Source organism: Lentzea sp. NPDC051213, from assembly GCF_044455585.1.
Taxonomy (GTDB): Bacteria; Actinomycetota; Actinomycetes; order Mycobacteriales; family Pseudonocardiaceae; genus Lentzea.
Genome location: NZ_JBITEX010000006.1, coordinates 342,212 through 457,554, shown reverse-complemented (window position 1 = coordinate 457,554; position 115,343 = coordinate 342,212). Strand labels below are relative to the sequence as shown.

The 115,343-nt window shown below is 70.5% G+C and carries 80 protein-coding genes (2 of these 80 running past the window's edge); 35 read left to right on the top strand and 45 right to left on the bottom strand.

The window, feature by feature from the left end:
- Positions 1-853 carry the 5' portion of a glycosyltransferase 87 family protein gene (locus ACIA8G_RS27900; protein WP_396421627.1) on the bottom strand. The gene continues 380 nt to the left of window position 1, outside the view, so the window shows 853 of its 1,233 coding nt (coding positions 1-853); its start codon is at positions 851-853; its stop codon lies off the left edge, out of view.
- Positions 854-948: 95 nt separating this feature from the next.
- On the opposite strand from ACIA8G_RS27900, the gene ACIA8G_RS27895 reads away from it, so the two are divergent.
- The 3 genes from ACIA8G_RS27895 to ACIA8G_RS27885 are packed head-to-tail and all read left to right on the top strand — an operon-like array spanning position 949 to position 3,702.
- On the top strand, positions 949-1,989 hold the full coding sequence (locus tag ACIA8G_RS27895) for an acyltransferase family protein (RefSeq protein WP_396421626.1): 1,041 nt from the start codon (positions 949-951) through the stop codon (positions 1,987-1,989).
- 50 nt (positions 1,990-2,039) lie between these two features.
- On the top strand, positions 2,040-2,576 hold the full coding sequence (locus ACIA8G_RS27890) for an RNA polymerase sigma factor (RefSeq protein ID WP_396421625.1): 537 nt from the start codon (positions 2,040-2,042) through the stop codon (positions 2,574-2,576).
- Positions 2,569-3,702 carry a hypothetical protein gene (locus ACIA8G_RS27885; RefSeq protein ID WP_396421624.1) on the top strand — a complete coding sequence of 378 codons (1,134 nt, stop codon included), beginning with the start codon at positions 2,569-2,571 and terminating at the stop codon, positions 3,700-3,702. Before ACIA8G_RS27890 ends, ACIA8G_RS27885 begins: the two co-directional genes overlap by 8 nt.
- Positions 3,703-3,759: 57 nt before the next feature.
- On the opposite strand, the gene ACIA8G_RS27880 is transcribed toward ACIA8G_RS27885, so the two are convergent.
- A complete protein-coding gene (locus tag ACIA8G_RS27880; RefSeq protein ID WP_396421623.1) occupies positions 3,760-4,242 on the bottom strand; it encodes a hypothetical protein in 483 nt (160 codons plus the stop codon).
- Between the two features lie 94 nt (positions 4,243-4,336).
- Here ACIA8G_RS27880 and ACIA8G_RS27875 point away from each other — a divergent pair, with 94 nt between their 5' ends.
- Positions 4,337-4,741 (top strand): cupin domain-containing protein, encoded by a 405-nt coding sequence (locus ACIA8G_RS27875; protein ID WP_396421622.1) that lies wholly within the window; start codon positions 4,337-4,339, stop codon positions 4,739-4,741.
- Positions 4,742-4,978: 237 nt separating this feature from the next.
- On the opposite strand, the gene ACIA8G_RS27870 is transcribed toward ACIA8G_RS27875, so the two are convergent.
- Positions 4,979-6,709: an L-aspartate oxidase gene (locus tag ACIA8G_RS27870; protein WP_396421621.1), complete on the bottom strand. Its 1,731-nt coding sequence runs from the start codon at positions 6,707-6,709 to the stop codon at positions 4,979-4,981.
- An 87-nt stretch (positions 6,710-6,796) separates the two neighbouring features.
- Between ACIA8G_RS27870 and ACIA8G_RS27865 the strand changes: the two genes are divergently transcribed.
- Positions 6,797-7,393: a phosphoribosylanthranilate isomerase gene (locus ACIA8G_RS27865; RefSeq protein WP_396421620.1), complete on the top strand. Its 597-nt coding sequence runs from the start codon at positions 6,797-6,799 to the stop codon at positions 7,391-7,393.
- Here ACIA8G_RS27865 and ACIA8G_RS27860 read toward each other — a convergent pair.
- Both ACIA8G_RS27860 and ACIA8G_RS27855 read right to left on the bottom strand, forming a co-directional pair.
- Positions 7,390-8,526, bottom strand: coding sequence for an amidohydrolase family protein (locus ACIA8G_RS27860; RefSeq protein ID WP_396421619.1), 1,137 nt, complete (start codon positions 8,524-8,526; stop codon positions 7,390-7,392). The two genes, ACIA8G_RS27865 and ACIA8G_RS27860, sit on opposite strands and share 4 nt — an antisense overlap.
- 57 nt (positions 8,527-8,583) lie before the next feature.
- Entirely contained in the window at positions 8,584-9,453 is an 870-nt protein-coding gene (locus tag ACIA8G_RS27855) for an SDR family oxidoreductase (protein ID WP_396421618.1), read from the bottom strand.
- 98 nt (positions 9,454-9,551) lie between these two features.
- Here ACIA8G_RS27855 and ACIA8G_RS27850 point away from each other — a divergent pair, with 98 nt between their 5' ends.
- On the top strand, positions 9,552-10,187 hold the full coding sequence (locus tag ACIA8G_RS27850; protein WP_396421617.1) for a TetR family transcriptional regulator: 636 nt from the start codon (positions 9,552-9,554) through the stop codon (positions 10,185-10,187).
- Here ACIA8G_RS27850 and ACIA8G_RS27845 read toward each other — a convergent pair.
- Positions 10,184-13,705: a hypothetical protein gene (locus ACIA8G_RS27845; protein WP_396421616.1), complete on the bottom strand. Its 3,522-nt coding sequence runs from the start codon at positions 13,703-13,705 to the stop codon at positions 10,184-10,186. The two genes, ACIA8G_RS27850 and ACIA8G_RS27845, sit on opposite strands and share 4 nt — an antisense overlap.
- Before the next feature lie 62 nt (positions 13,706-13,767).
- Entirely contained in the window at positions 13,768-14,130 is a 363-nt protein-coding gene (locus ACIA8G_RS27840) for a DUF4406 domain-containing protein (RefSeq protein WP_396421615.1), read from the bottom strand.
- Positions 14,131-14,179: 49 nt separating this feature from the next.
- On the opposite strand from ACIA8G_RS27840, the gene ACIA8G_RS27835 reads away from it, so the two are divergent.
- Positions 14,180-14,923 carry a DeoR/GlpR family DNA-binding transcription regulator gene (locus tag ACIA8G_RS27835; protein ID WP_396421614.1) on the top strand — a complete coding sequence of 248 codons (744 nt, stop codon included), beginning with the start codon at positions 14,180-14,182 and terminating at the stop codon, positions 14,921-14,923.
- Here the strand turns inward: ACIA8G_RS27835 and ACIA8G_RS27830 are convergent.
- Positions 14,920-16,056 (bottom strand): HEAT repeat domain-containing protein, encoded by a 1,137-nt coding sequence (locus tag ACIA8G_RS27830; protein WP_396421613.1) that lies wholly within the window; start codon positions 16,054-16,056, stop codon positions 14,920-14,922. The two genes, ACIA8G_RS27835 and ACIA8G_RS27830, sit on opposite strands and share 4 nt — an antisense overlap.
- Before the next feature lie 103 nt (positions 16,057-16,159).
- On the opposite strand from ACIA8G_RS27830, the gene ACIA8G_RS27825 reads away from it, so the two are divergent.
- The 6 genes from ACIA8G_RS27825 to ACIA8G_RS27800 all read left to right on the top strand — a co-directional run bounded on the left by ACIA8G_RS27825 (position 16,160) and on the right by ACIA8G_RS27800 (position 22,702).
- On the top strand, positions 16,160-17,452 hold the full coding sequence (locus ACIA8G_RS27825) for a cytochrome P450 (protein WP_396421768.1): 1,293 nt from the start codon (positions 16,160-16,162) through the stop codon (positions 17,450-17,452).
- Positions 17,453-17,634: 182 nt separating this feature from the next.
- Positions 17,635-19,347, top strand: a complete 1,713-nt coding sequence (locus ACIA8G_RS27820) for a S8 family peptidase (RefSeq protein ID WP_396421612.1) — start codon at positions 17,635-17,637, stop codon at positions 19,345-19,347.
- A gap of 106 nt (positions 19,348-19,453) precedes the next feature.
- Entirely contained in the window at positions 19,454-20,356 is a 903-nt protein-coding gene (locus tag ACIA8G_RS27815) for a LysR family transcriptional regulator (RefSeq protein WP_396421611.1), read from the top strand.
- Positions 20,357-20,442: 86 nt separating this feature from the next.
- Complete coding sequence (locus ACIA8G_RS27810) at positions 20,443-21,438, top strand: YeiH family protein (RefSeq protein WP_396421610.1); 996 nt, start codon at positions 20,443-20,445, stop codon at positions 21,436-21,438.
- Positions 21,439-21,465: 27 nt separating this feature from the next.
- On the top strand, positions 21,466-21,993 hold the full coding sequence (locus ACIA8G_RS27805) for a cysteine dioxygenase (protein WP_396421609.1): 528 nt from the start codon (positions 21,466-21,468) through the stop codon (positions 21,991-21,993).
- A 67-nt stretch (positions 21,994-22,060) separates the two neighbouring features.
- Positions 22,061-22,702, top strand: a complete 642-nt coding sequence (locus ACIA8G_RS27800; RefSeq protein WP_396421608.1) for a hypothetical protein — start codon at positions 22,061-22,063, stop codon at positions 22,700-22,702.
- Here the strand turns inward: ACIA8G_RS27800 and ACIA8G_RS27795 are convergent.
- On the bottom strand, positions 22,689-23,306 hold the full coding sequence (locus tag ACIA8G_RS27795) for a TetR/AcrR family transcriptional regulator (RefSeq protein WP_396421607.1): 618 nt from the start codon (positions 23,304-23,306) through the stop codon (positions 22,689-22,691). The two genes, ACIA8G_RS27800 and ACIA8G_RS27795, sit on opposite strands and share 14 nt — an antisense overlap.
- 83 nt (positions 23,307-23,389) lie before the next feature.
- Here ACIA8G_RS27795 and cysD point away from each other — a divergent pair, with 83 nt between their 5' ends.
- From cysD to ACIA8G_RS27765, 6 genes are read left to right on the top strand one after another with little or no spacing between them, the layout of a single operon-like run.
- Entirely contained in the window at positions 23,390-24,283 is an 894-nt protein-coding gene (gene cysD, locus ACIA8G_RS27790; protein WP_396421606.1) for a sulfate adenylyltransferase subunit CysD, read from the top strand.
- Positions 24,283-26,055, top strand: a complete 1,773-nt coding sequence (cysC, locus tag ACIA8G_RS27785; RefSeq protein WP_396421605.1) for an adenylyl-sulfate kinase — start codon at positions 24,283-24,285, stop codon at positions 26,053-26,055. The genes cysD and cysC overlap by 1 nt, the downstream gene beginning before the upstream one ends.
- A 58-nt stretch (positions 26,056-26,113) precedes the next feature.
- Entirely contained in the window at positions 26,114-27,172 is a 1,059-nt protein-coding gene (locus tag ACIA8G_RS27780) for a DUF1214 domain-containing protein (protein ID WP_396421604.1), read from the top strand.
- Positions 27,169-28,320: a sulfotransferase family protein gene (locus ACIA8G_RS27775; RefSeq protein ID WP_396421603.1), complete on the top strand. Its 1,152-nt coding sequence runs from the start codon at positions 27,169-27,171 to the stop codon at positions 28,318-28,320. Before ACIA8G_RS27780 ends, ACIA8G_RS27775 begins: the two co-directional genes overlap by 4 nt.
- On the top strand, positions 28,320-29,099 hold the full coding sequence (locus ACIA8G_RS27770) for an SDR family oxidoreductase (RefSeq protein WP_396421602.1): 780 nt from the start codon (positions 28,320-28,322) through the stop codon (positions 29,097-29,099). Before ACIA8G_RS27775 ends, ACIA8G_RS27770 begins: the two co-directional genes overlap by 1 nt.
- Positions 29,096-29,554 (top strand): SRPBCC family protein, encoded by a 459-nt coding sequence (locus tag ACIA8G_RS27765; protein ID WP_396421601.1) that lies wholly within the window; start codon positions 29,096-29,098, stop codon positions 29,552-29,554. Before ACIA8G_RS27770 ends, ACIA8G_RS27765 begins: the two co-directional genes overlap by 4 nt.
- A 21-nt stretch (positions 29,555-29,575) precedes the next feature.
- Here ACIA8G_RS27765 and ACIA8G_RS27760 read toward each other — a convergent pair whose 3' ends face one another.
- The 24 genes from ACIA8G_RS27760 to ACIA8G_RS27645 form a co-directional block, all read right to left on the bottom strand.
- Positions 29,576-29,788, bottom strand: a complete 213-nt coding sequence (locus tag ACIA8G_RS27760) for a hypothetical protein (RefSeq protein ID WP_396421600.1) — start codon at positions 29,786-29,788, stop codon at positions 29,576-29,578.
- Positions 29,789-29,996: 208 nt separating this feature from the next.
- Positions 29,997-30,488 (bottom strand): Pycsar system effector family protein, encoded by a 492-nt coding sequence (locus ACIA8G_RS27755; RefSeq protein WP_396421599.1) that lies wholly within the window; start codon positions 30,486-30,488, stop codon positions 29,997-29,999.
- Between the two features lie 4 nt (positions 30,489-30,492).
- Positions 30,493-31,176 carry a VWA domain-containing protein gene (locus tag ACIA8G_RS27750; protein ID WP_396421598.1) on the bottom strand — a complete coding sequence of 228 codons (684 nt, stop codon included), beginning with the start codon at positions 31,174-31,176 and terminating at the stop codon, positions 30,493-30,495.
- 31 nt (positions 31,177-31,207) lie between these two features.
- Complete coding sequence (locus ACIA8G_RS27745) at positions 31,208-32,401, bottom strand: hypothetical protein (RefSeq protein ID WP_396421597.1); 1,194 nt, start codon at positions 32,399-32,401, stop codon at positions 31,208-31,210.
- Entirely contained in the window at positions 32,398-33,480 is a 1,083-nt protein-coding gene (locus ACIA8G_RS27740; protein WP_396421596.1) for a protein phosphatase 2C domain-containing protein, read from the bottom strand. Before ACIA8G_RS27740 ends, ACIA8G_RS27745 begins: the two co-directional genes overlap by 4 nt.
- Positions 33,481-33,536: 56 nt before the next feature.
- Complete coding sequence (locus ACIA8G_RS27735; protein WP_396421595.1) at positions 33,537-34,565, bottom strand: hypothetical protein; 1,029 nt, start codon at positions 34,563-34,565, stop codon at positions 33,537-33,539.
- Positions 34,562-36,712, bottom strand: coding sequence for a hypothetical protein (locus ACIA8G_RS27730; protein ID WP_396421594.1), 2,151 nt, complete (start codon positions 36,710-36,712; stop codon positions 34,562-34,564). The genes ACIA8G_RS27735 and ACIA8G_RS27730 overlap by 4 nt, the downstream gene beginning before the upstream one ends.
- Positions 36,709-37,503, bottom strand: coding sequence for a hypothetical protein (locus ACIA8G_RS27725; RefSeq protein ID WP_396421593.1), 795 nt, complete (start codon positions 37,501-37,503; stop codon positions 36,709-36,711). The genes ACIA8G_RS27730 and ACIA8G_RS27725 overlap by 4 nt, the downstream gene beginning before the upstream one ends.
- Before the next feature lie 288 nt (positions 37,504-37,791).
- Entirely contained in the window at positions 37,792-38,490 is a 699-nt protein-coding gene (locus ACIA8G_RS27720; RefSeq protein WP_396421592.1) for a Crp/Fnr family transcriptional regulator, read from the bottom strand.
- Between the two features lie 121 nt (positions 38,491-38,611).
- Positions 38,612-39,028 carry a VOC family protein gene (locus ACIA8G_RS27715; RefSeq protein ID WP_396421591.1) on the bottom strand — a complete coding sequence of 139 codons (417 nt, stop codon included), beginning with the start codon at positions 39,026-39,028 and terminating at the stop codon, positions 38,612-38,614.
- A complete protein-coding gene (locus ACIA8G_RS27710; RefSeq protein ID WP_396421590.1) occupies positions 39,025-39,270 on the bottom strand; it encodes an acyl carrier protein in 246 nt (81 codons plus the stop codon). Before ACIA8G_RS27710 ends, ACIA8G_RS27715 begins: the two co-directional genes overlap by 4 nt.
- On the bottom strand, positions 39,263-41,122 hold the full coding sequence (locus tag ACIA8G_RS27705; RefSeq protein ID WP_396421589.1) for an HAD-IIIC family phosphatase: 1,860 nt from the start codon (positions 41,120-41,122) through the stop codon (positions 39,263-39,265). The genes ACIA8G_RS27710 and ACIA8G_RS27705 overlap by 8 nt, the downstream gene beginning before the upstream one ends.
- Before the next feature lie 14 nt (positions 41,123-41,136).
- Positions 41,137-42,159: a 3-oxoacyl-ACP synthase III family protein gene (locus ACIA8G_RS27700; RefSeq protein WP_396421588.1), complete on the bottom strand. Its 1,023-nt coding sequence runs from the start codon at positions 42,157-42,159 to the stop codon at positions 41,137-41,139.
- The gene (locus ACIA8G_RS27695; RefSeq protein ID WP_396421587.1) at positions 42,156-43,616 is read right to left on the bottom strand and encodes a hypothetical protein; all 1,461 of its coding nucleotides are present in this window, start codon (positions 43,614-43,616) and stop codon (positions 42,156-42,158) included. The genes ACIA8G_RS27700 and ACIA8G_RS27695 overlap by 4 nt, the downstream gene beginning before the upstream one ends.
- The gene (locus ACIA8G_RS27690; protein WP_396421586.1) at positions 43,616-43,843 is read right to left on the bottom strand and encodes an acyl carrier protein; all 228 of its coding nucleotides are present in this window, start codon (positions 43,841-43,843) and stop codon (positions 43,616-43,618) included. Before ACIA8G_RS27690 ends, ACIA8G_RS27695 begins: the two co-directional genes overlap by 1 nt.
- Positions 43,840-44,022, bottom strand: coding sequence for an MbtH family protein (locus tag ACIA8G_RS27685; RefSeq protein WP_396421585.1), 183 nt, complete (start codon positions 44,020-44,022; stop codon positions 43,840-43,842). Before ACIA8G_RS27685 ends, ACIA8G_RS27690 begins: the two co-directional genes overlap by 4 nt.
- Positions 44,023-44,038: 16 nt before the next feature.
- Entirely contained in the window at positions 44,039-45,373 is a 1,335-nt protein-coding gene (locus ACIA8G_RS27680) for an MFS transporter (RefSeq protein ID WP_396421584.1), read from the bottom strand.
- Positions 45,373-51,114 carry a condensation domain-containing protein gene (locus ACIA8G_RS27675; RefSeq protein WP_396421583.1) on the bottom strand — a complete coding sequence of 1,914 codons (5,742 nt, stop codon included), beginning with the start codon at positions 51,112-51,114 and terminating at the stop codon, positions 45,373-45,375. The genes ACIA8G_RS27680 and ACIA8G_RS27675 overlap by 1 nt, the downstream gene beginning before the upstream one ends.
- Complete coding sequence (locus tag ACIA8G_RS27670; protein ID WP_396421582.1) at positions 51,111-54,092, bottom strand: type I polyketide synthase; 2,982 nt, start codon at positions 54,090-54,092, stop codon at positions 51,111-51,113. Before ACIA8G_RS27670 ends, ACIA8G_RS27675 begins: the two co-directional genes overlap by 4 nt.
- Complete coding sequence (locus tag ACIA8G_RS27665) at positions 54,089-57,334, bottom strand: amino acid adenylation domain-containing protein (RefSeq protein WP_396421581.1); 3,246 nt, start codon at positions 57,332-57,334, stop codon at positions 54,089-54,091. Before ACIA8G_RS27665 ends, ACIA8G_RS27670 begins: the two co-directional genes overlap by 4 nt.
- Before the next feature lie 19 nt (positions 57,335-57,353).
- On the bottom strand, positions 57,354-60,506 hold the full coding sequence (locus tag ACIA8G_RS27660) for an amino acid adenylation domain-containing protein (protein WP_396421580.1): 3,153 nt from the start codon (positions 60,504-60,506) through the stop codon (positions 57,354-57,356).
- Positions 60,503-61,231, bottom strand: a complete 729-nt coding sequence (locus tag ACIA8G_RS27655; protein ID WP_396421579.1) for a thioesterase II family protein — start codon at positions 61,229-61,231, stop codon at positions 60,503-60,505. The genes ACIA8G_RS27660 and ACIA8G_RS27655 overlap by 4 nt, the downstream gene beginning before the upstream one ends.
- Positions 61,232-61,406: 175 nt before the next feature.
- Entirely contained in the window at positions 61,407-64,484 is a 3,078-nt protein-coding gene (locus ACIA8G_RS27650; RefSeq protein WP_396421578.1) for a BTAD domain-containing putative transcriptional regulator, read from the bottom strand.
- 174 nt (positions 64,485-64,658) lie between these two features.
- Complete coding sequence (locus tag ACIA8G_RS27645; RefSeq protein ID WP_396421577.1) at positions 64,659-67,688, bottom strand: AfsR/SARP family transcriptional regulator; 3,030 nt, start codon at positions 67,686-67,688, stop codon at positions 64,659-64,661.
- 448 nt (positions 67,689-68,136) lie between these two features.
- Here ACIA8G_RS27645 and ACIA8G_RS27640 point away from each other — a divergent pair, with 448 nt between their 5' ends.
- The 4 genes from ACIA8G_RS27640 to ACIA8G_RS27625 all read left to right on the top strand — a co-directional run bounded on the left by ACIA8G_RS27640 (position 68,137) and on the right by ACIA8G_RS27625 (position 70,457).
- Positions 68,137-68,700 (top strand): hypothetical protein, encoded by a 564-nt coding sequence (locus ACIA8G_RS27640; protein WP_396421576.1) that lies wholly within the window; start codon positions 68,137-68,139, stop codon positions 68,698-68,700.
- Positions 68,685-69,626 (top strand): sporulation-delaying protein SdpB family protein, encoded by a 942-nt coding sequence (locus ACIA8G_RS27635; protein WP_396421575.1) that lies wholly within the window; start codon positions 68,685-68,687, stop codon positions 69,624-69,626. Before ACIA8G_RS27640 ends, ACIA8G_RS27635 begins: the two co-directional genes overlap by 16 nt.
- A gap of 9 nt (positions 69,627-69,635) precedes the next feature.
- On the top strand, positions 69,636-69,992 hold the full coding sequence (locus tag ACIA8G_RS27630; RefSeq protein ID WP_396421574.1) for a 5-carboxymethyl-2-hydroxymuconate Delta-isomerase: 357 nt from the start codon (positions 69,636-69,638) through the stop codon (positions 69,990-69,992).
- A 153-nt stretch (positions 69,993-70,145) separates the two neighbouring features.
- Entirely contained in the window at positions 70,146-70,457 is a 312-nt protein-coding gene (locus ACIA8G_RS27625; RefSeq protein WP_396421573.1) for a helix-turn-helix domain-containing protein, read from the top strand.
- Here ACIA8G_RS27625 and ACIA8G_RS27620 read toward each other — a convergent pair.
- Genes ACIA8G_RS27620 through ACIA8G_RS27605 form a run of 4 tightly spaced genes read right to left on the bottom strand, consistent with a single transcriptional unit; the run spans position 70,403 to position 73,680 of the window.
- Positions 70,403-70,738: a S26 family signal peptidase gene (locus tag ACIA8G_RS27620; protein ID WP_396421572.1), complete on the bottom strand. Its 336-nt coding sequence runs from the start codon at positions 70,736-70,738 to the stop codon at positions 70,403-70,405. The two genes, ACIA8G_RS27625 and ACIA8G_RS27620, sit on opposite strands and share 55 nt — an antisense overlap.
- Positions 70,738-72,522, bottom strand: coding sequence for an ABC transporter ATP-binding protein (locus ACIA8G_RS27615; RefSeq protein ID WP_396421571.1), 1,785 nt, complete (start codon positions 72,520-72,522; stop codon positions 70,738-70,740). Before ACIA8G_RS27615 ends, ACIA8G_RS27620 begins: the two co-directional genes overlap by 1 nt.
- Positions 72,519-73,460, bottom strand: coding sequence for a MauE/DoxX family redox-associated membrane protein (locus ACIA8G_RS27610; protein WP_396421570.1), 942 nt, complete (start codon positions 73,458-73,460; stop codon positions 72,519-72,521). The genes ACIA8G_RS27615 and ACIA8G_RS27610 overlap by 4 nt, the downstream gene beginning before the upstream one ends.
- Before the next feature lie 58 nt (positions 73,461-73,518).
- On the bottom strand, positions 73,519-73,680 hold the full coding sequence (locus tag ACIA8G_RS27605) for a hypothetical protein (RefSeq protein ID WP_396421569.1): 162 nt from the start codon (positions 73,678-73,680) through the stop codon (positions 73,519-73,521).
- Between the two features lie 272 nt (positions 73,681-73,952).
- On the opposite strand from ACIA8G_RS27605, the gene ACIA8G_RS27600 reads away from it, so the two are divergent.
- The 9 genes from ACIA8G_RS27600 to ACIA8G_RS27560 are packed head-to-tail and all read left to right on the top strand — an operon-like array spanning position 73,953 to position 83,724.
- Complete coding sequence (locus ACIA8G_RS27600) at positions 73,953-74,786, top strand: hypothetical protein (protein WP_396421568.1); 834 nt, start codon at positions 73,953-73,955, stop codon at positions 74,784-74,786.
- A complete protein-coding gene (locus ACIA8G_RS27595) occupies positions 74,783-75,715 on the top strand; it encodes a polysaccharide deacetylase family protein (RefSeq protein ID WP_396421567.1) in 933 nt (310 codons plus the stop codon). Before ACIA8G_RS27600 ends, ACIA8G_RS27595 begins: the two co-directional genes overlap by 4 nt.
- Positions 75,712-77,007, top strand: coding sequence for an O-antigen ligase family protein (locus tag ACIA8G_RS27590; RefSeq protein ID WP_396421566.1), 1,296 nt, complete (start codon positions 75,712-75,714; stop codon positions 77,005-77,007). The genes ACIA8G_RS27595 and ACIA8G_RS27590 overlap by 4 nt, the downstream gene beginning before the upstream one ends.
- 5 nt (positions 77,008-77,012) lie before the next feature.
- Positions 77,013-78,074: a glycosyltransferase gene (locus tag ACIA8G_RS27585; protein WP_396421565.1), complete on the top strand. Its 1,062-nt coding sequence runs from the start codon at positions 77,013-77,015 to the stop codon at positions 78,072-78,074.
- Positions 78,071-78,946, top strand: a complete 876-nt coding sequence (locus tag ACIA8G_RS27580; RefSeq protein WP_396421564.1) for a hypothetical protein — start codon at positions 78,071-78,073, stop codon at positions 78,944-78,946. Before ACIA8G_RS27585 ends, ACIA8G_RS27580 begins: the two co-directional genes overlap by 4 nt.
- A complete protein-coding gene (locus tag ACIA8G_RS27575; RefSeq protein WP_396421563.1) occupies positions 78,943-80,181 on the top strand; it encodes a glycosyltransferase family 87 protein in 1,239 nt (412 codons plus the stop codon). Before ACIA8G_RS27580 ends, ACIA8G_RS27575 begins: the two co-directional genes overlap by 4 nt.
- A complete protein-coding gene (locus ACIA8G_RS27570; RefSeq protein WP_396421562.1) occupies positions 80,178-81,590 on the top strand; it encodes an oligosaccharide flippase family protein in 1,413 nt (470 codons plus the stop codon). The genes ACIA8G_RS27575 and ACIA8G_RS27570 overlap by 4 nt, the downstream gene beginning before the upstream one ends.
- Positions 81,587-82,666: a glycosyltransferase gene (locus ACIA8G_RS27565; RefSeq protein WP_396421561.1), complete on the top strand. Its 1,080-nt coding sequence runs from the start codon at positions 81,587-81,589 to the stop codon at positions 82,664-82,666. The genes ACIA8G_RS27570 and ACIA8G_RS27565 overlap by 4 nt, the downstream gene beginning before the upstream one ends.
- Positions 82,663-83,724 (top strand): glycosyltransferase family 4 protein, encoded by a 1,062-nt coding sequence (locus ACIA8G_RS27560; protein WP_396421560.1) that lies wholly within the window; start codon positions 82,663-82,665, stop codon positions 83,722-83,724. Before ACIA8G_RS27565 ends, ACIA8G_RS27560 begins: the two co-directional genes overlap by 4 nt.
- Here the strand turns inward: ACIA8G_RS27560 and ACIA8G_RS27555 are convergent.
- On the bottom strand, positions 83,717-85,078 hold the full coding sequence (locus ACIA8G_RS27555) for a putative glycoside hydrolase family 15 protein (RefSeq protein ID WP_396421559.1): 1,362 nt from the start codon (positions 85,076-85,078) through the stop codon (positions 83,717-83,719). The genes ACIA8G_RS27560 and ACIA8G_RS27555 overlap by 8 nt on opposite strands.
- A complete protein-coding gene (locus ACIA8G_RS27550) occupies positions 85,060-86,484 on the bottom strand; it encodes an exopolysaccharide biosynthesis polyprenyl glycosylphosphotransferase (RefSeq protein ID WP_396421558.1) in 1,425 nt (474 codons plus the stop codon). Before ACIA8G_RS27550 ends, ACIA8G_RS27555 begins: the two co-directional genes overlap by 19 nt.
- Before the next feature lie 267 nt (positions 86,485-86,751).
- Between ACIA8G_RS27550 and ACIA8G_RS27545 the strand changes: the two genes are divergently transcribed.
- Together ACIA8G_RS27545 and ACIA8G_RS27540 are read left to right on the top strand one after the other, a co-directional pair.
- A complete protein-coding gene (locus tag ACIA8G_RS27545; protein ID WP_396421557.1) occupies positions 86,752-87,567 on the top strand; it encodes a glycosyltransferase in 816 nt (271 codons plus the stop codon).
- Between the two features lies 1 nt (position 87,568).
- Positions 87,569-88,891, top strand: coding sequence for an FAD-dependent oxidoreductase (locus tag ACIA8G_RS27540; protein ID WP_396421556.1), 1,323 nt, complete (start codon positions 87,569-87,571; stop codon positions 88,889-88,891).
- Here ACIA8G_RS27540 and wecB read toward each other — a convergent pair.
- A complete protein-coding gene (wecB, locus tag ACIA8G_RS27535; protein ID WP_396421555.1) occupies positions 88,780-89,919 on the bottom strand; it encodes a non-hydrolyzing UDP-N-acetylglucosamine 2-epimerase in 1,140 nt (379 codons plus the stop codon). The two genes, ACIA8G_RS27540 and wecB, sit on opposite strands and share 112 nt — an antisense overlap.
- A 109-nt stretch (positions 89,920-90,028) precedes the next feature.
- Here wecB and ACIA8G_RS27530 point away from each other — a divergent pair, with 109 nt between their 5' ends.
- Positions 90,029-90,982, top strand: coding sequence for a lysyl oxidase family protein (locus tag ACIA8G_RS27530; protein WP_396421554.1), 954 nt, complete (start codon positions 90,029-90,031; stop codon positions 90,980-90,982).
- 196 nt (positions 90,983-91,178) lie between these two features.
- Here the strand turns inward: ACIA8G_RS27530 and ACIA8G_RS27525 are convergent, their stop codons facing one another.
- From ACIA8G_RS27525 to ACIA8G_RS27505, 5 genes are all read right to left on the bottom strand, one after another.
- Positions 91,179-91,694, bottom strand: coding sequence for a flavin reductase family protein (locus tag ACIA8G_RS27525; protein ID WP_396421553.1), 516 nt, complete (start codon positions 91,692-91,694; stop codon positions 91,179-91,181).
- Positions 91,695-91,725: 31 nt separating this feature from the next.
- Positions 91,726-92,856 (bottom strand): LLM class flavin-dependent oxidoreductase, encoded by a 1,131-nt coding sequence (locus ACIA8G_RS27520; protein WP_396421552.1) that lies wholly within the window; start codon positions 92,854-92,856, stop codon positions 91,726-91,728.
- An 87-nt stretch (positions 92,857-92,943) separates the two neighbouring features.
- On the bottom strand, positions 92,944-100,824 hold the full coding sequence (locus ACIA8G_RS27515) for an amino acid adenylation domain-containing protein (protein ID WP_396421551.1): 7,881 nt from the start codon (positions 100,822-100,824) through the stop codon (positions 92,944-92,946).
- On the bottom strand, positions 100,821-103,958 hold the full coding sequence (locus ACIA8G_RS27510) for a type I polyketide synthase (RefSeq protein WP_396421550.1): 3,138 nt from the start codon (positions 103,956-103,958) through the stop codon (positions 100,821-100,823). The genes ACIA8G_RS27515 and ACIA8G_RS27510 overlap by 4 nt, the downstream gene beginning before the upstream one ends.
- Position 103,959: 1 nt before the next feature.
- Positions 103,960-115,343, bottom strand: partial view of an SDR family NAD(P)-dependent oxidoreductase gene (locus ACIA8G_RS27505; protein WP_396421549.1) — the 3' portion only. 1,204 nt of this gene lie beyond the right edge of the window; 11,384 of the gene's 12,588 nt are visible here — the last part of the coding sequence; its start codon lies beyond the right edge, outside the window; it ends in the stop codon at positions 103,960-103,962.

Below are 115,343 nucleotides of genomic sequence, written 5' to 3'. Positions count from 1 at the left end.
GCTGGCCCGGGTTGAACCGGTGCAGCACACCGCGCAACGACTGGTTGGCCATGTAGGCGAGGCCGCCCGCGCGGCTCGGATCGAGCAGCGCGTGGAACCAGTACTCGGCGGAATCCTTGGGCGCCAGCAGGAAACCCGCGCCGGCCAGCGCGACGAACGTGGCGACCGACGTGAGTGCCGCTCGCCAGTCCTTGCGCACCAGGAAGTACAGCAAGAAGATCAACGGCGTGAGCTTGATCGACGCGGCCACGCCGACGAGCACACCGCGCCACCGCGGATCGCGCACCGCCAGGCAGTCCACGACCACGAGCGCCATCAGCACGAGGTTGATCTGGCCGAACAGGAACGTGGAGATCACCGGTTCCAGTGCGATCCCGGCGATCGCGACAGCGGGCGCGATCGTCCACACGACGTTCGCCCGCTGGGTGAGCCTTCCGGTGACCAGAAGGCAGACCACCGACAGGCACAGGAAGCTCACGAGCACGACCACCGCGTTCGCCGCCCACACCGGCAGGAACGTGAGCCCGCTGAACAGCACGGCGGCGATCGGCGGGTAGGTGAAGGGCAGGCGCGGCCCGTCCAGCGCGCCCGGGAAGTCGACGTAGAGCGGAACCCCTTGCAGCCAGGCCAGTCCGCCGGTGCGGTAGACCTGCAGGTCGAGGTAGTAGGCGCCGGCACCGGCCAGCGCGATGGGCAGCAGGCCCAGTGCCACGAACCACAGCACGCGGACCACGCGCCGGGCCGTCACCCAGTGGTGCCGGTTCAGCATCCGCCGCCGGCCGGCCTCGAAGGCCTCGGCGGACATCGGCGGAATGTCGTCGGCGAGTTGTCTGATCAACACGGTCTCGTTCACGACTGCTTCTTGACCGTTGCCCGCTTTCGCGTTCCCACAACGAGGTGTGACCGTCCTCATGGGAATGCTCAGGGGCCGATCGGTCAAGTGGTTGCATGACCCATGAGTCTTTCCTTGCGTTGAAACGCTTTCCCGCACTCGACGGCGTGCGGGCGATCGCCGCCCTGATGGTGGTCTTCTTCCACTACGGCGGACCGGAGTGGCTGCAGGGCTGGCTCGGGGTGCAGGTGTTCTTCGTGCTGTCCGGCTTCCTGATCACCACGCTGCTGCTGCGGGAGCAGGCGCGGAACGGGCGGGTCAGTCTGCGGAACTTCTACCGGCGCAGGGCGTTCCGCATCCTGCCGGTCTACTTCGTCGTGCTGTTCGTCACCGCGGCGGGCCTGCTGATCGCCGGGCAGTTCTGGCAGAACCCGCTCGGCCGGGACTTCCCGCTGTACCTGACGTTCTTCAACGAGTTCGGGCACGGCGGCGCGTACGGGCAGTCGTGGTCGCTCGGCGTGGAGCAGAAGTTCTACCTGGTGTGGCCGTTGCTGGCGTTCGCGCTGCTGCCGCGGTGGCGGCCCGCGGTCACGGCGGGGCTGATGGCGCTCGCGTTGGCCGTGGTGCCCTTCACCGTTTCGTCGGATCCGAAGGGCTGGTCGGTGCACTACATCACGGTGCTGGTCGGCTGTGCGGTGGCGCTGCTGATGCACAACCCGCGCGGGTTCGCGTTGATCAGGCCGCTCATGAAGCCCTGGATGGTCCTGCCGTTCGTCGGCGTGCACCTGTGCGTCGGGCTCATCTCCGGGGCGCTCGACGGGGCCATCCCCGGCTTCGTGTCGGTGGTGCCGATCTACGCGATCGCGGTCGGGCTGATGCTGCCCTCGCTGCTGGCGCCGGGGCTGCCGCAGCGCCTGCTGTCGACTCGCCCGATGGGGTGGCTCGGCGAGCGGTCGTACTCGATCTACCTGGTGCAGACCATCGCGCACGCGGTGGTGCTGCTGACGGGGGCATCAGGCCTGGTCATGGCATTGTTGACCTCACTGGTGGCGATCGGGATCGCCGACCTCTGCTACCGCTTCGTGGAGCTCCCGATGATCGAGCGAGGCAGGTCACACCGTCCAATCGGGAATGCAACCGCCCCGATCGGCCAATAAGTTCCGTGAGCACCGAGACTGCGCCGCCGGCGCGAACGGGAGGGCCGGGGGTGACCAAACCTCTGGACAGGGACACCTGGGTCGAGCTGTACGACCGGCACGCCCGTGAACTGCACCGCTACCTGGCGCTGCGGGTGGACGCCGCGATCGCCGACGACCTGGTGTCGGAGACGTTCCTCATCGCGTGGGAACGCCGCGAGACCTTCGAACCGGCCCGCGCGAGCGTGAAGGCGTGGCTGTTCGGGATCGGGACGAACCTGCTGCGCCAGCACGTGCGATCCGAGGGCCGCCGCCTGCGGGCGTGGGCGCGGGATCACGGCAGACGCGCGGTGGCCGATCACGTCGACGACCGCACCGCCGCCGTGGTGGACGCCAAGTCGCTGATGGGCGACCTCGGCGAGGCGCTGGCCGACCTGCGGGCGGAGGAACGGGACGTGCTGCTGATGGTGGCGTGGGCCGACCTGAGCGCGGCCGAGGTGGCCGAGGTGACCGCGACGCCGGTGGCGACGGTCCGGACCCGGTTGTTCCGGGCACGGGCCAAGCTGCGGGCGCGGATCAACGGACAGGAGGGCGACGGCGATGAGTGACGAGACGCGTTCGGTTGAGGACGAGATGGTCAGGTGGGCGATGTCGGACGTCGCCCCGATGAGCGACGACGCTTTCGGGCGGGGGCGGGCTGCGTTGATGGCGCGCATTGCCGCCGACGAGGCCAGGGCTGGGGAGTCCGGGGAGCCTGGGGCTGAGGACACCGGGGTTGGGGCTGGGACCGGAGCTGGGACTGGCGCCGGAGCCGGGGCTGGAGCCGGGGAAACCGGCACCGTGGTCCTGCTGGCGTCCCGCCGCCGGCGCAGGATCCCGCTGGTCGCCGCGGCCGCCGCCATGGTGCTGATCGCGGGCGCCGCGCTGCTCGTGCCGTCGCTGACCAGCCGCGACAAGGGCCCGAGCGTTGGCAGCGCCGCCGCGGCCAGCGTGCTGAACAAGGCGGCCAACGCCACCGGTGACGCCAAGCTGCTGCCGGGCCAGTACCTCTACGTGCTGATGTACGCGCGCTGGTCGGCGGCCGACAACGAGTACAAGTGGATGTACCTGCAGGACCAGACCCTGCAGACCTGGATCCCGGCCGACCGCACCGGCACGTGGCTGTACCGGCGCAACAAGACCGGCGACAAGCAGTGGCTGATCGGGTCGCAGCAGGACATCCCGGCCGGCCTTCCGCCGATCGAGACCGAGGGCGAGTGGCGGTCCGAGGGCGGTCGCGCGCTGGAGGACAAGATCCCGGTGAGCTTCCGCGACCCCACGCCCGAGTACATCGCGGACCTCCCCCGCGACCCGCGCGAGCTCTACGAGAGGCTGCGCCGCGAGGCCGGGAGCAACGGCGACGAGCGCCGCGACCTGCTGCGGATGGTCACCGACGGCCTGGACACCGGCATGTACCCCGCCGAGGTGCGGTCCGCGACCTACAAGGCGCTGACCTACCTGCCCGGTCTGGAGATCGTCGACCGGACCGCGGTGCTGGACAGCCGCGAGGGCACCGCGCTCGGCATCACCACGGGCGACACGACCGTGCAGATCGTGGTCAACCCGGAGACCGGTGACTACCTCGGGTCGCGCATGGTGCAGGCGCGCGACGCGAACGGGCTCAAGGCAGGCACGGTGTTCAGCCTCACCTCGGTGACCACGAAGGTCGTGTCCGGCATCGGCCAGCCCAACTGAGAACGAGGCCGGCCGCGGTACCCCTTGCCGCGGCCGGTCGTGCTCAACTCGTGCAGATCAGCTCCTCCGGCTCAGCACGACCCACTGCTCGCCAGGCCTGGTCAGCGTGCCCGGCCACCACCGCGGCCCGATGGCCTCGTCCAGCTCGTCGACGCGGGCGAGGAGGCTGCTGACCGCCGGTTCGCCCGCGATGATCACGGCCGACCAGTCGGTGTGCGCCATCAGGTACTCGTCCGTGACGCCGAACCGCCGCTTCAGCGTCGTGATCAGCTCGTGCGCGGCGTCCGACCCCGTCTTGTTGGGGTGGTGCAGGTTCGCGGCCATGTCCGCGACGAGCCGTGCGGCGGTCCGGAACGCGTCCTCGTCCCGGAACTCCTCGCTCTTGGTCAGCGTGCGCCCGCCACGGACCTCGACCACACCGCTGAGCTTCTCGGTGTCCCATCTCGCGTGGACGGTGACCCCGCTGACCATGCGCTTGCAGTAGTTGAGGTCGTGGTCGTGGTGGGCGGTCTCCCACCCGGTCCACTGCTCGTCGGGCACAGCCATCCCCTCGGTGAAGATTCCCCCCGCCTCATTTCTACCGGAAGATCACTTTCGGTGTCACAAATCTCCTTCGTGTCCGGTCTTGATTGGCATGAGCACGCCTCACTTCCACGAAGCCGACATCGAAGTTCTGCACTCCGTGCTGGACGCGCCGCAGATCACGGCCGGTTCGACCGCCGTGACGGTCAAGATCACGCTCCCACCCGGCAGCCCCGGCGGCCCCGCGCACCGGCACTCCGGTCCCGCGTACGGCTACGTCATCAAGGGCGCCATCGTCTTCGAGGTCGAGGGCGAGCCCGAACGGGTCATCCACGAGGGCGAGGCGTTTTCGGAGCCGGGTGGCGACAAGATCCACTACCAGACCGCCAACCACCTCGGCGACACCGAGTCGGTGCTGACGGCCACGACGTTCGTCGCGCCTGGGCAGCCGTTGCTGACCGTGGTCTCGGCCGAGGAACTGGAAGCCCGCAAGCATCTCCGGGCGCCGCGGCCGTGAAGACCTCGTTGAACGACCTCATCCACAGCCACCTGTCCCTCGCCCTCGTGCACAGCAGCGGGCGGAGTGCGGTGACCGTCCACGGTGGACACGAGAACGCTGACCATGCCGGAGGCGAGGCATCGGGTGGAGGCGCTGGAGGACAGCGTCTTCCTGTTCTCCACGGCATTGCGGCTGCCGTGAGGGTGTAGCAGAAGGGGGCGGGAGCCATCCCCGGCGCTCCCGCCCCCGTCCGCGTCACTCGACCAGCTTGCCCGCCGTGTCGACCTCCCTCATCAGGGAGGCGATCTCGCCGGGCACCGGAGGGATCTCCTCCCGGTCGATCCAGCCGGGCCCTGCCCAGACCAGGTTCACCTGCTGCGCGGGATCCAGGTCCGGGTAGTCCGACCGGTTGTGACAACCGCGGGTCTCGCGGCGTTCCAGGGCGCATTCCAGGGTCGCGCGGGCGGCCAGCGCCGAGGCCTTCAGGTCGAAGGCGTGGGCGAGGTCCTGGAACCCGGCGAGGTCCGGATGCACGCCGACGTCGCGGATGCGTTCTTCCAGTTCGTCGAGCTCCGCGAGTCCCTTGCGCAGCCCCGACTCGTCGCGGACGACGCCCGCGTGCTCGGTCATCGTGTTGCGCAGCGCGCGTTGCAGGGCGCGGACGTTCTCCGGGCCGTCGGCCGCCAGCAGGCCTTCGACCTCCGCGCGTGCTTCGCCGAGCACGATCTTCGACCGCCGTTGCGCGCTCAGCGCTGCTGAGTACTCGGCGGCGGACTCGCCGACGATCCGGCCGTACACCAGCAGCTCGATCAGCGAGTTGCCGCCGAGGCGGTTCGCGCCGTGCAGGCCGCTGGACGCCTCGCCGATCGCGTACAGGCCGTCGACGCCCGTCGAGTGATCGGCGGGCGACACCCACACGCCGCCCATCGAGTAGTGCGCGGTCGGGGCGATCTCCATGCGCTCCTTGGTGATGTCCCTCATCTGCAGCTCGAGCAGCGTCTGGTACACCCTGGGCAACCGGCGCATGATCTGCTCGCGCGGCAGGTGCGAGACATCCAGCCACACGCCGCCGTTGTCGGTGCCGCGGCCTTCCTTGATCTCGGTGTACGCGGCCAGCGCCACTCTGTCCCGTGTGGACAGTTCCATCCGCTGCGGGTCGTAACGGGCCATGAACCGCTCCCCCAGCGCGTTGGTGAGGATGCCGCCCTCACCCCGCGCGGCCTCCGACACCAGCGTGCCGGCCGCGTTCTCCGGTTCGAGCAGGCCCGACGGGTGGAACTGGACCAGTTCGGGGTCGCGGATCCGGCCCCCGGCGAGCACGGCCAGGCGGAACGAGTCGCCGGTGTTCTCGTCGCGCCTGCTGGACGTGCGGCGCCAGATCCTGGTGTGCCCGCCCGCCGCGAGGATCACCACGTCCGCGTGGAACACGTACCGGGTGCCGGTCTGCAGGTCGAAGCCGTACGCGCCGAAGACCACGTTGTCCCGCACCAGGATCTGCGTGATGTAGCAGGAGTCGTGGATGGGGATGTTCAGCTGCGCGGCCCGGTTCACGAGCGTGCGCTGGATCTCCAGGCCCGTGTAGTCGCCGGCGAACGACGTGCGGCGGAACGTGTGCGCGCCGAAGAACCGTTGCGAGATGCGGCCGTCCTGCTCGCGCGCGAACGGCATGCCCCAGCGTTCGAGGTCGGCGATGCCGCGCGACGCCTGCTCCGTCACGACGCGGACGATCTCCGGGTTCGCGAGCAGGTAGCTCTCTTTGATCGTGTCCGCCGCGTGCTGCTGCCACGAGTCTTCCTCGTCCATCGTGGCGAGCGCGGCGTTGATGCCACCGGCGGCGAGCGCGGTGTGCGCGTCGGCCTTCGGGCGCTTGCCGACGACCATCACGTCGACACCGCGCTCGGCCAGCTCGATCGCGGCGCGCAACCCCGCGCCGCCGGTGCCGATCACCAGCACCGAGGTGGCAATCTGATGTTCAGGATGCGTCATCGCGGCCTCCATTGCCCGTGTCCCTACTCAGTAGGACCAGGCAGCGCCGGGATATGTGACTGTTAGCCGTGCCACTAGGCTTCAGGTGTGTTCGTGAAGCTCTGCGGTCTGCGCACCGAGTCCGATGTCGCCGTGGCGGTCGAGGTGGGGGCTGACGCGGTCGGGTTCGTGCTGACCACCAGCCCCCGGCAGATCGACGTCGACCTGGCGCGCGAGCTCGTCTCGTCGGTTCCGGCGCACGTGCTGACGGTCGCCGTGGTGCGCGGCATCACAGCTGCCGCCGCGGGTGAGATGGCGCTGAAGACCGGCGTACAGGCGTTGCAGCTGCACGGCGACTACCCGCGGGAGGCGTTCGACGAGCTGGCTGACCAGCCGTTCAAGCTCGTGCGGGCGACCGCGCTCGGGCCGGACACCGACGTGCGCACCGGTGCGTTCGGCGAGGAGCTGCTGCTGATCGACTCGCCCGTGGCGGGGTCCGGCAAGCAGTGGGACATCACGAGGCTCGCGGAGCGCCGGCCGGAGGGGAAGTGGGTGCTGGCCGGTGGGCTGGCGCCGGAGACGGTGGCCGGGGCGATCGCGGTGGCCAGGCCGTGGGGTGTCGACGTGTCGAGCGGCATCGAGTCGAGCCGGGGTGTCAAGGATCACGGGCGGATGCGGGAGTTCGTGGCCGCCGCGCGAGCCTAGACCCGTTCTCCGCCGCGAAAGACCGCTCGCACGTCCAGCAGCGCCTTGAGGTCCGTCAGCGGATTCCCGGCCACCGCCAGCAGATCCGCGTCGTAGCCGGGCGCGATCCGCCCCTTGCGTTTGCCGATCCCACAGGCGTTCGCCGCCACGCTGGTCGCGGACGCCAGCGCCCCAGCCGTGCCGAACCCGAGCAGTTCCCCGAACTCCACGATCCCGTGCGGCAACGAGTCGAACCGTTTGAACGGCCCGACCCCGGCGTCCGACGAGCACACCAGCCGCACCCCCAGCTCCCGCATCCGGGCGAAGTTCTCCCGCACCTTCACGCTGACCGGCGCCATCGGCTCACCGGACGGCCGCCGTGCCGTCGTAGTGCTGACGTAGATCTCCTTGCGCACCAAGGTCTCGACGGTGGCCCAGTCGACGACCGGACCGCCCGGCGCCAGGAAGAAGCCGTGTTCGATCGAGTCGACGCCCGCCTCCACGGCCGCCGCGATGCCCGACGCACCGTGTGCGTGCACCGCGACCGGGATGCCCGCCGCGTGCGCGATCTCCACGCCCGCCCGCAGTTCCTCGGTCGTGTACTGCTGGTGGAACGGCGACGAGCCGGGCGTGACAGATCCGCCGGTGGCCATGATCTTGACGACGTCGACGCCGCGCTCGACCCGTTCGGTGACGGCCGCCCGCACGCCGTCGAGCCCATCGGCTTCTCCGCCGAGGAACCAGCAATGGCCACCGGTCGTCGTCACCGGCGGGCCCGCGACCAGCACCTCCGGGCCGGCGTCGCGGACCCGCAGCGTCAGGTAGCTCCGGTCACCGAGATCGCGCACGGTCGTGATGCCCGCCCGCAACGCCTCGACCGCGTTGGCGCGCATGCGTTCCAGCATCACGTCCTCGGCGTCGTGCTGCAGATCCACGGCGACACCTGCCGGGTCGAACCCGAGGTGCACGTGCGAGTCGACGAGGCCGGGCAACAGGGTCACGTCGCCGAGGTCGGTCACGGGAAGATCAGCCGACGGCCGTGCGCCGGAGAGGTCGACGTCGACGATCTTGCCGTCCGCGATCACGACCAGCGGCGCACCGCCGCACTCCCGTTCGCCGTCGAACATCCGCTCTGCCCTGATGGCGTGCTTCATCCAGCCCCCCAACGCTTTGCCGTTCAGGCTAGCGGGTGGGCAGCACCGTCACGCCGGTCACACGTCCCGGTCGAACTCGTACTCGCCAGGCGCCGGAATCAGGCTGCGCCACAACGCACTCGGCTGCCCGCCCATGGCCGCGCGGAACTCCTCCCAGTACTGCTGCGGCCCCAGGATCCGCTTGGCGGCCGGGATCGCCGCGCTGTCCGGGCCCGAGTAGAACCGCACCGGTGCGGGCCGCGGGTCCAGCACCGCCTGGTAGACGATCTCGGCGGTGACCTCCGGCGCTGATCCCCGCGTGGACACGCCGCCGAAGAACCGCTTGATGCCGTCCTGGTAGTCCGCGTGGACGTCCTCCGCCTGGTCGATCTTGGTGAAGATCGGGGTGGCGTGCTGGCCGGGCAGCACCGTGCGGACCCGGACGCCGAACTCCTCCATCTCCACCGACAGCCCCTCGCTGAGCGTGGCGACGGCCGCCTTCGACGCCGAGTACACGGCGTTGTACGGGTAGCCCTGCTCCGCCGACAGCGACGAGACGTTGATGACGACGCCGGACCGCTGCTCCCGGAACAGCGGCAGGAACGCCTTGGTGATCGCGATCAGCCCGAACACGTTCGTCTGGAACTGCCGGTGCACCTGCTCCATGGTCGTCGCCTCGACCGGCCCCATCTGGTACGAGCCCGCGTTGTTGACCAGCGCGTCCACCTGCCCGAACTGCGCCAGCGCCTGCTCCGCGAACGGGGCGGCCGCCTGCTCGTCGTCGACGTCGTGCAGCAACGTCCGCACGTTGGCCAGGCTTTCATGCACCTTCAGGTCGGCCTCTTTGCGCACGGTGGCGACCACGTTCCAGCCCTCGGCGGCGAACCTCTCCACGGTCGCCTTGCCCAGCCCGGACGCCGTACCCGTCACGACAACGACCTTGCTCATGACTCTCCCTCACTTTACGCGCCCAGTGGACCCTTAAATTCAAGCTAGCCGTCCACTGGACTCTTAGCAATCGTCCAGTGGACTGTTAACCTGTCGGGGTGGAGACGTTCCAGCGAGCCCGAAAGCCCGAGCACCGCGAACTGCGCAGGCAGGCCGTGCTCGACGCGGCACGTGAACTGCTGCTGGAGCTACCCGCGGCCGACGTGAGCCTGCGGGAGATCGCGCGCAGGCTCGGTGGCTCGAAGTCGGGCATCGTCACGTACTTCGAGACCCGCGAGGCCCTGTTCCTGGCCCTGCTGCAACGCGAACGCGCATCGTGGCTCGACGAGTTCGAACAGGCCGAGTTCACCCAGGCCGGGGGCGAGATCACCGAGTTCTGGGCCCGCTCACTGGCCGCCCGCCCGGTGCTGTGCGAGCTGTGGAGCATGCTCGCGTCGACGCTCGAGCGCAACGTGTCGGCGGAGCTGATCCGCGAGTTCAAGCTGGAGACCAGCGAGCAGATGCAGCGTCAGGCCCGCCTGGTCGCACGGCACGTGCCCGGGCTGACCGAGGCCGCGGCCGACGAGCTGGTCTCCACGTCGATCGTGGTGCTGATCGGGTTGTGGCCGTTCGCCAACCCGACGCCGGCCGTGGTCGAGGCGACCTCGGACCCGCGGCTCGCGTCCGCACGCGTCGACTTCGTGACGCGGTACCGGCGGGCGTTGCAGGTGCTGATCACCAGCCTGACCCACTAGCAGGGTGGCTCGTAGGTGTGGTCGCGGAACTGCGCCGCCCACTCCTCCCCCGTGATCGGCGTGCCCGACAGCTCGCAGATCCGCCGCCCCGCCGCCTCGACATCGGTGTCCCAGAACCGGATCGTGCCCTCGTCGCTCGTCACGGCGACGCGCCTGCCGTCCGCGGGGAAGAACACGCCCGTCACGGTGGCGTCCGGGCTGCGCAGCACGGCGAACACCGCAGGCCGCGCCGGATCGTCGATGCTCCACAGCTGGGTGGCGCGGTTGCCGCCGGTGATCAGCAGGAAACGGTTGTCGGGGCTGAACCTGACCTTGCTGATCGGTCCACTGTGGTCGGTGATGACCGACAACGGCGCGGAGTCGGCGACGCGCCACAATCGTGCGGTGCGGTCGAGTCCGGCGCCTGCGACCAGGGAGCCGTCCGCGCTGAACGTCACGCTCATGACGGCCTCGCGGAAACCGGTCAGCCGCGCGGTGCGGCGGGGATTGGCGCGGTCGGTGAGGTCCCACAGGCGGACGGCGCGGTCCGTGTTGGCCGATGCCAGGCGCTTGCTGTCCGGGCTGAACGCGACGTTGTTGACGTTGCGGGCGTTGTCGCTGAGCGTCGCGAGCTTCACGGCCGCGCGAGGAGAGGTCACGTCCCACAGCACGAGGTCGCCCGCGTCGTCACCGGTCGCCAGCGTGGTGCCGTCCGGGCTCCACGCCACGGTGCTGATCGTTTCGCGGTAGCCGTCGAGCACGGCGAGCTGTTCCCCTGAGGTCGTCCACAGGCGAACCGTGCGGTCACGGCTGGAGGTCGCCACGACATCGCCGGACGGGCTGAACGCCACGCCGAGCACCGACTCGGTGTGGCCGGTCAGCGTCGCGAGCGGGGTCAGGGTGCGGTAGTCGGTGCGCCACAAGCGAACCGTGGGGTCGAGGCTCGCGGTCGTGGCGACGACGTCACCGCTCGCGAAGATGCCCTCCAGTTCGGTGGCGTGCCCGACGAGGTTGGACAGCGGGTCGTGCCACAGGTAGGAGCGGCCGGCGCTGCTCGAGCTGGCCAGCACCCTGCCGTCGCGGCTCAGCGCGACGTCGCGGACCCGGTTCGGCTGGGTGAGCCGGCCTGCTTCGCGGCGCGCGGCCACGTCCATGATCCGGACGACGCCGTCGTTCGCGCCGAGCACGAGCCGGGTGCCGTCGGCGTTGAAGGCGAGGCCGCGCACGAGGGAGTCCGGGCCGGGGAACGACGAGATCTTGCCGTCGTAGAGCCAGATCGCGTGGGTCTCGTCGGCGATCGCGAGCCGGCCGTCCCGGCTCCACGCGAGCCCGCTGATCGGCCCGTCGGCCTTCATGAGGAGCTGGTCGCCGAGGAACACCCGGCCGTCCTCGCCCGCGGTGGCGAGCACGCCGGACGGGCCGTACTCGACGCGGTAGATCTCGCCCTCGTGCCGGGCGGGCAGGGTCGTGGCCTTCCCGGACCGCAGATCCCACACCTGCACAGCGGGTCCGGCGGTCGCGAGCGAGGAACCGTCCGGGCTGAACGAGACACCCGCCACCCCGACTCCGGGCAGGAAGGCGTCGACCTGCCGCGGCTCGCCGTTGACGTCGAAGAGCCGCACACCGTCTTTCCCCGCCACCGCAAGGCGTTGGCCGTCCGGGCTGAACGTCACGTCGATCACCCGGCCGGTGTTCGGCAGCGTCGCGATCCGCTGCGAGCCCTTCCACAGCTCGACTACGCCGTCGACCGCACCCGTGGCGACGAGACCGCCGTCTTGGGTGATCGCGATGGTGTCGACCTGGTCGCCCGCTCCGTGCAGCCTGGTCGGGAACGGCGCGGCGAACGTGCTGAGCACCGCGCTGCGGGCCTCGGGGGTGGGCGAGATCCGGTACGCGGCCAGGCCGATCTGCCCGGCGAGCGACGGGTCGGTGGCGAGCAGCCCGGCGGCGTGCTCGCCTGCCTGCCGTGACGTCGCCCGGTCCCGGTCGGCGACCGCCTGCCGCCACTGCACCACCGCCGCGGCACCCGCGATCGTGGTCAGCAGCACGAAAACCGTCAGTGCCACGACGAGCTGCCGCAGCCGCCGGGTGCGGCGGCGGGTGCCCTCCTGCTCCTGCGCCTCCTGCTCCAGGCTCACGGTCAGGAACCGCTTTTCCTTCGGTGTCAACGCGTCCGGGTTCGCCGACGCCCAGTCGCGGGCCGACGCCAGCCGCACACCCCGGTACAGCGCACCGGGATCGTGCCCGACCGAGGCCCACGTCTCGGTGGCCTCGCTGAGCTGCCGGTTCAGCCGCAGCCCCGCGCGGTCGTCGGACAGCCAGTCCCGCAGCCTCGGCCAGCTGCGGATCAACGCCTCGTGGGTGAGCTCGATGGTGCTGTCGTCGATCGTGATCAGCCTGGCGGCAGCCAGTTTCTCCAGCACGTGCACGGTGAGGTCGCTGTCGTCCAACGACTCCCGCGACACCCGGCGCTTCGTGTCCGCCGTGCCCTCGCCGAGCGCGGTGAGCCGCAGGAAGATCTGCCGTGCCGCGGCTTGCCCGGCCGGGTCGAGCGAGGCGTAGACCTCCTCGCCGCTGCGGGTGACCGCGTGCTGGATGCCACCGGCCTCCTCGTAGCCCTCGATCGTCAGCCGCAGCCCGCGCCTGCGCCGCCACGTCTCCAGCAACGCGTGCGACACCAGCGGCAACGCGGCCGGTTGCCCGGCCGCCTCCGCGATCAGCCGTGCCACCAGCGCGGTGTCGAGGACGCATCCCTCGCGCACGGCCGGCTGGGTGATCGCCTGGCGCAGCTCGTCGGAGTCCATCGGCCCGACCAGCACCTGGCTGTCCTGCAACGCTTTCACGAGCCGCGGATACCGTCCGCAGTGGCCGTAGAAGTCCGCGCGCACCCCGATGACGACCGTGGCCGTGGAGTCCAGCAGCGCGTCGATGAACCAGGCCCGTTCCTCCTCGTCCTGGCACAGCGTGAAGACCTCTTCGAACTGGTCGACGACGACCAGCGCCTGACCGTTCATCCGCGCGGCTTCCTCACGCGGGTGCGCCCCAGGCGTGAAGACGACAGAAGATCCCTTGCTGCGCGCGACCAGACCGGCCCGCAGCACGGAGGACTTCCCCGAGCCCGACGCCCCGAACACACCGAGGAACCGCTGCTCCCGCACCCGTCGCACGAGTTCCGCGACCAGCGCGTCCCGTCCGAAGAACCGGTCGGAGTCCTCCACCTGGAACGCCGCCAGCCCCAGGTAGGGAGATCGGACGCCCTCGGCGGGAGGCGCCGCGAGCTCCTCGGACAGCTCGTGCCACCGCTCCCGCCACTCGCCGGCGTGGCCCCCGCAGGCTTCGACGTACGCGAGCGTCACGGCGAGCGTCGGCAGCTTGCGCCCGCTCGCCGCGTCCGACAGCACGGTCACCGAGTAGTGCGCCTGCCTGCTCAGCTCGCGGTAGGTCGGCTTGCCCGCCTTCTCCCGCAACCGCCGCAGGTCCGCCGCGAACATCAGCAACGCGCTGTCCTCTGGCCCGAGTGGCCGTTCCGGTCGAGGCATGGAACTCCCCTTGCCAGTGTTCCGCTGAGCGGAACGGTAGCGGGAATGTCCTCCGAACGGCTCTATGCCGCGCGATACCCGGGAATGTCCTCGACCCGGCGGTAGACCGGCAGGCCACGTTCGCGAGCGATCCGCACGTCCTCGTCGGCACCGGTCGAGTCGCCCGGCAGCCGCAGGACCGCGTCGCAGTGCCGCAGCAACCGTTCCGCGGTCGGGTACATGATCCCCTCGGCCACCTGGTCGGTCGGCGAACTTCCGCCCGCACCACGCAGAACGGGCAACGCCACCCACTCGCCGATCATCGGCAGGTGGCCGCTGCGGAAGATCGGCCACGCCGCCTCCTCCAGCCGTCCGAGGTTGCGCGCCATCAGCTCGGGGTCGTCCCCGGTGCCCGACCGGTAGGGGCCGGCGATCAGAATCAGCATGAGATCGACCATAATGTGCAAGACTCGGCAAAAACAAGGAGAAACGTGCATGCTCGCCGCACAACGCCGTGACCTGCTACTCGAACGCCTGCGCACGGACGGCCGGATCGTCGCCAAGGACCTCGCCGCCGAGGTCGGCCTTTCCGAGGACACGATCCGCCGCGACCTGCGCGATCTCGCCGCGGCGGGCCTGTGCCAGCGCGTGTACGGCGGCGCTCTGCCCGTTTCACCGGCGATCGCCGACTACGCCACCCGCCAGGACGTGGAGGTCGACGGCAAGCAACGGGTGGCGCGGGCCGCGGCCGCGTTGATCGAACCGGGCACGACCGCGATCCTCGACGGCGGCACCACGACTCTCGCGGTGGTGCGTGCACTGCCGCTTGATCTGCACGCCACCGTCGTCACGCACAGCCCGACGATCGCGAGCGCGCTGGCCGGCCACCGGGACGTGGAGGTCTACGTGATCGGCGGACGGCTGTTCAAGCACTCGATGGTCGCCTGCGGGGCCGCCGCCGTGGAGGCCGCTCGCGGCGTGCACGCCGACCTGTTCCTGCTCGGCGTCACCGGCGTGCACCCCGAGGCGGGCCTCACGACCGGTGACGCGGACGAGGCCGCGATGAAACGCGCACTCGCCCACCAGGCGGCCGACACGTACGTGCTGGCCAGTTCGGAGAAGATCGGTGCGGCGTCACGGTTCTCCGTGCTGCCGCTCGCCGAGGTCGCCGGGGTGATCACCGACGCCCGCAACGCCACGGTCGACGCACTGGAGGTGCCGGTGATCCACGCCGACTAGATCTCCAGGAAACCCCTGGGAGAGCCGTACTTCAGCCCGCACGCGGTCAGCGCGAGCACCCCTTGCCCCTCGATCTCGCCCTCGAAGTACGTGGGGTCGACCGACATCTCCTCGGCGACCTCCCTCGCCCAGATGTCGTCCAGGTCGTCGTTCTCGTCGCTCCAGTCGTGCGGCAGGCCTCTGCCGTCCTCGACGTCGAGCTTGCCGATCTGCTTCTCCGGCTCGAAGTCGTCGTAGTAGCGGATCACCTCGCCGCCCTCCGCGATGCACCACGCCGTCCAGCCGTCGCCACAGCTCATGCCGTAGTAGTGCGCCTCACCGAACACCGCGCTCAGCACCGCGCAGATCTCCGGCACCGGACGGGTTCCGTGCGCGAACGGCTCGCCGAACACCAGCGTCCAGCCGTCCCACACGCCCGTGACGTACACCCTGGCGCAGTGGACGTGCTCGTCTTCCTCGGCCCACGCGTGGCGGTCGTTGTTCCAGGCCGAGCCGCCGAGGATCTTGGTCACCGGCACGGGGTTCTGCAGGCCCATCACGCCGAGCACGGCCGCCTGGTCGTCGGTCCGGAGCGCGTACCAGCCGCCGCAGAGGTGCATCTGCTCGGTGCCGTACATCTCCTCCTCGATCTTGAAGTCGATGTACCGCGCGATCATCCTGCGGTCCTGGGCCGACAGCACGTCCGGCCCGCCGACCTCGACCAGCCCCGCCAACGCGCCCCTGCGCACGGCGCCTTTGGCCGTCCGGCGCGTCTCGTGCAGCAGCGGCAGCACCTCAGGCCCCATCGTGCCGAACGCCCGGAGAGCTTCCCGCCGCACGTAGTAGTCCTCGTCCGCCAGCACTGGCAGCAGTTCTTCCGCGTACCTCAGCGCCTTCTCGGCCCGGAACATGCCCGCGGCGTTCCTGCGCACCAGTTCGTGCGGATGCCGGGTCGCGGCCAGGTAGACCTCGTCATCGGCACGGAGCAGGCTGAAGGCCCGGCAGGCACTCCCGACGACCGCGCCGTCCTGCGACGTGGCGATCAGCTCGGTGATCTCGTCGAACATCACGAGCCCCTGCTCCGCGACGAAGTTCTCGACCTCGTCCCGGAACTGGCCATTGCGCATGCGATCGAGCAGCACCCGGATCTTCATGGCGCGGCACCATACCCGTTGGTCCCAAGTGGACCGACGATTCCGCCGGACGGCCCATCCTTGACCAACCGACGCGCACCGGGCACGCTCCGAAAGCGTGACCATGACAGACCACGTCAAGCCGGCGGTGCGCTGGGGCATCGGCCACGCGCTGCCGCGGGCGATGCTGCACATGGCCGCGCGGCGCGGCGACCTGCAGGGGCGCCTCACCGTCGAGGCGACCACCGGCGCCGACCTGACCGGCCTGTTCGACGAGATCCGGTCGCACGGCCCGCTGGCCGCCACCACGGTCGGCCACACCACCGCCCGGCACGCGTTCGTCAAGGAGATCCTCTCCGACGACGCCTTCGTCACGGCCCGCCCGAGGTTCGGCCCCGGCATGCTCGGCCGGCTCGCCACGTGGTCCGCGACCGACCTGACGCATCCCGTGCAGCCACCGTCGATGCTGGTCACCGAGCCACCCGCGCACACCCGCTACCGCAAGCTCGTCACGCGCGTCTTCACCGCCCGCGCGGTCGAGCAGCTGCGCGACCGCACCCAGCAGATCGCCGACGAGCTGCTCGACGGCCTCGACCCCGCGAACCCGATCGAGGCGATCGACGCGTACTGCGGCCTGCTGCCCGTCACGGTCATCAGCGAGATCCTCGGTGTCCCGCAGCAGGAACGCGCGACCGTGCTGGCCTTCGGCGGTGCCGCCGCCCCGAGCCTCGACATGGGCCTGTCGTGGCGCGTCTTCCGCGACGTCGAGTCCGCGCTGATCACGTTCGACGCCTGGCTCTCCCGCCACTTCGAGGCCCTGCGCGCCGAGCCCGGCGACAACCTGCTCAGCCGCCTGATCGCCGCCCGCGAGGACGGCGTGGGCCTGACCGAGCGCGAGCTGAAGTCCACCGCGGGCCTCGTCCTGGCCGCCGGCTTCGAGACGACCGTCAACCTGATCGGCAACGGCATCGCCCTGCTGACAAGGCATCCCGAGCAGCTGGAGATCCTCCGCGAGCGCCCGGAGCTGTGGGGCAACGCCGTCGACGAGATCCTGCGCGTCGACCCGCCCGTGCTGATGACCGGCCGCATGTGCACCCGTGACACCACCATCGCCGGCACCACCGTGCTCCGCGGGCAGCTCGTCACCACCGTGCTGGCCGGCGCCAACCGCGACCCCGAGGTGTTCGAGAACCCCGCCGCGTTCGACGTCACCCGCCCCAACGCGCGCGACCACGTCTCGTTCGGCGCCGGCCGCCACTACTGCCTCGGCGCCCAGCTCGCGCGGATGGAGGGCGAGATCGGCCTGCGCACGATCTTCACCCGCTTCCCCGGCCTGCGCCCGCTCTCTGGCGCCCGCCGCCGGCCGACCCGCATCCTGCGCGGCTTCGAACGTCTCCCGGTCGCCCTCGGCGGCTGACCGAGCTGACCGAGCTGAGACGTGACCCCACGCCTGACGTGCGACGTTCGGCGTGAACCGAACGGAGCATTTTCAAATCCGCGCGTCCCGAACACGACCGATCCTCCTCTTCTGCGGATAACGGGCCCCTGCTCCCGCGCACTGAGCGCGGGCGACGCCCGCTAGGGAGTGTTGGAGGAACAGTGCTCAAGCGTTCACGAACTGCCCTGCGCGCCGCGGTCACCGCCGCGGTCGTGGGTGCCGGCGTCCTGGTGGCGGCCACACCCGCTGTCGCGGCGCCCACGCGTGCCTACCTGGTCATCACCGCGCCGAACGACACGGCGGGTGCCAAGTCGGCGGTGGCCGGCAACAGCGGCACGGTCTGGGCCTCGTACGACGCGATCGGCGTCGTGGTCGCCCACTCCGGCGCGACCGACTTCGCCAGCCGGATGCGCACGGTCTCCGGTGTGCAGAAGGTCGGCGCGACGCGCACTTCGGACATCCCCGCCGAGGCGGCGAACGCGCCGATTCCCGCCGCGCCCTCGCAGGCGGCTCCGGCCACCAGCGAGCCGCTGCGGTCGGACATGACCCAGATCGGCGCGGACAAGGCGTGGGCGGTGAACACCGGCTCGGCGAACGTGACCGTCGGCGTGCTCGACACCGGGGTCGACGACCTGCACGACGACCTCAAGGACAACTTCGACGCGGCCAACTCCGCGTCGTGCGCCTACGGCAAGCTCGACACCCGTGCGGGTTCGTGGCGTGACACCGACACCCACGGCACGCACGTGGCCGGCACGATCGCGGCGGCCAAGAACGGCCGTGGCGTGGTCGGTGTCGCGCCCGGCGTGAAGATCGCCTCGGTGCGCATCGCGGAGAAGCCGAGCGGGCTGTTCTTCGCCGAGAACACCATCTGCGCCATGGTCTTCTCCGGTGACCGCGGCTTCGAGGTGACCAACAACAGCTACTACACCGACCCGTGGCTGTTCAACTGCCCGGACAACGCCGACCAGGACGCGATCCTCGAGGGCGTCAAGCGGGCCGTCGCCTACGCCGAGGGCAAGGGCGTGCTGAACGTGGCCGCGGCGGGCAACGAGAACTACAACCTCGCGGCCAAGACCCGTGACACGACCAGCCCGAACGACTCCACCCCCGCCCAGCGCAACATCACCAACTCCTGCCTGAGCGTGCCCACCGAGGTCTCCGGCGTCGTCAGCGTCGCGTCGATCACCTCGGGCAACGGCAAGTCGTCGTTCTCCAACTACGGCACCGACAAGATCCACATCGCCGCGCCCGGCGACAGCGTCTACTCGACCGTGCCCGGCGGCCGCTACGGCTCCAAGTCCGGTACGTCGATGGCCTCCCCGCACGTCGCGGGCGTGGCCGCGCTGCTGAAGTCGGTCAACCCGACGGCCACCCCGGCCCAGCTGCGCACGCTGCTGGCCACCCAGGCCGACGACCTGTCCTGCACGGACAGCCGGTGCAGCGGCACCACGGCGAAGAACAACTTCTTCGGCGAGGGCCGCGCCGACGCGTTGGCCGCGGTCGACACCGGCACGCCTCCTCCCGGTGGCAAGACCTTCGAGAACACCGCGGACGTCGCCATCCCCGACGCGGGCGCGGCGGTGACGAGCTCCATCACCGTCACCGGCGTCGACGGCAACGCCCCGGCCACGCTCAAGGTCGGCGTCGACATCGTGCACACCTACCGCGGTGACCTGGTCGTCGACCTGATCGCCCCGGACGGCACCGCGTACCGGCTGCAGAACTCCAGCAACGACGGCGCCGACAACATCGTGCAGACCTTCACGGTCAACGCGTCGAGCGAGGTCGCGAACGGCACCTGGAAGCTGCAGGTGCAGGACGTCGCGCGGGTCGACGTCGGCAACATCAACTCCTGGAAGCTGACCTTCTGACCGGCACGCGGGGGCCCCGCGTTTCCCTGAAGGAAACGCGGGGCCCCCGCGTGACTTGAAAGCGGCGGGCGTCTCGCGGGCGGCCGATCAGGCATATGGTCTGAAAGTGCTCGATACCCGCCAGCTCGAGGTGTTCGCGACGGTCGCCAGGACCGGGTCGTTCAGCGCGGCCGCGCGGGAACTGCACTGCACCCAGCCCGCGATCAGCCAGCAGATGCGCGCGCTGGAACGGCACGTGGGAGGCCCGCTGTTCGTGCGCACGGGCCGCGGGCTGCACCTCACCGAGGCCGGCCGCATCCTCGCGGAACAGGGCACGGCGTTGCTGGACCAGCTGGCGGCGACCCACCAGCAGATCAGCGCGATCGCGACGCACGACATCGGCACGATCCGCATCTGCGCGTTCCCCAGCGCGACCGTCTCGCTCGTGCCGGCGGCCGCCGCCATCCTGGCCGAGGAACGCCCCCACCTGCGGCTCGAACTGGTCGAGGGAGAACCACCCGACTCGTTCGCCCTGCTCCGGCGCGGCGCGACCGATCTGCTCATCAGCTTCAGCTACGAGGGCGAACCGCAGGACGAGGCGGCCGTCGCGGGCATGCTGCGCGTCCCGCTGCTGCACGAATCGCTCGCGTTGCTGGTGCCCACCGGCCACCGCCTCGCCGGCCGCGGGCGCGTGTCGCTCGCCGAGACCGAGCAGGAACGCTGGATCGCCGGCTGCCCCCGTTGCCGCCACGCTCTCGACCAGGCCTGCGCCGAGGCCGGCTTCACCCCCGACATCACCTGTTCGACCGACGACAACCTGGCCATCCAGAGTCTCGTCAGCGCCGGACTGGGCATCGCGCTCGTGCCGCGGCTCGTGCTGTCGTACCTGCGGCACCCCGGCCTGACCACCGTCGAAGTGGAATCCTGCGCCCAACGGCACACCGCGCTGTACACCTGGCCCGACCTGATCCGCCTTCCGATCGTGCGCGCCACGGTCGACGCCCTGGTCACCGCCGCCGCGCGGGCCTGACCGCTGTGGACGTATAACGGCGCCTTATGCCCCACCAAGCAATGGCCATCTTCTGCGCATAGGTAATCGCGCCCATGGTTGCCGTTATGGGCAGCATCCGGACAACGCCGCGCGCGACCGACTCCCCGGTACCCGGCCTCGCCGTGGTCGCCGGCGGTGTCACCGTCGCGATGATCGCCGCCTGGTTGCTGCCCTCCATCAGCGCGTTGACCGCGGCGGTGCTGCTCGGCGCCGTCGTGGCCAACGTCGTGACGCTCCCGGCGTCGCTCGGCCCCGGCATCAAGCTCGCCGGACGCCGCCTGCTGCGCCTCGGCATCGTGTTGCTCGGGCTGAAGCTCGTCGTCCTCGACGTGCTGGCACTCGGCTACGGCGTGCTGGCGGTGGCCGTCGCCGCCGTGGTGATCACGTTCGTCGCGACCCGCTGGCTCGGCCGGGTGCTCGGGGTGGGCGACGGCCTGTCGTTGCTGATCGCCACCGGGTTCTCGATCTGCGGCGCGTCGGCCGTCGCCGCGATGAACGGGGTGCGCGAGCAGGACGAGGAGGACGTCGCCAGGGCTCTCGGCCTGGTCACGCTCTTCGGCACCGTGGCGATGTTCAGCCTGCCGGCGTTGTACCCGCTCACCGGTCTGTCCCCCGCCGGATACGGCGTGTGGGCGGGCGGCAGCGTGCACGAGGTCGCCCAGGTGGTCGCCGCCGCCGGACCTGTCACCGGAGCGCTCGCCATCGCGGTCGCGGTGAAGCTGACCCGAGTCGTACTGCTGGCCCCGATGCTCGCCGCGGTGAGCATCGCCGAACGCCACCGGTTCCCGGACGCCGCGAAGCGTCCGCCGATCGTGCCGTTGTTCGTCGTGGGCTTCCTGGCCGCCGCGGCCGTGCGCGCCACCGGTCTCTTGCCGGAGGTCGTGCTGTCGGTGGCGACGTTCGTGGACAACCTGCTGTTGGCGGCAGGCATGTTCGCGCTGGGCACCGCGGTGCGCCTGCGCTCGCTCGTCCGTTCCGGACTGCCCGCGCTGACGCTCGGCCTGCTCTCCACCGTCGTGATCGCCCTGGTGGCCTTGACCGGAGCCTTGTTGATCATGTGATCCGTCGCGAGCGAAGGAGTCAACCTCATGCCTCGCCTGCTCTCGCCCGCCGCCGCACTGCTCGTCGGCGGCATCCGCACCGCTGTGACCGCCGGGGGTGACGACGAAGCCGTCGCCGCCCGCGTCACCAGGGCCCTGACCGGCCACCTCACCGATCCGCTGCTGCTGGACCCCGAACACCGGGAGCCCGACCCGAACGCCTACCGCCAGCACCTCCTGCACGTGGAGCCCGACGGGAGCTTCTCGGTCGTCGCGCTGGTCTGGCTGCCCGGCCAGGAGACCTGCATTCACGACCACGTGTCGTGGTGCGTCGTGGGCACTTACGTCGGAGAAGAACAGGAGACCACCTACCGGCTCGCGCGCGGTCGCCTGATCCCGTTGCGCCTGAACCGGACCCCGCAGGGCGTGGCGTCGTACCTGGTGCCGCCGGGGGACATCCACAAGGTCTGCAACAACTCGAGCTCGGTGGCGATCTCGATCCACGTCTACGGGGCCGACATCGGCCTGCTCGGGAGCAGCATCAGGCGCCGGTACGACCTCCCAGTGGGGCGCTAGTCAAAGCCATTGGGACGAACATCGGCTCCGCTGCTACCAAGTTCCACTGCTCCGGCGATAGAGGGGCGTGGAACCCGACCTGTGGTCGACGGCCGCCGAGGCCCTCGGCGAGCACGAACGCGACCAGGTGCTGGCACGGCTGGCGGGCACCGTCGTGCAGCCCGGCCAGACCGAGCGGCTCGCTCGAGGTGAGCGCGACGTCGTGTTCCTGCTGCCCGACCGGCTCGTGCTGGTGCGGCCGGATCCGTTCTGGACGGGTTCGTACGAGCGGGAGCAGGTCGTTCGCATCATGCTCGCCGCCGGCCACGTCCAGTTCGACCTGACCGACGGGTCGAACGTCGAGTTCTGGATCGACACGGACCTCACCCCGGCCGAGCCGTTCGTGCAGCAGGCCGAGACCTGGCTCGAGCCGGACAAGAGCTCGTCCGCCTTCGGGGTCGTCGCGTTCGGCCTGGCGATCATCATCGCGTTGCTCTTCGTCCTGGGACCGGTCGACCTGATCCCCGCGGACGGCCGGCTCAACGCCCGTTCGACCTGCGGCGACTTCCTGCGGGCCGGTCTCGACGAACAGCTCGAGGTGCTGAGACGGCTCTTCGGGCAGGTGGGCAGACCCGGCGACGCCGAGGCACCGACCACCCTCGACGCGTCACGCCGTCACTGCGGAGAACACGGCACCGCCACGCTGGACTCGCTCGTCACCGGGCGATGATGCCCCGCTCGATCGCCCCCGTCGCGAACTCGATGAGGTGGGCCGGCTTGACCCGGTTGATGCGCGCGCCCTGCAGCAACAGGTCGTCCGCCAGCCCGATCAGCGAGTCCCACACCCAGTGCGGCAACGCGGGATCATCGATCAGCTCCTGCCCGCACGCCTGCGCGGTCTCGGTCAACGCCCGCGCCAGCGCTTTGATCGTCTTGCGGTAGTCCTGGGCGGACCCGGCGACCTCCTTGCCCCGCCTGCCACCCGAGAGCACCTTCGCCTCCCACTGCGCGGCCGAGCGCCCGAAACGCCGCCACAGCTCGGTGACCTGAGGCTCGACCTCCCGCAGCACGCCCGCGATGCCCAGGTTCCTGTCCACGCCGGCGAGGGTGCGCTGCAGTTCGTCCAGGCGCCGTTCCATCAGCGCCGCGAACACGTCCTCCTTGCCGGAGAAGTACTGGTACAGGGTGCCGGAGCTGACGCCCGCACCCACCGCGATCGCGCGCATGGTCAGGCCCGCGTAGCCGTGCTCCTCCAGGATCAGCTCGGCCGACGACAGGATGTCCCGCCGCCTTCCCTCCGCGTCACCCCAGGCCGTGGTCTGCTCGGTGCTCACCCCCGGAGCATACGTTGAACAACGTTCAAAAGCATATTGAACGTTGTTCGGTTTGGCTCTACGCTCGCCGTGGAGGTGCTTGCATGAACCACCTGGATCGACTGGAGGCCGACAGCATCGACATCTTCCGCGAGGCGGTCGCGGAGAGCGAACGACCGGTGCTGCTGTACTCGATCGGCAAGGACAGCTCGGTGCTGCTTCACCTGGCGCGCAAGGCCTTCTACCCGTCACCGCCACCGTTCCCGCTGCTGCACGTGGACACCACGTGGAAGTTCCGCGAGATGATCACGTTCCGGGACGAGACCGCCAGCAGGCTCGGCCTGGAGCTGATCGTGCACCGCAACCCGGACTGCGTGGCGATGGGAATCAACCCGTTCGACCACGGTTCCGCGCGGCACACCGACCTGTGGAAGACCCAGGGATTGCGGCAGGCGCTGGACAAACATCGCTTCGACCTCGCGTTCGGCGGCGCGCGCCGGGACGAGGAAGCCTCTCGCGCCAAGGAAAGGGTCTTCTCGTTCCGCACCGCGCAGCACCAGTGGGATCCGAAGAACCAGCGCCCGGAACTGTGGCGCCTCTACAACACGCGGGTCGCGCCCGGCGAGAGCATCCGGGTGTTCCCGCTGTCCAACTGGACCGAGCTGGACGTCTGGCGGTACGTCGAACGCGAGCGGATTCCCGTGGTGCCGCTGTACTTCGCGGCCCGGCGGCCGGTGGTCGACCGCGACGGCACGCTGATCATGGTCGACGACGAGCGCATGCCGTTGCACGACAACGAGAAGCCCCGTCGCGAGCTCGTCAGGTTCCGCACGCTGGGCTGCTACCCGCTGACCGGCGCGGTGCGCAGCGAGGCGCGGACCGTCGCCGAGATCGTCGAGGAGATGCGGGCCGCGACCACCTCCGAGCGGCAGGGCCGGGTGATCGACCACGACCAGAGCGGGTCGATGGAGCGCAAGAAGCGGGAGGGGTACTTCTGATGGAACTTCTGCGGTTCATCACCTGCGGCAGCGTCGACGACGGGAAGAGCACGCTGATCGGCCGGCTGCTGTACGAGTCGAAACTGCTCTACGCCGACCACCTCGCGGCGCTCGAAGCCGACTCGAAACGCGTCGGCACGCGCGGTGGCGAGCTCGACTTCGCGCTGCTGGTCGACGGCCTGGCCGCGGAACGCGAGCAGGGCATCACCATCGACGTCGCCCACCGGTTCTTCGCCACCGAGGCGCGGCGGTTCATCGTCGCTGACACGCCGGGCCACGAGCAGTACACCCGCAACATGGTCACCGGGGCGTCCACCGCGGACGCCGCGGTGATCCTGCTCGACGCGCGCAAAGGCATCCTCAGCCAAACTCGCCGGCACGCGCACATCGTTTCCCTGATGGGGATCCGGCACGTCGCCCTGGCCGTCAACAAACTCGATCTCGTGGGCTACTCGCAGGACGTCTTCGCGGAGGCCTGCGCCGAGTTCGCCGCACTGGCCGAGGACTTCGACCTCACGTGTGTACCGATGTCCGCGACCGAGGGCGTCAACGTGGTCGGCCGCAGCGAGCTGACCCCGTGGTACGACGGGAGAACCCTGCTGCAGTGGCTGGAGACCGTGCCGGTCCGCACCGAGGAGGGCGGTCCGTCCCGGTTCCTCGTGCAGTGGGTCAACCGGCCGGACGCGACGTTTCGCGGGCTGTCCGGCCGGGTGCTGCGCGGCACCCTGCGCCAGGGCGACGAGATCCGGGTGCTCCCCGGTGACCGCGCGTCCACTGTGGACCGGATCGTCACGATGGACGGCGACCTTCCCGAGGCACCGACCGGCTCGTCGGTCACCGTGGTGCTCAAGGACGACGTGGACGCGAGTCGCGGCGACGTGCTGGCTCAAGCAGCGGACCCACCTGGCGTGGCCGACGCGTTCCAGGTCCGCCTGGTCTGGCTGAACGAGGCCGAGCTGATGCCCGGCCGGCAGTACCTGGCCAAGATCGGTGCCCGCACGCTCGGCTGCACCACCACGAAGTCGTTGCGGCTCAACGAGATCGGTGTCGCGGACGTGCACTTCGACGCGCCGGTGCCGTTCGAGGACTACCGCACCAGCCGCGACCTCGGTTCGTTCGTCCTGCTCGACCGGCTGACGAACGCGACGGTCGGCGCCGGGATGATCGACTTCGCGCTGCGCTCGACCGACGTGCGCTGGCAGACCATGACCGTGGACAAGCAGGCGCGGGTCGTGCGCAACGGCCACCGGCCCTGCGTGGTGTGGCTGACCGGGCTGTCCGGCGCGGGCAAGTCGACCATCGCCGACCTGATCGAGAAGGCGCTGCACGCCGAGGGCGGGCACACGTTCCTGCTGGACGGCGACAACGTCCGGCACGGGCTGAACAAGGACCTCGGGTTCACCGACGCGGACCGCGTCGAGAACATCCGGCGCATCGCCGAGGTGGCCGCGCTGATGGTCGACGCCGGGCTGATCGTGCTCGTCTCGTTCATCTCGCCGTTCCGGGCCGAACGGGCGCTGGCTCGCGAACTGGTCGCTGCGAATGAGTTCTGCGAGGTCTTCGTCGACACCCCGCTCAGCGTCGCCGAGCAGCGCGACCCGAAGGGCCTGTACGCGAAGGCCCGGCGCGGCGAGCTGGCCCACTTCACCGGCATCGACTCACCCTACGAACCGCCGGAGAACCCCGAGGTGCGGCTGGACACCACGGTGCTCAGCGCGGAGGCGGCGGCCGGTGTCGTGGTAGCGAGACTGCGCGCGCTCGGCGTCTGTTGAACGTTGTCCAGAATCGGGTATGTTCGACTAGAACACGTTCTAAATCTGGGAGGAAGTCGTGCCGGATCAGGCGTGGTCGCGGTTCTGCCAGGCGCTGGAGCAGGCCGGTCAGGTCGTGCTGTCCGAGCAGGCACCGGACACCCCGCTGGACCGCGCGGAGGGCTACCGGTACCTCGCCCGGCTCACCCGCGAGATGCTGTACTCCTGCCTGGACAACGCCGATCCCGACTTCCCGCGCTTCCACGAGCTCGACCTGGTGAAGCTCGGCGCGGACAACCCCGACAACGTCTACCTGTCGGCGAACATCCGCGGCGACAGGACCTACCGGATCACCGGAACCCGCGGCACCATCGCGTACTTCAGCATCGGCTCCAAGGCCAACCGGTACGCCAAGGACGGCACGATGGCGTCCACCGGCGAGCTGACCGACGCCGATCTGGTGACCTCGCCGGACGGCATGGTGGAGATCATCGCGAGCGCTGATCGGCAAGGCCAGAACTGGCTGCCGCTCGCCCCCGACTCGACCGGCCTGGTGGTGCGCCAGACCTATCTCGACCGCACCGCCGAGACTCCCGGCCGGTGGCACATCGAGCAGATCGGCGGCCCCGCCGAACCCGCGCCGCTCACGCCCGAGTTCCTGGCCAAGGCGTTGCAACGGGCGGCGTTGTCCGTGCACGGCACCGCGGCGACGTTCGCGCACTGGACGCGGACGTTCATGACGCGCCCCAACGAGCTGCCCGACTTCGGCCAGGAGATGTTCCAGCGCGCTGGCGGTGATCCGGAGATCTTCTACCTGCACGGCTACTGGTCGCTGCGGCCCGGCGAGGCGTGGGTGATCGAGACCGACGTGCCGGACTGCCCGTACTGGAACTTCCAGCTGGACAACTGGTGGATGGAGTCGCTCGACCACCGGCGCCGGATCACCGTCAACAAGCACACGGCGCGACTGGACGCCGACGGCCGGCTCACGATCGTGGTGGCGGAGCGCGATCCCGGTGTCCCCAACTGGATCGACACCTGCGGGCACAGCACCGGCACCGCGTTGCTGCGCTGGCTCGGTGCCGCCGAACACCCGATTCCGAAGTGCCGAGTGGTTTCCCTGGAGGAGCTTCGATGACAGTGAGGACCGCTCTGAACGTCGAGGAGCTGCTGGCGAAGGCCTGCGCGAAGACCGGGCTCTCGGACTTCGGCGACTACTGGTTCAGCGAGCCGCTGGACGTGCTCGTCAGCAGCCTCAACACCGAGGCCGCGTTGTCACCGCTGGGTTTCGAGCTGACGAAGCACCGTCTGACCGCGCTGCTCTCCGATCGCCTGCGGCTGCGCGAGTTGCAGCGCAAGAACCCGTCCGTGCTCGACACCGAGGTGCGGGTCGCGGCGGAGATCTGCGGCCTGCCGCGCACCGGTTCGACCCTGCTGCACCGGATTCTGGCCGCGTCCCCGCAGGTCACCTCCACGCTGTCGTGGGAGGTCGCCTACCCGATCCCGTTCCCAGGCGAGGGACCGGACGCGGCGCTGCGCAAAGCCCGCGCGCGGGAACGCATGGAGGCGTTCGCCCAGCTCTCCCCCGACTTCGGCGACCTGCACACGGTCGTCTGGGACGGGCCGGAGGAGGACGTGATCCTGCTCGACCGGACCTTCGTGTCGATGAGCTTCGACTCGTTCTACTGGGTGCCCGGCTACGGCGACTGGCTGCGCGCGGCCGACCAGCGCCCGGCCTACCGCGAGCTGCGCGAGTGGTTGCAGGTGCTGCAGTGGCAGAACCCGGCACGGGCGGGCAAGCCGTGGGTGCTGAAGTCACCGCACCACCTGACCGCGGTGGACACCGTGCTGGACGAGTTCCCCGGTTGCAAGATCGTCATGACGCACCGCTCACCGGTCAACGCCGTGCCGTCGTACGCCTCGATGGTGCGCGCGATGACCTCCCAGTACAGCGCCGAGGCCGATCCCGTCCGAATAGGACGGTACTGGTCGCGCCGGTTCGCGCGCACCCTGCAGGACTTCGCCTCCGCCCGCGCGGCACGCCCGGACCGGTTCGTGGACGTGCGTTTCGCGGACACCGTCAGCAAACCACTGGAGGTCGCCCGCCAGGTGCTCGACGCACTGGGTCTGCCAGCGGGCCCGGCCGACGACGCGGCGTTCGAGGCCTACCTGGCGCGCAACCGCACCGAACGGCACGGCTCGCACTCCTACGCGCCGCAGGACTTCGGGCTGTCCGAAGCCGAGCTGGGGCGCGACTTCGCCTTCTACTCGGAGGTTTACCTGTGATGCTCCAAGACGAGGTCGTGGTGATCACCGGCGTCGGACCGGGCCTCGGCGCGAAGCTGGCCGTCCGCGCCGCCGCCGAGGGCGCGAAGGTCGTGATGGCCGCACGCTCCGCCGACGTGATGAAGCAGGCGGAGAAGGACATCACGGCCGCCGGCGGCGAGGCCGTCGGCGTGCAGTGCGACGTCCGCAAGCCGGAGGAGGTCGCCGCGCTGGTGCAGACCGCCGTCGACAGGTTCGGCACGATCACCGGCCTCGTCAACTCGGCGTTCGGGCACGCCGGCTTCTCCGACCTGCTCGACACCCCGGAAAAGGCGATCCGCAGGTCGATGGACATCATCCTGTACGGCGCGCTGAACGTGACCCGCGAGGTCGTGCCGCACATGAAGGCCGCCGGCCGCGGCTCGATCGTCAACATCGGCACGATGACGACCCGCAAACCGATGCGCGGCGAGGGCGGCTACGCCGTGGCGAAGGCGGCCATGGCGACCGCGACCCAGTTCCTCGCACTGGAACTCGGCCAGCACGGCATCCGCGCGAACCAGGCGGTCATGGGCTGGCTCGACGGACCGGGCGTGCGCTTCTTCCTGAAGATGACCGCCGACGGCCGCGGCATCAGCGAGCAGGACGTCTACGACGAGATCGCCGCCCGCAACCCGCTCGGCCGCATCCCGACCGACGAGGCGTGCGCCGGCGCGGTGCTGTTCCTGTTGTCCCGTCATGCCTCCGAGGTCACCGGCGCGACGCTGGACGTCAACGGCGGGGAGTACATGCCGTCATGACGCATCTCATCGAGTCCGTCACCGTGGAGATCGACGCGCCGGCCACGTTCGTCTGGAGCGTGCTGATCGACTACGACCACTATCCACAGTGGAATCCGTACACCTCGTCCGTGGCCACGACCCTGGCCGTCGACTCCCCCATCGACCTCACCCTGCCTCGCCCCGACGGCGGCGAGGGCACGTGGGTGAGCCGCGAGTTCATCCGCGTCGTCGACCCGCCCCGGCTGCTGCGTTACGACACCGGCGACACGTTTCCCGGTCTGCTCGGCACGCGCGACCAGGTGATCACGCCGCTGGGCTCGGATCGGTGCAGCTACCACACGTTCGAGACGTTCACCGGCAAGTACGCCGACGCGATCGTCGCCGCGCAGGGCGACTACGTGAAGAAGGGGTTCGACTCGGTCGCTCACGCGTTGCAGGGCCGGGTCGCCGCACTCAGGGCACGCGTTCGTTGACCGGTCACCACCATCGAGACCTCACTGATCCCCCAAATGCCATCCACCCGAACAACACGACCGCCGCCACCCCGCGATCGCCAGCACCACCGCACCCATGATCGCACCGGCCGAGGCCGTCACCGGAATCCGCCAGAACCCGTACGACAGGTCCACATAGGACTCCATCACGAACGCGGTGGCCGGGTCCAGCCCCATCCAGTACCCGGCCGTGACCAGCTCCGGTTGCCGCACGTACGCCGCCAGCTGTTCGGGCGCGCCCGGAACGGCTCGGCGTCGAACCGCGCCCGTTCAGCGGCGGTGAATCCGGCCGTCGCCACCGCGAGATGCCGCACGACCAAGGCGGCCAGCCAGACCAGCGGGCCGGCCACCAACGCGAGAATCCTCATGCCCCGCAACGCTAGGCAGCTCCCCCGCGAAGGACATCGGACCAGGGTCCGAGCTAGACGAAAAGAACCGTCCACGCCAGGAAACTCACAGCGCCCACCGCCCACGCCCACGTGGCGACGTACAGACACCGGAACTTCGCACGCGCGATGCGGGCGAGGTCGTGTGCGGTGCGCCAGCCCTCGGCACCGGGAGCACGGCACACCCTGGCGCGGTACTGCTCCAGACTCACGGACGCGACCACGGGCCAGGAGTAGCGGGAGAACCCGTGCTTGCGCGCCCGTGGCCGCAGGGCCACCACCAGGGCGGCCACGGCGACCACCACCGCGAGCACGGACAACCCGATGGCGATCACCCGCACCCACGCCATCGTCGTGGTCGGCGGGAAGGCTCCCCGGATGACGGTCCGCTGGCTCGCCAGGCCGCCTCCGAGGAGCGTCGTCGCCGTCGCCAGCAGTCCCGCTTTGGTGTCCGCGTTGGACACCCAGGCGCTGAACTGCGTGATCGCCAGCTGCACCTGCTCGTGGTCGTGGCGTTGCCGCGCCACCGGGTCAGTCCATGTATTCGAGCGGGATGGTGGTGAAGCCCTCGATGTCCTTGGGGATCTGGAGCTGCTCGGCCTTGGCCGACGCGACCAGGGTGCGCACCATGCTCGCGATGACCTCGGTGATCGCCTCCTTCTCCTGCGTCTGCGCGTCCGCCATGAAGGCGCCCTTCGTGGCCACCCTCGCCAGCACGTCGCGGTCGGCGTTGCCGAAACCCCAGCTGATCACGTGCGGGTGCCGGCGCCAGTCCTTGGCGGTCAGGTTCTTGAAGGCCCGGTCCCACGTCGCCTCCTCGTCGGTCGGAATGCCGTCGGTCATCAGGAACATCGCGGGACGCAGCACGCCCTTGCCGCTCGCGGAGAGCCTGGGGATGTCCTCGTCGATGCGCTGGCGCACCAGGTCGAACGCGGCTCCGTAGTTCGTCCTGCCGCTGCAGGTGAACTGCGGAATGGCCTGCAGGTCCTGGATGTCGGTCATCTCCACCACCACCTCGGCGTGGTTGTTGAAGCTGATGATCGACATGTGCGCGAACTCCGAGACGCGCGGGCTTTCGACGACCGAGTTGTAAAGGAACTCCAGGGTGTCGTTGAGCGTCTGGGTGTGCTTCTCCATCGAGCCCGACGTGTCGAACACGAGGTAGGTCGGCAGGCACTTGGTCTTCGCCGCGGACTGCGGGAGGAGGTCGGTCATCGTGGTCCTTTGCTGTGCGGTGTGGGCCGGGTCAGAAGATCGCCTGAACGATGAAGACGATGAGCAGCACGAGGACGACCAGGCCGCCCAGGAGGACCAGGCCCCCGATGATGACGTCGGCGGCGTCGCTGGTGCTCTGGGTGGCCGGCTTCGGCTGCGGCTTCGGAACGCTCGGGACGTGGAACGGCGGAGTGGGTCGTACCGGCGCCGGTCGCTGTGGCGGGGTGGGACGCGACGGCGGTGCGGGACGTGCTGCGGGCGCGGGGCGCGACGGCGTGGTGCGGGGCGGCGTCTTCCTGCCCACCTGCTTCCAACCGGTGACGTTGGTGCCCGTGGTCGAGGCCGATGAAGGGCCGGACTGCGTCATCGCGGCCAGGATCGTTGCCACCGTGGGGCGGGCCTCCCGGCTCCTGGCGTTCACGGTCGTGGCGAGGATCTGGCCGAGGCCGGGCATCCCGGCCCCGAGAGCCTTCGCCTGCGCCGTGCTCACCGCGGCGGCGGGCTCGCGTTCGCCGGACAGGCAGCGCGCGACGAGCAGCGCCAGCCGATACCGGTCGGTGGTGTTGTCGATGCGCCCGTGCTTGGGCGCGAGGTGGTCCTCCCAGTTCGGCGTGTTCACCCACGGCCGCGAATCGAACGCGCAGGTGTCGACGTCGATCACGTACCCGTTGAAGTCGGAGGTGCTCCAGAACGCGTTGGCGTAGGACCAGTCGGCGTAGACGATCTTCTCCTGCTCGAAGATCGCGGCCACCGCGGCGATGTCCCTGCACACCGTCAGGCGCCGCTCGAACGTCATCCTGGGCAGGCCGCGCTTCGCCTGCTGGGCGTCGTCCTTCGCGAGCCAGTCGATCGCGAGCGGCTTGCGCTCGCCGGTGCCGGTGAGGCTCTGCAGCGCGAAGCTGAACTTGGCCGGAGCACGCGGAAGCAGCACACCGACCGTGCGGTTGTGTTCCACCACCCTCGACAACGGCCAGCAGCTCGCGCGGGTGAGCAGCTCGCGATCGGAGGCGCCCAGCCTGCGCGTGACGGCGATCAGCCGGTCGATGCGGATGTCGTCGGCCGACGTGCACGCACCTTTGCGGTACTCCTTGAAGAGCACGTCGGGGTCGATCGCCAGCGGAGCGATCTGCACTGACTCCCCGTCGTCCTTGCTGAGCGGCGGCAGCAACGGACCGAGCGCGGACCGCTGCGTCACGGCGGTGAAGGTGGGCTTCGAGGTCGTCATCGGCGTTCGCCGCCCCCGCACCAGACGACCACGGCGGTGCGGTCGTCGACCTGACCTGGTGCCTCGTAGGAGACGTCCAGCAGGAACGACGCGAGAGGCGGCGGCGTGCGCCAGCGGCGGCTGAACCACTCCGCCGCACCCGGCACGTCGCCCCACACGTCGCTGACGCCGTCGGTCATGACCGCGATGGCGCCCGTCACCTCGTCCTGGTTGAGCACGACGCGATCGGGGTGGTGCGGCAGGAACGCGTCGAGCGTGTTGCGGTCCAGGCCTGCCTTGTCCGCCCCGGTGAGCCTGCGCCAGCCGCCGTCGCGCAGACAGGCCGCGCTGACGTCTCCGACGGTCGCGAACCACACGGGCCGCCGTCCGTCCGGCTGATCCCCGGTGGTGGGAACGATGGCGACGATCAGCGCGGTCAGCACCTGGTCCACCGCACAGCCGAGCTGTTTGGCGGCACCGGCCACGTTGCCGGCCACGGCCTTGAACACCCCGCGCAGGTCGAGCTGCTCGGGACGGGCACCGTGGTCGAGTTCCTTGCGCACGAGATCGACGGCGGCGCGGACGGCGACGGTCGCGCCGACGTCGGACCGCTTGGCCGCGGACATCCCGTCGGCCACGGCGACGATCAGGTACCTGCCCCTGGCGTCCCGGCCGATCCGGTACGCGTCCTGGCGTGCTTCGGCCGGCTCCTCGCAGCGGTGGTCGGGGCCGACCACGGACGCGGCCCGGACATCGAGGTCTCCGATGCGGATCTGGTCCGCGGCCACCCCCGACTGCGCGGGCTCCGGCTGCAGGTACCACGGCCGCTTCGCCGCGTCCGGGGTACCGCCCAGCACCGGTGGCACCATCGCCGCGGGATCGCCTGCGGCGAAAGGGTTCGCTCTCGGCTTGACCTCGACGGTGACCCTGCTCCCGGCCTCCGGCTGATCACGTCGTTCGCGTGGTTCCGGTACCGGAGCCGGCTTGGGCCGTGGTGCTTCGTGGCGCGGTTCGTACTGGCCGATCCGCTGCCCCTGCCGCTCAGGCCGGCCGTCCAACGAGTTCTCGCCGTCCTGCTGCTGGTGCACGACCGCCTTCATTCGCCTGAACAGAAAGCGGTCGAGCCATCGCCGCCACGGCCACGCACGTCTTGGCCTCACTGACTCTTGTTCTTGCCGACTGGCTTCCACTGGGCGACACCACCGCTCCGCGCGTTCGCGTCCGAAGTGGACGGCTGAGGCTCAGCGGGTGGTTGCACGACCTGCTGCGCCGGCTGCGGTGCCTGTGCCGGTTGCGGTGCCGCGATCGGCGTGGGCTGCGCCACGACACCGGGCACGACGCCGCCTGCGTTGTAGGAGCTGGTCAGCGCACCGAACTGCGGAGTGCCCGACGGGGCACCGAGTGCGGCGGTGCTCTGCTGCACCAGCGACCTGGCGAACGAGTCGAGGTCGGCGTCCTGGATGAAGCCCTTGTCGATCAGCTCCCTGATCAGCTCGATGCGCCGGTTCTCGCTGGTGGTCCTGTCGTTCGCGAGCAGCTGGATGATCGACGCGGTGTCCTCGCGGTGATTGGTGAGGTGCATGACGAGCAGCCCGTTTTCGCCGGCCAGCGCGCGCTGGGTCAGGTCCAGCTGACGCATCGTCTGCGCGGACTCGTAGCCGTGGTTGCGTTGCTGCTGCAGGTAGTTGCGGGTCTGCTCGTCCAGCGTGAGGCGGATGGAGAAGCGGGTGACCGTGATGCCCTCCGGCAGCACCACCGGTCCGCTGCCGAGCTGGTGGTTGATCTCCGCGTTCGCCGCGGCGCACTGCTCGACCTGGTACTGCCTGCTGATGACCCACATCCGTTGCAGCAAGGTGGACCGGACCAGCCCGATGCCGTCGCCGACGTGCCGCGTGACCACCTGGACCGGGTCCGTGACGCCCCAGACGAGGTCCATGTCGGCCTGGAAGCGGAAGGCGTCGTCGCGGGCGGGCAGCTCGAGCTGTTCGTTGTGCAGGTGCTGGGAGACGTCCACGTCGTACTGCCGGCGGAACTGGAAGAACGATCCCTGCCGGGCGGCGTGGACGTATTGCCCGTCGCCCAGCAGGCACACGACGGCCTTGCCTGCCGGGGCGAGCGGCCGCTTGCGTGCGATCGCCCACCCGAGGTCCTCGTGCACGGTGACGAGCGGAACTGCTTGGTTCACGACTGGTGTACCTCCTGGGACAGGACCGCGAGCAGCTCCGCGGCGGTGGTTCTCGCTTTGGTGTCGGCGTCGGGCTTCAGCCACCGTTGCGCCCGCCCGCGCAGCCGGAACGGCACGCGGTTGTAGGCGCAAGCGGTGCGCATCAGCCCGAGGAAGGCGCGGCGCGCGGTGTCGTCCTTCTCCACGTACTCGGCCCACTCGTCGAGCACGGTGAGGGCGAGTTCGTATTCGTTCGAGCCGAGCGACCGCGCCCAGAGCTCGGCGATCACGCGGTGGTGCTCGCGGTGGTCGTAGGCGAACCAGAGCAGGCTCGGCCAGGTGACGCCGTCCGGCCGGCGGATCACCAGGTCCGCGGCCATGTACATGAACGCCAAGTGCGCGACGACGCGGTGCAACGGCTTGCGGCTGACCGACCACTTGAGGATCAGGTTCAGCACCCGGCCACCGATCTCGGTGCCGCCGACCGCGACGAGCTCGGTCAAGCTCTCGCACACGGCCTGGACGACGTCGAAGTCCTCGTTGTCATCGTCGATGGCGATGCGTTCCAGCGAGGTGAGCGCGGGGCCGGGGTTCTTCAGCCCGATCGCCGTCCCGTACGCGCGGGCCGCCGTGGCCCGCTGGTTCGCGGCGCCCCAGCTCCACTCGTCGACGAGGTTGTGCACGGCCTTGCGCAGCCCCGCGTCGTCGTCCTCCGCGGGCCCGACGAGCGCGACCGCGGCGGCTTCCCGCCGGTAGAAGTCGTTGCTGCCGGCCCAGCGCGCGAGAACCTCGTGTCGCATGTGGTCGTACGCGAACGTGGTGAGCACGCCCACGGCGGTGGCGGCACGGATGCGCACCGTCTGGCTCTGGTGACCGCCGAGGTCCCGCAGCCAGGTGATCAGGCCGTTGCGGGCGCGGTCGTGCTCCTTCCACACGTGCTGCAGCACCCGAGTGGGAAAACTGGTGTCGACGTACCGCACCACCTCGGCTGGCACCTTGCCGTAGATGGTCGACACCTCGGCGCGGTCGACCTGGGCGCGCAGCTTGTGCAGCCGGGTGCCCCTGCTGTCGCCGAACGGGTCGGCCGCCTCCGGCACCGCCTTGGTCGCCACCGCGGTTCCCGATGCGACGTCGAACTTCTTCAGCAGCAACAGACCCGCGTCCGCGACGGTCTCGTAGGGCAGCCCGTTGAAGATGGCCAGCGAGATCGCGAAACACTTGAGGTACAGGTCGGTCAGGCCGTCGAACCAGGTGGTGAAGTCGTTGTGCCCGAACGTGGTCAGCTGCTGCTGCACGACGGCGACCAGCTGGTCGGGCTGTCCGCTCGCCTCCGCGATGAGCCGGGCCAGGTCGGCCGCCTTCTGCAACGGTGCGGCGGCGGGCAGTTCGTCCGCGATCAGCTGGGCGACGTCCGGCCTGCCGAGCAGCCGGGTGGCCTGGGCGCCCAGCCGGAAGCCGAGGTGACTGGCGAGGACGTCCCGCGGCTGCGGGCGACTGCCGACGTCGAGCACGTAGCGGCCGATACCGCCGTCGGTGAACTGGGTCTCCGGCCGGACGGTGATGATCAGCCGCCCGTTCAGCTTGTCGAACGCGGAGGCGAGCCGTTCCAGGTCGAAGGCCGTCAGCGCCGCCGCGGCCGTGGACGACAAGTCGTCGACCACATAGCCGGCGTCCTTGCTGAGCCCGTCGACGGCGAGCTTGCCGACGTTGACCTCGGGACCGAGCCGGAACACCCGGCCGAACCCGGACCGGTGTGCGAGCAGCCACACCGCGAGCGCCAGCTTTCCGTACCCGGCGGCGGCGCGGAGCACCACGACCTTCGCGTCGGAGTTGGTCAGAGCCGGTGGGATCACGAAGGTCTCGACCAGCGCGCGGAGTCCGGATTCGGTCAGCTCGTGCGTGCCGAGGTCCACGCTCGCGGTCTGCGAGAGGTTGATGTTGAACTGGTTGCCGGCGATCGCGTCGCGGAACTGTGCGGCCGCGGCGAAGCTCAGCCGCGCCTGGCGGACCTGGTCGCCGCGCGACTCGGTGGTGCCGGGGTTCGCTGCGGCGCTGCTGATGCCCGCGCCTACTGACTCGGCGTTGCGTGGAGGTGCTTCTGCCTCGGGAGTGCTGGTGGGTGGTGGTGCTGCCGGGTTCGGGTCCGCCGTCGGCGGTGGGGAGGTCACGACTGCGGCCCCGCGTTGTAGTTGGTCTGGTTGCCCGCGATCTGGTCACGTAGCTGGACCGGGGCGTTGAACTGGAAGCCGATCGTGTCGGCGCGTGGCGGCTCGGCGGGGGTTGGGGCTTGGCCTGCGGTGGGGGCAGGGGTCTCGGCCGGCGTCGCGGCTGGGGCTTGAGCTGGGACAGCGGTCTCAGCGGGGGTCTTGGCCGGTGTCGCGGCGGCCGCTTCCGGCTCGCCAGTCGGTCGCCCCGGCTCCTGCGGCACGCGCACGTGCAGCCACGCCCGGTCCGAGATCTCCTTGGCCTCAAAAGGAATCTTGCGGAAGCCGAAGTGCGAGACCAGCACCGGGTCCTGGTTGACGACCGACCGGTACCACGGGTCAGAAACGACCACGACGAGGTGCGCCTCGGGCGCGGCACGCAACGCGTCCCTGGCTGCCTGGAGATCGACGAGCCGGAACGCGGTGTTGAGGTCGCTGCCCACCCAGCCGCGCTCGTCCTGGCCGACCTCACCGAAGTGCAGCGCGAGGCGGATCCGCATGCCGACCTGTTCGGTCGCCCTCCTGGCGTAGCGGGCGAGCTCGCGACCGAGCCGTTCCACGAAGGTGTCCGTGAGGTCGATCTTGGGCACCTCGGGCGGCACGAGAAGCATCACCCCGTCGCCGCGGTCGGCAGTGGTACAGGTGTTCCAGTCAATTCCGGCGTCACTGAGGGCGGACTGCAGAACGTCGTACATCTGCTGTCGCAACCACCGCTGATCAGCGTCGGAACGGCTGCCGTAACGCTCGATGTCCACGATCGCGAACGAACGGTGCGTTGATTTCCTCATCATGAATGCTCGGGTCCCTCCGACACCAACGCGCGCACGATTCTGACGGACCGTGAATCGTGCGGCGAGGCCGAATTCGTTGCAGGCTTTATCGACTCGTAACAAAGGTCGGCCGTTAGCCGGCCGGAGCGAATTCACACGAATGGAGCACGACTCCACCCACGCGACTCTTCATCTACTCGGGAGTAGCTCCTCGGTGGGGCGGCGTCACGTTCCGCATACACTCTGCTGGTCCCAACGAGCAATGACTCCGCCCTAGTGCGGATTTGCGGCAGGAAGATCCGCCACTTGCCGTAGTTCGCTCATGTCGAGCACCGTGTAGCCCCGGTACGACGACTCGACCACGCCGGCGGCCACCAGTTCGCCGAAGCACTTCTCCACCGTGCGGCGGGCCATGCCCGCGAGCGACCCGAGTTCGGCCTGGGTGAGCGGTATGTCCAGCTCCCAGCGATCGCCGGCGCGACGACCGTAGATCTCCGCGACCTCGGCCAGCACGTGCGCCAGGCGGCCGAGCGGGCTGCGCGCGACGAAGTCGACGCGGCGCCGGTCCGACCAGCGCAGCCTCCCGCTGATCATCCGGCTGACCTCGTACGCGGCCTGCGGGGTGTGCTCCAGAAAGCGTCCCATTTCCGCCTGCCGGATGATCCGGGCCTCGACCTCACCGCAGGCGACCACGTTGGCGGAGCGGCTCGAACCGTCCAGCATCGCCATTTCCCCGACCAGGTCGCCACCGACCCGCACCGCGAGGAGAATCTCCGCTCCGACCGGCGAGTGCACCAGCACCTTGACCACTCCGGACAGCAGCAGAATCGCGTGATCACCGGGGTCGCCGAAACGGAGAAGATTCGCCTTGGCGGGGAATTTCCGTTCGTGCCCGAGTGCGAGCAGCTGGTCTCGAACCGCAGAACGCAGTGTTCCCAGCAACGTGAGCGCGGGCCAGTTCCGATCGGCCATTCGCGCAAACTAGCACAAATCCAACGCGCAATGAGGGCGCGTTAATCGGCCTTTTCCGCAGATCAGCGGCGAGCCGCCGGACGACAGTGGCCGGGGACGCTGGGTCCCCGGCCGCGGAAGATCATGCCCTGGTGCCGTAGTCGACGAGCTCGACGAGCAGCCCGGTCGACGGCCCGAGGTGAGCGAACGCCACCCGCAACCCAGGCCGGCCGCCGACACAGGGCTTCTCGTCCACGAGGATCGCGCCGCGCTCCTGCAACGCCACCAGATCCGCATCGATGTCGTCGACCTCGAACGCCACATGGTTCAGCCCAGGCCCGAGCCGCTTCAAATGCCCGTGCACCGCGGCATCCGCACGCACCGGAGCCACCAGCTCGATCGAGGTGTCATCGCCGGGGCACTGCCAGAACGAGGTGGCCACGCCATAGGAGTCCACGTCGTCGGAGTAGGTGCATTTCATGTCCATCAGGCCCATGCCGAACGCCGCGGCCTTGAGGTCGTTGGTGACCACGCCGACGTGGTCGATGCGCAGGATCATCCCGACTTCTCCTTCGCGGTCGACACGGCGGCAACCAAGCCGCCGACGTCGGAGATGGAGAAGTACTCCTGCAGGTCGAGGCGGACCTCGAAGCGCTGCTCGATGCCGGTGAGCAGGCGCAGGGCGTCGTAGCTCGTCCAGTTGGTGAGCGCGTCGAAGCGCGAGTCGGCGGCGATCTGCTCGGCCGGCTGATCGGTGACCTGGCCGACCAGGTCGGCCACTTCGGTGAAGACCTCAGACATCGGCGGACTCCCTTTCCACGACGAGGTTCGTCCAATCAGGACTGATCTGCGGCCGTGGCACGACCGGCAGGGTGTAGCGGTGCTCGGACACGAGCGAGAAGCCTGCGTCCGGGTAGAACGCGGCCGCGGCCTTGTTCCGTTCGGTGGCAACGAAGGACGCCTCCAGGCGCAGCGCACCGGCGGATGCCGCACGGTCCGCGACGTGCTGGACGACGGTGTGCTCGACGCCTCGGGTGAAGACTCGGCAGCTCATCACGAAGTTCTCGATGAGCCAGTGGTCGTCGTGCTTCGAGACCCAGAGGCCGCCGACGATGCCCTCGGCGCCGAACCGGTCGGCCACCTCGAAAACGAGCACTAGGTGGTCGTCGGAGGCGGCCATCTCCCTGGTGCGGGCCTCCGGGTGGGAGCTGCCGATCATGTTGAACTGGTTGGTGCGCTGGCCCAGTTGGATGAGCCTGGGCAGGCTGAACTCGTCGGCCTCGCGGACCGAGACGATGATCTCCAGGCTGCGCAGGTAGTCCTGCACCGAGCCGAACGACTCGGCGAGCTCGGTGCGTTCGGCGCGGGCCTGGTACAGGCGGGTGCGTTCGCGGTCGGTCGCGGTGGTCGTCAACACGTCGAAGGAACCGTTGCGCTGCAACGCGGTCACGTGATCGGCCGGGTCGCCGTTCAGGTGCACGACGGTCACCTCGGGGACCGAGCCACGGACCAGCTGGGTTTCGAACGTGCTGTCGTCCGCGAAGACGAAGCTGTCCAGGCCGAGGTTGAGCTGCTCGGCCAGCCGCCGGATGTTGTGGTCCTTGGGTTCCCAGTTGACCGCGCGGGCCGCGATGTCGGCCGGGCGGATCACCAGGTCCGGGTGGGTGGTCAGCACCTCGTCGACGAGGGTGGCCTCGTTCTTGCTGGCCAGCGCGAGCACGACCCCCTGCTTGCGGAGCTGGACGACGCGGCGCTGCATCTCGCGGTACGCGTTGCCGGGGTACATCGGGCCGATCTGGATGCCGCTCGGGCCGTCGTCACCCACCACGCCGCCCCACAGGGTGTTGTCGAGGTCCAGCACGAGAACCTTCTTGGCCAGGCCAAGGAACGCACGGCAGAAGTTCGCGGCCTCCGCGGCGTAGACGGACTCGACCTCGGTGGTCCACGCCGCGCTGGCGAAGCGGTACAGCCGCTCGTCGCGCAGCCGGACCTGGGCGTCGATCAGGTACGCCTCGAGGTCCAGCGCGTGCACGGCGTCGCGGCGCAGGGCGATGCCGAGCAGGTCGCTGTTCAGCTCACGCCACGCGCGGCCCAGCGCGGCCCGGCCGTCGAACGCCACGACGCCGCGCATCTCCACCGGTGACAGCGGCACGGTGTGCACCAGGACTGCGCTGCCGGAGCGTTCGGTGAACGCGCCGACGAGGTGGTCCAGCATCTGGCTGCGGTCGCGCAGGGCGGTGCCGAACGCCTGCATGTCGGCCGGGTCCCAGTCGCGGGGCACGAACCAGTCGTCGTGCAGCAGGCAGAGCGTCACCTGCGGGCCGAACTCGGCCAGCGGCGAGGCAGGACTGCTCAGGTCGACGGCCAGCTGGTCGAAGCCGGACACGTGGATCTCCGGCGCGATCCCCTTGCCCAGCAACGCGACGCGTAGCAGCGGCGCCACGCCGGAGGCGGTGAACGTGCCGGTGATCGCGACCCGCAGCGGTCTCAACCTGCCGAGCAGCTCGGTCGGTACCCTGGCCAGCAACCGGCCGGCTTCGAGCAACGCCGGCAGGTCCTTGAGCTGCGCCAGATCGGCCAGCAGCGCCGGGTCGGCGGTGGCGTCGGGCCGGGTCATCGCGCGGATCCGCGCGAGGATGTCCTTTGTTTCCACGGGTTCTCTCCCCCTCAGATCGCCAGCAGCGTGCAGAGCCAGTGCATGCCGCTGGCCGTGCTGGTCAGTGCCACGACGTCGCCGCCGGTGAGCTCGTCGGCCGTCAGGTAGTGCTCCAGCGACATCAGCTGATCGGCGCAGCCGATGTGGCCGTGCGCCTGGGCGACCTCGGCGTTCGTCCACTCCGGACCCATGCCGAGATCCTTGGCCAGCAACGTCAACGCCGGCACGCTGTCGTGCAGGTGCAGGAGCCTGGTCAGATCGCTCGGTGCGAGACCCGCTCGTGCGCAGGCGCGACGCACCACCTCGTGGTTGTTGTTGCGGATCGTCGAGACGAACTCGAACATGCGCCGGATGTCGCCCGCGAAGAACTCCTCGAGCCGCTTCTGCGGGCTCTGCACCTTCACCTCGGCCGGGTCCTGGCCGGTGAACGGCCGGGCGGCGGAACCGATGTCCATCATCATGAAGTCGGCGTAGCGGCCGTCGCTGATGATCTCGGTGGTGAGCCACCGGTTGTGCGGATGGTCGCGCCGGACCACGGCCGCCGCGGCGCCGTCGGAGAAGATGCTGGTGTTGATCTCCATGCGGTTCCAGTACGGCTCGCACACCCGGTTGGCGCCGATGATCAGCGCCGTCTCGTAGTCCGGGTGGGTGGCGAACTTGCCCGCGACGATGTCGAACGCGGCCACGCCGCCACCGCACGCCTGGGTCAGCAGCACGGTCTCGGACCGGTTCGCGCCGATCTTCGCCTGGGTGGCGCCCGCGGCGTCCCAGTACAGGTGTTCGGACAGGTCGGACATGGCCAGCACGACGAGGTCCACCTCGTGCGGCTGGACTCCCGCGTTGCTCAGCGCCTTGGCGCCAGCCTCGGCGGCCAGGTCGGTGAGCCCGACCCCGTCCGCCGCGCGGTGGAACGTGCGATAGCCCCAGCTCAGCACGCGGTCGACATCATTGGTGTAGTCCGACGCCGCCGACGCCACGTCGACGGGTTCGCCGAGCACGTGACCGAGTGACACGACTCCGAAGTGGACGGTCATGAGATCTCCTCGAGCGCTACCCCGGCGTCCGTCAGGAACCCGGCGGTGATCTGGTTGTGCGGTGTGCGGCGGTGCCGGAAGACGACCTCGCCGGGATCGGCGAGCAGCTGCCGGAGCACGACGTCCTGAACGCCCTTGCCGAGCACCGTGCAGGACAGCGAGAACACGTCCACCACGCGCTTGCCGCCGTCGCGGCGGATGCCGACCGCGCCGCTGATGCCGTACTCGCCGAACCGGTCGCGCACGCGCACCGCGAGCACCTCCCGGCCCTGGTCAGACAGGTCGAGCGTCTCGGTGCCGAGGGTGAAGTCCTTCGCCCTGGACACGACCTCGACGACCTTGGCAGCCGAGTCCGGTGTCACAGGCTGGAGATCGACCTCGACGTTCAGGCCGGCCACGAAGTCGGCCAGCGACAGGGTGGAGGCCGGTCGTGGGGCTCGCGCGGGGGCGGCTTCCGGGGCGGGGAGGCGGTCGAGCAGGCCGGAGCGGAGGAGCTCGGCAGGCCAGGCGTCGGGCTTGGAACCCAGCTGCACGCCCACGCTGAGCAGGACCGCGGACTCCGCCGGCACTCCCATCTCCCCGGCTAGCGCGGCGACCTGCTCCGCCACCGGCCGGCAGTCGGCCGCCCAGGCCTCCATCAGCTCGCACTTGAACACCGGCAACTCCGCCGCGAGCTTCTCCCACAACGCGTCCACGTCCTCCGGACCGGCACGCAACGCCAGCCGCGCGCCCGACGAGTGGATCTGCTTGAGCCGAAGGTCGAACTCGTCCGGGCGCTTCATCCCCTGCAACGAGTCGGCATCGACCACGACCACCCGCGGCGTCACCCCGTAAACCGCTCGGAGCACACCGGCCAGCTGTGCGGCGAGCTCAGCGAACACCGCCTCGGTGTACGGAATCTTGGCGAACTTGAACATCGCCGCGTGGTGCGCCTTCCCGGTGCCGACGAGGCGCACCGCCTGTTCCGCGTCCACCACCCAGGCATCCGGCCGGTCCGCGAGCAGCCGTCGAACCGACTCGCGCGCCTCGTGAGCCGCCGCGGCGGTACCGGTCGCCCGTCCGTCGTCGAGGTGCCCGTACGCCCGCTCCTCAGGCACCGCGGGCAGCACGACGATCAGGAACGAGCCCCACCGCCGGGCAGCCGCGACCGCCGTGTCCACCGCGGCCGGCAGCTCGGCACCCAGTTCCTCGAACCGCGGCGCGACCACGAGCACGTCCGGCCGGGCCGAAGCCATCGCCGAGGTGTCGTCCAGGCACTGCTGCACGATCTGGTTGAACGGCGCCGTGCTGAACGAAACGGGCAGGCCCGCGTCGTGCAGCGCCACGCCGAGGTAGGGCGTCACCGGGTCGATCGTGTAGCTGGCCAGCAGGCCGACCGACACCACCGGGCGCACACCGGTCTTGGAGATCTCCTGCCAGCGGGTGCGCACCGCCGCGAGGTCCTCGAGCACGTCCATCAGACCTTCACCCCCTTGGCGCGCAACACGTCCCGGACGGCCCGGATGGTCCGCGCGTCGCCGATCTCCTCGTAGTCGAAGGACAGCCCGTAGGCCTCCTCGAGCGTCACGATCAGCTGGATGTGACGCATGCTCGTCCAGCTCGCGAGCGTGTCCTGACCGGCCTCGTCGACGACGTGCGCCGGATCGACGTCCAGTGCGCCGGCCACCACCTCGGCGAAGGTCATGACCGCCCCCGCAGGCTGAGCGGGCGCATGTCCGTCCACACGCGACCGATGTGCGCCAGGCACTCCTCCTTGGCACCGGCGACCCCGGCGTCGCGCCAGCCGGGCGCGTTGTCCTTGTGGGCCGGCCAGAGCGCGTACTGCTCCTCGTCGTTGACCACGACGCGATAGGTGATGCTCATGTCAGTCTCCTGTGGGTCACGCGGGCTGGGGAGCGCGCTCGGGCTCGGGCTCCGGCTCGTAGTCGGGCACGAGCGTCTCGACCTCGCGGACGTTGCGGTTGAGGAAACCCACCACGCCCACGCCGGCACCGAGGACGCCGACGATCACGAACAGCAGGCCGATGCCCGAACCCGGTCCGGTGCCGACCATCCAGCCGAACGTGCCGGCGAGCGCGGTGTCCCCGCGCATCGCGGGTTCCAGCACCTTGTCCACCAGCGGACCCGCCGCGGCGAACCCGATCGGGACCGAGAGGTTCTCGAAGAAGTTGCGGGCCGAGAACACGCGGCCCTGCACGGCGGGATCGACCTTCTCCTGCCAGATGGTCTGGGCGAGGCCGTCGATGAACGGGATGGTCAGCTCGACGAAGAACATCGCCGCGGCCCACGCGATCAGGCCGTCACCGACGCCGTAGACGATCCGGCCGACGATGCTGAACACCAGGATCGCGCCGAGCACCACCAGCATCTTGCGCCGCGGCGGCTTCATGACGCCGAGCAGCACACCGCCCAGCACACCGCCGACCGCGCCGATGCTCTGCACCAGGCCCAGCGTGCCCTCGTCGCCCAGCGTGCGGGCCAGCACCAGCGGCACGATCAACGCCCACGCCAGCGCGGCCAGGAGGCTGATGGAGAACAGCACGATCTGCACCGCCAGCAGCGGAGGCCGCTCCACGATGTAGCGGAAGCCGAACACGCAGTCCTGCCAGAACGTGCTCTTCTCCCGGTTCTGCCCCGGCACCGGCGGGATGGTCACCACGAGCACCGAGATGATCGCGACCACGTAGGTGAGCCCGTCGACCAGCAGGATCAGCTTGATGCCGGTGAGTCCGAGCAGGGTCGCGGCGAACGCCGGCGCGAAGATCACCGGGAAGCTCTTGACCGACCACATCATCGCGTTGGCCCGCAGGAACTTCCCCTTCTCCATCATCAGCGCGATGGTCGCCCCGAACGCGGGTCCCTGGATCGCGAGCAGCGCGCCGGTCAGCACGTTGACGAGGTAGAGGTGCCACAGCTGCGTCGAGTCCGTGAGGAACAACGCCAGCAGGATGAACGTGACGAAGATCGACCCGACCTCGCTGACGATGATGGAGGTCTTGCGGCTCCACTTGTCGATCAGGCTGCCCGCGATCGGGCTGAACAGCACCGTCGAGCCGAAGCCGCAGAACATCATCAGCGCCATCGACGTGGCCGAGCCGGTGTGCTGCCACACCCAGATGCTGAGCGCGAAGTTCGTCATGCGGGTACCCAGTGCGGACAGCAGCTGTCCCACCCACATGATCGTGAACGCGCCGAATCCCGAAGGCTTGGGCATTACTTCTTCCTGTTCTGTGCAACGAGCTGACGGAGCAGCTCTTCGATGTCGGTGAGCATCTGCCGCGCCGTTTCGGGCAGGAACATCTCGGTGCCGTAGTTCATCTCGATGCGGATCCGGTCGTTGACCAGCGAGCCGACGACGTCGATCCGGCCCGGCCACACGGTTCCCTTGTCCTGCAGGACACCCAGTTCCTGGTCGCAGAGGCCGAACAGCTCGTCCGCGCTGGAGATGTCGGTGAAGCCGAACGCGCCGGCGTAGTTGACGGTCAGCTGCGGGTTCGGCGTCTCCAGCCGTTGCCGCACCGCCGGATCCGGGTTGTTGTACCGGAGCAGGCCGTAGCCGAGGCCGTTGACCGGCACCTGCTTGAGCTGCCCGGCCAGCGCGACGACCGCTCCCGCGTCGTCGGTGTCCGCGGGCAGCGTGAGCCGCACCGGGTACATCACCTGGAACCAGCCGACCGTCCTGGACAGGTCGAGGCCGTCGAACAACGCCTCCCGCCCGTGCCCGGTGGTCGAGATCGTCCATTCAGGACTGCCCGACCGGTCCGCCGCCATCCGCACGGACGCCCAGATCAGCAGGTCGCTGACGCCGACCTGGTGCGCCTTGGCCAGATCGCGCAGCCGCGCGGTGGTCTCGGCGTCGATGGTCGTGTGGATGTCCTTCATGACGCCGAACGTGTTCTCGCCCGGCAGGTCGGCCGTGATCTCCTCCGCACCCGGCGCCTGCTTCTCCCAGAACGCCAGCTCCCGCATCGGCTCCGGGCCGCGGGCGTACTCGTCGAGCTTGAGCGCCCAGTCCTTGAACGCGGTCGTCTTCGGTCCGAGATCGACCGGTTCCCCCGCGATCACCTGACGCAACGCGTTCTGGAAGTCCTCCAGGATCAGTGCCCGCGACACGCCATCGGTGACCAGGTGGTGGCAGATGACCATCACCCGGTCCGGCTCGCGGCCGCCCAGTCCGAAGTGGACGACCTTGGCCAGCGGACCTGCCGCGATGTCGAGCGTCGGGTGCACCTCGTTGAGGTGGTCTTCGATCGCCTGCTCGCGGTCGGCGGCGTCCGAGACGTCGAACGACACGAACGGCATCGCGCCCTCGACCGGGCCGTGCGACGCGTGCCAGTCGATGCCCTCGCGGCGGAACCGCAGGCGCATCCCGTCGTGGTGGGCGACCAGGGCGTTCGTGGCCTGCTCCAGCTGCTCGGGCGTGGCCGGCACGCGCAGCCGGAGGTAGTAGGGGTGGTTGAAGTGGGCGGGCGCGACCATCGACGTGGCCAGGGCCTCGAAGAACCAGCGCTGGGCACCGGTCGCCGGGAAGTCGCCCTCCACCGGTCCCTGGTCGATCGTCGACTGCGGAGCGGTCGCAGCGCAGAGCTCCGCGATGGTCCGCTTCGCGGTGAGCTGCGCCGGCGTGAACTTGATGCCCGCCTGGTTTGCCAGCCACACGACCTGGATGGCGGTCATCGAGTCGCCGCCGAGTGCGAAGAAGTCGTCGTGCACCCCGACCTCGGACAGCTTCAGCACCTCGCGCCACACGGCCGCAAGCGCTTGCTGCTCCTCGGTCATCGGCACGCGCACCAGTTCGGCGATCGTGCGCTTGGCCGTGAGCTGGGCCGGGGTGAACTTGATCCCGGCCTGGTTCGCCAGCCACACCACCTGGATCGCGGTCATCGAATCGCCGCCGAGTACGAAGAAGTCGTCGTGCACCCCGACCTCGGACACCTTCAGCACTTCCTGCCACACCGCCGCGAGCGCGCGTTCGTCGTCGGTCCGCGGGGCTTCGGTCACGCCGGCGGACTCGGCCTGATCAGGCAGATCCCCGAACACCAGCCGGGCGAGTGCGGTGCCCAGGTCGTCTTCGGCCGTCAGCAGATCGACGACCGACACCGCCGGGAAGCGACGGGTGATCCGGTCGGCAGCGTGTCCGAACACGCCGGGCCACGGCTTCTCGTCGCGTGCGGACGTGGCCAGCACGGCCAGCGGCGCACCCGTGCGCTCATTCCACCGGTCGATCGCCGCGCACAACCGGGCGAAGGCGATCTCGAACGCGCCTACCCCACCGTCGAACAGGTCCTCCCAGTGAATGATCAGCGCGGTCATCTCCCGTTCCACGCCGTCGAGTCCGGCTTCGGGGTCCAGCAGCGGCCGCAGCACCTGGCCGGCCGGGGTGGTCCGGACGTTCACCGGCATCCCGGCCCGTTCCGACCACCGGTCCAGCTCTGACACCACATCGCCGGCCGGACGCGACGAGATCACGCTCACCGGCCGCGCATCCACGACGGACTTCTTGTGCTCGACGACGATCGGCTTGTCCGGGGTGTCCACCAGCTCGCCCAGCTGCGTGACGAACGACGTGAGCAGCTCGTCCGCGCCCCCACCCGTGAACAAATCGGCGCTGTACTCCAGCGTCGCGGCCAGTTCACCGTGCTCGGTGGTCAGCGTGAGGAACAGGTCGAAGTCGAGGCTCGTGACCGGCACCTCCAGCGGCTCCAGTTCGAGCCCCGGCCACGACATCGCCTCGTCGGGCAGGTCCGCGTAGTTGAACGCGCACTGGTAGACGGGGTGACGGCCCTTCTGCCGCGGCAGGACGTGGGCGACGCTCGAGAACGGCACGTCCCCGTGCTGGTACCCGTCGACCATCGCGCGGTGCACGCGTTGCAGGATCTGCCGGAACGTGAGGCGTCCGCCCAGATCGACGCGAATCGGCAGCAGGTCGGTGAAGCAGCCGATCAGGTGCTCCACCTCCGGCCGCGGCCTGCCCTGCTGCGGCACGCTCAGCACGACGTCCGGCTGCGCGCTGCGCCGGTACAGCACCACCGCGTAGGCCGCGAGCAGCGTGGCGAACGGCGTGCTGCCCTCGGCACGGGCCAGCTCCCGCAACGCCTCCGCGACCGCGCCCGGCACCACGGACGTGGCGCGCACGGTCTCGTTGCGCTCCGGTCGTTCCGCGGGCATCTCCAGCTGCGAGGGCGCGTCGCGCAACCGCTCGCGCCAGTAGGTCAGGTGCGGTTCGAGCGCGTCCTCGGTGAGCAGTTCCTGTTGCCACGCCGCGTAGTCCGCGTACTGGACCGGCAGCGACGGCAACTCGCGCGTGGCGTAGCCCGCGGACAGCTCGGCGAGCAGCACGCCCCAGGACGTGTTGTCGCAGATGATGTGGTGCATGCCGAGCAGCAGGTGGTGCTCGTGCTCCCAAGTGTGCACCAGCCGAACCCGCAGCAGCGGCCCGTTCTCCAGGTCGTACACGTGGTTCGTGTGCTCCAGCAGGAACTCTTCTGGCGAACCCTCGGCTTCGGGCAGCCAGCAGTCGAGGTCGTCGTGCACGACCATGACCGGCCGGCCGTCCCGCTCGGTGAACGTCGTGCGCAGGATCTCGTGCCGTTGCACGACTTCCGCGACCGCGCGACGCAGGCCCGTGACGTCCAGCGAACCCCGCAGCAGCACCGCGAACGTGGTGTTCATCCGGGTCGTGGTGGTGTCGAGCTGGGTCGCCGCCCACATGCGCTGCTGGATGGCCGACAGTTCGAGAGAACCGGTGCGGGATACCGGCGACAGCGGATGCCCGGTCTCCTGCGGCTCGTCGACGAGCCCGGCCAGTGCCTCGACGGTCGGGTGGGTGAACAGGGCGTGCAGCGACACGTCGACGCCGAACTCCGCGTGCACCTTGGACAACAGCTGCGTCGCGAGCAGCGAGTGGCCGCCCAGAGCGAAGAAGTCGTGCGTCACGCCGACCTCGTCGAGCTTCAGCACCTCCCGCCACACCTCGGCGAGCCGCTGCTCGGTGCCGGTGCGCGGGGCGACCGGCGGGGTGTCGATCGCCACGGCACGCACGGTGGGTGCCGCGCGCTCGGCCAATGCCGCCGGGACACCGAGATCGGTGTCCAGCAGATGCATCCGGTCACCTGTGTGCAGCTTGCGGGTCAGCAGGATCGCCAGCGCGGCGAACATCTCCGGTGTGTAGGGGACGTGGCCGAGCTTGTCGGCCTGCGTGTCGAACGTGACGCCGACCGGCAGTGCGTCCGCCCAGTCCGCGAACCACACGGCGTGCACGCCCTCGGTCTGGTCCGCGAGCACGGCGAGCCGGTCGTCGAGGCGCCCGAAAGCTTGCTCGGACGGGCACACGACGAGGTACAGGGGCGCGGTCGAGCGCTGGCGGTACGCCGCGACGGCCGTCTCCAGCTCCTGCCAGCTCGCCTCCAGAGCGTCGCCGTGCCGCAGCCAGTCTTCCCAGCGCAGCAGCACCACATCGGCGAGGCGGCCGTCGTCACCGCCGAGCAGGTGCTGCACGATCTGCTGGTACGGCGCCAGTTCGACGTCGACCGGCAACCGCAGCACGCCGTTGAGCACGGTCAACGGCTCGCGCACGGGGTCCGCGGTGAAGGTCGCGGCGATCGAGATCCGCTGCCTGCGCCGCACGGACCGCTCCGGCGCGTCCGCGATGCCGGTCAGCACGGCGAGGAACTGCTCGCCCAGCTCACGGACCGTCTCGTCGAGGTAGAGGTCCGCGTTGTAGCCGAGCACCCCGCGCAGTTCACCGTCCACTCTGGACAGCACGGCGAAGAGGTCGAAGTCGGTGAGCCCGTTGTCGACCTCGAACGGACTGAACTCGACACCGCCCGCCAGCCGCACCGCGGTTGCCTCGGTGAGGCTGAGCATGGCCTGGAACAACGGGTTCTGGCTCGGGTCACGCGGCGGGTCGACTGCCTCCACCACCCGCGCGTAGGGCGCGTCCTGGTGGGCGTAGGCCTCGCTGATCGCGCGGTGCGTGCCGCGGATCACCTCGTTCACCGGCGCGTCCGGTACGTCGACCCGCAGCACCAGCACGTTCGCCAGCGAGCCGATCATCGACTCCAGCTCGGTCCGGCCGCGGCCGCTGACCGGCATGCCGAGCAGCACCCGTTCCTGCGCGGTGATCTGACCGAGCAGCGCCGCGAACCCGCTGAGCACCACCGCGTTCAGCGACACGCCGAGCTCACGGGCCCGTGCGGCAAGCCGTTCGGTCAGGTCTCGCGGCACGACGAAGTGACGGCGGCCTCCGGTGTGCGTCTGGACGGCCGGGCGCGGCAGGTCCGGTGGCACGGTCGACCGGACCGGGCTGCCGGCGAGCCTTTCCCGCCAGTAGGCCAGGTGCTCGTCCATCACCTCGCTGGTCAGCCTGCGTCGTTCGGCGGCGGCGTGCCGGCCCAGCGAGGTGGTCGGCTCCGGCAGCTTCTCGCCGCCGTAGAACGCGGCCAGGTCGGCGCCGAACACCTCGGCCGACGCGGCGTCGAACACGATGTGGTGCGCGGTCACCAGCAGGAGGTGCTCTTCCTCGCCGAGCACGACGAGCCGGAACGCCACCAGCGGACCCGCGCTCAGGTCGAACACGCGCCGGGCGTGCTCGGCGGCGATCCGCTGGGCGTCCTCCGGCTGCCCGGTCAGGTCCGTGACCTCGACGGCGATCGACACGTCGTCGCGTACTCGTTGCCGCAGCTCGCCGTCACGCTCGAAGAACGTGGTGCGCAGCGCGGAGTGCCGGTCCACCACCTGGGCGATGGCCAGTTCGAGCGCGGTGCGGTCGAGCGGCCCGGTCAGCCTGATCCCGAACGGGATCGCGTAGGCGGGGTTGCCGGGATCGAGGCGGTCGAGGAACCACAGCTGTTCCTGGGTGAACGACACCGGCTGGGAGCGGTCGGCGTTGCGCAGCCGCAACGCCAGCAGCTGGCGCTGCTCCTCGGTGAGTGAGCTGGTCAGGTTGTCTGTCATGACTGGGAGATCTCCTGGGCGTCCCGCTCGCGGTCCAGTTCGGCCCGCAGCTCTTCCGGTGACATGTCGCGGATCTCGGCGAGCAGCCGGGCGAACTCGTCGTCGTCTTCTTCCGCTGACTGCTGTTCCGCGCGCAACCGTTCGGCCAGCGCGACCAGCCGGGCAGGGGTGGGCGCCTCGAAGATCGCGCCCGCCGGCAGGACGACCCCGAGCGCGTCGGTGATCCGCGCCAGGATCTGGGTCGCCAGCAGCGAATGCCCGCCCAGCTCGAAGTAGTCGTCGTGCGGCGCGATCCTCGCGACGCCGAGCAGCTCCTGCCAGATCCCGGTGATGACCGCCAGATCGCCGTCGAGGACGGTCTGCGCGGACTCGGCCCGTTCCTCCACGACCTCGACGTGCCTGGCCGCTCCTGGCAGGTCGACCCAGTGCCGTTCCCGCTTGAACGGGTACTGCGGCAACGGAACCCGGTACCTGCACTCGTCTGCCGTCGGCGCACCCAGATCCACCGGGACGCCCGCGATCCACAACCGGCCGAGCGCGGCCAGCATCGTGTCCAGGTCGTGCTTGTCCTCGCGCGGATGCCGCAGCGACCCGAAAGCCGCGCCACCGGCCAGGTCGTGCTGCCTGGCGAGCGTCTGCAGCACGTTGCCGGGCCCGACTTCCAGCACGGCGACCGGTCCGTCGGCGAGCACGACCTGCAGGCCCTCGCTGAATCGCACGGCGGCGCGGGCGTGCCGCACCCAGTAGGCCGGGTCCGTCGCCTCCTCCGCCGTGATCCAAGTGCCGGACACGTTGGAGACAAAGGGAATCTGCGGCGCTCGCAACGCAACCCGGCGCACCCGCTCGCCGAACTCGGCCAGCATCGGGTCGATCATCGCCGAGTGGAAGGCGTGCGAGGTGTGCAGCCGGCGGCTGGTGATCCCACGCTCGGCCAGCTGTGCCTCGAACCGTTCCACTGCCTCGAACGTGCCCGCGACCGTGCTCAGGTTCGGCGCGTTGCTCGCCGCCAGGCTCACGTCCCCGGGCAGGTTCAGCTGATCCGCGCCCAGTGGCACCGACAGCATCGCGCCACCGGGCAGCCGGTCCATCAGCTCACCGCGGGCCACGACCAGTTCCAGTGCCTCGGCCAGCGACATGACCCCGGCCAGGCAGGCCGCGACGTACTCGCCGACGCTGTGCCCGAGCATCGCACTCGGCCGCACACCCCAGTGCTCCCACAGCTTCGCCAGCGCGTACTCGACCGCGAACAGCGCGGGCTGGGTGAACCGCGTGCGCGTCAGCCGTTCCGCGTCGCCGAGCACCTCACGCAGGTCGAACGGCACCAGCGCGGCGCACTCGTCGAGCGCCGCGCGGAACACCGGCTCCTCCTGGTCCAGCTGCCCGGCCATACCCGCGTACTGCGATCCCTGGCCGGGGAACAGGAACACGGCCTCCCGCCGATCCCCGGATCCGGTCCACGGCTGACCGAGGAGCAGGCAGGCCTCGGTTCGGTCACCTGCGACCACGGCCAGCCGGTGCCGCAACGCCCGGCGCCCGGTGCGCAGGGTGTGCGACACGTCCGCCAGCGGCGCGCCGTCGTGGGCGAGGTGTGCCGCCAGTCGCTGCCTGCTGTCCTCCAACGCCTCCTCGGACGCGGCCGACAACACGAGCAGCTGCCGTGACCTGCTCGCTGCCATCGGCGGGCGTGACGGCGGCTCCTCCAGCACGGCGTGCGCGTTCGTGCCGCCCATGCCGAACCCGCTGACCCCGGCCCGGCGCGGTTGCGGCCCTGGCCACTCCCGCGCCTCACGGCTGACGAAGAACGGGCTGTCCTGCAAGCCGGTCTCGGGGTTGGGCGCGGTGAAGTACGGGCTCGGCGGCACCACGCCGTGCTGCACGGCGAGCGAGGCCTTGACGAACCCGGCGACACCGGCCGCCGCGTCCAGGTGCCCGATCAACGCCTTGACCGAGCCCAGCGCACAGGCCTCCGGCGGGGTGACGAACGCCTGAGTCAGCGCGGCCACCTCGATCGGGTCACCGAGTGGCGTGGCGGTGCCGTGCGCCTCGACGTACCCGATCGTCGACGAGTCCACTTCGGACAGCGCGTGCGCCGCCCTGATGACCCGCGCCTGGCCGTTCACGCTCGGCGCGGTGAAGCCGACCTTGTCCGCGCCGTCGTTGTTGACGGCGGTGCCCTTCACGACGGCGTAGATCGTGTCACCGTCCCGCAGCGCGTCCTCCAGCCGGCGCAGCACCACGGCCGCGGCACCGTTGCCCGCGACCACGCCGTGAGCATTGGCGTCGAACGGCATGCACTGCCCGTCCGCGGCCAGGATGCCGCCCTCGGTGTGCTGGTAGCCCTCGTGCACCGGCGGCCGGATCGACACGCCACCGGCGAGTGCGATGTCGCAGTCGTGGCCCAGCAACGCCTGGCACGCCACGTGGATCGTCACCAGCGACGACGAGCACGCCGTCTGCACGGTGATCGCGGGCCCGGTCAGGTCGAGGTGGTAGGCGACCCGGCTGGCGAGCGTGTCCTTGTCGTTGGCCAGCAACAGGTCCAGCGGCTGCAGACCGCCCGGCACGGCCGGGTTGTTCAGCAGGTGCCGCAACAGGTAGGTGTTGATGCTCGCCGACGCGTAGACGCCGACGACGTTCTCGCTCCTGCCCAGGTGCCCGGCGTGCTCCAGCGCGTGCCACGAGCACTCCAGAAACACCCGCTGCTGCGGATCGAGCACGGCCGCGTCACGCGGGCTGTACCCGAACAGCTTGGCGTCGAAGAACTCGATGCCGTCCAGCGGTCCGCCCATCGGTACGAAGCCCGGCATTGCGCGCTGTTCCGCCGACACGCCTGCGGCCTCGAGCTCCTCGTCGGTGAAGCGGCGCACGCCGGGCGTACCGGCGAGCACGTTCGCCCAGAACTCGTCCACTGTGGATGATCCGGGGAAGCGGCCGGCCATGCCGACTACCGCGATCTCCAGTCCGGTGTACTCGGTCACGACTTTCTCCCCCGTGTCAGCAGTGCCTGACGGCCACCGGCGGTGCGCTGTTCCGCCTGACCCGCCCCGTCGAAGTGCGCGGCCTTGCCCGCCCCGTCGAAGTGCGCTGCCAAAGCGCGGACGGTCGGGTACGTGAACAACGTGACCGTCGGAACCTCGCGCTCGAACGCCTCGGCCAACTTGCTCCGAGCCTTGACCAGCAGCACGGAGTTCCCGCCCAGGTCGAAGAAGTTGTCCTCGGCGCCGATCCGATCCGTCCTCAGCACCTCGCGCCAGACCCCCGTGATCGTGCGTTCGGTGGTCGTGCCCGCCGCGACGACCGGCCGCTCGTCCCGCACCGACTCCGGCTTGGGCAGCGCCCGGTGGTCGAGCTTCCCGTTGGGGTTGCGCGGAATCGTCGGCACCGCCACGAACGCGCTCGGCACCATGTACTCCGGCAGCCCGCGCCGCAGGTGCGCACGCAGTTCGGCAGCGTCGATCCGATGGCCCTCGGCGGCCACCGCGTACGCGACCAGCCGCACGTCGCCCGGCACGTCCTCGCGGGCGATGACGACCGCCGCGCGCACCGACGGGTGCTGCGCCACGGCGGTCTGGATCTCGCCCAGCTCGATCCGGTAGCCGCGCAGCTTGATCTGGTTGTCCATGCGCCGCAGGAACTCGATCTGCCCGTTCGGCAGGAACCGCGCGAGGTCACCGGTGCGGTAGAGCCGGCCGTCAGCGGTGAAGGGGTCGGACACGAACCGCTCGGACGTGAGCTCCGGCCGGTTCAGGTAGCCGCGGGCCACCTGCACACCACCGAGGTACAGCTCTCCCGGCACGCCGATCGGTAGCGGCTCGCGGTTCTCGTCCAGCACGTACGCCGTGTTGCCGGCGATCGGACGACCGATCGGCAGCGGGCTCTCGGTGCCGTCGCAGTACGAGGACGTGATCCAGATGCTGGCCTCGGTCGGGCCGTAGATGTTGATGAACGTCCGGCCCGGTGCCCACGCGGCGGCCACCTCGTCCGGGCAGGCCTCGCCGCCGGCCATCAGCGTGCGCAGGCCGGGGACCAGCGCCGGATCGGTCAGCCGCAGCACGGTCGGCGGCAGGCAGGCCATGTCGACGCGCTGCGAGTTGATCGTGCGGGCCAGGTCGGGGCCGGGCTGCAGATCGTGTTGCGCGGCCAGCACGACCGTGGCGCCCGAGCTCAGGGTCACCATGATGTCGGCGACCGACACGTCGAAGCTGAACGACGCGAACTGCAGCATCCGGTTGTCCGGCCCGATGCCGATCATCCTGGCCAGTTCGTCCGCGAGGTTGACCACGCCCCGGTGCGGCAGCATGGCGCCCTTCGGCTTGCCGGTGGAGCCGGACGTGTAGATCACGTACGCCAGGTCGTCCGGTTCCAGAGTCCGCTGTGGACGGTCGATCGGCAGGTCCGAGAGGTCGGTCTCGTCCAGCGGCAACGTCTCCACGCCGGGGAAGCGCTCGGCGAACCGCGCGAGCGTCACGACTACGCGTGCACTGGAGTCGGACACCATGTAGGCGAGGCGGTCAGCCGGGTACTCGGGGTCGAGCGGCACGTAGGCGGCGCCGGACTTGAGCACGCCCTGCTGCGCGACCACGAGGTCGATGGACCGGGGCAGGCTGATGCCGACCAGGTCGCCACGGCCGATGCCCTGTGCGCGCAACCGGTGTGCGAGCTGGTTCGCCCGCTCGTCGAGCTGCCGGTAGGTGAGCTCCTGGTCCTCGAACACCAGCGCGACGGCATTGGGCGTGCGGTCCGCGGTCGCCTCCGCCAGCTCGTGCACGAGCACGCCGTCCAGCCGCGGCTCGACGGGCGGGTTCCACTCGTCGACGAGCTGCGCGCGCTCCGCGGACGTCAGCATCGGCAGCCGGCCGACCGCGAGCTCCGGCTCGGTCACACCGGCCGAGAGCAACGTTTCCAGGTGGCCGAGCAACCGGCGGACGGTCGCGGGTTCGTACAGCGCGCTGTCGTACTCCAGCAGGCCGCTGATCCCGCCCTCGGTCGACGTGACGCCGAGCTCCAGATCCCACTTGGCGGTACCCGAGTGCGACGCGACCCGCTCCACCGAGACACCGGGCAGCGCGAAGATCTCGTGCTGGCTGTCCTCCATGCCGACGATCGTCTGGATCACCGGCTGGTGCGCGGTGCTGCGCGGCGGTGCGAGCGCCTCGACGACCCGCTCGAACGGCAGGTCCTGGTGCTGCTGGGCCGCCAGCGTCGTGTCCCGAACCTGGTGCAGCAACGACCGGAAGCTGACCGACGGGTCCACCGCGGTGCGAATCGCGACCGTGTTGACGTAGAAGCCGATCGCGTTCTCGATCTCCGCCCGGCGGTTGGCGACGTTGGTGCCGACCACGAGGTCGTCGGCGCCGGAATAGCGGTGCAGCAACACGTTCCACGCGGTGAGCAGCACCATGAACGGCGTGACGCGCTCGGCCAGGCAGAACTCGTCGAGCCGGTCCTTCAGCTCGGCGGGCCAGGCGAAGCTCTCGGCGCCACCGCGCATCTTCATCATCGCCGGACGCGGGTGGTCGGCCGGCAGCTCCAGCACCGGCGGCACCCCGGCGAGCTGCTTCGTCCAGTAGTCCAGCAGCCGCACGCCGTCCTGCCCGCTCAGCCACTCGGTCTGCCAGCGGCTGAAGTCCAGGTACTGGGTCGGCACGGGACCGAGATCGCCGCCGGAATAGGCAGCCTGCAGCTCGGCGAACAGCAGCTGCGTGCTCCAGCCGTCGCACACGATGTGGTGCATGCTGATCAACAGCAGCGCGTCACGCGAGTCGAACACGACCAGCTCGGCCCGCAGCAGCGGACCATCGGCCAGATCGAACGGCTCCCGCGCGGCGTTCGCGGCACGTTCCGACACGAAGCCGTCGCGCAGGTTGACGGCCACGTCGAGCTGCGTCACCACGAGCGAGAACTGCGGCTCCGGCAGGATCACCTGACGCGGATCACCGTCGAGGTCGAGGAACACGGTCCGCAGCACCTCGTGCCGCCGGCCGACCTCGAGCAGCGCCGCTGCCAGCGCATCGGCGTCGACCCTGCCGCGCAGCCGGAAGGCGTACGGCACGTTGTAGACCGGGCTGCCGGGGTGCAGCTGGTCGAGCAGCCACAGCCGGCGCTGCCCGGACGACACCGGGTGCACGTTGAACTCCTCGCCGCGTTCGGCGAGCTGCGCGAACACGGCCGCACGTCGTTCTGGATCCAGCGCCTTCAAGCGCCGCAACACGTCCTGCACGATTTCCCCTCCAGGTCTTTCACAGATCGAGCAGGTCGGCGACGGAAAGACCGGACCTGGCCTCGGCGCGGATGGCCGGTGCGCCAACGGAAACGGGTGTGGTGTCACGCAGCCGCTCGACCTCGGTCGCGATGCCCGCGACCGTCGGGTGGTCGAACAGCGACCGCATCGGGAGCCGGACCCCCAGCTCGCCCTCGATGCGCGAGAGGATGCGGGCGGCCTTGAGCGAGTGGCCGCCGAGATCGAAGAAGTTGGTGTCGCGCCCGATCGACTCCGCGCCGAGCACCTGCCGCCACATGGTCGCGACGGCCACCTCGACCAGCGTGCGCGGTTCGTCCGCCTCGGGCTCGTCGGTGATCTCCGGGGCCGGCAACGCGCGCAGGTCCAGCTTTCCGTTGCGGGTCAGCGGAAGTGACTCCAGCGGCACCAGCGCGGACGGCACCAGGTACGCGGGCAGCGCGTCCCGCACGTGCCGCATCAGCTCGTCGAGCTGGTCGGCGCCCTGCTGCTCCAGCACGACGTACCCGACCAGGCTGACGTCGCCCGCGGCGTCCTCACGCGGCACGACCACGGCCTGACGCACCAGTCCCGACGAGTGCAGGCAGGCCTCGACCTCGCCCGGCTCGATCCGGAAACCGCGGATCTTGACCTGCCGGTCGGCACGGCCCAGGTACTCGAACGTCCCTCCGGGCAACAACCGCGCGAGGTCACCGGTCCGGTACAGCCGCGCACCGGGCTTGCCGCCCAGGTGGTCGGGCACGAACCGTTCGGCGGTCAGCTCCGGGTTGCCCACGTAGCCGCGACCGACGCCGTCCCCGCCGATGCACAGCTCGCCGACGACCATCGGCGGCACCGGCTCCAGGTACGCGTCCAGCACGTACAGCTGGGTGTTGCTCAGCGCCCGGCCCAGCGGAATCCGGGCTTCGGCGCGGTCGCACTCGTGGCTCGACGCGAAGGTCGTGGTCTCGGTCGGCCCGTAGCCGTTGACGACGTGCTCGGGACCGCCGGGGTGCGCGACGAGCGTCGCGACCGCGTGGCTGTCCGGCTGCTCGCCGCCGAAGACGAAGTAGCGCAACCCCGACAGCGCGGCGGGCGCCTCCCGTGCCACGTGCATGGCGACCGAGGTGGTGAGGAACAGTGTGTCGATCTCGTTGGCGCGCAACCACTCCCCCAGCGCCGCCGGGTCGAGCGCGATGTCCTTGGGCAGCCCGATCAGCCGGCCACCGTTGAGCAGCGCGCCCCAGATCTCGAACGTCGCCGCGTCGAACGTCGTGGTGGACGCCTGCGCGACCCGGTCACCCGGCGCGAACTCGACGTAGTTGGTGTCGCGGACCAGCCGGACCACGTTGCGGTGGCTGACGCACACGCCCTTCGGCATGCCGGTCGAGCCGGACGTGTACATCACGTACGCGAGGTCGTCCGGCGTGATGGTCCTCTGTGGACGATCGACGGGGCAGGTGAGGACCATGGTCGAGAGGTCGACCAGCGCGACACCGGACAGCGTCACCGGCCGGTCGGAGACCACCGCGGTCGCACCGGCGTCGGAACACAAGGCCTGCAAGCGTTCCAGCGGGTACTCCGGGTCGAGCGGCAGGTACGCGCCACCGGCCTTGAGCACGGCGATCGCGGCGACGATCCAGTCCACGCCGCGTTCCAGCAGGATGCCGACCGGCGTTTCCGCCACGCCCAGCGAGCCGAGGTGGGTGGCGAGGCGGTTGGCGCGCTGGTCCAGTTCCGCGTAGGTGAGCCGGGTCGTGCCGAACTCGACGGCGACGTCCCCGGCGAACCGGTCGACGGTCTGTTCGAACAGCTCGACCAGCGTCGCGCCGGGGTAGGCGGTCGCGTTGGCGTTGAGGTCGCGGACGATCCGGCCGTGCTCGTCGGCGGAGAGCAGGGACAGGTTCGACAGCCGCGCCTGCGGCGTGGTGGTGATCTGGCCGAGCACGGTCGTGAAGCGCTCGGTGAGGTCCTGGACGTCGGCCCGCTGGTAGAGCGCGGTGCGGAACTTGACCCAGCCGCGCATCTCGCCGGTGCCCGAGTCGGGCAGCTGCAGTTCGAGGTCGTAGAGCCCCTGGCTGCTGGTGCCCTGGGTGAACGTGAAGACGCACCCGCCCGCGGCCTGCGGTCCTGCCAGCGGCGGCGGTGACGCGAAGACCACCTGGAAGACCGGGTGCCGGTCCACGTCGCCCGCCTGGCCGAGCGCCTCGACGACCTGGTGGAAGGGCGCGTCGCGGTGGTCGAGGGCGTCGAGCACCGTGTTGCGCACGAGGTCCATGGCCTCGGTGCAGGACGGGTCCCAGCCGAGCCGCACGCGCAGCGCGAGCATGTTGACGAAGTAACCGACCAGGTCGTGCGTGTCGGCGTGCTCGCGTCCGGCGGAGGGCGAGCCGACCACGACGTCGGAGGAACCGGTCAACCGGTGCAGCAGCACGGAGAACGCGGTCAGCAGCACCATGAACGGTGACGACCGGTGCGTGCTCGCGACCCGTCGCACGGCGTCCGCCAGCTCCTCGGGTACTACGAGCGGCAGCGACTCGGCGGTGAAGTCGGGCTGTGCCGGACGGGTGCGGATGCCGGGAAGTTCCAGTGGTTCCGGCAGGTCGGCGAGCTCATCGAGCCAGTAGCCGACGTTCCCGGTCGATACGGCGACGTCGCGGTACGGGACCAGCGGCCGGGACAGCGACACGTCCTGGCCGTCGACCGCGGCCTGGTAGCTCCGCAGCAGCTCGTCCTGGAGCACCGCTACGGACGCCCCGTCGATCGCGATGTGGTGCACCAGCAGGACGAGCTCGTGCAGATCGTCGGCCAGGCGCAGCAGGACGACCCGCAGCGGCAGACCGCTGGAGATGTCGATGCGGCGGCTGAGTTCGTTGGCCACCAACGCTTCCTTGCGCGCCGTCAGTTCGGCGGGGGCGAGGTCGCGCAGATCGCGCGTGGCGACCGAGACGTGGGCCTCCAGCGCGATGTCCGGGACGAGGTCGGTGCCGTCGAGCCGGTAGCTGGTGCGCAACGGCTCGTGCCGGTTCACCACCGCCGTCAGCGCGGCGGCGAGCGCGTAGGTGTCCAGCTCGCCGGTGATCTCCACGTACACCGGAACGGTGTTGAACGTGGCGTCCGGCGCGAGCTGGTCGGAGAACCAGATCTGCTGCCGGCCGCGGGATTGTTCGGTCACTGCACACCTTCCCCAGCGGTCACCGCGAGAGCGCGGGTCACCACTGCCGGATCGTCTTTGAGGTAGAAGTGGCCACCGGGCCGGACCACGAGGTCGAAGCCGGCGGTGGTGTAGCGCTGCCAGGCGGCGACCTCGGCCTCGGTCGCGAGCGGGTCGCCGGTGGCGGCGAACGCGGTGATGGGCACGTCGATCACGTCGCTCATGCCGCGGTAGCGGGCGCACACCGTCAGGTCGGCGCGCAACGTGGGCAAGAGCAGCCCGAGCATCTCCTTGTGCGCCAACAGGTCCGCGGGGACGCCGCCGAGCAGGGTCATCCAGTCGAGCAGGCCGTCGTCGTCGAGCAGGTGGGGTTCGTCGCGCAACCCCAGGTGCGGCGCGCAGGTCGCGGACACGAAGAGGTGCCGGACCCCGTCACCCAGCCTCCTGGCGACGTCGAACGCGATCAGCCCGCCCATGCTGTGGCCGAACAACACGAACGGCCCGCGGATCTCCTCGCGGATCGCCTCGGCCAGTGGCGCCGCGATCTCCGCCGGCTCGGTGGCCGCGGGCTCGGCGAACCGCCGTTCCCGTCCGGGCAGCACCGCGCACCACAGCTCGACGCCGTCGCCCAGCAGGTCCGCCCAGTCCCAGAAGGCCGACGCACCGCCACCCGCGTAGGGCACGCACACCACCCGCAGTGCCGCGTCCGGCCTCGGCCGAGGACAGACCAGCCAGCTGCTTCCCACCCGTCACACCCCCCATGTTCCGTCTACGGGAAGAAGCTACGAAGTGGCCCTTAGCGCACCCTTCGGGAAACCTGAGTGCTCTCTTACCCCTGCTTTGACCAGCCAAAACGGGCATGAGGGTGACCTTCATGGACCTGAGGTCCATGAAGGTCACCCTCATGGCGAGCGAGCGCGCTCAGCTTGCCCGAAGGACACCCGAAGATCGGCTGTCGAACGGATCGGGCTCGGCGGGCAGAACGCCGATCTCGTTCATCTGCTCGACGTAGACCTGATAACGCCGGCGCGCCTCCCCGTGCCGCCCCGCCGCCCGCAACGCGTGCACCAGCCGCACGTGCGCGCTCTCGTCGTAGCAGTCGAGCTCCAGCATCCGGGTCAGGTACCCGACCTGCTGATCGGGATCAGGTACCAGCTGCACCAACGCGCGCAGCACGGCCGTGTACCTCCCGCGCACTTCCTCACGTACCTGGATCGCCCACTGCTCGTAGGGTTCCTCGGCCAGGAACTCGCCCAGGTACAGCTCGTCCGCGTCGGTCAGCAACGCCAGCGCGGCCGCGTCACCACGCCGATGAGCCGTCAGCGCGAGGTGTGCCGCGTCGAGGAACCCGGCCACGTCCAGGTCCACAAGGGACAGATCGAGCGACACCGTGTCGCGGTCGGCGACGAGCGGCTCGGCGTCGGCGGGCAGTCCTGGCACCGACAGCACCGTGCGCACCGTCGACAACAGCACCGACAACCGGTTCGCCGTGCGGTCCGACATGTCGTCCGGCCACAGCAACTCCACCAGTTGCGGCCGCGGCACGGCCCGGCCCCGGTTGGCGGCCAGGATCTTCAGCAGGTCCCGGGCCTTCTTCGACTGCCACAGCGCGCTCGGCACGGGTGCGCCGTCGCGCAGCACCTGGAACCCGCCGAGCGTGCGCACGACGATCCGCGCGGCCCGCGGCAGTCCCGTCCCGAGCACGTCGGCCATCGGCACGTCGAACCGCACGCCGTGCCCGCGCAGCTCGTTCTCGAACGGGGTCACGTCCATCCCGGAGAGCCGCGCCGCCGCGAGCCCGGCAGCCGCCGCACCCACCTGGTCCCCCGCCGCCCGCCACACCGTCGCGGCCTCCGCGAGCAGCGCCTTCGGGTCTGCCGACGTGGCGGCCGCCAGTTGCAAAGAGTCGGCGAGGCCCGCCTTGTCCCGGCGCCGGCCCGCCAGCGCCCGTGCGGTGGCCGCGTCCGCCCGTGCCGATTCGCGATCACCGGCGAGCAGGGCGACCCAGCCGCGGGCGAGCAGCGCGGGAACCTGCCACACCCGCAGGTTCTCGCTCGCCACCACGGCTTCGTCCGCGAGTCGGCTCGCCTTGGCCACGTCCTCGCCGGCCAGGATCCGGGCCAGCGTCGCCTTGGCGAACACCTGCAGCGAGGAGGTGCCGGGCATCGCCAGCGCCTCGTCGAGAAACGCCTGTGCCTGACCGGGTTCGCCGCGCCTGCGGTGGACCTCTGCCCTGATCACCAGGCCGAGGTGGTTCCACATGGCCTGACCGGTGGCCGCGTCGGCGAGCGCCTCGTCGAACCGGCCGAGCCGCGCGCCGGCCAGCGCCCTGATGGTCAGGCAGTGCGGCTCGTGGCCGGTGAGTCCCGCCTGCCGGCCGAGGACCAGCACCTCGTCGACCTCCGTCAGCGCCTCGGCCGCCCCGGTCTCCGCCGCGAGGAACCACGCGCGCTCGGCCCGGATGGTCAGCTCCAGCATCCGGTTGCCGGCCCGGCGCGCCCGGTCCACCGCCTGCCCGAAGTGCATCTCGCCGGCGACCCGGTCGCCGTCGTACGCGGCGAGCAGCCCGAAAGCCTTGCTGCTCCACGCGAACGCGGTATGCCCGCCACACCGCTGGGCCGCCAGGGCGCACCGCGAGGCCAGTTCCCGTGCCTGTTCGTGGCGTCCGGTCTCGCGGAACCACCGCACGGCCAGCGACAGCAGCCGCACCTCGTCCAGCGACGCGGCCTCGTCGAACACCGTGCGCTCGAACAGGTCCACGGCCCGCTCGGTCTGCCCGGTGAGGTCGTGCAGCTGCCCCATCCGCCAGGACAGCCGCGGCCGCAGCACCTCCTCGGCGGCCTGCTCGTAGCAGTGCAGCGCGCCGAGCCAGTCTCCCTTGTGCTGCCGGGCGAAACCCCAGACCAGGTACAGCCGCGGGTCGTCGATCTCGAGTCGTGCCACGGCCGCGAGCACCGCGTCGGCGTCGCCGCCCGCGACGATCTGCTCGTCCTTGCGCAGCAACAGTTGTGCGACCAGGTCCCAGCGCTGCGCCTCGACGAGGTGCCGCAACGCCTCGGCGTGCGCGCCGGTTCGTTCGCAGAACACCGCCGCCCGCAACCGGAACTCGGTGTCATCGGTGTAGCGGCTGAACAACTCCCGGATGGGTTCGAGCACGCTCCACGCCGGATCTTCGCCGTTCTCGACGGACAGCAACCCGCGTCGTGCCAGCTCGGGCAGCGTCTCGCGGACGTCGGTGAAGCCGAGTGCCACGCACAATGCGGTGCTCGCCCGGCCGAGCATGGCGATGGTGCGCACCAGGTCCAGGGTGGGCTCGGATTCGCCGGCCAGCGCGGAGGCGGCCAGCTGCACGAGCACGTCACCGTCCTCGAACCGCTCCGGCGGCAGGGTTTCGCGGTACAGCGTCACGGCGGCCGGCCAGCCCCCGGTCCGTTCCCGCACCACGGCGGCGGCGTCGGTCCCGACGAGCGCGGCGACCTCCTGGTCGCTGAACGCGAGCTGCCACGAGTTGATCTCGCACACCGACGCGGGCAGTGCGAAGCCCAGCTCTCCCCTGGTCAGCAGCACCAGCCGGAACTCCTCCGGGGTGCGCAGGCACAGCGCCTCGACCAGCCGGGCGCCATCGCTGCCCGGCGCGAGCGCCCCGGCGTCGTCGACCACCAGCACCACGGGTTCGTCGAGGTGCACGTCCAGCAGTCCGCACACCAGACTCGCGACGGCGTCGACCTGGGCCGTGGTCGTGATCAGCTCCGCGGGCAGCCGCGGCAGCCGCTGCCGCAACGCGCGCAACAGCCCGCGGGACAACCGTTCCAGCGAAGTATCCGCGCCGACGCCCAGCCAGCAGGCCCGCCGGGTCGCCGCCCACGCGGCGACCGAGGTCGTCTTCCCCCAGCCGGGACCCGCCTTCACGACGACCACCTTGTGGGCGGCCGCGGCGTCGAGAGTCGCGGTCAGCGCGGGCCGGTCCACGAGCCGGGCCGGTAACGCGGGCTGCAGCATTTTCGGAGCACCATTTCCTCGGACGACCTGTCGAGGACGAGTGCACCAATGCCGTGCATCCGTGCCGCATCGATGACCGATGCACGGATGTTGTTGCTGGTCAGGGCACGAAGGCGACCTGGCACAGGCCGGTCGGCACGCCGATGCGACCCGACACGCAGACGCCGTGGCTGGTCAGCCCGCTGTAGCGACCTGATGCAGGACGGCCGGTTCCCGTGTGCCACAAACACACCGCATGCACTGGACACCCGTGTCGGCCAAGTGCGCCCGAGGGTTCTCCGCGTCCACCGCACCAGCCGGGTAGAGCTCCACGGCCCGTTCCCAGTGCGTACGCGCCCACTCCTCATCTCCCCGCAGAACAGCCGCGTGAGCGAGCCCTTCATGCGCGCGGGCCCGCACCATCGGCAGCGCCCCGGCCAGCCCGAGCTCCTCGGCCGCCCACAGCATCGCCTCGGCCTCCACCAGCCGCCCGGCGGCCAGGTAGGTCTCGGCGAGCCCGTTCAACGCGTCACCCTCCGGCTCCCGCAAGTCCATGCGCCGCGCGGATTCCAGGGCTTCGCGCCCCACTTCAACAGCATCGTCGATGCGGCCGAGCCTGCGGTACGTCACGCCGAGCCACGCGAGCGAGATCCCCTCGCCCCGGCTCATCCCGATCTCCCTGCTCAGCCGCACCGCACGTTCCAGTGCGACCACGGCCTCGGCGTCGCGCCCCCGCAGCTGCGCCAGCCAGCCGATGTTGATCAGCACCACGACCTCGCCGCCGACGTACCCGTCGAGCTGGTGCATGGCGAGCGCGTCCCGGAACCGGGCGGAGGCCGCGTCGTAGCGCCCGAGGTTGCAGTCGACCAGGCCGAGGTCGATGGTCGAGTTCACCTCAGCCCGTTGATCTCCGATCGACCGCGCCAGCGTCACGGCTTCGGTGAAGCTGGTCGCCGCGTCGTCCAGCATGCCCGCCTGCACTTGTGCGGCACCGAGATCGCGCAACCCGCCCACGGCAGCGGGCAGGTCGCCGAGTTCGCGGCTGATCGCGATGGCCTGGTCGAGGAACTCCAGCACCTCGCCGTTGCGACCTGCCTCCCGCAGCGCGAAGGCGATGTTCGTCAACGCCATCGACACCCCGCGCTGGTCGTTCAGTGCCTGGGCGGCCCTCAAAGCGTTGCGGGACAGCTCGAGCACACCCGACCGCAGCCCCACGCGAGTCAGGTAGGGCATGAGCAGGCACGGCAGCTGCCACGCGTGCACGTGCCATCCGTTCGCGCTGGCGTAGTCGGCGACCGCCACCATGTTCTTGTACTCGGCGCGGACCTGGCGGATGTCGTCCTCTTCGGACGCCGACGCGGGCAGGGACTCCGGCAGGTAGGTGAGGTCGGGTTCGAACCCGCGCCGGCCCGGCATGCTGCGTCGTCCGCGCACGTCGGCCAGATGCAGGTAGTAGTCGAACAACCGGTGCCGCGCGGTGTCCAGCTCGTCCGGCGGGTGTGCGGCGTCCGCGAGATCACGGGCGCAGTCGCGCACGAGGTCGTGCAGGCAGTAGCGGTCGGAAGTGCGCTGCATCAACAGGTTGCACTCGACCAGTTCTTCCAGCACGTCCTGCGCGTCGAAGGCATCGGTCCCGGTGAGCGCCGCCGCGGCGTGCGCGTCGAAGTCACCGCCCGGGACGACGGACAGCAGCCGGAACAGTTCCTGCCGGTCGGCGTCGAGGTGGTGGTACGACAGCGCGAGCACACCGGCCACGCTCAGCTCGTTCGCGGTGAACGCGCGGGCGCGGCGTTGCCGGTCGCGCAGCTGGTCGGCGAGGTAGGCGACCGTCCAGGGCCGGCGGCGGAACCGGGACGCGGCGATCCTGATCGCGAGCGGCAGTCCGCCGCACAGCGCGACCACGTCGGCGACGGCGTCCGGTTCGGCGGCCGCGCGGTCCTGGCCCGCGATCCGGCTGAACAACGCCACCGCGTCGTCGCTCGGCAGCACGTCGAGCGACACCGGGACGGCGCCTTCGAGCGCCATCAGGTGACAGCGGCTCGCGATGAGCACCACCGAGCCGGCAGCGCCGGGCAGCAGCGGCCTGACCTGGTTCGCGTCGACCGCGTTGTCGAGCACCAGCAGCACGCGGCGCTGCGACATCTCGGCCAGCCAGAGGTCGTGGCGGGCGCCCAGGTCCACCGGGATCTGCTCCGGCGGCACGCCGATCTGGCGCAGCAACGACTCGAGCGCGGCGTCCGCGGTCATCGGCGAGGTGCCCGCGGTGAAGCCGCGCAGGTCGACGTAGCAACGGCCGTCGGGGAAGCGGTCCTCCAGGCGGTGCGCGACGTGCACGGCCAGCGCGGTCTTGCCGATGCCGCCCATGCCCTCGATGGTCACGATCGCGGGCCCCCGCGTGCCGATCGCCTCGACCAGCCGGTCCACCTCGGACTCCCGCCCGGTGAAGTCCGGGATGTCGAGCGGCAGGCGTGACCGTCGCGGTGTGGGGACAGGTTCCGGTTCTGGGCGCAGGAGTTCGGCGTGCAGTTGGCGGAGCACGGGGCCGGGATCGGTGCCGAGCTCCTCGGCCAGGACCCGGCGCCCCTCCTCGAACACGGTCAGCGCGTCGCCCCGGCGGCCCGCCGTGGTCAGCGCGCGCATCAGCGTGGCGCGCAACGACTCCCGCAACGGGTGCTCGGCGACCTGGCCCATCAGGTGCCCGAGCAGCGAGGTGACCTCGCCCAGCTCGAGCCGTAGTTCGGCCAGCCGTTCCACGGCCTGGAGCCGTTGTTCGCCCAGTCCCTCGGCCGCCGCGTCGATCGACGCCGAGCAGAGCCCGGACAGCACCTGGCCGCGCCACAGGTCGAGCGCGCTCTGCAGCAGCGCCACCGCCTGCGCCGTCTTTCCTTGGGACGCAACGACTTCCGCGTCGCTCAGCTGGGACCGGAACACGTCGGCGTCCAGCCGTGCGTCCACCAGGTCGAGCCGATAGCCGTGCGTGCTGGTGACGAGCCGGCCACCGCTCTGCGCGACGACCCGCCGGACGGCCGCCGCCGCGTTGCACACCTGGCGGCGCGCGGTCTGCGGCGGGTCCTCCCACAGCTCGTCGATCAGCCGGTCGAAGCTCACGACCGCGCCGGTGTTGAGCAGGAGCAGCGCCAGCAGCTTCTGCTGACGCTCACCTCCGAGCGCGACCGAGCGCCCCGCGGCCCGCAGTTCCAGCGGGCCCAGAATCCGATAATCCATTCAGCCGCACACTTTCCATCTCGGAGTACGACGGGTGGAGCCAGCGGTGGACACCAGTGGTACCGCAGCGAGGACATGGGATATCACCTTTAGGAGGCGGCTCGCAGCCGGAAAATACCGGCAACTTTCTGGATCGATTCCGAGCCAGATGGAATCACGCTGCGGGATCGGTCGCGCACGCCGCGTGACCAGTTGACAAAGGGGACGAACACTGTGATATTCCCCTCCGCAGCGACGAGGAAGGGAGGTTCCTCGCCGCAACCAAGAGGGGATCAACAAAATGAGAAAGGCCGGTTTTTTCGGCGCGCTCCTGGCTGCCGCGGCACTTGTCGCCGTCACCGTCGCCAGTTCCGCCTCGGACACCCAACCCGCTGAGTCGACCACGAACACCCAGGCGATCATCGGACCCTGCACCACCGGCTGCTGATCGAACCCGACAGCCAGTCCGATGTCTTCCGGAAAAGACGATCAGGCCCGCGCCGCAAAAGGCATGGCCTTCACCGGCGCCGCACTCGGGGTAATTCTTCTGGCGACCACGCTCGTCCAGTTGCCCGCCGATCTGGTCGGTGCGCGAATCAGCGCCCAGCGGGAGACTTTCCGGTTGTTCTGGCCGCAGGGAATGCAGCTCTTCACCAATGCGGCGGGGCGTGAGTTCACGGTCGCCTACCACCACGACGAGGCCACCGGCACGTTCGTCCCGATCACCCGCACCGCGGGCGACCGGGCCTACCTGCGAGGCGTGGACCGCGGGTCTTACGCCGACCTCGTCCGGTTGCTGGCCACCGTGAACGAGCTCCCCGCCGATGCCTGGCACGACTGTGCGGCGGCGACGGTCGCCGACTGCGCCGCCGTCCTGCCCAAGGCCGACCGGCTGGCTCTGACCAGCCGGTTCTCGCCTGACGTGCCCTGCGGCAGCACGGTCTTCACCATCGAACGCCCCCACCGGGACACACCGCCGGCCCGCCGCGTCGTGCGCGTCGCGGCCGTGGACCTGACATGCGCACCGCGGTAGCCCGCGCCCTGGCGTTCGAGCCGCGCACGCTCACCCTCGGCGCCGCCCGATCCCTGATCGCGCTGGCCGAACTGAGCGTTCTCGCATTCACCTCTGATACCGACCTGTTCCCCGCTGTGCCGAATGGACCAACGGGCCCGCGATGCGACGGGCTGCGCGTCCTTTCCCTCTGGTGCGTCAGCTCCTCGCCTGCCGGTCTGACTGTTTCCCGAATCTTGACAATGGCCGTGCTGGTGCTCGCCGCCTCGGGCTATCGCCCCCGCTGGACGTGCATTCCGCACTGGTACGTGACCTTCAGCCTGGCGGCCGCGATCCACGTGCCGAACGGCGGCGAGAACGTGGCCAAGATCCTCACTCTCCTGCTCATCCCGCTGTGCCTGGCGGATGATCGAATCTGGCATTGGAGACGCCCGGCGACACCATTGCCCGCATGGTGGAGAGGTAACGCATATGTCGCCCACCTGGTAATCCGCCTGCAGGTCGTCATCGTCTACGGACAGGCGGTCTGGCTCAAAATCGTGGAACCGGAATGGCGGGCCGGCAGCGCAATGCATTACATCATCCAGGACGCATACTTCGGATCCACGCCGGAACTGGCGTCGTTCCTGGAAACAGGTGTTTTCGCCGGTTGGCTGATACCCGTGGCCACCTGGGGAACGGTGATCCTCGAAACGGCGATCGTGGTGTGCGTGATCGGGAATCCGAAAATTCGCCGTGCCGCACCACCCCTGGCCGTCGTCCTGCACGGCGGGATCATCATCGCGCTCGGCCTGGTCAGCTTCGGCCTGGTGATGATCAGTCTGGTGGCGGCCGCGAGCTCCTACCGCGCGGAGACCCCGCTCTGTCCCAAGTGGCCACGTCGATCCGCGCGGCGATCGCGGGCTCGGCCAGCGGCATCGGCCGACCCCGTCGATCACACGCGCTAGCGTGGCCGCATGCCACAGATCACCGTCGAGTACTCCGCCGAGGTGCGCGAGGCGTTCGACCGCCGCGCCTTCGCCCTCGCCCTGCACCAGGCGTTGTCACCGCTGGTCGACGCGGAGGTGGCCGCGTTCAAGACGAGGTTCCGCCAGATCGAGGAGTCCGTCATCGGCGACGGCTCCCCCGCCGCGATGGTGCACATCCGGATCGGCCTGCTGTCCGGGCGGGCGGCGGAACTCAAGCAGGAAGCCGGTCGCACCGGCATCGAACTCGCCCAGCAGCACTTCAAGCCGGTGGACGGGCTCACCACCCAGCTCACCCTCGAGGTGTACGACCTCGATCGCGAGCAGTACCAGAAGCGCGTCAGCTGACCGTCGTTCGGAGTACGGGGGCGCCGCCGAACGGCGTTCTGTACTCGATGCAGATGATCGTTCGGTGGCGCGTTCGCGGTGTCCACAGGTAGAGATGCAGTGGGCTTACATCGGAGAGGGAGAGAACGGGGCGACGACGACACTGGGGGTCCGATGACCGCACGGAGCAAGGCAAAACTGGGTGTCGACCTGGACGAGCTGCGGCTGCTGGTCGGCATGTCCTACCGCGAGCTGGCGCGCCGCACCGGCTGCGCCCGCAGCACTCTGCACGACGCGTTGACCGGACGCCGGTTTCCCCGGCTGGACACGGTTCTGGCGATCGCCCTGGCCTGTGGTGGGGACACCGCGAGCTGGCGGAAGCGCTGGGTCGCCGCCAGCAGGCGGGCGCCAGTCAGCCAGCCTCAGGTCCCTCACGCGCCGCGGACCGCTCCGACGATGTCGCGGCAGTCGACCAGGCCGAGCTGACGGGAGTCCTGCGACCGCGGGTTGTCCCCCACCACAGCAACGAAACCGGCCGGTACCTGGGGCACGCCGGGCAGGGTGGGGGCGAGCCAGTCCGGCACCGGGTCGCCGGCGACGGCCGCCACCCGCTTGATGCGGTGCGGCAGCTCCTCGTCCGGCACCCGGAACACGATCACCTCACGGCGGCGCGGTGCTCTGCGCAGCCGGCGGGCGAGGAGCTGCTGGCCGTCGTGCAGGGTCGGCGACATGCTGTTGCCCCGCACGGTGATCCTGACCCACCACATCAGCGCACCCTCGCATCCTGGTAACCGTCCGCCTGCAGGCGGAACAGGCGGGCGTACTCGCCACCGGCGTCCATCAGCTCGTCGTGGTCGCCCTGCTCGGCGATCCGGCCGCCGACCAGGGTCACGATCAGGTCCGCGCCGCGCAGCGCGGCCATCCGGTGGGAGATCAGCAACCTGGTCCGGCCCTCCGCGTGCCGTCGCAGGGTGTCGTGCACCCGGTGTTCCCCTTCGGCGTCGAGGCCCGACGTCGGTTCGTCGAGGATCATCAGCGCGGCGTCGGTGCGCATCAGGCACCGGGCCAGCGCCACCCGTTGCCACTGCCCGCCGGACAGGGTCACGCCCGTGCGTTCCTCATCCGCGTGGGTCCTGGACAGCACGGTGTCGTACCCGTTCGGCAGCGCTGCCAGCGTGTCCGCGACACGGGCCGCCTCCGCCGCCGCGACGATCCTGGACCGGTCACCGAGCTCCCGGATCTGCCCGATGCCGATGTTCTCCGCCGCGGTCAGGTCGTAGGCCATGAACTCCTGGAACACCACGCCGATCCGCGCCCGCAGCGCCGCGAGGTCCAGCTCGCGGATGTCCGTGCCGTCCCACGTGATCGTGCCCCGCTGCGGGTCGTAGAATCGGCACAGCAGCTTCACCAGCGTGCTCTTGCCCGCGCCGTTCACGCCGACCAGTCCGACGGCCGCGCCGGCCGGGATGGTCAGGTTCACCCCGCGCAGCACCCACGGACCGTCCTCCGCGTACCGGAACCAGACGTCCCGCAGCTCGATCGTCGCCATCGTGGGCGGGGTGCCCGTACCCGGCGGCAGGTCGTCGTCAGTGCCGATGACGTCGAGGTAGTGCCCGAACAACCGCACCGCACGCCCGGCCTCACCGAGTTGCAGCACCACTCCGGACAGCCCGGTCTGCACCCCCGCGACCGCACCCAGGAACAGCACGAGATCACCGACCGAGGACCGGCCGCCCACGACGTTCACCGCCACCACGACCGTGCCCACACCGGCCACGACGGCGCCGAGCAACGCGAGACCGCTCTGCACCACCGTCCCCCGGCGCGCGGCCCTGAGGCGCGCACCGGACACCATCGCCAGCGAGTCGACCATCCTGGTGTGCAGCAGCGAACCGAGCCCGAACAGCCGGATCTCCTTGGCCGCGCGGACATCCGTGAGCAGCGCGCGGTAGAACAGGCGGCGCCGGTCGGTCGCGACCCACGCTTCTTCCGTGGCCGCCTCACGCCGAGCGGTCGCCAGTCTGGCGAGCACGGCCGTCACCACCGATGCGAGCAGGAGCAACGTCATCGGCGGCCACACCACCAGCAGTGCGCCGGCGAAACTGCCGAGCAGCACGACCGAGCGGATCAGCTCCTGGGCGAACTGCGAGATCGTGCCGGGCGCCTCCTGCGCCGCCTGCTCGGCGAGCCGCAACCGGTCGTGGAACGCGGGGTCCTCGAGGTGACGCAGTCCCGGCAAGGTGGCGACCCGGCGGAACAGCCTGCTCTCCACGGTCAGCGTGACCCGGTGCTGGACGATCTCCCCGAGGTGACCGCCGAGGTAGAGCAACGCGATGGCGAGCCCGCCGACGAGGGCCGCGGCGACCGCGAGGAACGCCGCCCGCTCACCGGTCGCCGTGCCCGAGGTGAGCTCGTCGACCAGCAGCATCGTCAGCCAGGCACCGCTCGCCGGCGCGGCACCGGCGACCACCGTGAGCACGAGCGTGACGGTGGCGGCCACCGGCGCGGCCCGGAAGGGCACCGCGAGTGCCGCGGCGGCGTTGCGGATCATGCCACCGGCGCCGGCACACCGGCGAAGTCGTCGAGCCGGATCCCGGACGCGGTCACCACGCCGCCGTGTGTGTGCAGCAGAGTCGGGAACGCCACGACGTCGAACGCGGACAGCACGGGGTCATCGGTGCCGACGACGGCGACCCGCCCGAGTCCACTGACCTTCGCGGCCAGCCGCGCGGTCGCCTCCGGGTCGGTCAGGTCACCATCCACAATGGACACGAACCGGGCTGCGGGCGGATCGGCCAGGAGCGCGTCGCTGAGGGTGCGGCACGGCCCGCAGCCGACCGAGAAGAAGCCGACCTGCACCGGGCCGTCGAGGTCCGCCTCCGTGAACGCCACACCCTCGGTGTCGGTGACCGAGAACGGCCGGATCACGAGCCCTGGCCGCGGCAGGTTCGAGTCGCGCTTCGGGGTGTCGCGCTCCTGCAGCTCGCGAATCCGCGCCACCAGCCCATAGGTGAACAGCAGGTGCAGCGCGACCACGACGGCGAGCAGCACGACGGCAATCGTGAGCAGTGTCAACGGTTCCTCCCAGGAAGCGGGTGGCGTCACGAACGCACCGGCGACGGCGACGGCAATCAGAAAGCCGTTGCGCACCAGGTGTTTGGGCCCGAGCACATCACCGCCCGCACCGAAACACCGGCAGCGGACGGCTTCTCTGCCGCGGATGGCGAGAACGATTCCGGCGCAGAACACCGAAAGCAGCGCCACGGCGACCGCGTAGCCGAGACCCGTGCCAGGAACGGCAAGCAGCACGACGGCAGCCGCCTCCCCCAGGAGGATCGCCTTCGCGACGAGCGGGGCGGGCAGCCACGGCGGCGCGATCGCGGCGACCGAGTCGCGGAACTCGGCGAACCCCTGCCGGGTGCGCAGCTTGCCGGCGACCGCCACCAGGAAGACGGCGGCGAGCAGCACGCGGGCGATCAGATCGAACACGAGGACCTCCGGCTCGTGCGGGGTGCCGGCGGACTGCTGCCGCCGGCACCCCGTTGTGTCACTTGCAGGTCGTGCTCCTGGTCGAGCAGATGCCGTTGCAGTTGAAGCGGTAGCCCTTCTTGCAACACTGGCCGTGCTCCGGCACGCAGGCACCGGCATCGATCTTCGGCAGCACAAGTCCGACGAGCCGCTCTCCGGCCAGCTGTGCGAAACGCTTCATGGTCCGTTCCCTCCCTGATGATCGACAGGACGGGATCCACGCTGGCCTGGGGCGGCCGGGAGCGGAAGGCATCTCGGACGAAGTCGGACAGGCTCGGACACGGCCGTGCCCACGTTGCGGTCAGCACCAGCGTCACCCTTTCGGGGAATTTAGCTCACGATCGAGTATTAGTTCCGACGCATTATCAGCAATAGGTGAACACCTATCCCTCTAATGGGTCTCACCATTAGCGGACCGTATTCTTCGGGGCCCCTGACAAGAGAGGTCCCCGCATGCCCGGCTATCTCGAGCTCGCCATCTCGACGACGCTCTACGGCCTGGGCATCGTCGCCCAGACCATCGCCGCACAGCGCGCGGACACCAGGCCGGGAGCCGGGCTGGGACTGCTCGCCCGGCTGGCGAAGGACCGCCTGTACCTGCTCGGATTCGCCGGCCAGGTGGGTGGTTTCGGATTCGCGTTTCTCGCTCGCGCGTCACTGCCGCTGTATTTGGTGCAGGCGGGTTCGTCGTGCGCGGTCGGGCTCGCCACCGCGTTCGGCCTGCTGGTGCTGAAATGGCGGGTGCGGCCGTTGGAGATCGCCGTGCTCGTGACGATGGCGGCCGGACTCGTCCTGCTCGCCGCCGCGTCGGAATCGTCGGTGGCGCACGACATCCCCACGGTGCCGGGTCTTGTCCTGCTCGGACTGCCGTTGCTCGCGGTGGTGCTCGCCTCGCGCGCGGTCGGGGGACGCAACGCGGTGCTCGTGTCGGTGCTCGCCGGCACGGCTTTCGCGGTGGTCGCGATCATCAGCCGGTCGGTCGCGGACGAAGCGGTGTTCGACATGCTGCTGCACCCGTTGACGTGGTTGATGATCGTGGCGGCGTTCGTCGGCCAGTCCTGTCTCGCCGTGGCGCTGCAACGCGGCACGGCCACCTCGTCGGTCGCGTCGATGGACGCGACGACCGTGGTGCTCACGTCCGTTGTCGGCGTCGCGTTGCTGGGCGACCGGATCACACCGGGCTGGGAGTGGGCGGTCGGCGCGGGCATGGCCCTCGTCGTGGCCGGTGTGCTGGCACTGGGCTTCCCGGTGCGCGCCAAGGCGAAGACGGCCGAGGTGGCCGGGTGAGAACCGCGAGCGTCTCGCTGGACCTGGACAACCTGTGGGCGTACCTCAAAACCCACGGCAACCCGGACTGGGAGCACCGGCCGAGTTTCCTCGGCACCGCCGTGCCCCGGCTGCTGGACGTGTTCGGCGAACACCGGCTCACGACCACGGTGTTCGTGGTCGGTGCCGACGCCGCACGTGACGACGGCGCGCAGGCGGTCAGCGACATCGTGGCGGCGGGGCACGAGGTGGCGAACCACTCGTGGGGGCACGAACCCTGGCTGCACCGGTACTCCCCCGCCGAGCTCGAGGCGGAACTGGTCCGCACCGAGGACGCGATCACCGCGGCGGGTGCGCCCCGGCCGGTCGGGTTCCGCGGTCCCGGGTACAGCGTCACCCCGGCACTGGTCGAGCTGCTCGCCGCACGCGGCTACCGCTACGACGCGAGCACCTTGCCCACGTGGATCGGCCCGCTGGCCCGCGCCTATCACAACCGCACGGCGCAGACCGGCGACTCGGACGACCTCTTCGGCGGCTTCGGCAAGGTGCTCGCCCCCAACACGCCCTATCGCTGGCGCGGCACCGGCGTGGTGGAGCTGCCGGTGACGACCATGCCGCTGGCGCGCGTCCCGATCCACGGCGCGTACCTGTTGCAGCTGCACCAGATCTCGCCCCGGCTCGCCCGCGGCTACTTCCGCACGGCGCTGCGGTTGTGCCTGCTGACCGGCACCGCGCCGTCGTTGCTGTTGCACCCCACCGACGTGCTCAGCGGCGCGGAGGCACCGGGGATGGAGTTCTTCCCCGGCATGGCGGTACCCGGCGCGCAGAAGGCGGAGCTGCTCGGCTGGGTGCTCTCCCTGCTGCGGCGGCACTTCGACGTGGTCGGCACCGGTGAGCACGTCGAACGGCTCGGGCTGCTGCGGGAACGCCGCACGGAGTTGTGCGGATGAGGTTGCCGCTGTGCGTGCTCGCGTGCGCGACGGTCGCTCTGGCACCGCTGGAAGGCCAGCTGCAGCAGGTGCACCCGCACCTCGGCAAGGTGGCGCCGGCGTTGCTGATCGGCACGTGGGCCGCGCAACGGGTGCGGGAACGCCGCCTGCCCGCACCACATCCGCTGCACGGCCTGCTGGCGGTGTTCGCCGCGGTGCTCCTGGCGTCGTCCGCGATCCACGCCGGTGATCCGTTCACCCTGGACTACGCCCAGCGGTTCGTGCCGTTCCTGGTGATCACCGCGGTGCTCGCCGACGTCGTGGCGCGCGAGGTCCCGGTCCGCACGGTGCTCGCGGCGGCCGTCGGCGGCGCCGGGCTCGCGGCGGTGGGTGCGTTGTACAGCCTGGTCTTCGAGGGCGCGTCACGCGCGAGCGGTCCGCTGGAGGATCCCAACGATCTCGCGTACTTCCTCGTGGTGGCGCTGCCGTTGCTGATCGCGTTGCCTCGCGGGAGGGCCCGGTGGCTCTTGATGCTCACCGGCGCCGTGCTCGCGGCAGGCGCGGCGGCCACGTTCTCCCGCGGTGGCGCGCTCGCGCTGGCCTGCGCCGTCGCCTGGCTGGTGGCACGACGTGGGGTGTCGGTGCGTGCGATCGCGGTTGCGGCCGGCGGTCTCGCGGTCATCGGGCTCGGCGCGATGGTCTTCGCCGGTCCGGCGTTGGATCGCGCGCTGGCGGAGAAGTCCTACATCGCCGGGACCAATGTGGACACTCGCGAGCTCCGCTGGCAGGCCGCCGCCAGGATGATGGCCGACCACCCGGTGATCGGGGTGGGGCCGGGAGGGTTCCGCAGCGAGTACGTGGCGGCCTCGCGCAACGCCGAGATCGACGAGCAGTCACCGGTGGCGCACAACATCTACCTGGAGATCGGCGCCGAGCTCGGCCTGCCCGGTCTCGCGTGCTTCCTCGGGGCGGTCGCGCTGGCCTTCGTGGCGACGGAACGCGTGCTGCGGGTCAGCGAGGACCGGCGTCCGATGCTCGCGGTCCAGGCGTCGCTGATCGCCGCGCTGGTCGCCTCGACGTTCCTGTCCGAGCAGTACTACCTGCCCATCTGGTCGCTGATCGCTGTCGCGGTCGCGGCCGAACTGCGCGGTGCCGGTCGCTTCGGCATTCCTGCCCGAGCACCGAACGGTCCGCCTGGCATCGCCGACCGGCACGCCGGGTTCCTCACCAACGGCCCACAGCGCGGTCCTGCCAGAGCACTGCCTGCCCATCTGGTCGCTGATCGCGGCCGAACTGCGCCGCGAGGAGCGTGAAAGCGATGCGTGTGCTGCACGTCATCAGTGAGATGGGTGCCGGAGGCGCCGAAGCCGTGGTCGCGGGCATGGTGCGGTCCGGTGGCGACTTCGGCTGGGAGTCGGGTGTCGCGAGCGGCGGCGGGCATCGCGCGGAGGCGTTGCGGGCACAGCGGGTGCCGACGTACGACCTGCCCGTGGCCCGGCGCCGGGCGACCGGTGTACTGCGCGCGGTCGCGGCGGCCCGCAGGGCGATCCGCGGTTTCCGGCCGGACGTCGTCCTCGCGCACAACGTGTCGGCGAGCCTCGTCTCCCGGCTCGCCGCGGGGAGGACCCCGGTGGTGTCGGTGTTCCACGGCGTCGCCGAGACGGATGTTCGTGGCGCGGCACGGATTCTGCGCCGCACCTCGCGCGCCGTGGTCGCGGTCGCGGACGCGAGCGCCTCGTTGTTGCGCGCCAGGGGCGTTGCCGTGGAGGTCATTCCCAACGCGGTGTTCGCGGAACCCCCGCGAGTGCACCGCGGGGCGATCCGCGGCCTGCTCGGTCTCGGGCCCGACGTGCCGGTGGCTCTGTGCCCCGCTCGGCTCGAGCCTCAGAAGCGGCACGACGTGCTGCTGGAGGCGTGGACGCTGGTCGCGGGCGCCGTCCTGCTGCTGGCGGGTGACGGCAGCCTGCGCGCCGAGCTCGAACTGCTCGCCGAGGAACTCGGGGTGGCGGACCGCGTGCGCTTCCTCGGCACCCGGTGCGACGTCCCCGATCTGCTGGAGGCCACCGACGTCACGGTGCTGACCAGCGACTGGGAGGGCATGCCGATCGCCGTGCTGGAGTCGCTCGCCGCTGGCCGCCCGGTCGTCGCGTCCGATGTGGACGGTGTGCGCGAGGTGCTGTCCGGTGGCGGCGGCGTGCTGGTGCCCCGGCGCGACCCGAAGGCCGCCGCGGCCGCGTTGGCGAAGTTCCTCTTCGACTCGAACGCCCGTGCCGCCGCGGCCGAGGCCGGTCGTGCCGCCGTCGAACGCGACCACGACCCGCACACCCAGATGAAGAAGTACGACGAGCTGCTCAGGACCACCGTGGGAGGACGACGGTGAACAGAAGTGCCCGCGCCGCACTGGAAGCATCGGCGGTGGCGCTCGTCGTCGCCGTGCTCGTGCTGGCGGTGACCTCGCTGCGCGGCGAGCAGTACGAGAGCCGGGTCGCGCTGCTGGCCGTGCCGGCGACGCAGACCGACTCCGCCGCCCAGTACGGCGAAGTGACCTCGCTGGCACTGCCGGCGATCGCCCAGCTGGTGCACAGCGCGACCGTGCTGGAGGCGGCCGCGCACGCGGCGGACAGCACCCCGCGCGAGATCGCGGACGGCGTGGCCGTGGAGCTGGTGCCCGCGTCAGGTCTCGCGCGCCTGTCCGTGCGCGCCGGGTCGGCCGAGCAGGCGAGCGCCGCCGTGTTGGCCGTGGCCAAGGCGGTGGCGGAAGCGAACCTGCTCGCACCGGCCGGCCGGTTGCGCGTGCTCGAGGAACGACCGGACACCACGAGGGTGGCGCCGGACTGGAAGCTCGCGGCGGGACTCGCGCTGGCCGCGGCGCTCGCGGCGGCGATCGCCACCGTCGCGCTGCGCTCCCTGCGCAGGCCGCGCACCGGTGAGGCCGCCGTGCGAGCAGCGGCGGAGGCGGCGGGGGTACGCCACCCGTTCGCTCTCGTGCGCGAGGACGACCCCGGTCTGGTCGACCGGCTCACCGCGTTGTGCGTCGCGGCGGCCCGTCCGGTGCGGGTGATCGCGTCGGATTCCGGGCTCACCGCGCAGGCCGAGGCGCTGGCGCTGGCGTTGCCGGACAAGACGGGTGAGCCCGGGGAAGGTACGGCCGTGGTCGCGGTGACGGGGAACGAGCGTGAGCCGGGGGATCTGACGGCGGCGTTGGCCGTGCTTCCTGCTTCGGCGGTGCTGGTGGCGGTGGTGCTGACGTGATCACCACGACCAAACCCAGTGCCCGCACGATCGTCACCGTCCTGGTGGCCGTCTTCGGCGCGATGAGCGCCGCCCGCGCCCTGCGCCCGGCCTGGGAGGTCCCCACCCCCACCGAGGACAACCTGACCGAGGAACGCCTCCAGGACTTCCGGGACGCGCTGTACTTCCCGATCCGCGAGTTCCTGGCGGGAGGCAACCCGTACGACCCGGCGGCGATGTTCGCGCATTGGCCGGTACGCCAGAACTTCAACCTGTACCAGCCGTACCACCTGGTGCTGCACCTGCCGTTCGCGTTGCCCGACTACCGGATCGGCGCGGTCGCGTTCACGCTCGCCTCCTTGCTGCTGCTGGGAGTTCTCGCACTGCTGGCCGCCCGCAACGCGAAAATGCCGCTCGTGCTCGGCACGGTGGCGATCGCGGCCCTGCTGGTGACGAGCCAGGTCGGCAAGGCCCAGCTGTACGTGGGCCAGGTCAACCCGTTGATCGCTGTCGGGGCCGCGGGTGCGCTGATGGCGCGGTCCAGCCATCCGCGGCTCGCCGCGCTCGGGCTGGCGGTGGCGTGGCTGAAGCCGCAATTCGGGCTGCCGCTGGCGATTCTGCTGTTCGCCCGCGGTTCCCGGCGGGTGGCGCTCGGCGGCACGGCCATCGCCGCGCTGGCGAGCCTGCCCGTGGTGGCGTTGCTCGTGTACCGGGGTGGTGGCGTCGGGCCGTTCCTCGAGGTGATCTCGGCGAATCTCGCACACGCTAGCGGGACGACCTACGGCGCCGTTGATTCCATGACGGCGCAACGGGTGGATCTTCCCGCGGTGTTCTTCCGCGTCACTGAAGCGTTGCCTCCGGCGGCCGAACTCGCGGCGCTGGTGGGTGTGCTCGCGGTGACGGCGGTGCTCGCCAGGAAGCTCGACCGCGGTGACCAGGACAGCCGGTCGATCGCGGACCTGGTCACGGGCGTCGGGCTGGTGGTGGCGCTGGTGCACCAGCCAGGGGACGTGCTGATCGCCGTGCCGGCCATGGCCGCGGTCGCGGTGGTGTGCTGGCGGCGCAGGAAGGAACGGGACTGGCGGCTCGCCGCGATCGCGCTGCTGGCGCTGCTGGTTCCGTTCGCGCACCTGTACTTCGTGAACACGGCGGTCGCCGGGCTCTTCGGGCACCGGGTGGACGTGACGGTGGACGGGGTGGCGATCGTCGTGGCCTGGGTGCTGCTCGTCGTCGCGGCCAGGCGAAAGATCGCATGACGAACCGGATCGGTGAGCGGGCGGTCCGCGGGTCGCTGTGGCTCTTCGCGGTCAACGTGGTCAGCAAGGGCTGTCAGGTCGCGGTCACGCTGGTGCTGGCGGCCTTGCTCACCGAGCAGGGGCTCGGCACGGTGGCGCTCGTCGTGTCCGTGGTCAACATCGGCCAGGTCGTGCAGTCCGCCGGTGTCTACGACGTGATCAGCCGGACCGACCGTGATCCGCGGCTGCTCGCGGGGACGGTGCTCACGCTGAGCGCGGGCGGCGGGGTCGTCCTGGCCGCGCTGGTGTTGCTGACCGCCGGCCCGTTGGCCCAGGCGCTCGGCACCCCGGACGCGGCGGGACTGTTGCGGCTCGCCGCGATCAGCCTGCCGTTCACGGCCATCGGCGGCGTGCAGATGGCGGTCATGCACCGCGATCTCGACTTCCGGCGCCGGATGCTGCCCGACGCGGGCGGCATGATCCTGGGCTCGGCCGTCACGATCGTGCTGGCGGCACAGGGCGAAGGCCCGCTCGCGATGGCGGCCGGGCTGGTGTGCACGGCGGTCGCCCAGCCGGTGCTCGCCGTAGTCGCCGGGGCGCGGCTGCGGCCGCGCTGGAACCGGGAAGCCGCGACCGAGGCGTTGCGCTGGACGTCGGTCGTCGGCCCCGGCGCGGCGGTCGCCACGCTGCTGATCAACGTCGACTACCTGACGATCGGTCACGTGCTCGGGCCGTCCGCCGTGGGCGTGTACTCGCTCGCGTTCCGGATCGCCTGGATGCCGTACATCCTCGTCGCCGTCGTGCTGGGCGGTGTCATGTTCCCGGTCTGCGCCCAGCTGGTCCGAAGTGGACAGAGCGTCTCCGGTGCCGTGCTGCGGTTCACCAAGGCGACGTTGATGATCACGGGCGGCCTCTACGCGGTCACCGCGCTGCTGGCGGACCGCGTGGTGCTGTTCGGCGAACGCTGGGCGCCCGCCGCTCCGGTGCTGGCCGTGTTGTGCGCCTACGGACTCGGCCTCGGGTTGCTGCACACCTGGTACCAGGTCGTGCGGGCCGCCGGGCACGCACGTTGGTACCTGGCGCTGGAGGTCACCCACCTGGTGGCGTTGCTCGGCGCGCTGGCGTTCACGACGCGCCTGGGTGTGCTGGCCGTGGCCATCGCGCAGGCCGTGATCGTGTGGCTGCTCGTGCCGATCACCTGGCGCGTGCTCACCAAGCACGGCCTCGCCTTCCCGCTGCGCGAGCTGACCCGCGTGGCCGGCGGACTGCTCGTCGCGGGCGTGAGCTGTGTGCTCGTGGCCCGCCTGCTGCCCGAGGGTGGCGTGGCGAGCGCCGTGTTCGGCGGGCTGGTGCTGCTCGGGGTGTACGCGGCGATCACGGTGCCGGTCAACCGCGACGCGGTGCGCGAGCTGCGCGGGAGCCTGTCATGAGGGTCGTGCACGTGACGCAGCCGGTGACCGCGGGTGTCGCCAGGGTCGTGCTGGATCTGGCTTTGGCACAACGGGATGCCGGGTGGGACATCGCCGTCGCCTGCCCGGAGGGTTGGCTGCCGGACCAGTTGCGGACGGAAGGGATCGAGGTGCGGCCGTGGCGGGCGACGCGCTCCCCCGGACCCGGCTCGCTGCTGGAGACGGTCCGGTTGCGCGCACTCGTGCGTGACGCGGATCTGGTGCACCTGCACAGTTCGAAGGCCGGGCTCGCGGGCAGGCTCGCGACGCGCGGCCGGACGCCGACGATCTTCCAGCCGCACCTGTGGTCGTTCCAGGTCGCGGACGGGCCGCTGGCACGGCTGTCCAAAGGTTGGGAGGCCATGGCTTCCCGGTGGACGCACCAACTGGTGTGCGTGAGCGACGACGAACTCGCCGCCGGTCGCGCGGCGGGGGTGTCCGCGCCGGCCGAGGTCGTGTGCAACGGCGTCGACACCATGCGACTGCTGCCGGTGGACCGCACCAAAGCGCGGCAGCGTCTCGGACTGGACGACCGGCCGACCGCGGTGTGCGTCGGCAGGCTGGCGCCGCAGAAGGGCCAGGACCTGCTGCTCGCCGCCTGGCCCGCGGTGCTCGCGGAGGTGCCGGACGCCCGGCTCGTGCTCGTCGGTGACGGTCCTATGAGGACGGTCTGGTCCTGCGACCACGAATCCGTTGTCTGGTGGGGCCACAGCGACGCCGTCGCGGACTTCTACTCGGCGGCGGACGTCGTGGTGCTGCCGTCACGTGCCGAAGGCATGGCGTTGGTACCGTTGGAAGCCATGGCGTGCGGGCGTTCCGTCGTCGCGTTCGACGTCGCCGGGGTGCGGCAGAGCGTCGGTGACGCCGGTGCCGTCGTGGCCGGGGGTGATGTCACCGCCCTGGCCCGCGCGCTCGCCGCGCGCCTCGCGGATCCGTCGCTGGCCAGCTTCGAGGGTCTCACCGGACGGCGGCGCGCCGAGGCGTTGTTCGACCGCGGCCGGATGACCGACCAGATCATCACGCTCGTCGAGAAGCTCGTCACCGGAGGTGTGTCATGAGGGTCGCGTTCGTGTTGACGCAGGACCGGGGTGGCCCGGTCGACGTCACCGTGCGGCTCGCCGCGGCGCTGCAGGCGTCCGGCGAGGCCGAGGTCAGGGTGTTCGGCCCGGTGCCGGCGCGGGACGCGGACCTGATCGCCGGCCGGCACGAGGAGATCTCCGTGCCGCGCAAGGGAGATCTGCGGGCGAGCCGGCGTGCTCGGGCAAAACTGCGGGCGTGGCGGCCGGACGTGGTGCACGCGCAGGACCGCCGCAGCGGGCTGGTGTGCGCCGGGCTCGGCGGTGACATCCGCGTCGTGCACACCTATCACGGCGTGCCGGACGACGTGAGCGAGCCCTGGTTCCGCGGTATCCCCGGGGCACGGCGGCCGTCGACGTACACGATGACGGTGCTGGCCGCGGACGCGCTGGTCGCGCGCCGCGTCGGCCGCACGGTGGTGCCCGCGCCCTCGATGGGCCGGTTCCTGTTCGACCGGCTGCGCGTGCCCGCCCAGCGCGTGACGCACATCGACAACTGCGTGGCGATCGGCCACGCTGAGCCACCCGCCGGGCCGGTGCGGCGCCTGCTGTTCGTCGGGCTTCTGGTGGAACGCAAGGGGTTGCCGGCACTCCTCGAAGCACTGCCGCCGAACGCGACGCTGACGGTGGCAGGCGACGGCCCGCAGCGCGCGAAGTACGAACAGCTCGCCGCGGGGCTGCCGGTCGAGTTCCTCGGTTTCCGCGCCGACGTTCCCGACCTGCTGCGCAAGCACGACGCCCTGGTGCTGCCCTCCACGATGGAACAGCAGCCCCTCGTGGTCGCCGAGGCGATGGCGGCGGGAAAACCCGTGGTGGCAACGGACACCGGTGGTGTGGCGGACATGCTCGACGCACCCGGAACCGCACGTTTCCTCGCCGCACCCGGCGACGTCGCCGCGCTGGGCAAGCAACTGCGGCGGCTTCTCGCCGACCCGGATCCCGCACGGACGGGCCGGTTGTTCGCGGCACGGGCACGCGAGCGCTTCAGCCCCGAAGTGTGCGCTCAGCGGCACCTGGAGCTGTACCGCAGCCTCACGTGACGGGCGCCGGCTCCGCCGGTTTCGTGGCGGTCGTGGTCGTGGTCGTCGGCGTGACCGGTGGTTTCGTGGTGGGCGAGGTCTTCGGCTTCAGCAGGACCTTGGCGTCCGCACCGGGCAACTCCAGCGGACCGGGCACCGCCGCACCGGCGATGTCGACCAGGCCCGGCGGCGGGGTCACCTGAATCGGCTTGGCGGTGGGGTTCACCACGACCCAGCCGTTGGTGAACCCGCGCGTCCACAGGCCGTTCGGCAACCGGTTCGCGGTCTCGACCGCCTCGCCCAGGCCCGCCTCCTGGTACGGCGACCAGGCGGGGTTGCGGTAGTCGGGGGTGGCGCCGTTCCAGCAGGTGTGCGGCCCGGCCAGCAGTGCCGCGGTCGCGTAGCCGACGCGTTCCTCGCGCGGGCTGGCCGTGTGCGTGACGAGCAGCAGCCACGACTCGCCGAGCGCGGCCTGGGCCCGCAGTTCCTTCCACTCGTTGCCGCGGAAGGTGAGCAGCTCACCGGAGCCGCCGTCGTCGCGCAGGCCGAAGTTCTCCTCCATCGCGCCGTCGTAGCGGGAGTGCGCGGTCCAGCGGCCCGGTCGCAGGTGCGACTCGGACACGTTGGGCACCAGCATCTTCCCCGCCTTGTGCAGCGCGTCGCCCGCGATGCCCAGGAACTCGTCGAAGCCGTCGCGCAGCAGGCGGTCCGTGGCCGTGGCGTCGGCGGTGCCCTTGAGCACGGCGGAGGAGTAGAACCTGAGCGAGCTGAAGTCGTTGTCCGCCAGCACGCCGTCCCACCCCTCGCGGACGACCTCGTCGACGACCGCGGTCGTCCAGGCGCGCTGGTACTCCGGCTTCCACACCGCCATCTGCCAGTGCTTCTCGTAGCCCTGCCACTCGATCCGCTGGTCCTTCGCGTCGACCGCGAACCAGTCGAGGTGGGCCTTCTCCGCGGCGACGTACCCGAGCCCGGTCGGCAGGTACTTCGCGTCGACGCCGTTGTCGACGGTGCCGGGGTAGTTGCGGGTGCTGGAGAAGTCCTTGTACACCAGCACTTTCACCTTGGGGTTCAGCTGCTTCAGCCGTTTGAGGGCCGCTGTCTCCCACGCGTTGAGCACCACGAGGGAGTAGTGCTCCGCGGCGAACCTGAGCTGCAACGCCGACGGCTTCGCCCCGATGGCGTACCACCACGCGCACGGCGCGAGCGGTTTCGGCTGGGGACCGGCGACGATCGAAGGATCGGGAGGGGCCACGAGGCTTTCGAGCGCGGCCCGCTCGGAGACCGGCACGGAGACGCACGCGGTCGTGGTGAACACCAGCACCACCACCAGAGCACGTGCGAGCACCCGGCCTGTCAGCGATTCCTTCGGCAAAACAGCTCACCCACTGTCAACAGCACGATTTTGACATCCAGCCACAACGACCAATTCGCGATGTAATAGTTGTCATACCGAGATCTATCGACGATCGAGGTGTCGCCCCTCAATCCGTGTACCTGGGCGAGCCCGGTCAATCCGGTCGGCACCCGATGGCGCGCCCAGTATAGTTCGTGGACCGCCGAGAACTGGCGAACGAAACCCGGCCTTTCCGGACGCGGTCCGACAATGCACATGTCCCCGCGCAGGATGTTCCACAGCTGCGGCAGTTCGTCGAGCGAGGTGCGCCGCAGGACCCGGCCGACCGGGCCGACGCGGGAGTCCCCCTCGACCGACCAGCGGACGTCGGAGTCGTCGACACCGCTCTGCCGGACGCTGCGCAGCTTGTAGATCACGAACTTCCGGTCGTCCATGCCCACGCGCACCTGCTTGAAGATGATCGGCCGGCCGCTCTCGAACAGCACCGCCAGCGCGCACACCAGCAGCAGCGGGGAGAGCACGGCGAGCGCGAACGCGGCGGCCGTCCGCTCCACGAACCTCTTGATCCACCAGGTCGGCCTGCTGGTCGGCGCGCTGCCCAGGCGCAGCAGCGGGTAGCTGCGCAGCCGCTCGACGTCCGGTCCGTCCTGGTGCAGCTCGAACATCCGCGGCACCACCAGCGTCGAACAACCGAGCCGGTGCGCCGTGACCGCGGCGTCGACCAGCGGTGAGTCGCGGGCGTGCGAGAACGCGATGACCACGGTCCCGACCCCGAGCCGCTTGATGGCGCCGGCCAGGTCCTCCTTCAGCAGTTCGGCGACCAGCTGCCGGTCACCGGGCGGTTCCGGATCGATGAACCCGACCGGGCGCAGGCCGTACTCGGGGTGGCGCAGCATGACCTCGGCGAGGTCGGCCCCCACCTGGCCGGCACCGACCACGATCGTGCGGTCGCACCGGTCGAACCGGCGCCGGCACCAGCGGCCGAACGCGAACACCACCAGCCGGGCAGGTTCACTCACCAGGGTGAAAGTCAGCACGTCCGCCTGCACCTGCGTCAGCAGCTCGGGCGGCGAGCCGCCGACCAGCACCGCGGTGCTCACCGCGGCGAAGGCGATCACGGTGGTGCCGAGCGACCGCGGCAGGTCGTGCAACCAGGCCAGCCACAACCGACGGCGGTAGATCCGCCCGCTGGCCCGCACGCCGAGCAGCGCACCCGCGAGCGCCAGCGTCCACACCGAAACCGGCCCGGCGGACCCGACCACGAGCAGTGCGACCACGTCGACCACGACGAGCAGCACCGCCACGCCGTTGACCCGGCCCAGATCGATCCGGCCCCGCGCGCGACTCGGCCGCGGCTCGTCCGGCACCGCGGCCATCGGAGCGGTCAGCTCTCCGGCGAACCACTCTTCCAGGGGAAGACTCATACCTGCTCGCGTCTCAACGCTTCGTCTCATTCGAGATCACCCGATCGAGATCAGCTGGCAGGAAAATGACCCGAGAATGACGGCAGAACGCCCCGTCGTCACCCGTTCGAGAAACACCCATACCCCTTTCGAATTACATCCAGGTCCGGTCCTGCCCCGTGCTTCCCCGCTGAAGCGAAAGTAAACCAGGGGGTGGCCCTCAAATTGCGGCCGCGCGTGCGAATAATTCTCGCCGCCGCACTGAGACCCGATGAAATGGGGGCTCCATTGACAGTCGACAGACGTGAGGTCAGCACCTCGCCCAGTGTCGCGACGGCGGTCACCACACCGTCCCGCGGCCGGGCGCACATCGTGCTGCCCGCGTACAACGAGGCCGCCTCGCTGCCCTCGCTGCTGCGCCGGATCGCCGAGGTGGCGCGCACGGAGCAGGTGATCGCGTGGGTCGTCGACGACGGGTCCTCCGACGGCACCGCCGACGTCGTGGCCGGCGTGGGCGGGCTGGACGTCCGGCTGGTGCGCCACCCGATCAACCTCGGCCTCGGCCAGGCCGTCCAATCAGGACTGACGGCCGCCCTGAACGCCGCCGACGTCGACGACTTCGTGGTCGTCATGGACGCCGACGACACGCACGACCCGGCACTGGTCACCAGGCTGGGTGACGAGATCCTCGCGGGCGCGGACGTCGTGATCTGCTCGCGGTTCGTCGACGGCGGCGACGACAGGACCGCCCCGGCCTTCCGCCGGATGCTGTCGCGCGGCGCGGCCGTGCTGTTCCGCCGGGTGCTCGGGCTGGGCGACGTGCACGACTTCACCAGCGGGTTCCGCGCGTACCGCGTCAGCGTGCTCTCCAGGGCCAGCAAGCACTGGGGCGAGCGGCTCGTCGAGGAACGCGGCTTCGCCTGCATGGTCGAGCTGCTGCTCAAGCTGCGGCACTGCCACCCGGTGATCACCGAGGTCCCGCTGGAGCTGCGCTACGACCGCAAGCGCGGGCCGAGCAAGCTCAAGCTGCGCCGGACGATCGCGCAGTACCTGAAACTGCTGGTGCGCGACCGGCTCACGCCCGCGCCCTACCGGGAGCTGTGAAATGACCACCACCGTGGTGATCGGCGGCGGAATCTGCGGCCTCGCCATCGCCCACCGGCTCGCTCGCGAGGGCGAGGGCAATGACAACGCTGTGACGTTGCTCGAGGGCACCGACCAGCTCGGCGGGCTCGGCACGTTCTTCCCCTGGCGCGACCAGTGGATCGAGCGCTTCTACCACTGCATCATGCCCAGCGACGACGATCTGCTGGCACTGCTGGGAGAGCTCGGCCTGCGCGACGAGGTCCGCTGGGAGAACACGAGCATGGGCATGGTGGTCGACGGCCGCCACTACCCGTTCAACTCGGCCGTCGACCTTCTGCGCTTCACCGCCCTGGGCCTCGTCGACCGGGTGCGGTTCGGCGCCGTCTCTGTGCTGCTGCGCAGGCTCGGCAAGGGCAAGGACCTCGACAACCTCCGCACCGAGGACTGGCTGCGCGGCCTGTACGGCGACAAGGTCTGGCGCGACCTGTTCGCTCCGCTGTTCGGGTCGAAGTTCGGCGCGGCGTTCGGTGACGTGCCCGCGCTGTACCTGTGGCAGCGGCTGGGGCGCGAGAGCAACGTCGCGGTGCGCGGCTACCCGCGCGGCGGCTACAAGACGATCATCGACGCGCTGCACGCTTCCATCGAGGCGAACGGCGGCACCGTGCGCACCTCCACCCCTGTGCGCGTGCTGCGTGCCGCCGGCGCACGGGCGGTGGTGGAGCTCGACGGCGGCGAGACGATCGAGGCGGACCGGGTGGTGTCCACCCTGCCGCTGCCGTCACTGCGGCAGGTCGCCGACGCCGAGCTGACCCCGCTGCTGCCTCAGGTGAATCTGCGGTACCAGGGCGTGGTGAACGCGTTGTTCGTGCTGCGCAAGCCGTTGTCCGGCCACTACTGGACGCCGGTGCTGCGCTCGGGCACCGAGTTCGACGGCGTCGTCGAGATGTCGCCGCTGACCGGTCCCGTCGAGGGACGGCACATCGCGTACGCCATGCGCTACACCGACCGGGAGTCCCCGCTGTTCCAGGAGGACACGGCCGACATCGCGGCACGGTGGACCGAGCAGCTGCTGTCGTTGCACGCCGGGCTGTTGACGGCGGAGGACATCGAGGAGGTGCACGTCTTCCGCGCGCCGTTCGTGGAGCCGGTGTACCCGCTCGGGTACCTCGCCCGGCAACCGCCGGTCGAGGTGGCGGGCACACCGCTGCTCCTCGCCACGACCGCGCACGTCTACCCGTCGGTGACGAGCTGGAACTCCAGCGTGGGACTGGCGAACCGGGTGTCGGAGACCATCTGCCGCACCGCGGCCTCGATGAGCCCGGACGGCGAACCCGTGCCGTAGGGCGACGCGATGCCCGCCAGCCGGGCGCGGTGCCCGCTGACGTCGTCGAGCCACCTGAGCACCTCGGCCCGCATCCTGGGGCCAGGTGGCACGAGCGTGCCGAACGTGCCCTCGATCTCGGGCCGTTCGGTGCTGCGGCGGACCACGACGACGGGCCGCTTCAGCACGCTCACCTCCTCCTGCACGCCGCCGGAGTCGGACACGAGCACCGCGGCCCACCTGGCCAGCGACAGGAAGTCCTTGTAGGACTGGGGTTCGATCACCCGCACGCCGGCCAGCAGCCCGTCGAGGCCGAACGCCGCGACCTGCTTGGCCGTGCGCGGGTGCAGCGGCAACACGACGGGCAACGGCAGCGCGGCCAGGTCGCCGAGGATGGTCTCCAGGTTGTCCCGGCAGTCCACGTTCTCCGGCCGGTGCACGGTCGCGAGCACGTAACCGTCGGCGAGCAGCCCGTGCGATGCGATCAGCTTGCGCGATTCGGCGGCGCTGGGCAGCGCCTCCTCCAACGCCTCCACGACGGTGTTGCCGGTGACCACGATCCGGTCCGCCGCAACGCCTTCGCCGAGCAGGTTGGCGCGGTTGAGGGCCGTCGGCGCGCAGCAGAGATCGGCCAGGTGGTCGATGGCGACCCGGTTGTGCTCCTCGGGCATCGCCCTGTCGTAGCTGCGCAGCCCCGCCTCGACGTGGACCAGCGGCACGTCGTTGGCGTTGGCGGCCAGCGCACCGGCGAGCGCGGACGTGGTGTCGCCCTGCACTATCACCACATCGGGTGGTTCTTGGGCGAAGTGGGCGTCCAGTGCCGCCACGGCGTTGCCGAGCTGGCTGCCCCGCCGTCCACCGCCCAGCCCCAGCTCGTGGAAACTCCCCGGTTCCGCGATGTCCGCGCGAATGCGCGAGTACATCGACCGGTCGTAATGCTGTCCTGTGTAGACAACGGCGGCGGCTTGGCCGAACCGCCGGATGAGCGGCGCGAGCTTGATCAGTTCGGGTCGCGTGCCGCACACCATGGTGATGGCGCCTTTTCTCACCGGCCGCACCTTAGGGCCGCGCCCGGCTTTTCCCGTGGCGCGTCAGTCGATCGGGTGAGGCTTTGCGCCGGTGCCCCTGAATCCGTTGTGCGTCAACTAATGTTCGCCGGTGATCAAGAGACCCGCTGCGGTGATCATGGCCGTGATCACCGCCACCGCCCTCACCGCGTCGTCGCACGCCGCCGCCGTGCCGGCCCTGCCTGATCTGCGACAGGCTCCCGTCGGTTGTCCCGGCGGTTACAGCAAGGACGCGAGCAGGTGCGACGCCTGGGACGTCTGCATGGTGAGCGACCCGTCGGCGCCCGGTGGCCCGTGCGTGACCGAAGGCGACATCAAGGCCGTCCGGCTGAGGTTCACCACCTCGGTGGACAACATCGGCGACGGACCGTTCCTCGTCCACGCCCGCCGCGACAGCACCGCCCAGCCCCACATGACCGTCCGGCAGGCCGTCCAGTCCGATGTGGACGGCCCGATCCCGATGACGTTCGGCGAATCCCAGCACCACACCTCGTCCTGGGCCTACTACGAGCCGACCACGAGCCACGAGCACTGGCACCTGATGGGCTTCGAGTACTTCCAGCTGCGCACCCCGACGGGCGAGACCGTCGTGACAGACCGCAAGAACGGCTTCTGCCTGGGTGACCGCTACACCAACGTCGACGCCAAGGCCCTCGCTCACCGCCCCGGCGACAACACGACGTTCACCGGCCAGCTGGCGGAGAAGCTCGACGGCCACAGGTGCGGGCACCACACCCCCGACGCGCTAGAGGCCTTCTTCGGCATCTCGGTCGGCGAGGGCGACGACTACAAGTTCACCGTCGACTTCCAGTGGCTCGACATCACCCAGGTGCGGTCCGGGACCTACGACGTCGTCACCGTCGCCAACCCCGACCGCGCCCTGCTGGAGAAGAACTACGACAACAACGCGGCGTCGATGGCGATCAAGGTCCAGTGGCCGGACGGCGCCGCGCAGGCGCCCGCCCAGATCACCGCACCGCCCAGGGTGACCCTGTTGCGCGGGTGTCCCGGCAGGATCAACTGCGCGAATGCGCCCTGGAGCTGATCCCCGCATCCCTCCCCGAGCACGTGGCCCGGGGAGGGTGGTGTGGCGTGTGCAAGTACCACCAACCCAAGATCATCGAGCACTTTCCTACTACCAACCGGCCCGCGCAGCGCCATCCGCGCAGCAGTTGGTAGTAGTTCAGGGCGGTTCGATCAGGAGTTGGTGGTACTTGCAGACGCCCAGGAGCAGGAGCGCGTCAGCCGCTGTACTCCGGCTCCTTCCGCGAGTGGAAACCCCTGCGGTACCAGACGAGCGGGTCGGGTGCCTCCTCGCTGAACCGCACCGCGCACAGCCTGCCGATGAGCAGGTCGTGGTCACCGGCCACGATCACGTCGGCCACCTCGCACCGCAGCGCCACGACCGCGCTGGGCAGCACCGGCAACGCCGTGCCGGGCCAGGTGACGAGTCCCGTGCCGGCGAACCTGTCCACGTCCTTGGTCGCGAACCTGCGCGCGACCTCGCCGTCGGACTCCCCCAGCACGTTGATCACGAACTCCGTGGCCGAGGTGAGTGCCTCGTGGCAGCTCGACGTGTGGCCGATGCCCACCAGCACGAGCGGTGGGCTCATCGACACCGAGGTCACCGCGCTCGCGGTGAACCCCCATCGGCGGCCGGTGCCGTCGGTCGTGGTGACCACCGCGATCGGTGCCGCCACCAGGGACATCGCCTCGCGGAACGTGTGTTCGTCGATGAGTTCGTCCTGCGTTGTCAAGAGTTCCTCCCCCTCCGGCGGCACCGGGTGGTTACTTGGGCGCGGTGGCGGCCTGCGCGGCCTCACGGGCCTGGGCCGAGAAGCCGCCGCGGTTCTCGGCGACCCAGCGCTGGGAGGCGCGGGGGCCGTCGAGGGCGCCGTTGAACTCGGGCACCACGTAGCGGGAAAGCAGCTCGAAGCTGCGCTTGACGTTCTCGCGCGACGCCCAGTCGTGGGTGTTGACCAGCAGCGTGCCGAAGCCGCCGCTCTCGTCGAGCTTGCGCTGGATGGCCTCGACGGCCTCCTCCGGCGAGCCGATGATCACCGAACCGGACTCCAGCGCGGCGTCGGCCTCCATGCCCGCGGGCAGCGTCGCCGGCGCGCCGAACGTGTCGCGCACGTACTCCTGGTACCACCGGCTCATGCCGCCACGCACCTGGTCGAGCGCCTCCTTCTTGCTCTCCGCGATGTGCACGCAGACGGTGACGCGCCAGTCCTTGCGGTCGACGGTCTGGCCGTGCTTGGCGGCCTCGTCCTCGGCCGCGGCCCACAGCTCGGCGAGCGGCGGGTCCTGCATGCCGGGACGGCCAGCGAACGTCAGTGCCTGCAGGCCGTACTTGCCTGCCAGGCGCATGCCGCGCTCGGAACCCGCGCTCGCCACGACCATGTCGAGGTCCTGGCCCGGGTACGGGCGCAGCTGCAGCGTCGCGTCACGCAGCTCGAACCAGTCGGTCTTGCTCGTCACCGGTTCCGTGCCCTTGATCAGCCCGACCAGCGCGTCCAGCGACTCGGCCATCATGCGGCGCTGGTCGCTCGGCGCGATGCCCATCATCGAGGCGTCGGCCGGCGACACACCCGCGCCCATGCCGAACATCGCCCGGCCGCGGCTCTGGTGGTGCAGCTGCACGATGCGGCCGGCCGCGGTGAGCGGGTGGTGGTAGGGCAGGCTGACGACGCCGGTGCCCAGCTTGATCTGGCGGGTGCGCTCGGCCGCCGCGGCGAGGAACAGCTCGGGAGAGCTGATCAGCGACCAACCGCCGGAGTGGTGCTCACCGACCCACGCCTCGTCGATACCGAGCACGTCCAGCCACTCGATGAGCTCCATGTTGCGCCAGAAGGTGGCCGCCGGGTTCTCCCCCAGGCCGTGGAACGGTGCCATGAACGCGCCGAACTTGAGATTCATCGAATTCGTCCTTGTCGTGTTGGTGTGAAAGCCAATTCGGTCGAGCCCGGCCGGGCCGGGGGCCGAGCACGCCCCCGGCCCGGGGAGTCAGGCCCGGTCGAGCGCGACCGCCAGCTCGGCGACACCGGGTCGCTTCACCACGGAGTAGTGATCACCGGCAACGTCGATCTGCTCCACGCCATCGCACAGCGCGAGCCACTTCTGAGTCGTCTCAACGGTTGCGCCGTCCTCGGCACGCACGAGCAGCACCTGGCTCCGGACCGGGCGGGGTGCGTGCGTTGCCAGGGCACGGCAGTTGCGGGTGAAGCGGTCGACGATGCTGCCCAGCGTCGCGAGGTCGATGTCGGGCGAGAGCACGCCCGCCTCGATCGCCCCGGCGTGCAGCGTCTCGAGCGGCGACTCGACGCGGAACACGTCAGCTGAGGGCTTCCAGTCCGAGTCGACGAGACCGGACAGGTCGCTCGCGAACCACGCCAGCAGCGCCGCCTCGTCGAACTCGGCGGCAGCCGGGCCGGGCGGCTCCAGCAGGTCCACCGCGGCCACGAGCTCCACGGCCCGGCCGGATTCCTCCAGCTGTGCGGCCATCTCCAGCGCGATCACGCCGCCCATCGACCAGCCACCGATCCGGATAGGCCCGTCGACGGGGATCGCCTCGATGTACTGCGCCGCCAGTGCGGGGATCGTGTCCGGTGCGTCGTCGGGCACCTGCAACCCGTAGAACGGCTGATCCTCACCCAGTGCGGCAGCGAGATTCGCGTAGCAGAGCACGTCGCCACCGACCGGGTGCACGAAGAACAACGGCGTGCGTGAGCCGTCCGTGCGGATCGGCACCAGCGCCGACCGGCCGACGTTCCCGTTCTGCCGCAGCACCTCGGCGAGGCGCTCGATCGTCGAGTTGTCGAACAGCGTTGCCAGCGGCAGGGAAATGCCGGTCGTGGCACGGATCCGCGCCATCAGCCGGACCGCCAGCAGCGAGTCGCCACCGAGGACGAAGAAGTCCGAGGTGACGGTGATCTTGCTGCCGGAGAAGAAGTCCTCCCAGATGCCGGCGATCAGCCGTTCGATCTCGTCGCGCGGAGCGACTCCCTCGCCGGATGCGCCGTAGCTCTCCGGCGCGGGCAGCGTCGTGCGGTCGACCTTCCCGTTGGCGGTCAACGGAAGTTCGTCGAGCACCAGGACGTGCGGTGGGACGAGGTACTCGGGCAGTTCCTCGCGGAGAATTCCCCGCAGTTCGGCACCCGAGAGCTCGAAGCCCGGCTCCGCGACGACGTACCCGACGAGCCGCTTCGGCCCCTGCCGGTCACCGATCGCGGCTACCACGGAGGCACGAACGCCCGGACACCGCGACAGCGCCACCTCGATCTCGCCGAGTTCGACGCGGTAGCCGTTCACCTTGACCTGGAAGTCCTCCCTGCCGAGGAACTCGATGGTGCCGTCAGGCAGGTACCGGCCAAGGTCACCCGTGCGGTAGAGGCGTTCCCCGGTCTGGGGGTGCGTCACGAACGACGCCGCGGTCTTCTGCTCGTCGCCGAGATAGCCGCGGGCGAGGCCGGCACCGGCGATGTGGAGATGACCGGGCACCCACGTGGGGCACGGCCGCATCGCGTCGTCGAGCACGTGGAACCGCTGGTTCCGCATCGGCTTGCCGTACGGGATGCTCGGCGCCGACAGGTCCACCTCGCCGATCGGGTGCAGGATCGACCAGATCGACGCCTCGGTGGCGCCGCCGAGGCTGTAGAGATCGGCATCCGGCACCAGCTTGCGGATGCGGTCCGGCAGCGGCACCGGGATCCAGTCGCCGCTCATCATCACGACGCGGATCGGCAACGGGGTACCGGGTTCCGTCGCCTCGACGAACATCTCCATCAACGCGGGCACGGTGTTCCACACGGTGACGCCGTGCTCGGCGACCAGCTCTGCCCAATGGCGCGGCTCGCGGGCCAGGCCGACCTCGGGCAGGACGATCGCGCCACCCGCCGTCAGCAGACCGAAGACGTCGTAGACGGACAGGTCGAAGTTCAACGCCGACAGGGCGAGCACGCGGTCGTTCTCGGTGATGCCGAACCGGTCGTTGACGTCGTGGATCGTGTTCAACGCGCCGCGGTGCTCGATCGCCACGCCTTTCGGCACCCCGGTGGATCCGGAGGTGTAGATGACGTAGGCGAGGTCCTCCGGCGAACGGTCCGCGGGTGCGACAGGCCCGGCGGGCAGAGCACCGATCTCGGCACCGTCCACAGCGGACACCGACAGACCCTCGGGCCAGGTGACGCGGTCGAGCAGACGTTCCTGGGTCAGCGCGACGGTGATGCCCGCGTTGCCGCACAACAGGTTCAGCCGCTCGGCCGGGACGTTCGCGTCGATCGGGACGTACACCCCGCCTGCCTTGAGCACGCCGAGCACACCGGCGATCTGCTCCCAGCCGGTCTCCATCACGACGGCCACGAGCGAACCGGGCGTGAGACCGGTCAGCTGACGCGCGACCTGGTTCGAGATTCCGTCGAGCTCCGCGTAGGTGAGGGTGCGGGCACCGGACACCACGGCGACGCGGTCACCGTCGGACGCGGCCCGAGCCAGGAAACCCTCGTGCAGCAGGCCTTCCGGCAGAGGTCCGTCCGTCGCGTTCGCTTCGTCGCGCAGCGCGAGGTCCGCGGCCGGCACCAGCATCGGCGCCTGCCGGCCCCACGCCTGCTCGTCGTCGCACAGCTCGCGCAGCACGCCGTCGTACACGGCGAACATCGTGTCGATCATCCCCTCGGGGAAGATCTCGTCGACGACGTCCCAGTTGACGACCAGCGCGCCCTCGTCCTCCACGACCTGGTGGTCGAGCCACACCTGCGGGGTCCGGATGGAGCTGGACACCTCGCGGCCGCCCTCGCCCATCGTGGTCAGGTGCTCGACGAACCCGGTCGCGGCGGCCGCCTCCTCCTGCGAGGCGAAGTTGACGGTGCTGGCGAAGACGATCGGCATCGTCGTGCGCGCCGACGCGCCGCGCACCCGGCTGAACTCCCGCAGCACCTGCACGCCGCTGACGTGGCTGTGCTCCAGGTCGGTCCACAGCTGGTTCTGCAGCCGCTCGGCCCGCTGGGCGAACGGCACCTCGACCGCGCTGTCGACCTCCAGCAGCGTGGTGGCGCTGAAGTTGCCGACGACCTCGCCGACCTTCTCGTGCAACGGCAGGCGGTTGAAGAACAGCACGTTCAGCGTGAACTTGCTCGACCGGCTCCACGCCGCGATCACCTGCGAGTAGGCGGTGCCGAGCGCGGCGGACGGGGTCACGCCCGCGGCCGCGGCGGAGCGCTTGAACCGCGCCCACGCGTCCGCGTCGATGGTCAGCGTGCGGTGCGAGAACTGCGAGCGCGCGATGGTCGCCGGGTTCACCGCGACCGGCAGGTCGGGTGCGGACGGCATCGTCGCGACCCGCTCGCGCCAGTAGTCGAGCGAGCGCGTGTGCAGCTCGCCGCCCTCCATCGACCGCATCGCCAGCACGTAGTCGCGGTAGGACAGCGCGATCTCGGGCAGGTTGCGCTCGCCGCGGTAGACCATCGCCCACTCCTGGAACACCACGGAGGTGCTCCAGGCGTCCATGATCATCGCGTCGAGTCCGATGTGGAGCCTCGTGCGCTTGTCGTCGAGAACCGACGCCCTGATGTCGAACAGCGGCCAGACGCCCGCGTCGAACACCTGGTCGCGCATCTCGACGTGGACTTCTTCGAGTACGCGTTCCTGGTCGTCGTGACCGCGCAGGTCGAGCGAGCGGATCTCGTACGCGGGCACCTCGGGGAGCACGCGCTGGTACCCGTCCGGGGTGACGACGGCACGCAGCATGTCGTGCCGCGCGATGATCTCGTTCCACGCCACACCGAGCCGGTCGAGCTCGACGCCGTCCAGCTCCACCTCGATGAAGAAGTACGTGGAGACCTGCCCCAGCGGGAACGCGTCCGAGCGGCCCACGAGGTAGGCCTGCTGGAGGTCGGTCAGCGGGAACGGGTCGTGGCGGCCGGCCGGGTCGGGCACGATCTCGGGCAGCAGGCTGGTGCTGGTGCCTTCTTCCAGCGCGGCCTCGACGAACTCGGCCAGTGCGAGCACGCCACGGGACTCCATGAACGCCACCAGCGGCAGCGTCACGCCGAGCCTGGCCGAGAGCGCGTCCTTGACCTCCAGCGCCATCAACGAGTCGAGGCCCAGGTTCTGCAACGGCTCGTGGACGTCGACCTCGGCGGAACGGGCACCGAGCGCCTTGGCCACGGCGCCGGTCACCAGCTCCAGCACCTTCTCCCGCCGCACGGCCGGATCAGTGGGAAGCTCGACCAGCCCGCCCGACGGCTGCGGCGGGGCCGAGGCCGTGCGAGTGGGTGCGGAGGTCCGCAGCACCAGGTCGCGGTCCGCGCGCTTGAGGCACACGCCGGCCGACTCGACGACCGCGTTGCCGTCGCCGTCCTCCAGCCGCACGTCGGCGAACAGCGTCGACGTCGAGCCCGGCACCGCCGACACCTTGGCGTGGCAGAACAACGGCCCGTCGACCTGCAGGTCGTGGAACGTCAGCCGGTCGATGCCGACGATCGCGAAGACCGCGTCCTCAGGGGTGTCGTCGGGCAGGGCCGAGAACACGACCTGGAACATCGCGTCCGTCAGGCCGGGGTGCAGCAGGTAGCCGCGCTCGCCGTCGACCGGCGGCCGCATGCGGGCGATCGCCTCGCTGTCGGCACGCCAGACGTGCTCGACCCAGCGCGCCGAGTCGCCGAGCGTGAGGTCGCGGTTCGCCATGTTCTCGTAGAACTCGGCACCGGTCAGCTCGCGCGGGAACCGCGAAACGTCGGTGCGCGCGGTACCGATCCGAGGCGAGAGAGTCGCGTCGCAGTGGACCTTGCCCTGCGTGTGCGCCCGCCAGTCGCCGTCGATCTGCTGGGCGTAGTAGCGGAAGAACTTCGTATCACCGTCATGGTCGGTGAAGTGCAGCTGCGCCGTCGTGCCCGTCGCGGGGTCGATGACGAGGCTCTGCAGCACCAGGCCGTCCTCGACGACGAACGCACCCTCGTGGCCGAGCTCGCGCATGCCGCGGAAGACCGACTCGAGGTAGACGCCGATGTTGATGATCGTCAGGTCGCCGAGCACGCAGTCGCCGAGACACGGGTGGTGCGTGACGCTCAGCTTGGACTCGAACTGCACGAGGTCGAGCGGTGACTCGACCCGATGGCCCAGCAACGTTTTCGCGGTGCGAGTGGGGCGCGAGACCGCGGTGCTCGCCTCGAACCAGTGGTGCCTGCGCTGGAACGGGTAAAGCGGCAGCTCGGCCCTGGCACCCGGAGCGATCCCGGGCCAGTCCAGTTCGTACCCGCGCACGTACAGGGCGGCGGCCGAGTCGAGCAGGACCCGGCGGTCGTCGTGGTGCTGGCGCAACGACGGCAGGAAGCACAGCTCGTCGTCACCGGTGGGCGCGAACCTCTTCGCCATGCCGAGCAACGTCGGCGCCGGGCCGATCTCGACGAACCGGCGATACCCCTTGCCGAACAACGTGGTCATGCCGTCCAGGAACCGCACGGGCCGGCGGACGTGCTCGCGCCAGTACCCGGCGGAGAACTCGTCCACCTGCTGACCGGTGACGTTGGAGATCACCGGGATGCGCGGCGGCTGGAAGGAGATCGACGCGGCCTCGCGCTCGAACTCGTCCAGCATCGGGTCGACCAGCGGCGAGTGGAACGCCCGCGACACGGTCATCCGCTTGGACTTCACACCTTGCGCGGTCAGCGCGGCGAGGAACCGGTCGAGCTCCTCCTCAGCGCCGGACACGACGATGCTCTGCGGTCCGTTGACCGCCGCGATCGCCAGGTCTGCGAACGGCTCCAGGGCGCGCTCGACGACGTCCGCCTCCGCGAACACCGCCGCCATCGTTCCCGGTCCGCAAAGTTCGTGCATCAACTGTCCACGACGGACGGTCAGCCGTAATGCGTCGTCCAGGCTCATCACGCCGGCCACGCAGACCGCGACCAGCTCGCCGACGCTGTGCCCGACGACGGCGGCGGGCTCGACGCCCCACGACCGCCACAGCTCGGCCAGCGCGTACTCGACCGCGAACAGCACGGGCTGCGTGAACTGGGTCTCGTGGACCAGTCCGGCGTCCTGGGGCTTCGGGTTGATCAGGCTGTGCAGCGTGCGGCCGAGCAGCGGTTCGGCGATCTCGTCGCACCGGTCGAACGCCGCGCGGAAGACCGGTTCGTCCGCATACAGCGCGCGGCCCATGCCGGGGTACTGCGCGCCCTGACCGGTGAACAGGAACACGACCTCCGGTGCCGCGCCGGGCAGCACGTGCCCCTGCCGCACCGCGGCCGGGAGCTCGGTGGCCTCGGCCGTCTCCACCAGCAGCTCGCGCATCTCGGCGGGCGACGAGGCGACGACGGTGAGGCGGTGCGAGAAGTGGCTGCGGCCCGCGCCCGCCGTGGCGCAGATGTCCGGCAGCTCGTCCTCCGCGGCGGCCTCCAGCCTGTCGGCGTAGCGGGCGGCGAGGTCCGCGAGGGCCGCGGGGTTCTTGGCGGACAACGCGAGCAGGGACGCCTTCGTCGCCTCGGTCCTGGGCTCGCGGACGGGCAGCGGCGCCTCCTCCAGCACCACGTGCACGTTGGTACCGCTCGCGCCGAACGAGCTGATGCCCGCGAACCGCGGCTGCTCGCCGCGCGGCCACGGCGTGACCTCGGTGGGCACCCGCAGCGGCAGCTCCTCGATGCCGATCTCCGGGTTGATCTCCTTCAGGTGCAGGTGCGGCGGGATCTCCTCGTGCCGCAACGACTGCACGACCTTGATGAGCCCGGCCACGCCCGCGGCCGGTTCCAGGTGACCGATGTTGGTCTTGACCGAGCCGACCGGGACCAGGTCGTCCGCGGATCGCTTGCCCAGCACCGCGCCCAGCGCGCGCAGCTCGATCGGGTCGCCGAGCGGCGTGCCCGTGCCGTGCGCCTCGACGTAGCCGATCTGGTCGGCCTCTACGCCCGCGTTGCGCAGTGCCTGCCGGATGACGTCCTGCTGCGCCACCGGGTTCGGCACGGTGATGCCGCTGCTGCGGCCGTCCTGGTTGATCGCGGAGCCGCGGATGACGGCGAGCACGTTGTCGCCGGCGGCCAGCGCGTCGGACAGGCGCTTGAGCACCACGACACCGCAGCCCTCACCGCGCACGTAGCCGTTGGCCGAGGCGTCGAACGTCTTGCAGTAGCCGTCCGGCGCGAGCATCCTCGCCTTGGACAGCACGACGTAGGACTCCGGCGACAGCAGGATGTTCACACCGCCGGCGAGCGCGGCGTCGCACTCGCCGGAGCGCAGGCTCTGGCTCGCGAGGTGCACGCCGACCAGCGACGACGAGCACGCGGTGTCGACCGAGATGCTCGGGCCGTTGAGCCCCAGCCAGTACGACAGCCTGCCCGCGGCGAACGGGGCCGCGCGGCTCGTGACGAGGTAGGTGTCGAGGTCGGCCGGGTCGATCTCCTGCAGCTGCACCTGGTTGTAGTCGTGGTTGGTGACGCCGAGGAAGACGCCGACGTTGCTCTCGCCCTGGCCGGTGCTGATACCCGCGTGTTCCAGGGCCTCCCAGCCGACCTCCAGCAGCAGGCGCTGCTGCGGGTCGAGCGTGGCCGCCTCGCGCGGTGAGATGCCGAAGAACGGCGCGTCGAACTGGTCGATGCCGGGCAGGAACCCGCCCTTGTTGACATAGGTCTTGCCCGGGTTCTCCTGCGACGGGTCGTAGAAGTGGTCGACGTCCCACCGTGATTCGGGCACGTCGGAGATGCCGTCGCCGCCCGAGCGGAGGAACTGCCAGAACTGTTCGGGATCGCTGGCGCCGCCGGGCATGCGACAGGCCATGCCGACGATGGCGATCGCGTCGTCATCAGCCTGCTTGCGCACGGCGTCGAGCTCGGCGCGGAGCCGGCGGATCTCCAGCACGCTCTTCGCGAGCAGCTGGCGTGAGTCGGCGGACTCGGTCATCGGATGCTCCCTGTGGTGCCGGTGGTGGTGCCGAGCTCGTCGGCGAGGACGGCGAGGAGCTCGTCCTCCGTCAGGTCGTCGATGTCCGACGGCGGCGCGGCGGACGGGGACTCGCCGCTCAGGCGGGCGAGGAGGTACTTGGTCAGCTGCATGACGCTCGGGTGCTCGAACATCACCGCGGCCGGCAGCTTGAGATCCAGCGCGGCCTCGGCGCGCTGGCGGGCCTTGCGCGCCACCAGCGAGTCCATGCCCATCTGGAAGAACCCGGTGTTCGGGTCGATCCGGGCGCGGTCCATCTCCAGCAGTTCGGCGACGGTGTCCAGCACGAACGCGAAAACGTCCTCCTCGGTCGCGGCCGGGGGTTCTGGGCTCCGCTGCTGGACGATCGTGATCTCCTGCGCCGGAGCCGACCCGCTCACCGACGGCGCGGTGGGCGCGGTGCTGGTGAACCAGTACCGCTCGCGCTGCCAGGCGTACAGGGGCAGGGCAACCACAGAACCGCTGTCCGAATTGGACAGTGACACGTCGAACCCGTGTGCGTGCAGCGAGCCGAGGCTCTCCAGCGAGGCCAGGTCCTCCGGCTCGTCGCGGCGCATCGACGGCAGCGCGAGACCGGTCACGCCGGCCTGCTCGAACGCCTCCTCCACCGAGTTCAGCACCACCGGGTGCGGGCCGAGCTCCAGGAACACGCCGTGCTTGTCGTCGACGAGCTGCCGGATGGCGTTCCAGAACAGCACCGGCTGGCGCAGGTTGCGGAACCAGTGCTCCGCGCGGAGCTCCTCACCGTTCAGACGGCCGCCCGTGACGGTGGAGAAGAGCGGGACGTGTGCCGCGGCGGGCCTGATGTCCGCCAGGCCGGCCAGCAGTTCGTCGCGCAGTGCGTCCAGCTGCGGGCTGTGGCCGGCGACGTCGGACTTCATCGGGCGGCAGAACACGTTGCGCGCCTTGAGCTCCTCGGCGAGCGCGTCGAGCGTGGCCGGGTCACCGGAGAGCACGGTGGACGCCGGGCTGTTGCTGACGGCCACGGAGACGAGGCCCTCGTGCCCGGCGACGAGCGCGGTGGCCTCCTCGATCGGCAGCGCCACGACGAGCATCGCGCCCTTGCCGCTCAGCGTGCGCAGCAACGTGCTGCGCAGGCTCACGATCCTGGCCGCGTCGTCCAGGCTGAGGGCGCCCGAGATGTGCGCGGCGGCGACCTCGCCCAGGCTGTGGCCGACGACCGCGTCCGGCTCGATCCCCAGCGCACGCCAGCGCGCGGCGAGACCGACGGTGACGGCGAAGAGCGCCGGCTGCGTGAGGTCGATCCGGTCGGCGAGCTCGGCCGCGTCGACCCTGAGGATCTCGTCGACGACGGACTTGCCGCCCTGGTAGGGCTTCAGCGCCTCGTCGCATTCCAGCACCGCGGTGCGGAACGCGTCGCAGCGGGCCATCAGCTCGTGGCCCATGCCGGGGCGTTGCGCGCCCTGACCTGGGCAGACGAACACGATGCCGCTCTCGACCGGTGCCGCGGTGTTGCCCGTCACGATGCCGGGACCGCCGGCACCGTCGAGCCACGACGTGAGCCGGTCCGCCGCGCCCGCCGCGTCCTGCGCCACCACGACGAGCCGGTGCTCGTGCTGGGTCCGGCGGTGGGTCGCGGTGTGGGCGATGTCGCCCAACGAACCCGGCTCGGCGGCGAGGAAGTCGCGGTACGCGGCCACCATCGGCACCAGCGCCTCCGCGCTGCGGGCCGTGATCGGCAGGATCTGGTGAGCAGCGGAGTCCTCTGTGGACTCGGTGACGGGCGGAGGTCCGAGCACGACGTGTGCGTTGGTGCCGCCCGCGCCGAACGCGCTCACCGCACCGTGGCGGTGCTCGTCGGGCACGTCCCAGTCCCGGAGTTCGCCGGAGATGAAGAGCCTGGTGCCGTCGATCTCGATGTGCGGGTTGAGCTGGTTCATCCGGTGCGGCGCGATCTCGCGGTGGTGGATGCTCAGCACGACCTTGAGCAGACCGGTGATGCCGGCGGCCGCCTCCAGGTGACCGACGTTGGTCTTGATCGAGCCGAGCGCGCAGGCGTTCTCCGCCTGCTTGCCGTAGACCGAGGTCAGCGCCTCGACCTCGATCGGGTCGCCCAGCGCCGTGCCGGTGCCGTGCGCCTCCAGCAGCGTCACCTGCTCGGGGGCGACACCGCCGTTGCGCAGCGCGGCTTCGAAGACCCTGCGCTGGGCCAGGCCGTTCGGCGCGGTCATGCCGTTGGTCAGGCCGTCCTGGTTGGTGGCCGTTCCCTTGATCACCGCCCACACCCGGTCGCCCGCGGCGACCGCGTCGGACAGCCGCTTCAGCACGATCACGGCGACGCCCTCGCCGCGGGTGTAGCCGTCCGCGGCGGCGTCGAAGGTCTTGCACCGTCCGTCGGGCGCGAGCGGGAGTCCCTTGGCGTGGGCCATGGTCGTCATCGGCGAGAGGATCATGTTCGTGCCGCCGACGACGGCCATCGCGCTCTCCTGGGCCCGCAGGCTCTGCACGGCCAGGTGCACGGCGACCAGCGAGGACGAGCAGGCCGTGTCGACGACCAGGCTCGGCCCGCGGAAGTCGAACAGGTAGGACAACCGGTTGGGGATGATGCTGTTCGAGCCACCACCGGTCGTGTACATGTGCAGCGACTCGGGGTCGGCGAGCTGCATCTGGAAGTAGTCGGTGTTGTTCGCACCGACGAACACACCGGTCTCACTACCCAGCAGGGATTCGCGGGTCTGCCCGGCGTCCTCCATCGCCTCCCACGCGACCTCGAGGAACAGCCGCTGCTGCGGGTCCATCCTGGCGGCCTCCTTCGGCGAGATGCCGAAGAAGTACGGGTCGAAGCCCTCGACGTCGTCCACGAAGGCGCCCTGCCGGAACGACATCCGGCCGACGGTCTCCGGGTTCGGGTCGTAGAACGCGTCGGCGTCCCAGCGCGACGGCGGTACCGGCGCGATCGTGTCGACGGCGTCGCGCACCAGCTGCCACAGCTCTTCCGGGGAGTTGGCCCCGCCCGGCAACCGGCAGCCGATGCCGACGATCGCGATGGGCTCCCGCTTGGCCGACTCCAGCGCGTCGACCTTGTCCCGCAGCCGGCGGATCGCCTGCAGCGTCGTCGTTGTGTTGTCCCCCATGTCAGATGTTCTCCATCCGCTGCAGCAGCTCAGCGAGCTCTCGTTCGACCAGGTCATCGGATTCGTGGGCCGGCGCGTCGAGCACGATCTCCTCGATGGGCACGGCCTCGGCCTCCGGGGCGAGACCGGCCAGGTCCGCGAGGAACCGGGCCAGCTCGTGCACCGTCGGGTAGTTCCAGATCAACGTCGCCGACAGCCGCACGCCGAACGCGGCCTCCAGGCGGTTGCGCAGTTCCATGGACATCACCGAGTCGATGCCGAACCCGCGCAACGGCTGGTCGCGGCCGATCCGCTCGGCGGGCAGCCCGACCACCCCGGACACGGTCGTGGCCACCAGGTTCTGGACGGCTTCGCCGCGTTCGGCCGGTGCGAGCGCCTTGATCTCGGCGAGCGGCTCCTGCGTCGACGTCACGCCGGACCCGTTGTCCACCAACGCCATCCGCAGGCCGGTCGCCTCGACGACCGTGTCACCGTCCGGGTCGAGCAACCGCACGTCGGCGAGGAAGACCTCACCGTCACGCAGCACCGAAGCGTGCACCGTGCCCGTGCCCAGGTAACGCTTGTGCACGGAGATCCGCTCGAGGCTCGTGCTCACCAACGCCGACCGGTCGTCACCGAGTGCCGCCAGCACCGGCGGGATGGCGACCTGGAGCGCTGAGTCCAAATAGGACGGATGCACGAGGTGGCCGGGGTCCTCGGCGGCCGCGGGCAGCTCGATCGTCGCCAGCGCCTCCGTCGTGGAGAACTCGACCTCCACGACACCCTGGTAGGCAGGCCCGTACCGGACGTCCCGTTCGCCGAGCACCTGGTAGAACTCCGCGCCCTTCAGGGTTTCGGTGTTCCCGCCGAGCACCGCGGTGTCCGGTGCCGTGTCCTCCTCGCGTGGTGCGAGGCCGGCGTGGGCGAGCTCGAGCGGGCCGCCCTCGGTGATCGCGAAGAACCGCGCGGTGAGGTCCACGGTCAGCACCAGCTGCATCCGGTGCTGCACGCCCTCCCTGACCACGAGCGGTTCGGCGAACACCAGTCCGGTGATGTCGAACTTCTCACCGGGACGGATCTCGGCGGCCGCGGCGAGCAGCACGTCCACGTACAGCGCGCCGGGCACGATCGCGACGCCGCCGACCCGGTGGTCTCGGACTGCAGCGGTGTCCGCGTCGACGTCCCACTGCCAGTACCGGGTGCCCGGCTCGACCGCGGAGTCGAGCCGCTCGCCGAGCAGCGGGTGCTCGCCAGCCGCACGAGTGCGCGTCACCCGCCTGGTCTCGCTCGGGTGCCAGAACCGTTCACGCTGCCACGGGTAGGACGGCAGCTTGACCCGCCGGTCCGCCGCCGCGATCGCGGGACTGCCCTGCACCGGCAAGCCCAGCACGTGCAGCCGCCCGAGAGTGCGCAGCAGCGACGGCCGCTCCGGTTCGTTGCGCCGCAACGACGGCAGCGCGGCCGTACCGGGGACGTTCTGCTCGACCGCGGGCACCAGGATCGGGTGCGGCGTCATCTCGACGAACGCCTGCACGCCGTCCTTCGCGAGCGCGCTGATCATTCCGGCGAACAGCACCGGTGCGCGCAGGTTGTCGACCCAGTAGTCCGCGTCCATGGTGGTGCCGTCGAGCACCTCGCCCCGCACCGTCGAGTAGACCGGCACAGTGGCTTTCCGGGGCCGGACCGCGGCCACGGCGGCGTAGAGGTCGTCGCGCAACGGGTCCATCTGCGGGCTGTGCGACGCCACGTCCACCTTGACCCAGCGGCAGAACACCTCGTCCGCCTCGAGCCTGGTCTTGATCAGCTCCAGCGCTTCGGGATCGCCCGACAGCACTGTCGAGCGCGGGCTGTTGTTGACGCCGATGGAGACCTCGGCCTCGTGCCCGGCGACGGTCTCAGCGGCCTCGTCGAGGGTCAGCTCGGCCGCGAGCATCGCGCCCTGGCCCGCCACCCGGCGCAGCAACGCGCTGCGCAGACAGATGATCCGGGCCGCGTCCTCGATCGTCAGCACGCCCGCGACGTGCGCGGCGGCGATCTCGCCCATGCTGTGCCCGACGACGGCGTCCGGCTCGACGCCCCACGACCGCCACAGCGCCGCCAGCGCCACCTCGACGGCGAAGAGCATCGGCTGCACCACGTCGATCCGGTGCAGCTGCGACGTTTCCTCGTCCGCCTCCAGCTCGGCGATGACCGACCAGTCGGCGAACTCGCGCACCGCCGCGTCGCACTCCTCGAGCGCGGCGCGGAAGACGGGCTCGGCGCCCAGCAGTTCGCGCCCCATGCCGATCCACTGCGATCCCTGGCCGGGGAAGACGAACGCGATCTTCGGCGGTGCCTCGGCAGTACCTGTGGCGACACCGACGTGGGTCTCGCCACGGCCGTGTGCCGCAAGCGCTTCCGCGAGTTCCGCGCTGTCACCGGTCACCACGGCGAGCCGGTGTGGCTGCGCCATCCGTGCCGACGCGGCGGCCGCTACCTCGCGCACCGGCAGGTCCACGGTGGCGACCTGGGCCGCGTGAGCCTGGAGAGCCTCCGGTGTCTTCGCGGAGAGGACAACGAGGTGGCTGCCCTGCTCGGTCTGGGACTCCAGGTGCTGCTCGTCCGGTGCCTCGACGGTCGTGGACTCCGAGCCCTCCAGCACGACGTGCACGTTCGTGCCGCCCCACCCGAAGGCGCTGACCGCGGCGAACGGCGCCCGTTCGGCAGGCCACTGCTCCAGCTCGGTCGGCACCCGCAGTCCCAGCCCGTCGAAGTCGATCTCCGGGTTCGGGGTCGCGAAGTGCAGGTTCGGCGGCACCGCGCGGTTCCTGAGGACCAGCACGGCCTTGATGAAGCCCGCGACGCCCGCCGCGGCCTCCAGGTGACCGATGTTGCTCTTCACCGAGCCGATCACGAGCGCGTCGTCGCGCTCGCCCCCGACCACGGCGCCCAGCGCCGAAGCCTCGATCGGGTCGCCCAAAGACGTTCCCGTGCCGTGGGTCTCGACGTAGTGGACATCGTGCGGCTCGACCCCGGAGCGGCGGTAGGCCTCGCGCAGCACGTCCTCCTGCGCGGTGACGCTCGGCGCGGTGAGGCCGTTGCTGAGTCCGTCGTTGTTCGACGCCGAACCCCTGATGGTGCACCAGATGTCGTCGCCGTCGGCGATGGCGCGCGACAGCGGCTTGAGCACCACGACACCGCAACCCTCGCCGCGGCCGAAGCCGTCGGCGCTCCCGTCGAACGCCTTGCAGCGGCCGTCCGGCGCCAGACCGCCGAACTGGGTGAGCGCCACCATGGTCGCCGGGTTGAGGATCAGGCTCGACCCACCCGCGATCGCGGCGGTGGACTCCCCCGACCAGAGGCTCTGGCAGGCGAGGTGGATCGCGAGCAGCGACGACGAGCAGGCGCTGTCGACCATCAGGCTCGGCCCGCGCAGCCCGAGGACGTACGACAGCCGGTTCGCCACCATGTTGAGCGCGCGGCCCGTGGCCGAGTGCAGCGAGAACTGGTCCACGTCCGGCGCGAGGCCCGCGTAGTCCTGCCAGATCGCGCTCGCGAACACACCGGTCCTGCTGCCGGCGAGCGTGGCCCCCGCGAGACCGGCGTCCTCCAGCGCCTCCCAGGCGACCTCGAGGAACAACCGCTGCTGCGGGTCCATCTCCTGTGCCTCACGCGGCGAGATGCCGAAGAACAGCGGGTCGAACTCGTCCACCGGACGGTCGAGGAAACCGCCCTCGACGGGCACGGTCCTGCCGGGTGCGGTGCCCGCGAACTCGGCCGGGTCCCAGCGCTGTTCCGGCACCGGCCGGACGGCGTCGCGGCCGTTGCGCAGCAGGTCCCAGAACCCGTCGACGTCGTCGGCGCCGGGGAAGCGGCAGGCGACACCGACGACCGCGATCGGCTCGCGTTCACCGGTGACGACCGGCTTCGGCACGACCACGGGCTTGGCCGGCTCGTCCGCCACCAGCTTCGAGCGCAGGCCACGGGCGAGCTGTTCCGGTGTCGGGTGGTCGAACAGCAGTGTCGACGGCAGCTTCAGCCCGGTCGCCGCGACCAGGCGGTTGCGCATCTCCACGGCGGTCAGCGAGTCGAAGCCGTGGTCCTTGAACGCCTGCGTGACGGAGAACCCGCTCGCGTCGGCGTGCCCGAGGACGACGGCGGCGTTGGTGCACACCAGGTCCAGCAGCACCCGGTGCTGCTCGGCCCCGGTCAGCCCGGCCAGCCGTTGCGCCAGCGGCAGCTCACGCGCGACACGTGCCGTCCGAGCCTTGACCAGCGACCGCAGCACCGCCGGCACAACCCCGGCACCGGACCTGTCGATCCGCGCGGGAACCGTGACCGCCGCGGCACCGAGGAAGTCGCGGTCGAACAGCGCCAGACCGTCCTCAGTGGACAGCGGCAGGACGCCCGATCGGCCGAGCCTGCCGAGGTCCTCCGACGTCAGATGCCCGGACATGCCACTGGATTCGGCCCAGTAGCCCCACGCCATGCTCGTGGCGGACAGACCCGCGGCGTGCCTCTGCTCGGCCAGCGCGTCGAGGAACGCGTTGGCGGCGGCGTAGTTCGCCTGCCCGCCCGTGCCGATCGTGCCGGCGGCGGACGAGAACAGGGCGAACTCGGCCAGGTCCAGACCCGCGGTGAGCTCGTGCAGGTGCCAGGCCGCGTCGGCCTTGGGCGTCAGCACGGTCCGCACCTGGTCCTCGGTCATGGCCTCGACCGTCGCGTCGTCGAGCACACCGGCGGCGTGCACGACAGCGGTCAACGGGTGCTCCGCGGGAATGTCCGCGAGCACCGCCTCCAGTGCGGCGCGATCGGAGGCATCGCACCGCACGACGGTCACGGAGGCGTCCAGCTCCGGAACATCCGAACCACTGCGGCTCAACAGAAGCAGGTGCCGCACACCGTGCCGCTCCACGAGCCGGCGAGCGACCTGGGCACCGAGCGTGCCCGTGCCACCGGTGATCAGCACCGTGCCTTCGGGGTTCAGTTTCCGGGGCAGGGTCAGCACGACCTTGCCGATGTGCCGGGCCTGGCTGAGGTGCCGCAACGCGGCGCGCGCCTCGCGGATCTCCCACGCCGTCACCGGCAGCGGCGTCAGCACGCCCTGCTCGAACAGCGGCACGAGCGCGGCGAACAACCCCTGGATGTGGGCGGGGTCGAGCACCAGCAGGTCGAAGGCCTGGTACCGGACGTCGGGGCGGACCTCGTCGCGGAGGTCGTTCTTGCCCATCTCCACGAACCGGCCGCCGTCGCGCAGCAGTCCGATCGAGGCGTCGATGAACTCGCGGGTCAGCGAGTTCAGCACCACGTCCACCTGGCCGAACTGCTCGGCGAACGCGAGGTCGCGCGACGACGCGATGTGGTCGTCCGAGACTCCGAGCGCGCGCAGCACGTCGTGCTTGGCGGGCCCGGCCGTCGCGAACACCTCGGCGCCGAGGTGACGTGCGAGCTGAAGTGCAGCCATACCAACGCCACCGGTAGCGGCGTGCAGCAGCAACGATTCGCCGCGCCGCAGCTCCGCCAGTTCCACCAACGCGTAGTAGGCGGTGAGGAACACGACGGGCGTGCCGGCGGCCTGTGCCCACGACCACGTCGAGGGCACCGGGGCCAGCAAGCGGTGATCGGTCACGGCGATCGGTCCGGTGCCGCGCGGGAAGAGCCCCATCACGCGGTCGCCGGCGGAGAACTCCGTGACGTCCGACCCGGTTTCCAGCACGACACCCGCGCTCTCGGTGCCGAGCAGGCCGTCACCGGGGTACATGTCGAGCGTGATCAGGGCGTCGCGGAAGTTCATGCCGACCGCGCGCACCTCGACCCGGACCTCGTTCGGTGCGAGCTCGACCTCGGGAATCTCCCGCAGCACCAGGCCGTCCAGCGAACCGCGCTGCGAGACGTCGAGCATCCAGTTGGCGGCAGGCGTGTCCAGCAGCTCGGACTCGTCGCCGAGCCTGGGCACCAGCAGTCGTCCGTCGCGCATCGCCAGCTGCGGCTCACCGGAGGCCAGCACCGCGTGCAGCGGCACCGGCGCGGTGTCCGCCGGGTCGAGGTCCACCAGCACGAACCGGTCAGGGTGCTCGGACTGGGCGCTGCGGAGCAGGCCCCACACCGAGGCCGCGGCCAGGTCGCGCACGTCTTCCGAACCGCGGGCGGCAACGGCACCACGGGTCGCGATGACCACGACCCGGTCGTCCGTGAGCGAGTCCTGCACCAGCCGCAACGTCTCGGCCACGACCCGGTGCGTGTCCTCCACACCGTTCGACGCGATCTCGTGGACCACGGCGTCGGCCACATCGCCGGAACCCTCCGGCGCGTTGACCCACCGCACCCGCAACGGCTTCTGCACCTCCGACTGGAGGGCAGGAGCGCGCAGCACCAACGACTCGGCGCTGATCACGAGCGTGCCGTCCGCGTCCGTCGCGACCAGCGCGGCCCCGTCCCCGGACGTCGTCAGCCGGACCCGCAGCGTGGTCGCCTTGGTGCTCGCGATCCGCACACCGCTCCAGCTGAACGGCAGCCTGAGCCCCTTGTCCGCGGTCAGCGGCAGCGCGTGCAAAGCGGCGTCCAGCAGCGCGGGGTGCAGGCGGAACCCGTCCACCGCGTCACCGGCCGGCAACTCCACCTCTGCGTGCAGGACGTCGCCATCGCGCCACAACGCCTGGAGGCCCTGGAACAACGGCCCGTACTGGTAGCCCAACCGGTCCAGCGAGTCGTAGGAGACCTCGACGGCCGTTCCCGCCGGAGACCAGGCAACGTCGACTGGCTCGCCCTCGGACACCGATCCGGACGCGTGCAACGTCCACGGCGCATCCGAGGCGGTTCGGGCGTAGACCGCGATCGTGCGGTCACCGCCGAGCGCGACCTGAAGCTCCACCGAACCCTCGGCAGGCAACGGCAGCGGTGCCTGCAGGATCAGCTCGTCCACCACATCGCAGCCGGCGGAAGCCCCGGCGTAGGCGGCCATCTCCAGGAACGCCGTGCCGGGCAGCAGAACCACGTCCATCGCGGCGTGATCCGTCAGCCACGCGTCGTCGTCGAGCGACACCTGCCCGCTCCAGACGGCGCCACCGTCCGCGAGATCGACCTTGCTGTGCAGGAACCGGTGATCTCCGGCCGGCGCACCGGCGGACCCCGTCGCGAGCCAGTACCGCTGCCGCTGGAACGCGTACGTCGGCAGCTCGACCCGTTGTGCGGCAGGGAAGTCCCAGGTCACCGGCACACCGGCGGCGTTGACCTCGGCGACCGACGTCAGGAACCGGGCCAGGCCACCTTCACCACGGCGCAGCGAACCGACCGCCGCGACAGCGACGTCCGAAGCCTCGGCGGTGTCCTGGACGCCGACGGTGAGCACGGGGTGCGGGCTCGCCTCGACGAACACGCGGTGCCCGTCGGCGAAGAGCGACCCGAGCGCGCCGACGAAGTCGACGGGCTGCCGTGCGTTGGTGAACCAGTACTCGGCGGTGAGCTCGGTCGTGTCGACGAGACCACCGGACACCGTGGAGTAGAACGGAATGTGCCCGGCCGCGGGCGTCAGCGTCCCGATCAGCTCGATCAGGCGCTCGCGCAGCGGCTCGACCTGGGCGCAGTGCGACGCGACGGTCGAGGGCACGACGCGCGCCCGGATCCCGTCCGCCTCGCAGCCCGCCACGAACTCTTCGAGGGCGGCCAGCTCTCCCGCGACCGTGCAGGACGTCGGACCGTTGACGCCGGCCAGCGAGAGCCGGTCGCCGATCCGCGCCCGCACGTCGTCGGCGGGCAGCGCGACGGACGCGACGGCACCGTTGCCGACGAGTTCGTCCGCGAAGAGCTTGCTGCGCAACACGACCAAGCGAGCCGCGTCACGCAACGACAGCGCGCCTGCGACGTGGGCCGCCGCGATCTCACCCTGCGAGTGACCCACCACGGCGGAAGGCTCGACGCCGAACCGCTGCCACAACCGCGCCAGCGACACCATCACCGCGAACAGCACCGGCTGCAGCACCTCGATGCGCTCCAGCTCGGCGGGGTCGCGAAGCACGTCAGCGACCTCGAAGTCCACAAAGGACTCGATGGCCTCCGAGCACTCCGCGAACGCCTCGGCGAACACCGGCGAGCTGTCGAGCAGCTCGACGGCCATCCCGGCCCACTGCGAACCCTGACCGGGGAAGACGAAGACGACACCGCCCTCGATCTCGGCCACACCACGCACCACGTTAGGCGCGGGTTCTCCGGCCGCGATCGCCCGCACGCCGTACAGCAGGTCGCCACCGACCACGAACGCGCGGTGCGTGAAGGCGGAGCGGGTGGTCGCAAGAGAGTGCGCGACGTCGTCGGCGCGCAGCTCCGGGTGCTCGCCCAGGTGGTCGAGCAACTCCTCCGCCTGCGCACGCAGCGCCGCAGGCGTCTTGCCCGACAACGCCCACACGAGCGGGGTTTCCGCAACGTCCGCGCGGACGACCTCAGGCTCAACGGGTGCTTCTTCGAGCACGAGGTGCGCGTTGGTGCCGCTGATGCCGAACGACGACACCGCGGCGCGCTTCGGCCCGTCGATGGCGGGCCACAGCTCGGTGGAGGTCGCGAGCTGCACCGAGCCGGAAGTCCAGTCGACGCGCGAGGTCGGGGTGGTGACGTGCAGCGTGCGCGGCACGATCCCGTTGCGCAGCGCCAGCACCATCTTGATGACGCCCGCGACACCTGCGGCCGCCTGGGTGTGACCGACGGAGGACTTCAGCGAACCGAGCACCAGCGGGCTGGTCCGGTTCTGGCCGTAGGTCGCGAGGATCGCGTTGGCCTCGATCGGATCCCCGAGCTTCGTGCCGGTGCCGTGCGCTTCCACGACCTGCACGTCGGCAGGCTTCAACCCGGCACTGGCCAGCGCCTGCTTGATGACCTTGCGCTGCGCCGAGCCGTTCGGCGCGGTCAGGCCGTTGGACGCGCCGTCGGAGTTGACCGCGGAGCCGCGCACGACGGCGAGCACCTGGTGGCCGAGGCGGCGGGCCGTGGAAAGCCGTTCCACCAGCACGATGCCGGCGCCCTCGGCCCAGCCGGTGCCGTCGGCGTCGTCGGAGAACGCCTTGCAACGACCGTCCGGCGACAACGCGCCCTGCTTGCTGAGTTCGACGAACATGCCAGGCGCCGGCATGACGGTCGCACCGCCGGCCAGCGCCTGGTCGCATTCCCCGAGCCGCACAGCCTGACAGGCGAGGTGCAGGGCGAAGAGCGACGCACTGCAAGCCGTGTCGACCGTGACGGCGGGTCCTTCGAGTCCCAGTGCGTAAGCGATGCGGCCGGACGCCACGCTGGGCGTGGTGCCGGTGAGCAGGTAGCCCTCGGCGCCCGCGATCCCCTCGGTCAGCCGCGGCCCGTACTCCTGGCTGATGAGGCCGGTGAACACACCGGTTCGGCTGCCGCGCAACACGGCCGGATCGATCCCGGCGTGCTCGAGGCACTCCCACGAGGTCTCCAGCAGCAGGCGCTGCTGCGGGTCCATCGCGGCCGCCTCGCGCGGGTTGATGCCGAAGAACGCGGGGTCGAACTCGGTCGCGTCGTGCAGGAACCCGCCGTGCCGCACGTACGACGTGCCCGCGCGGGTGCCGTCCGGGTCGTAGAGGTCCTCGACCCGCCAGCCGCGGTCGGTGGGGAAGCCGGAGATGGCGTCGCCCTCGTCCATCAGCAACCGCCAGAGGTCCTCCGGCGACCGCACGTCTCCGGGGAGCCGGCAGGCCATGCCGACGATGACGACGGGGTCGCTGGTGTCGACGGTGGGCGCGATCTCTGCTTCGTCCGAAGTGGACTCCCCCGCAAGCTCGGTGAGGTGCCGGGCGAGCGCCACGGGTGTCGGGTGGTCGAACACCGCGCTGGTCGCCGGCGAGAGACCCGTCGCGGCGGCGAGCCGGTTGCGCAGCTGGCTCGACATCGGTGAGTCGAACCCGAGCTCCTTGAAGGCCTTGCCGGACTGGCCGGGGCCGAGCGACTGACGTCCCGACACCGCGGCGGTGTGCGCGCAGACCAGGTCGAGCATCGAACGCAGGTCCCGCGCCGGAACGACGGGAGCCGCCGACGGCGCCATCGTCACCTGCGGCGCCACGACGTCGGTGGAGACGGTGATCCAGTGCGACTGACGCTGGAAGGCGTAGGTGGGCAGGTCGGCACCGGGACCGGCGTCGAAGGCTGCACTCCAGTCGACCTCGACACCGCGGACGGCGGCCTCGGCGACCGAGGTGGTGAACCGGACGAGCCCGCCGTCGTCACGCCTGGTCGACCCGACCGCCACGACGTCGGCGCCCGCGTGCTCGGCGATCTCCTGCACCGCACCGGCGAGCACGGGATGCGGGCTGGCCTCGACGAACGCCCGGTGCCCGTCAGCGAGCAGGGCCCCGACGACGCCGACGAAGTCGACCGGCTCCCGCGCGTTGCGGAACCAGTAGCCCGCGTCGAGCTCTTCGCCGTCCAGCAGCGTGCCGGTGACGGCGGAGTAGAAGGGCACCTCGCCCGCTCGTGGGGACACCGGAGCCAGCAGCTCCAGCAAACGTTCGCGCAGCGGCTCGACCTGGGCGCAGTGCGACGCGACGGTCGAGCCGACCAGCCTCGCCCGGTGCCCGTCGAGCACGCATGAGTCCACAAAGGACTCCAGAGCGGCGACCGGACCGGCCACCGTGACGGAGCGCGGTCCGTTGATCCCGGCGATGCTCAGTTCACTGCTCAACCGGGAGCGGACCTCGTCCAGCGGGAGTGCCACCGAGGCCACGGCACCGCGGCCGACCAGTTCCTCGGCGAAGAGCTTGCTGCGCAGCACGACGACCCGTGCGGCGTCCTCCAGCGACAACACGCCCGCGACGTGTGCGGCCGCGATCTCGCCCTGGGAATGCCCCACCACGGCGGACGGGCGGACGCCGTACGACTCCCACAACGCGGCGAGCGACACCATGATCGCGAAGAGCGCGGGCTGCAGGATCTCGATGCGGGACAACGCCTCGGCGTCGTTCAGCACCTCGATCACCGAGAAGCCGGTGTAGGCCTCGATGGCGGTGTCGCACTCACGCATCCGCTGCGCGAACACCGGGGAGGAGTCCAGCAGCTCGACGGCCATGCCCGCCCACTGCGAACCCTGACCGGGGAACACGAACGCAACGCGCTCGCAGGAACCGGCGCCCTCGACGACACCGGCGGAGGCACCGCCCGCGGCCAGAACCCGCAGGTCCGCGAGCAGATCGTCCCTGGTGCCGCCGACCACGACGGCGCGGTGCTCGAACCTGGTGCGGCGGGTGGCCAGCGACCGGCCCACCGCGTCAGGGGTCAGGTCCGGCTGCTCGGCGAGGTGGGCGGCGAGCCGGGCAGCCTGGTCGCGCGCCGCTTGGGGCTCGCGGCCCGAGATCAGCCACGGGGTGACGGACCGCTCCGCCGGCACAGGAGCCTCGACCGGCAGCTCGAAGTCCGACAGCACAACATGGC

Excerpts from the sequence above, each read along its gene's own strand:
- ACIA8G_RS27590 (WP_396421566.1), top strand. The coding sequence starts at position 75,712 with ATGAGGTTGCCGCTGTGCGTGCTCGCGTGCGCGACGGTCGCTCTGGCA.
- ACIA8G_RS27680 (WP_396421584.1), bottom strand. The coding sequence starts at position 45,373 with ATGCCCAAGCCTTCGGGATTCGGCGCGTTCACGATCATGTGGGTGGGA.
- ACIA8G_RS27720 (WP_396421592.1), bottom strand. The coding sequence starts at position 38,490 with ATGGCCGATCGGAACTGGCCCGCGCTCACGTTGCTGGGAACACTGCGT.
- ACIA8G_RS27855 (WP_396421618.1), bottom strand. The coding sequence starts at position 9,453 with ATGAGCAAGGTCGTTGTCGTGACGGGTACGGCGTCCGGGCTGGGCAAG.
- ACIA8G_RS27825 (WP_396421768.1), top strand. The coding sequence starts at position 16,160 with ATGACAGACCACGTCAAGCCGGCGGTGCGCTGGGGCATCGGCCACGCG.
- ACIA8G_RS27715 (WP_396421591.1), bottom strand. The coding sequence starts at position 39,028 with ATGATCCTGCGCATCGACCACGTCGGCGTGGTCACCAACGACCTCAAG.
- ACIA8G_RS27570 (WP_396421562.1), top strand. The coding sequence starts at position 80,178 with ATGACGAACCGGATCGGTGAGCGGGCGGTCCGCGGGTCGCTGTGGCTC.
- ACIA8G_RS27885 (WP_396421624.1), top strand. The coding sequence starts at position 2,569 with ATGAGTGACGAGACGCGTTCGGTTGAGGACGAGATGGTCAGGTGGGCG.
- ACIA8G_RS27625 (WP_396421573.1), top strand. The coding sequence starts at position 70,146 with ATGACCGCACGGAGCAAGGCAAAACTGGGTGTCGACCTGGACGAGCTG.
- ACIA8G_RS27775 (WP_396421603.1), top strand. The coding sequence starts at position 27,169 with ATGACAGTGAGGACCGCTCTGAACGTCGAGGAGCTGCTGGCGAAGGCC.
- ACIA8G_RS27675 (WP_396421583.1), bottom strand. The coding sequence starts at position 51,114 with ATGACAGACAACCTGACCAGCTCACTCACCGAGGAGCAGCGCCAGCTG.
- ACIA8G_RS27695 (WP_396421587.1), bottom strand. The coding sequence starts at position 43,616 with ATGGACGTGCTCGAGGACCTCGCGGCGGTGCGCACCCGCTGGCAGGAG.
- ACIA8G_RS27550 (WP_396421558.1), bottom strand. The coding sequence starts at position 86,484 with ATGAGTCTTCCCCTGGAAGAGTGGTTCGCCGGAGAGCTGACCGCTCCG.
- ACIA8G_RS27635 (WP_396421575.1), top strand. The coding sequence starts at position 68,685 with ATGCGCACCGCGGTAGCCCGCGCCCTGGCGTTCGAGCCGCGCACGCTC.
- ACIA8G_RS27840 (WP_396421615.1), bottom strand. The coding sequence starts at position 14,130 with ATGCTGATTCTGATCGCCGGCCCCTACCGGTCGGGCACCGGGGACGAC.
- ACIA8G_RS27620 (WP_396421572.1), bottom strand. The coding sequence starts at position 70,738 with ATGTGGTGGGTCAGGATCACCGTGCGGGGCAACAGCATGTCGCCGACC.
- ACIA8G_RS27750 (WP_396421598.1), bottom strand. The coding sequence starts at position 31,176 with ATGACCGACCTCCTCCCGCAGTCCGCGGCGAAGACCAAGTGCCTGCCG.
- ACIA8G_RS27645 (WP_396421577.1), bottom strand. The coding sequence starts at position 67,688 with ATGGATTATCGGATTCTGGGCCCGCTGGAACTGCGGGCCGCGGGGCGC.
- ACIA8G_RS27845 (WP_396421616.1), bottom strand. The coding sequence starts at position 13,705 with ATGCCTCGACCGGAACGGCCACTCGGGCCAGAGGACAGCGCGTTGCTG.
- ACIA8G_RS27585 (WP_396421565.1), top strand. The coding sequence starts at position 77,013 with ATGCGTGTGCTGCACGTCATCAGTGAGATGGGTGCCGGAGGCGCCGAA.
- ACIA8G_RS27565 (WP_396421561.1), top strand. The coding sequence starts at position 81,587 with ATGAGGGTCGTGCACGTGACGCAGCCGGTGACCGCGGGTGTCGCCAGG.
- ACIA8G_RS27870 (WP_396421621.1), bottom strand. The coding sequence starts at position 6,709 with ATGACGCATCCTGAACATCAGATTGCCACCTCGGTGCTGGTGATCGGC.
- ACIA8G_RS27830 (WP_396421613.1), bottom strand. The coding sequence starts at position 16,056 with ATGAAGATCCGGGTGCTGCTCGATCGCATGCGCAATGGCCAGTTCCGG.
- ACIA8G_RS27600 (WP_396421568.1), top strand. The coding sequence starts at position 73,953 with ATGCCCGGCTATCTCGAGCTCGCCATCTCGACGACGCTCTACGGCCTG.
- ACIA8G_RS27805 (WP_396421609.1), top strand. The coding sequence starts at position 21,466 with ATGCCTCGCCTGCTCTCGCCCGCCGCCGCACTGCTCGTCGGCGGCATC.
- ACIA8G_RS27515 (WP_396421551.1), bottom strand. The coding sequence starts at position 100,824 with ATGACCGAGTCCGCCGACTCACGCCAGCTGCTCGCGAAGAGCGTGCTG.
- cysD (WP_396421606.1), top strand. The coding sequence starts at position 23,390 with ATGAACCACCTGGATCGACTGGAGGCCGACAGCATCGACATCTTCCGC.
- ACIA8G_RS27560 (WP_396421560.1), top strand. The coding sequence starts at position 82,663 with ATGAGGGTCGCGTTCGTGTTGACGCAGGACCGGGGTGGCCCGGTCGAC.
- ACIA8G_RS27640 (WP_396421576.1), top strand. The coding sequence starts at position 68,137 with ATGTCTTCCGGAAAAGACGATCAGGCCCGCGCCGCAAAAGGCATGGCC.
- ACIA8G_RS27700 (WP_396421588.1), bottom strand. The coding sequence starts at position 42,159 with ATGACCGTCCACTTCGGAGTCGTGTCACTCGGTCACGTGCTCGGCGAA.
- ACIA8G_RS27685 (WP_396421585.1), bottom strand. The coding sequence starts at position 44,022 with ATGAGCATCACCTATCGCGTCGTGGTCAACGACGAGGAGCAGTACGCG.
- ACIA8G_RS27615 (WP_396421571.1), bottom strand. The coding sequence starts at position 72,522 with ATGATCCGCAACGCCGCCGCGGCACTCGCGGTGCCCTTCCGGGCCGCG.
- ACIA8G_RS27520 (WP_396421552.1), bottom strand. The coding sequence starts at position 92,856 with ATGAATCTCAAGTTCGGCGCGTTCATGGCACCGTTCCACGGCCTGGGG.
- ACIA8G_RS27710 (WP_396421590.1), bottom strand. The coding sequence starts at position 39,270 with ATGTCTGAGGTCTTCACCGAAGTGGCCGACCTGGTCGGCCAGGTCACC.
- ACIA8G_RS27630 (WP_396421574.1), top strand. The coding sequence starts at position 69,636 with ATGCCACAGATCACCGTCGAGTACTCCGCCGAGGTGCGCGAGGCGTTC.
- ACIA8G_RS27765 (WP_396421601.1), top strand. The coding sequence starts at position 29,096 with ATGACGCATCTCATCGAGTCCGTCACCGTGGAGATCGACGCGCCGGCC.
- ACIA8G_RS27740 (WP_396421596.1), bottom strand. The coding sequence starts at position 33,480 with ATGAAGGCGGTCGTGCACCAGCAGCAGGACGGCGAGAACTCGTTGGAC.
- ACIA8G_RS27650 (WP_396421578.1), bottom strand. The coding sequence starts at position 64,484 with ATGCTGCAGCCCGCGTTACCGGCCCGGCTCGTGGACCGGCCCGCGCTG.
- ACIA8G_RS27875 (WP_396421622.1), top strand. The coding sequence starts at position 4,337 with ATGAGCACGCCTCACTTCCACGAAGCCGACATCGAAGTTCTGCACTCC.
- ACIA8G_RS27540 (WP_396421556.1), top strand. The coding sequence starts at position 87,569 with ATGACCACCACCGTGGTGATCGGCGGCGGAATCTGCGGCCTCGCCATC.
- ACIA8G_RS27690 (WP_396421586.1), bottom strand. The coding sequence starts at position 43,843 with ATGACCTTCGCCGAGGTGGTGGCCGGCGCACTGGACGTCGATCCGGCG.
- ACIA8G_RS27745 (WP_396421597.1), bottom strand. The coding sequence starts at position 32,401 with ATGACGACCTCGAAGCCCACCTTCACCGCCGTGACGCAGCGGTCCGCG.
- ACIA8G_RS27810 (WP_396421610.1), top strand. The coding sequence starts at position 20,443 with ATGGGCAGCATCCGGACAACGCCGCGCGCGACCGACTCCCCGGTACCC.
- ACIA8G_RS27770 (WP_396421602.1), top strand. The coding sequence starts at position 28,320 with ATGCTCCAAGACGAGGTCGTGGTGATCACCGGCGTCGGACCGGGCCTC.
- ACIA8G_RS27835 (WP_396421614.1), top strand. The coding sequence starts at position 14,180 with ATGCTCGCCGCACAACGCCGTGACCTGCTACTCGAACGCCTGCGCACG.
- ACIA8G_RS27860 (WP_396421619.1), bottom strand. The coding sequence starts at position 8,526 with ATGAAGCACGCCATCAGGGCAGAGCGGATGTTCGACGGCGAACGGGAG.
- ACIA8G_RS27605 (WP_396421569.1), bottom strand. The coding sequence starts at position 73,680 with ATGAAGCGTTTCGCACAGCTGGCCGGAGAGCGGCTCGTCGGACTTGTG.
- cysC (WP_396421605.1), top strand. The coding sequence starts at position 24,283 with ATGGAACTTCTGCGGTTCATCACCTGCGGCAGCGTCGACGACGGGAAG.
- ACIA8G_RS27895 (WP_396421626.1), top strand. The coding sequence starts at position 949 with ATGACCCATGAGTCTTTCCTTGCGTTGAAACGCTTTCCCGCACTCGAC.
- ACIA8G_RS27510 (WP_396421550.1), bottom strand. The coding sequence starts at position 103,958 with ATGGGGGACAACACAACGACGACGCTGCAGGCGATCCGCCGGCTGCGG.